This is a genomic window from Algoriella xinjiangensis, from assembly GCF_900115015.1.
Taxonomy (GTDB): Bacteria; Bacteroidota; Bacteroidia; order Flavobacteriales; family Weeksellaceae; genus Empedobacter; species Empedobacter xinjiangensis.
This window is the reverse complement of the sequence record NZ_FOUZ01000003.1, coordinates 1-115,343: the sequence shown is the minus strand read 5'-3', so window position 1 is coordinate 115,343 and position 115,343 is coordinate 1. Positions and strand designations below refer to the sequence as shown.

The following is a 115,343-nucleotide window of genomic DNA, read 5'->3' as shown; positions in this document are numbered from 1 at the left end:
ACTTTATAATTTTTCATATAAGCAACTCCAAAGTTTTTATATGGTATACCCTGAACACCGTAATCATCTGAATATAAGTTATAGCTTGGATTATCTTTGTATACATATTGACCGATAGATGCAACTGCAGAAATAGTCAACACAGGTAAAACTTGCGCTTCTATTGCTAGTTCAGTTCCTAAATATTCTTTTCCTACACCAGTTGTTACTTCCGATACAAATAATCTACTTTCATCACCTGTTCCATCAATATAACCAAAAGATTTTTCTATTTCGTCTTTTGTTCTTGTGTAAAAAGCAGTTGCTCTTGCTTTGATTCGCGGCGCTCGTAATACATAAGATAAATCACTCGAGAAAATTTTAGCACTTTCTATCCCCTCAACAGTTACATCATTCATACGTGCATTTGGAAAAATCTCGTCAGAAGTTGGTGCTTCTGTTTGATACATTACATTTGCTTGTACAAAATTACGTCCATCTAATTTTAGTAAAAAGTTAGATTTTACACCAAAATCCCAAAAATCATAGGTTTTACTTTTTCCGTAAGAACTATCTTTATACATTTCGTTTTGGAATTTCCCATCACGATAAAAACTCGTGTAAGCTGCTTTCATTCCAATTGTTACGTCTAATAATTTAGATTTCACTTTAGTTTGGGAATATAAATCAGCATAATCACGGTTTATTTCGTAATAATACTCTTGCTTTTCACCTTTTCTAATTTTATCTCTTTCAGAATCACCTCTTGTATCTAAGATATTATAACGGTAATAACGCGAAGTTCCATTATCTACAAGTGTGTTAAAATCATCTGTATTCCAAACATAATCCGCACCTAATAAATCTTGTATTTCGCGGTACAATTTTGATCTTGTATTTTGATAAGATGCTGCAAGTGTAAAATCAATATTTGGAGCCAACTCTGTCTGAAAATTTGTGTAAGCCGTTGCCGTTCTATCTTCGTTAACATCTGCTGTTAACCAATATACTGCATGACCGTCTTTACTATAAGAATTTGCACGATAAAGTTTACCCCAATTTAACTGAGAAATTTCTCCATTTTGCCATTGCCCAAGTACTCTATCATGATTAGCTTGTTGAAAAGCAGTTGGTGTTCCGTTGATATTATCTCTATCAAAAAGATAATAACTTGGCATATTACCATAATAGGTTGGCGAAGGATTATTTGCATTAAACCAATCTAAACGAGAACCGCTTTCTTTACCAAATTGATAAGATAAAGTTGTTGTTAATTTTGATTTATTGTTGATATTCCAATGGTGCGTTAACATATTAACAGGCTCAAATGTTTTTTTGATACGTTCGTTACGTTTTTCACCATCTTGCCAGCCCCAATAAGAGTTGTAATAAATCCCTTTCATATCTACTACTTCTTGTGTATTTGGAGATCCCGTTGTTCTACGAGTTGGCGCTCCAAAACTTGTGAAGTTTAAGGTATGATGTTCATTAAATTTTTTCTCAATTCCTAAGTAGTATGCATACGCATCATAAGAAGTACCTTCTATAATACCTTCTTCTGCCCAACGTCTACTTCCAGAAACCATAAATGCCCAACCGTTGTTCATCAATCCTGTATTGTATGTTGCCATTACACGATTTCTGTATGATCGGTTTGTGCTAGAATAAGCTAAACTAACACCTTTTCGCATTGTAGATGGACGTGTGTCAAAATTTGTAACACCACCTAAATCTCCAAATGCATAATTAGAAGGCTCTATACCATACGTTAATTCGTCTGGACGACGGGTTACATCATTTAGACCTCCCCAGTTATTAAAAGTTGCACGACCATTATCCATTTTGTTCATTCGAACTCCATTAAACATTACGTCGTTATATTTATTATCTAAACCTCTTGGCTTAAACCAATACGAACCTAATTCGTATGCAGATACGCGAGCAAAAACATCGCGCGAAGATTGTAAAAGTCCTGAATTTGAAGCTGTCGTACTTTCGTCATCTGATAATTCGTCATCAGTTAATGTAATAATACCTACTTCTGCTGTATTTGGATTAAAAGTTAATTTAATATCACCTAAATCAAGCACTGCTTGACCAATTATCGTGATTTCTTTTTCATAGGGATCATAGCCCACACCATAAATTTGCAATTTGTATACTCCATCAGGAACATCTACAAACTGAAAATAACCTATACGATCGGTGATTGCAGCATCATTTACGACAACTCCACCCAAACGTACAGTGAGGTTATACACCTCTTCACCTGTTGCAGCATTTTTTGCTACACCAGTTACCTTTGTCTGCGTTTGTGCCATAGCAACGGTTGCAGCAAAGAGTGAAATACTTAACAATAATTTATTCATTCAAAAGAATTTTTATTTATAAATTAGCTATCTTTAAAAATAGGATAACAAATTTAGTAAATTCATAATTAAGAACATATGTTTAATTTTAATAAATCTTTAACTTTTTTAATAATCTTTAATCTATTATTAACATTAACAGTTAAAGCGCAAACAAAATACACTAGTGCTGCGGTCGGTTTTTACAATGTTGAAAACATTTTTGATACCATAAAATCAGTTGGATATGTTGATGGAACTTTAAAATTTAATGATCCAAATTATCACATTCAAATCGCGGAAGCTGATATTTCGAAGTATCAAACAGAAGAATTTAAACAAGCTTATACCTACGAAAACATTAATGGTAAGAAAATTATTCGTCCATTAATTCTTCAAGACGAATTTTTACCAAACGGAAATAAAAAATGGAATACTGAAAAATATTTTCAGAAAATAAATAATATCTCGAAAGTAATTAGCGAATTAGGCGCTGATGTTACTGGCTCGGCTCCCGTTATTGTTGGTTTGTGCGAAATAGAAACAAAAGCAATTATGGTTGATATCGCGAATAGTAAAGCGTTAAAAAAGTACGATTATGGTGTTGTGCATTTTAATTCATTTGATGCACGTGGAGTTGACACAGGTTTACTGTACCAAAAATCTCGTTTTAAAGTTATCGATGCTAAACCACATACCATATATAATTATGATGAAAATGGAAACAGAAAATACACACGTGATATTTTACAAGTAACAGGTTTATTAGACGGCGAAGAAATTACATTTTTAGTTAATCACTGGCCATCTCGTAGTGGTGGAGAAAAAGCAACAATACCTGCTCGTTTAGAATCTGCAAAAGTAATGAAAGGTATTTTTGATGATTTAAAAGCTAAAAATCCAAACGCAAAAATTATTGCAATGGGCGATTTTAATGACGATCCAATTTCTCCAAGTATCAAAAACACGTTTAATCCAGCAGGTGAAGCTGGCAAAGTTGAGGCAAATGGTTTTTACGACCCAATGATTCCGTTATACAAAAAAGGAGCTGGTACATTGGCTTACCGCGATTCTTGGAATTTATTTGACCAATTTATTTCGACAGCTTCTTTGGTTACAGCAACTAAAGATTACTCATCTTACAAAATATTCAAAACAGAAATATTCAACAAAGATTACCTAAAAGCTACTGAAGGACAGTACAAAGGTTATCCAAATCGTATGTGGAGTGGCGATACTTACCGTGCAAACGGTTATTCAGATCACTTCCCAGTTTATACAATCTTATTAAAAGAAGCAAAATAAAATGAACAAACTAGAGCAATTATTCAATCAAAAAAATAATAACCTCTTAACAATATACACAACAGCTGGGTATCCGAATTTATCGGATACCCCTGTTATTTTAAGAGAATTAGATAAAAATAATGTTGATATTATAGAGGTTGGAATTCCTTATTCTGATCCTTTAGCAGACGGCCCAACAATACAAGCGACAAGCGAAAAAGCGTTGGCAAATGGTATGACGTTAGCTATTTTGTTTGAGCAATTAAACACTGTAAAAGATGAAATTACTGCGCCAATTGTTTTGATGGGATATTACAACCAAGTGATGACTTTTGGTTTAGAAAAATTCTTACAAAATTGCCAAGAAAGTGGAGTTTCAGGATTAATTTTACCTGATATGCCGTATGATATTTACTTAGCACAACACAAAGACGTTTTTGAAAAATATGACCAAAAAGTAACATTTTTAATCACGCCTTTAACAACAGAAACACGAATCAAAGAAATAAACGATGCCACAACTGGTTTTGTTTATATTGTTTCGAGTTCAGCAACAACTGGCGCAACAGAATCTAATTATAACGAAGAATTTTTATCGAAAGTAAAAAGTTTAGGTTTAACAAAACCTCATCAAATTGGATTTGGAATATCAACGAAAGAAGATGTAGAAAAAGGATGGAATTTTGCCAACGGTGCAATTATAGGAAGTGCATTTTTACGTGTTTTAGAAAATTCTAATGGTAATCTTTCTGAATCAATAAAAAATTATATTTCAGAATTGAGATAAAAAATTACAGTCAATAAAAAAGCAAGCCAATTGGCTTGCTTTTTTATTAATCTGTAACAGGATAAAATGCATCATAATCAATAGGCACACAATAGCCTTCAGAATTTTCTTCTTCGCCTGCTTTACAAGGAGTATCTCTTATAGAACCTCCTTTAATTTTTTTTTGGTTTTCCTTTTTAATTTGAAATTTTTCTAAATTATCCATAATAGTTTGATTTTCACAATAATACTAATATACAAAATTTATTGATATTTAAAAACTTCTCTAAATTGATAGAAAAAACGTTCTATTAATCTTAAATCCTCGGTTACAATTTCGGCAGAACCTTGTAATTCTTTATCAAAGGGAATTTCTTTTTTGTAAGACGTAATTAATCTATTAGGAAGTTCTACCTCTATATAGTAATTACCTTCAGAATCTGGAGACAATGATATATTACGGACTTTCCCATAAATTATTCCAAATTGTTGATATAAATAATTGTCTAATTTTATAAGAACTTTTTGCCCTGGTTTTATTTTTCCTGTATTTGTAGCAGGAACAATTAGTTTTCCTAATAATTTTTTTTCTCCAGAAGGAAAAATTGTACAAATAACTTCTCCATATTTAATAAATTGATTATTCCCCCAATATTTTTGAAAACTAACTTTTCCATCTATAGATGACTTTATAAAGTATAACTGTTCTAAATCCATAATCTCTTTTATCAATTGATAATAAGACTGATCCATTGTTGATTTTAGATTAATTTTATCTTTTTGTTCATCAATATTTACACTTTGTCCGGTATAATAAGACGAGTTTTTACTTTGTTTTAATTGAGAAAGTGTAATATCTAATGCTTTTAAGCTTTGCTCTGCTTGTAAATATTGGATACGTTTAGTCTCTAATTCATTTTGAGAAATAACACCATCATCAAAAAGCTGCTTTGTTCGCATAAAACTTTTTTCTTCTAGCTTATACTTTGCGACTTCTACATTTCTTTGTAATTCATACGTTTTTATTTGAGCATTTAACTCGTCTATTGCTTTATTATTAGACATTTTATCGACAGAATAGGGTTGTAAATTTCTGAGAATACTATAATCCAAATAGGCTTTTTCAAAAGCAGTATATGAAGACTGAATTTCGCCTAATTTATATTTAGAAAGTTTATTTCGGTCTAAAACAAAAGCTTCATCTAAAACAATATTCTCTAAATATTGTTTTAATGATAATACGTCTTTTACGTTGGCTGTTGATTGAATTGATGCAATGATTTGATCTTTATGAACCAAATCTTGATTATTTACATAAACCTGTTCTATTTTTCCTGAAATACGAGTTTCTATTTTTTCTGGAGGGTTTTGACTGGTTATTTCTATTCTAGCTGATATAAAATCAGGATATTTTATAATATATGACAAGGTAAGAACTAATAATAAAACTAAGAATACAATACTAATCCCCCATCGGATAATCCAAGAAGGGGGATTAGAGAGAATTTCTTGTACATTATCAGATCTTAATTTTTCGTTTTCTAAGTCTGGCATTTGGTCTCAAGTTCTTATAATTTATCAGGTTTATAACCTCATAAATCCTTTTATTTAGAAGTTTATTAACATGTTTTTATGAACATGTGTCTGCAGAAACATCGCATAAAGGAGAAGAACAAGGATCTCCTCCTCCCCACCCTTTTAAACAGCAAACTTCTGTATCATTATAAATAAAACAATTTAAATCGTTGCTACCACCTCCTTTAATTGTTTTTAATTCTTTCGAATTTAATTTTTTTAATCCTTTTAATTTTTCTAAATTTTTTAACATATTTTTATTTTTAATGGTTTGTATGAAAGTAGTAAAAATTATCCAATAAAAAATTTAAGATCAGAAATATCTAAGTCAGTTGAATAAATTTTATCTTTAAATATAGTAGCTGGTGTATAATTTATTGTATTATCTTGACACCAAACAAACATCTCTTTTAATTGATTATATACTTTTTCCGTATCTATATTTTCTGCATCATAATTTTTCTCTTTTAACCAAGAGTCTATTTCGAATGATGATTTATACCAACTTTCTAATAATTGAATTGTATGTGAATATCCTTTTAAATTAAACTCGTTAATTATAAAGTAACATACTTTTAAATATTTATTATCAGGATTATCTGGGTTTATATTAAACATCAAATTAACTTCTACATTTTTATCAATTAACTCTTTATAATTAAAAAATGCTTTTTTACAAAATCCACAAGAAGGGCTTAGAATTCCTATAATATCAGAATTAGGTGATTTTTTTATAGTATTAATATTATTATCAATTATAACAGATTCGCTTGTAGTTAACAATGCATCAAATATTTTTTTATTTCTTTTTAATTTAAGAAAATCTACTTCTATTTTTCTCAATTCAAAAAACCTAGTAATAAAAACTTTAACCAAAGACCAACTACTTAATAATACTAAAAAAAGAAAGCCAAAAAGTATAAATGGTAGATAGATAAAGTTATTGTTATAAGATAAAAATGAGATTATACATTGTACAAATAGTACCGAAACAATACCAAGACACAGAAAACACCAACGTTTAACAGTAAATTTTTGATAATATAATGAGTAGCCAATTACAAAAACAGAGAGTATTGATAAAATTAATAACGAGAAAGATAAATAAAAGTCTGAAATAAACATATTTAGCAAAAAACTTGATCCAAAATAAGCCAAAGCTAAATCGCTTAATGAAAAAGAATTAATGATTTTTCCTCCTGCAGATTTTATAACCTCATTACAGCTACTGTTTTCACTAGAATTACATATTTTCTGAACTTGATCATCTTCAAAACCTAACTCTTCTCTTGATGTTAATAATGCGAAAACAAAACCCAATATTGATAAAAAAATACTAAGAATAGATAACCAAGAATAATTATTTAGAATTAATATTAATAAAAAAACGATGCTTATGATCCAATATATGGTCTTTTTTACTGTATTTGTTTTCTTCTCTATTACTGCTTCATTTTCGTCTATCGCAAGAATAACTCCATCCCATAAACTAAAAAATTGATCAAGAGAATAATTTGATTTTGTTTTATTAGAATATACTTCTACCGAGTTTTTAGATTTCTTTTTTACGTAGACAAATTTATTGTCATTACTTTCTTTAATTAAAGCAATAAATGTATCAGGAATATTTTCGTATTCTTCCTTGGGTACTTGAGCAGCTAAATTTTCTACTCCTAAATAAGAAAATGTTTCGCTATAAGCTAATAAACTTGGATAATCTGGGTGTGAGTTTATATTTTTTGAAAAATCCTCGTAGGTTATTGGATAATTATTATCTTTTAAAAAATGGTAAAAATGGTAATCCGTGTTTTTCATATTCAGTGTTATATTTAATCTTTTAAATAATTAGATATAATATTTAAGTTAAAAAAAGAATATTTTCATAAAAAGACAAAAGGCTGTTTTTCTTCATAGTAAAAAAACAGCCTTTTGATTTTAAAATTTTGTTTTATGCGTATTAGCCAAAACATTTTTTATAATAAGGATGATCAGGAGTTATAGGGTCACTTCCTCCATTATCAAAAACGCATAAATCATTAGCAGGACATAAATACCAACCAGATGGACACTCTCCATTTACGGGAGGTTTAAAATTACCTCCTTTAATTAATTTTTGATTTTCCTTTTCAATTTGGAATTTTTTAAGATCTTTCATAATTTTTTTTTATATTATGCAGGACTTCCACCTTGTCTTATACAATCAATTTCTAATAAACATTTGAAATTTGAACCTGATCCTTCTACTTTTGGTAAGAGACAAGTCACAAATCCATTCTCATAATCACAAATAGGTGCTGAACCTCCTTTGATGTTTTTTTGATTTTCCTTCTTAATTTGAAATTTTTCTAAGTTTTTCATTTTTTTATATTTTTGATTCTTAACTAATGTAGTGTTTTTTTTAAAATATTCAAAATTAATTGTCTAACTTATCCAAATCTAATTGATTTTTTACAAGATTAAAATATGCATTTTTATTATTAATTAATTCTTGATGGGTGCCTTCTTCTAAAACACGCCCTTTCTCCATCACAATTATTTTATCTGCATTTTTTACAGTACTTAATCTATGTGCTATAATAACGACAGTTTTTCCTTTAAAAAATTTATTTAAATTATTCATAATAATTTTTTCATTATTTGCATCTAAAGAAGAAGTTGCTTCATCAAAAAAGATATAATCAGGATTTTTGTATACTGCCCTAGCAATCATTAATCGTTGTTTTTGTCCTCCACTAATTCCTATTCCTTCGTTTCCTATTTTTGTATTATATCCTAATGGAAGATCTTTTATATAATCATTAATATTTGCTATTTCAACAGCTTTTTCTAAAGCTTCAAAGTCAACCGAGTCATTGCCTACAGCAATATTATTTGCGATAGTATCATTAAAAACATATCCTTCTTGCATTACAATACCACACTTTGCTCTTAAAGCTTGGTGTGATATATTATCTAGATTATGACTTCCTAAATAAATATGACCTTCATTGGGCGGGTAAAATTTCATTAAGATTTTAAGTAATGTTGTTTTTCCACTTCCACTAGATCCAACAATGGCTGTTATTTTATTTTCGGGAATAGTAAGGTTTAGCTCATTCAATGTATTTATATCCGAACCAACATATCTAAATGACATATTTTTAAAGGAAAATCCTTCGGATTTAAATGAATTTACAAAGGATTTAGTATCTGGTTCTTCATCCGCTTTATCATGAATTTCGGCTAATCGTTCAAGACTAATCTTAGCATTCTGAACTTGTTGTATAAAACTAACCATTTGCGTTAAAGGACTACTTAATTGTCCGATAATATATTGAATAGACAACATCATTCCCAAAGTAATATCTCCTTTAATAACTAGGCTAGCTGCCATAAAAGAAATCAAGATATCTTTTAATTGATTAATAAAACTAGACCCTACAGATTGTGTTTGCTCAAGCGTTAAAGATTTTATACTGATTTTGAATAATTTAATTTGAACAAATTCCCAATTCCATCTTTTTTGTTTTTCGGCATTGTTAAGCTTTATCTCTTGCATTCCACTAACTAATTCAATAATCTTACTTTGCTCTTCTGCAACTGTAGAAAACTGCTTATAATCCAACTCTCGTCTCTTTTTCAGAAAGAATAAAATCCAAATAATGTAAGCTATACTTCCTATAAAAAAGATGGCAAAAATCCTCCAATCATAATAAATAAGTACAGAACTAAATACCACAATATTAACCAAAGAGAATAACGTGTCTAGCGTAGAATTGGTTAATAATTTCTCGATTCGATTATGATCATTGATACGTTGCATAATATCTCCCGTCATTCTTGTATCAAAAAAACCAATAGGAAGTTTCATTAATTTAATAAAAAAGTCGGAGACAAGAGAAATACTAATTCTTATACTAAGATGTAGTAAAATAAAACTACGAATAACTTCTATAGATGTTCTTCCTATAAATAGAGCAATTTGTCCAAATAATACTAAATAAATAAAGTTTAGATCACTATTTTGAATCCCAACATCAACTATACTTTGAGTAAGAAAAGGTAAAATTAAGGAAATTAAACTTCCACACAGAAGCCCTAAAACTAGCTGAAGAAATAATTGTCTATAGCGTAACAAATATTTAAAGATATAAGAAAAACTTTTTTTATCAATTTCTTCATCTGTATTAAAATCCTTTAAATTTGGTGTTGGCTCTAACAATAAAGCAACGCCATCTTCGGTTTCCTCGGTCGAGTTATTCCCTATCCAGTTTCTAATAAATTCTTGAGAAGTGTAAGTTATCAATCCATAAGACGGATCTGATACATAAATTTTATCGTTCTTAATTTTATAAACTACAATAAAATGTGAATTATTCCAATGCACAATACATGGAAAAGGAACTTCATTTTTTAAAATATTGTAACTTATTTTTACCCCAATTGTTCTAAATCCTATTTGTTCGGCAGCATCACTTAAACCTAATAAACTACTTCCTTCTCGAGTTGTTTCAGAGATATTACGAATTGATTGTAACGAAATCGATTTTCCATAATATTTAGCAATAATTTTAATACAAGTAGGACCACAATCTTTTAGATCAGGCTGTTTATAGTTAGGAAATTTCATTTATATAAAAAAATATTTCTCTAATCTAATAAAAATATAATGAATACAATATAACATAAGGTCAAATAAATATCTTCTTAAAATCAATTAGTTCATAAAAAAACCTTTTGTACAGTACAAAAGGTTTTTTTATGAAAAGAAATTGTGATTACCAACATCTTTTGTTATTAGGTATTGGTCTAATACAATACAATCCATTACTACTCATCTCACAACAAATCTCATTCGGAGCCATTTCCATACTTCCTCCTTTAATTAATTTTTGAGCTTCCTTACTCACTTCAAATTTTTGTAAATTTTTCATTTTTTTATATGTTTTTGATTTAAATAAAGTTAAAAAAATATTTAATATAAAAACAATAAATATAAACGTAAATAACTATTTAAGAGTAAAATAAGCAGACACATCGCATTAAAAGAGGACTTCATAAAAATATTAAATGTGAATTTTGAGAATAAAACACAAAAAAATCCAGAAAATTAAAACTTTCTGGATCAATATTTTTAGCAAAAACAGTTAACTCACTAAAGACTAAACACATCTAAACTAATTATTCTACAATCAGAATAAAATAGTTCTTTTTACCTTTTTGCAATAACACATATTTGTCTGCAATTAAATTTTCTGTTGTTAAGACAAAATCTTCTCCAATTTTTTCTTTGTTAACAGACATTGCATTCGCTTTTAATTCGCGACGAGCTTCTGAATTAGATTTTAAGAAACTTGTTTTTTCAGCTAAAGCTTCTACAATATTTAAACCAGCTTCTATGTCTTCTTTTGAAATTGTAGCTTGCGGAACACCTTCAAAAACTGATAAAAATGTATCTCCATCTAATTCTTTTAAATCTTCTGAAGTTGATTTTCCGAATAATACTTGCGATGCTTTTTCTGCTTTATGCAAATCCTCAACACCGTGTACTAAAATTGTAATTTCGGTTGCTAATTTACGTTGTAATTCGCGCAAATGTGGTTCTTGACGGTGACGCTCAATCAAATCATCAATTGCTTCTTTTTCTAAAAAAGTATAAATTCTGATGTAACGTTCTGCATCGCTATCTGCTTGGTTTAACCAAAATTGGTAAAATTTATAAGGAGATGTTCTCTTTTTGTCTAACCAAATATTTTCTCCACCTTCCGATTTTCCGAATTTTGTACCGTCTGCTTTTGTTGTTAATGGACATGTAAAAGCAAAACCTTCACCTCCACCAATACGACGAATTAATTCTGTTCCTGTAGTAATATTACCCCATTGATCAGAACCACCCATTTGCAATTTTGCACCGTATTGTTGGTATAAATGCAGGAAATCGTATCCTTGAATTAATTGGTAAGTAAACTCTGTAAAAGACATTCCAACGTTAGATTCTGATGATAAACGGCTTTTTACTGAGTCTTTCGACATCATATAATTTACAGTAATGTGTTTTCCTACATTACGCGCAAAATCGATGAACGAAAAGTTTTTCATCCAATCATAATTATTTACTAAAACAGCCGAATTTCCATTATTTGAATCAAAATCTAAGAAACGAGATAATTGCGCTTTAATTCCAGCAACATATTTATTTAATGTTTCTTCGTCTAACAAACTTCTTTCAGCAGCTTTTCCTGTTGGATCTCCAATAAAACCTGTTGCTCCACCTACTAATGCGATTGGACGATGTCCGTGACGTTGTAAATGAACTAACAAAAAAATTGGCACCAAACTACCCACATGAAGAGAGTCTGCAGTTGGATCAAAGCCTACATAACCAGAAGTCATTTCTTTACTCAATTGTTCTTCAGTTCCTGGCATTATGTTATGTACAAGCCCTCTCCAAGTAAGTTCTTCAATTAATGGATTCATAGTATTTATTGTGTATTATTTTATCTAAAAATTTATAAGTTGCAAAGTTATGATTTTTAGATTGATTACAAATGATGAAAATAAATAAAAACAAAATCAATATATTTATTGACAAATACCAATTATTACTACTAATGCAAATACTTTTCGAAACAGATAAATTCAAATGGATTAATATTCAGAATCCAACAAAGCAAGAATTGAATGAAGTTGCTTCGCAATATTGTTTTCAAAAACTAACGATTGATGACAGTTTAGAGCCTGGTCATTTACCAAAATACGAATCGGATGACGAAAACATTTCATTTCTATTGGTTCGTTTTTTTGACAAAGAACATAGAATGTTAAAAAATACAGTTCGAGAATTTAGTCATAAAATCAGTATTTATGTTGGTGCAAATTTCATCATTACCGTTCATCAAAAAGAAACAGATATATTTGATTTAGTTCAAAAAAAATACATTCAACACGTCGAACCATCAAAAGTAACCATCAAAGGAATTTTGTATCGAATTGTTTCCGAAACAATCAAAACGTACGAAGAACCTGCGATTAAAATGGATGAGGAAATTGATGCGCTTGAACATTTAATTTTTACAGATGATTATCGTAAAATTAAAATTCCGAGTTTATATAAAATTAAACGAGAAGCAACAGCGTGTAAAAAAATCTTAGATTATACGTTAGAAGCGCTTAAAGAATATCGCTTAGACAACAAACGCACAAGTTCTTCGCAAGATTTGATGGAAGAAAATGTTAAAATGTTGCATTTACATTCGCAAATTGTAGACGATGTACAAAACTTGCTAACTGTTTATTTATCATTAAATAGCCAGAAATCTAACGAGATAATGCAAACTTTAACCGTTTTTTCTGCCTTTTTCTTACCACTTACCTTTTTAGCAGGTATTTACGGAATGAATTTCGATTACATGCCCGAGTTAAATCACAAATTAGGTTATCCAATTTGTTTACTTATCATGCTAATAATTGTTATTTTTATCTACTTTTGGTTCAAGAAAAAGAAATATATTTAATTCAGTATGATTTTCGTTACAGGAGGAACAGGTTTAGTTGGGTGTCATTTATTAGTTGAGTTAGCTAAAAAGCAGCAACCTATTCGTGCTTTGAAACGAAAAACATCGAATACAAAAGCTGTCGAAGATTTTTTTACTCAGAAAAATGCTTCACAATTTTATCAATTTATTCATTGGATTGACGGCGATTTGTTAGATGTAACAGAACTTCCCGAATTATTAAAAGGTATAGAAACAATTTATCACACAGCTGCATTTGTATCGTTTGATGAACGCCAGCAAGAGCAAATTCTGCAAACCAATATCAATGGTACAGAGGCTTTGGTAAATGAAACGATTGATAGTCAAGTAAAAGAATTTTTCTTTATTGGGTCTATTGCTTCTATGGATGATATAAATCCTGCAACCAAAAAAATTGATGAACGCTCGGGTTGGAATAATAGTTTAACGCATTCGTCTTATGCAATTTCTAAATTTAGAGCAGAGATGGATGTTTGGCGTGCTTCGCAAGAAGGCATCAAAATTATCATAATTAATCCTGGTGTAATTATCGGTTCGTTGGACGGAAAACGAGAAAGCGAACGTTTATTTTATCAAGATTCTTTTATCAATAAATATTCGCCATCTGGTGGAACTGGTTTTATTGATATTCGCGATGTTATTACTATTTTATTGACGTTGGTTGAGCAAAAAACATACAATCAAAAATTTATTTTAGTTGCCGAAAATAAATCATACAAAGACGTTTTGAATTTGGTTGCAGTAAAAAATAATATCAAACTAAAATCTATTTCTAACTCTAGCTTAAAATTAATCAAAGGCTTATCAATTATTAACCGAATTTTTGGCGGACAATATATGAGCAAAGCCAATTATTATTCGTTAACATCTTTTGTCGAATATGATAATTCTAAAATCAAAAATCTACTGGATTATGATTTTATATCGATAAATGATGCGATTGATTATCATTATTCACATTATCAAAAACAGATTTCTACAAAATAGTTTACTTTTGTTTTATGGAACAACAATTCATTTCAACACTTTCGGACAGCACTTTCGAATTAAATTCGGGTAGCGTTTCAGCAAAAAGTCCTTCAAATATTGCTTTGGTAAAATATTGGGGAAAAAAGAAAAATCAAATTCCGACAAATAGTTCTATTAGTTATACATTGACCAATAGTTTTACGGAAACTGAGTTGAAATTTTCGCCAAAAACAACAGAAAACTTTGAAGTTGAAGTTTATTTAGAAGGCGAATTTAAAGAAAGTTTTGCACCAAAAATCATTACTTTTTTTGAACGAATTACAGCTTATATTCCATTCTTAAATCATTTCAAATTCGAAGTTCATACACATAATTCTTTTCCGCACAGCTCTGGAATTGCATCTTCTGCATCTGGAATGAGCGCGATGGCTTTGTGTTTAGTACAAATCGAGAATTTATTAGGCGCAAATTTATCAGAAGAAAATGCCTTAAAAAAGGCTTCTTTTTTAGCCCGTTTAGGCTCAGGAAGTGCTTGTCGTTCGGTTTATAAAGGTTTGGTAGAATGGGGCGAAAATGATTTTATTTCGGGAAGTTCAGATTTATATGGAACAAAATATCCTGATGCAGAAATTGATGATATTTTCAAAACTTTTCATGATACAATTTTATTGATTCACGAAGGTCAAAAATCTGTTTCATCAACCGTTGGTCACAATTTGATGAATGGTCATCCTTATGCAGAAAGACGATTTGTAGAAGCCAATGATAATCTAAAAACATTGCTTCCTATTTTAAAAAGTGGCGACATAAAAGCGTTTGGAGAATTGGTAGAGCATGAAGCATTGACGTTACACGCGATGATGATGATGTCTAATCCTGCATTTATTTTGATGAAACCGAACACCGTTGCAGCTTTGGAAAAACTATGGGAATTTCGTCGTGAAACGGGAAAACATCTTTATTTTACGTTAGATGCTGGTGCAAATGTCCATTTATTATATCCAGAACAAGATGCAAAAGAGATTGAGGTTTTCATTGAAAATGAATTGAAACAATTCTGTCAAAACGGAAATTATATAAAAGATAAAGTTAGTTTTTAGGAAAATTAAAAACTTAAAATACAATGTCATTCTAAAGAAATTATTTTCTTGGAATGACATTTTTTATTCAATTTATTTTCTCACTTTTTCTATCATTCCGAAAATCATCAAACTAATAAAACCACTCATTCCAATTACCACAATTATATTTCCTAAAACAATGTCTATTGGAAAAAATAAAAATCGAAAGATTGAAATAAATAATGTTAATGCAACTATTTTTATCCAAAAAGCAATATCAAATTCTGAAGGTAAAATATTTTCTTTCGGAAGATAATTTATCCAAACTAATATAAATAATCCACCAATTAATGAACTAAAATGTTGAAGAAATTTATAACCTTTTATTTCGATTGGCCAAGTAAACCAAATTTGATTTAAAGATGGAATTAGTTGTACAAAAAATCCCGTATCGTGCGTAAAAGCATCCCAAAATAAATGTGAATAACCTCCAATTAGTATAGACAAAATAACAATGAACCAATGCGATTTGAAATAATTTATCCAATCAAAATCTAAAAAAGAAACAAATCTTTTTTTAAAATAATTTGGCAAATGTTGTATTAAAATATTGCGAATAAAAAGATGAAATATAAAACAATAAATCAGCGCAATTGGTAAATCAAAATACAAAACACCCCAAAATAAATGACTGTGAGTTGCTTCAATTTTCATTCGAGAAAAATATTCTAAATCTGGCGACATCGAACCTACAATCAAACCAGTCATAGAAAACCAGTTTGGTTTAAGTTTTTTTAAAGGTAAAATAATTGCTGGATGACAAAAAGTTAGTGGCATAAATTGGGTTAAAATCTATTGCAAAATAAATCAATTTTTACAATTAATTCCCAAAACGTTTTATATTCACTTTTCGTTCTTTTATTTTCAGAACTAGTGGTTCGTAATCTATATTTTGCTCTTGCAAAACGGTCACTTTATTCAAATATTTTTTAGCAAAAACATGCTCGGGCATACTTTTTTCAAGGATATAAAATGTATAATTTCCTACTGGCAAAAAGGCTGTATATTCTCCTCTATCATTTGTTTTAACCGTAAATGTTTGTCCATTATCATTGGTGAAAATTAAGGTAAAACCAAATAAATTTGATGTGACTTGATATTCTAATTTCGACGTTAATTCGTACTCAATTTTTCCACGAACAATTCCTGTAAGTTGCATTGGAATTGAAATTTTCGTGTTTTTTGTATTGATATTAACTTGATAATCTTGCGCAAACCATTTTTGTCCAGGCAATGTAATCAAATAGTCGCCATAAGGCACTTTTCTGTATTTTACATTTCCTTCTAAATCTGTAATAAAATTGGTATCATTAATTTTTACGGTACGATTATCAGCCACTTTATCGCCATCGTCAAAAACACCATTTGCATTGTAATCATAATAGACAAACAAATCTAATGTTCCGTCTTTAACTCCTGTAACTGCACGTTTCGCAGGCAAATTATACTGTACCCCAACTTGCAAATAAGACTGTTTTGTATACATCATTCGCGCATTATATGTACTGTGATTTAATTGCGCGTTAACCGTTAAATTATCAATTGGTTGATATTCTACCGTTGCGCCAAAAGTGTAGGTATTTCCAAAATTTTTATCAGAACTATAATAACCACTTAATGACGTATTTAATTTTTGACGGAAAAAACTTTGTCTAAAACTAGCCGAAGCATTAAATCGTTCTAATTGATGCTCTAAATTATTTGTCGAATAAATTTCGGCAATCATAATACTTCCGCGTTGATAAGATGAATTAAGTTGAAAATTTTTAAAATTCCAGGTTAATTGACCATAAGCAATCGGCTCCAATTTATTTTGTTCTTCTAGTTCAGAAAATCCTCCAAGCGCATTAAAAACCAATTGATGGCTGCGAGAATTTGATAACCACGAAAATGAACCATTTAAATAACCAGATTTGAAATGAATTGGATTATATGTAAATGTTTCTATATCTAAAATTGTCGATTTTTCTATATTCAACTTTGGCGAAATTGAAACATTAAATTGATTTGCAACTTTAAATGATATTCCAGTTTCTACACGCAAAGCCTTCGATTCGTTTGCGTTTGTATAATTAATTAAATAAGGATCTATTGCTTTCGGATTATTATTTGTCAAGGTAAAAGACGTCCATAACGATGTTTTTTTAAATGCACGTTGTATACGTTGATTAAGATATAAAGCGCCTTTTCTAGTCCCAGGATAATAACCAGAACTAAAATAATTGGAACTATATAAATCATATTTCCCGATACTTCCCGATATATTTGCAGCTATAGACAACGAATTTTCGATATCATTTGTTTCCTTAAATTTAGAAAAACCGTATCCAAATTTTAATGCATGATTCCATTTATTTGGTGTCGACCATTTGTAACCGTTGGTTAAAATAAAATTGGTTGTTGAATAATTTTTATCAAACAATGCAGTTGTTTCAAGCTCATTATCGCCATTGATTAAAAATCGAGTATTTGCAAAAGTTGTATGACTATTTTTGAATCGATTTTTATCTAAATCATCTAATAAATTATAATTTTTTTCGGCCGTACCAACTACAATTCGGTTGTCGTTTTTATCATAATTATTAAACAACATTATTCCGCGTCCATTAATCGGAATATCAAAATCGTTGTTGCTAATTGTTCCCAAAACAACACCTTTGTTATTGCGCTGATATTTTACCCAAGAATCCGACAAAATCATATCTTGATCGTGTTGCCAACTTGTTCCATTCAAATTATAGGAAAACTCATTCAATCCGACAGAAAATTCTTGATGCGCCATCAAATTAAAATTCGTATTTCGAGTTCCAATATCACGCGTCGTCATCCGAACATAATTTGTAGATTGATTGCTCCACGCTTGATTTAAGTTTTTTGGATCGACAAAAACACGGTTAGAACTTGCATTCTGAATCATAAAAAAAACGTTTCCAGCAAAATCTCCATTCTCAAAATAAGCAGAAACATTGGCTTGATACATTTCAATTTTCATCATATCGCGGTCTACATATTTAGAGAAACGAATATTTTTTTCTTCAAATGCATCAATATTTATACGCTTACTTTCGGAAGTAAAATTTCCTTTAAAATCTGGAAAAACATTTGTAATTAAGATTTTTTCGGGCTGATTTCCCATATTCATTACTTTCAATTCATAATGAATCGAATCGCCTTCTTGTCTATAAAAAATATTGGTTTGATTCGGGAAAATTTTGATGCTTTTTTTAGAAGAAATCGAAACTTTGGTTGTAGAATTTGTGATTTCTTGCTGCGTTTTAAAATCAATAATATTAAAATCTAATGTAACTAAACCAGCCGTTTGCGCTTTATTCACCACAAATTTTAGTGGAATAAATGCTTTTTTGGATGGATTGATTTTAATCTTTAAATCGTCTTGACTAAGTGAACGGATTGAAGCTGGAAGTTTTAGTTTAAGCCGCGCATCAATTGTATCATTTGTGGTATTTTCGAATTGCATGATAACCGTAAATACATTGTCATCTTTTATCTCGATATCTTTTGTTGTCGTAAATACCAATCCATTTCTAGAATTTTGAGCATATAAATTTAGCCCGCATAAAAAGATAAGCAGTGTAAAGAAATAGCTTTTAAAATGGAATAAAAAAGAGTGCATTTATGGTTACAATGGTGTAATTGTGTACAGTAATGATGTTGAATAATTACCTGGTTTGCTGTTCAAAATTTTACTATCTGATGGTGTAGTAGAATAGATAATTGTGTATTTTTTTGAACTTGTTTTGGATGGACTCGAAATAAGTGATTGGTTGTAATTAGATAAACTTACTTCGTTTGACAACTTATTGGTTTCCGTATCTTTTAATTGAACTTTTACCGAATTTAATTGCAAATTATCGGCTGATGAAGATTGTAAAAATTGATTCATCGAAGAAACTTGAATGTCATAAGGTGTATCCGAAGAAACACTTAATCCATTTTGATATTCTTTTTTTACGCCGTTTACATAATCTTGCATTTTATTAAAAACCAATTCACCGTTTGCAGCAGAACCATCGATTACTATTGAAACTGACGACACAGGATCAAAATTACCGTTTGGACTAATTTGCATTTCAACAGAAAAAGGGCTTGTACTAATTATATTTCCAAATTCATTAAGAATAGAAAATTCTAATTGAATGGTATAATTATTCCAAGATTTTAATGCATTTAGATACGTTCCTGCATCAATAATAATATCGTAACTAAGACGAATACTACCATAACGACCGCTTGGCGTATTAATAGTTAAAGGTGAATTACGAATAAAATAAACAGGTGAAAAACTCATCGGAATACTACTTTGATTAACACCAATTTGTGCTAATGTTGGGTAATTTTCGGCATAATATTGCTCGGTTGTATAGTTACTAAACTTAAGTTTTAACTTTTCGGGTGGAAATTCTTTTTTCTGAGTATTTACAATTGGCGAAACAACTCGCCCAACTATTGACCAGTTTTTATGGTTTAAAGCACCATTCATTTGCAATTGTAAAACAGCAATATTTTTTACTGTAACACCGCTGCTCCCGTTTACCTGAATCCAACCAGAATTATGCGCATTGATTGTGAATTGTGCAGATACAAAAAGAGATGACAATAAAAATATTGTCATCAAAATATATTGTTTGTAAATTTTATTTATCATTCGAAAAACTCAATTCAGCAATTTTAATATTATCATTATCACCCAAACTTAAAGTAGACGTTGCAATATAGCTTCCTTTCTCCAAGTCTTTTGGCAAAGGTATATAAACAATTCGCTTGTCGTTTGGTAAACTATAAAAAACAACATCTTGCAAAATAATTTGCTTCCCGTTTTCTTGGTTAATGATTTCGTTTTTTATTGTTCCTTCGCCCCAAACATTTCCTTCATTTTCAATTTTTAAAACCAATTCATTCTCAGCTTTATTAAATTCAAAATTAGTGAATTCGATGTTTTGTTCTCGACCAGTATTAAATCGTTGATAAATCTTAACACCCGTTCTGATTGATATTTTTATATTTTCGCCACTTTTATTTGCTCCATTTATTGGATTAGTTTGCGTAATATACATCATTGCAGTGTGTACAGCTTCTTGATTTATTTTTTCGGGAACTTGCATTAGAATCTCAATTTCTTTAGATTCTTTGGGTAGAAGTGTTAATGTATTTCCTGGTAAAACTGTGATCCAGTTTGCGCTACTCGTTGGTAAAGTATTTGGTTCTGAAACTACATTTGTTCCATAATCATCATATTTCCAATCGTTAAAAGAAACGGCAAGTTCCAATGTATTTACATCACTCACATTGGTTACAAGAATCTTTTTTCGTTCGCTTTCACCAGGGTTTAAACTAAAATAAGTCCTTGGCGGACTGACTGAAATACCTGATTGAGCATTTGTTTTATTTGCACATATTAATGTCAAAAAAGAAATTAATAGTGTTAAATACCGAAGAATCTTCATAAGTAAAAGAGAAGTAGCGTTTTACAACACTACTTCTGTTTTTATATATTATTGTGCTTCAATCGTATACGTAACTGTAGTTGTGTATACGTTTGGCGTTTCTACGTTGTAGTATTTGTTTACATAATCGTTATTTCCTTTACCGTTATAAGCAACGTTAAATTTTAATTACGTTCCTCCAACATTACTAGAAATAAGGTTTTTGTTTGCATTTGCTAAAACAACATTACTCATTGTAGATGAATTAAGTTGATTTCCAGTTCCTAAAGTTGCTTGTAAGTTAATTGTATTTGCAGCAATTTTACTTGTTAAGGCATCTTTAGTATAGATTAAATCTTCGTTTTCAGACTTCACATTAACTGCAAAACCTCCCGTACTATAAACAACCAAATGGTCATTCATTTTACTTGTAACTCCGTTTAAATAATCGTCTTTTGTCTTATATTCTAAATTTACCGTATTATCTCCACCGATAAGAATCGTTTGAATTGGGTAAAGTTTTACATTTAAAGTTGCTTGAGCTGTTGTTTGAGCCATTGCTACACCTGAGAATAAAGCACAAATGATAATTGATAAAATAAATGCAGATTTTTTCATAATTCTATAAATTGTTAAAATTTTTTGTAAAATAATTTGTTAAATAATCAGGTAGTAGTTATCTTTAGAGTTGCATTATGTCCCAAATGCGAGTGCAAATTTATAGCGACTTTTTCGTCTTGTATGATTAAAAAGTACATAAAAATGATGAAAAGAGACAAATCTAACTAACTAATTCGGAGTGTTTTGTCTGAATTTCGACGGAGAAAGTCCCGTATTTTTCTTGAAAAAGGCCGTAAAATTGGTCTCTTGGAGGAAATTGAGTTCCAATGCGATATCTTTTATAGACATTTTAGAATTTGCCAACATTATCTTCGCATTCTTCATCAATTCATCAATAATCATTTCTTTTGCAGATTTTTTAAAAATAATCAAAGTAGCCTTATCTAATCTTCTTTTCGTTACAAAAAGGCGGTCAATATAAAAGGAAACTTGTTTATAATCGTTGACATTTTGTTGCAACAGTTTTTTAAATTTTGTTGCAATTTCTACATCATAATCATCATTAATAAGTTGTTGATTTGAATCAAATGTTTGCATTTGACCATCTAAAATAATGCGCTCTAACAAATTATGAGCTAATTTGGCATCTAAATCTGTGTCAAAATTTCTAAAAAAGTATTTGATATAATTAGATTCAAAAATTGGTGCAGAACAAATATTGTTTTCTACAACATTGATTTGATCTGTAGAAAAGAGTATACTATTTTCTAGTTTCAAATTTTCTGCTATAGATTTTGAATAAAACTCATGTTTAAAGACAATATAATATGCATCAGACTTACTTGTCTGTTTTATAAATTGTTGTTTTACGTTTGGCGCAACAAAAAGAAAATTATTTTTTGGGATTAAAATCTCTTTTCCATTAATAATATGATTCATTTTTTTGGTACCAGACCAAATAATACCATAATTATCATTTTTAGAAAAGTGACGTAACCATTCTTCATTCTCAAAATAATTTCCTAGCTCAAAAACAGCTAAACCTGCATCTATATTCATTCTTTCATAAACATCACCGTCATTAAATATCATAATTATCTAAACTCTTGTACAATTCAATATGTAAAATTATTAAATTTTTTATTCAAAACACTTGATATAAATCAAGTTAACAAAAACGGGATGCAAACATAATAAACAAATGAATTTGAAAAATATTTTAATTCACTTTTTTCATAATTTATAATGAATAAAAAAAGCCTCAGAAATCTGAGGCTTTATTATCTTAAAAAAATAGAAGTTTTTAATAATCTCCGGTTGCTTTTTCTCCTTTTACAATTGCTAAAGCCGAAGAAGTACCGATACGTTTTACACCTAATGCAATCATTTTTTCTGCTTCTTCTGCGGTTCTTACACCACCAGATGCTTTTACAGGTAAAGGTCCTGCGTTTGCTAACATCAATTTAATTACATGTTCGTTTGCGCCATTTGGCTCATCGTTTGGTGTTCTGTAAAAACCTGTAGATGATTTTACAAAAACTCTTGGTGCATATTCTTCACCAAGTTTATTGATTACAATATCGCGAATTAATTGTGTTAATTCTACAATTTGATTGTCTGTTAAAGCAGCAGTTTCTATGATCCATTTTACCACTTTTGCTTCGCGTAAAACGATAGAAGTTACTGTTTCTACTTCTTCTTTAACTTTCTCAATTTCTCCTTTTTTGAATGCTTCGTAATTAATTACGAAATCCAATTCTTCTGCACCATCTGCAATCGCTCTTTGCGCTTCTCTCAATTTTTCATTCAAATCGTTTGTGCCCTCATGAAAACCTATAACAGTTCCCAAAACAACATTCGATTTTCTTTCTTCCAATAATGCACGCACAGATCTTACATAATCTGGTCGAATCATCACTGCATATATCTCATTATCTATGGCTTCTTGTGTTAACTTATGCACCATATCTAATGTATCCGAGTTCGAAATACCCGCTTGAGCAGGCGTTTTAAGATACGTCGAGTCTAAATATTGATTAATACTCATCTTTGTATATTAAAGTTTTATTTGTCTATCTATCGGTTGCTCTAACGAGATAATTGTTTCTGTTCGTGTAACACCGTCAATTTGCTGAAGTTTTTTATTCAAAACATTCATTAAATGGAGATTATCACGACTCAATATTTTTAAGAAAATACCGTAATTACCTGTTGTAAAGTGTGCTTCAACTACTTCCGGAATTTGTTCCAGAGCATTAATCACTAATTTGTACGAAGAAGGTTTATCCATAAACACTCCCACAAAAGACATGGTAGAATAGCCTAAAACAGCGGGATTTATGATAACTTTTGTAGCACTAATAATTCCTGAAGTTTCAAGTTTTTTGATGCGTTGATGAACCGCTGTATTCGAAATTCCCAATTCTTTTGCCAATTGAGAGACCGGAATATTAGCATTGTCCATAAAAGCATTCAGAATCAACTTATCGATTCCATCAATTTCTACTTGACCATTCTCGTGGATTCTCACCTTTTCCTAAAATTAAACCGCTACAAATTTAATACTTTAAAATGGTATAGACGGGAAAATGATCGCTATATCCACCGAAATATTTTCCTCCAACAAAGGTTCTGAAAGGCAAACCTGTTGATTTCCCGCCACTATTCCTTAAAAATTCTGCGTCAAAAATATCCGTTTTTACATATTTTAATTTTGAATCATTTTTTAGAAAACCAGACGAAAAAAGTTGTTGATCAAACAACATCCATTGATTTTTAAAAATCATAGAACCTCGCTTATAAGACTGTAGACCGACCATTGGATTATATAACTCTTTTCCGTTTATCTCTTCTTGTTTTGACAGCGTGTTTAATTCTTCGCGCAAATCATCATTTGTTGGCGAATCGTTAAAATCTCCCATAACAATGATTTTTTCCGAATAATTTTCGGTTAAAAGCGAATCAATCCTCTTTCTAATAGTTTTAAAAATATGTTGACGCTTTAATTGATTGATTTCTTTATCAATTTTAGACGGAAGATGAACAACAAATAAATGAATCATTTCGTCAAAAAATTTGCCTTTTACATACAAAATATCTCGTGTGTAAGATTTTACATCAAATTGATCTTTAAAAACCATTCGGATTGGTTGACTTTCGATTAATTCAAACTGATTTTTACGGTAAATTAATCCAACATTTATTTTTCTTTCATCTAAAGATTCATGTAAAACAGTGTCATAATCGCCATTTACTAAATGATTATTATTAATTAAATCTTCTAAAACATCGTTGTTTTCTACTTCGCATAAACCAACTATTGATGGCAATTCGTTTGTTTCTAATCTTCCAATTTTGGCAATTGTAAAGGCTATTTTATCCACTTTTGTATCGTAGCGACTGTCTTTCCATTTAGAATAATTTCCGGGTAAAAAAGATTGGTCTTCCATTTTTTTTGAGTAAAAATTTTCGACGTTATAAAAAGCGATTGTTGTTAAATTATCCATCAAAAGGAATTAGTTTTTTGCGAAATTAAGGAAGATATTAAGTTTATAAAAATAGGAAAATTGAATAATAATCTAAAAAAGTAAAATTTAAATAATCCAATTTATCAGTTAAGTTGAGAATTATTCGGTCAAAAACTTATCAACTTGAACAATTTTAATCCAATAAATTATCAACTTGAATGGTTGAAATTTTAGATGCTAAAAATATACTAAATTTCGTGTAAATGATTGACTTATGGTAGGTTTAAATCTGTTAAAATTTGTATATTTGCATCGTTTGCAAATTCTGCATTCAAAATTGAAAAGATGTATTTTAATTGACCATTAATTGATGGTCACAAAAAATTTAATATAATGTCAAAAATTCATTACACACTTACGGATGAAGCTCCGATGTTGGCAACACATTCATTTTTGCCAATCGTACAAGGATTCACGAAAACAGCTGATATAACAATTGAAGTTCCAGATATTTCTTTAGCTGGACGTATTTTAGCTAATTTCCCTGAGTTTTTAAAAGAAGATCAAAGAATTCCTGATGCGCTTGCAGAATTGGGTGCTTTGGCTACTACTCCGGAAGCAAATATCATCAAACTTCCAAATATTTCTGCTTCTGCTCCTCAATTAGACGAGGCTATTGCAGAATTACAAGCAAAAGGATTTGCAGTACCAAATTATCCTGCAGAACCTAAAAATGACGAAGAAAAAGCAATCAAAACAAGATATTCTAAAGTTTTAGGAAGTGCTGTAAACCCTGTTTTACGTGAAGGTAATTCGGATCGTCGTGCGCCAAAAGCTGTTAAAAACTATGCAAAAGCTAATCCTCACAAAATGGGAACTTGGGCTGCAGATAGTAAAACAGAAGTTGTGTACATGAACAACGGAGATTTCTACGGAACAGAGAATTCGACTACAATTGACAACGCAACTGAATATAAAATTTCATTTTACGGAACAGATGGTTCTTCTAAAGTTTTAAAAGAAGCTGCTTCTTTAAAATCTGGTGAAATCATCGATACTTCGGTAATGAATTTAAATGCTTTGAGAGCTTTTGTTGAAGAAGCAATTCAAGAAGCAAAAGACAAAAACGTATTATTGTCTGCTCACTTAAAAGCAACAATGATGAAGGTTTCTGATCCTGTTATTTTTGGTGCAATTGTAGAAACTTTCTTTAAAGATGTTTTCACAAAATATGCAGATTTATTCAAATCTTTAGATGTTAATCCAAACAATGGTTTAGCAGATTTATTCGAAAAAATCAAAGGTCAAGCACAAGAAGCGGATATCAAAGCTGATATTGACGCTGCAATTGCGAACGGACCAAGAATTGCGATGGTAAATTCTGATAAAGGAATCACGAATTTCCACGTTCCTTCTGACATTATCGTTGATGCTTCTATGGCTGCTTTGGTTAGAAATGGAGGTAAAATGTGGAACAAAGATGGTGCTGAAGAAGATACAGTAGCAATTATTCCAGACCGTTCTTACGCAGGTTTCTACGAAGCTGTTGTAGACGATATGAAAGCAAATGGTGCATTAGATCCTACAACAATGGGTTCTGTTCCTAACGTTGGATTAATGGCTCAAAAAGCAGAAGAATATGGTTCTCACGACAAAACTTTTCAAGCGCCTACAAACGGAACGATTAAAGTTGAAGACGTTAACGGAACTGTTTTATTAGAGCAAAAAGTTGAAGAAAATGACATTTTCAGAATGTCTCAAACAAAAGATGCACCTATTCAAGACTGGGTTAAATTAGCAGTAAACAGAGCAAGATTATCTGATACGCCTGCAATTTTCTGGTTAGATAAAGGAAGAGCGCACGATCAACAAATCATCAAAAAAGTAGAAAAATATTTACAAGATTTTGATACAACTGGTTTAGATATCCGTATCATGGACGTTAAAGATGCAATGAAAGAAACATTGAAACGTGCAAGAGAAGGAAAAGATACTATTTCGGTTTCTGGAAACGTATTACGTGATTATTTAACAGATTTATTTCCAATTTTAGAATTAGGAACTTCTGCTAAAATGTTATCAATCGTTCCATTAATGAATGGTGGTGGATTGTTTGAAACAGGTGCTGGTGGATCTGCTCCAAAACACATCGAACAATTTGTAGAAGAAGGTTATTTACGTTGGGATTCTTTAGGAGAATTTTTAGCTTTACAAGCTTCTTTAGAGCATTTAGCACAAACACAAAACAATACAAAAGCGCAAATTTTAGCAGATGCTTTAGATGAAGCTAACGCAAAATTCTTAGCAACTGATAAATCTCCAGGTCGTAAATTAGGAACTATCGATAACCGCGGTTCTCATTTCTACTTAGCGATGTATTGGGCAGAAGCTTTAGCAAATCAAACAAAAGATGCTGATTTAGCAACTAAGTTTGCTCCAGTTGCAAAAGCAATGCAAGAAAATGAAGCAACAATTAACGAAGAATTAATTGGTGCGCAAGGTAAACCACAAGATATTGGAGGTTACTACAAAGCTGATTTTGTTAAAACAACAGCAGCTATGCGTCCATCTGCAACATTAAATACAATTGTTGACGGAATCTAATTCTGAACACAATTTATCATAAATAAAAAACCACTTCGTAACGAAGTGGTTTTTTTATTCGAGAATATTTATATTATTTAAGAATAATTAACATTTGGAGGTCATTATCAAAGGATTTTGGATTTTTTTGCTTTAAAAAGGCAAGAAATTTAACAAAGGTTTATTTTTTTATCATTCAAGTTAATAATATTTTTAAGAATTCAGATTAAACTGAATTTCAATTAACAAAAAACTCACATGAAATATTTTTATTTGGTTGTACTCTTTCTTTGTACAATCACAAATTTTGCACAATCAAAACTAGATACAGCAGTCAATAATTTAGAAGCAAATTACACACAAGAAAAAGTTTATTTATTATTTGACAAAGACGATTATATTGCTGGCGATAACATTTGGTTTAAGGCTTACACGTTTGATGGCTATAAACCTACACGAATTTCCACCAATTTATTTGTAGAATTATATGACAAAAACAAGGCTTTGTTAGATAGAAAATTGGTTCCTATTGTTGATGGACAAAGTGATGGAACTTTAACCATGAGAAAAGAAGTAGAAGAAGGAATTTATTATGTGCGAGCATATACTACTGCAATGAATTTTTTCTCTCAAGAACTACAACACATCGATCAAATCAAAATATATAATCCAATTTCTAAGTTAAAATTAGTTCCAAATAATACTTTAAAATGGAATGCAACTGTTAATCCTGAAGGTGGAAATTTTATTGTAAATCAAACGACAAAATTTGCTGTTCGCTTAAATTCTTATGCTGATTTACCTAAAAAATGGGAAGGATTTATTGTAGAAAAAAACGATCCAACCAACAAACTTGCATCTTTTACGAATTTAGATGAAAATGTAGCAACTTTTTCTTTGAGAGGCGAAGTTGGAAAAATTTATCAAGCTAAAATAAGTGATGAAAAAGGAAATCAACAAACGATAGATTTACCAGAAGTTAAACAAAATGGAGTTTTACTTAAAATTGCGAAAAATGAAAATGATATTGCTATACAATTAAAAAGTATTGATTTAGAACATCAATTATTGAATCATAAAATTATTGGAACAATTAATAATCGGTTAATTTTTGATTCTAAAATTGTAAAAGAAATTGCAACAGTTTCTACGATCATTCCTAAAGAAATTTTAGAGAAACATAATGGCGTTTTGAACATTACTATTTTTAATGAAAACGACCAAGAAATTGCTTCTCGTTTACTTTTTATTAATCAAGATAAATTAAGTACAAAACCACAAATTACTTTTGAAACAAACAATAATCCACGGGAAATAAATACAATAAAAATAAATAATAGCGATCAAATTGCCTTAACATCGGTTATTAGAGAGTCTAAAAATACAGATGTTGACAATTTATTATCTTCTATATGGTTAACAAGAGATTTTAAATCTAAAATTTCTAATCCAGCACAATATTTTAGAGAAAATAGCAATTTAGAAGCTTTAGATGCATTATTAATTTCAGAAAAATGGGAAAGATTTGATTGGAAAGAATTGGCAGATACACAATCAATAGATAATACAAAACCAACAGATTTATTTTTATCTTACAAGTTTAAAGCTTTTGAAAATGGCGAAGAATTAAGAAATTCGACAATTAGTTTGATGTACAAAACACAAGATAATGACAAAGATTTTACGGTTGTACAAACAGATTATGAAGGTAGTTTTGAATTAACAAATCTATTTTATTATGGTCCAATGGCGATTAATTATTTTATGAATTCGGAAAATCCGAAAGCATCAAATTCAAAAAACTTAGTATTATCTGTGGTTCCGTTGTATAAAATATCAAGTTTTTCTGCAGATTTACCACCAACAAAATATAATTTAGAAGAAAGTAAAGACCAAACGGTTGTAAATGATGTTAAAAAACAAGCTAAATATAATGAGATTAAGAAATTCATTAATGATAAAAGTATACGTTTAAAAGAAGTTGTAGTTGTTGCAGATAAAAAGTCAAAAACACAAAAACTGAACGATGAATTAAGTCGAGGAATGTTTAAAAGTATCAACGAAACTGTGATTGATTTTGTAAACGATAACAAAGATGTACAAGGTTACACCAATATTATAGATTTTTTAGCTGGAAAAGTTGCTGGACTTACCGTAACAAAAGGACAATCTGGAGAAAGTATACCTATGATAAGAAATTCTGCAGTAAATATTTATTACAATGAAATGAAAATTTCGGCAGATGTTATCAATACAATTAATGTTCGTGATATTGCAATGGTAAAGGTTTTTAAAGGTTCTGGATTACTTGGCGATGCAATTGCGATATATACAAAACGAGGAAAAGATACTGCTCCAAGCACATTAGACAATAATATGTTACCAAACAATTTAATACAAATTGGTGGTTACAACAAAATGCTTCCTTATTTTAGTAATGATGATTACGAAACTCTTTATAACGGTATTCCAAACGATATAAGAACTGTATTGTATTGGAATACAAATATGGAAATAGGTCAAAATAATGAAACAGAAATTGAATATTACAACAACGATAATCCTAAGAATTACTCTATTACAATAATAGGTATAGATGAAAAAGGACAACCATTGTTTCTAGAAGAAAAAATAAAATAATCAAAAAAAGGCGTTCTTTAGAACGTCTTTTTTATTTCTTAAAACCTCGCTTGCACTTGTACGCTCCCCGTATGTATTGGTTTATTCTCTTCAGTTTTACGCCCATCATACGAAATATTTAATTGTAGAAATGATGTAATTTGACGCTGCAATTGCAATTGCCAAACAAAGTTATTTCCGGCACGTAAACCTTCCATCATTTGATTTCCGACAACAGATTCTTGGTTACCAATAAATTTATTATTGATAAAACTAAAACTTCCTAACAAGCTCATTTTATCCGAATTATTCCATTGAATTTCGGTTCCTAAATCAGATTGATTTAACTTTTCTTCTCCCGAAATATTTTTCTTATTCTGATAATTATAAAACAACGAAGCAACAATAGATTTCTCTGTTTGATACGTTATTTTAGGCGAAAATTTGATGTTATTTAATTTATATCGACGACTAGAAAATAATTCCGAATCACTATTAATTACCAAATATTCCGCATCAAAACTACTGATTAAATCAGGTAAAATCTTGTAACGTGTTTGCAACAAATAACTATCCGAATTACGATTTTCTGACCCCGTATAAACGTATGTTTGAGACTGTTGTTGATTATAAATAAAATTTGTAGACCATTTATATTGCGCACCTTGATTGTAAAAAATAGAAGAACGAATACTTCTCGTTTTTCCTAAAATTTGAGCAGAATTGGTAAAAGGATTCCATTCTAAAGTAAAACCTTCTTTTCGTAACGAATTTGTTGCAGCAATAGACTGTTGAAACATCCAACGATTCCAATATTCATTTTCAGTTTTAAAAACTTCTTTTGGACGAAAACGCAATGTAAAATTGAATTGATTTTTATTCGTTTTCAAATATTCAATTGTATTGGTATAAACGCGAATATAATTTGCTTGGTCAATAAATTCAGCCACTTCAAACTCATCAATTTGCTCAATTCCATCGCCATTATAATCCGTCCATTTGTAAATTCCCATTCCATCCGAAACCTTCACGTACTGAAATTCGCGCTGTGGTTCTACGCCGCTACCAACCTCATAATCTACATTTAACTGCAAACCTTGGTTAAAAAATGCTTTGTACCATTTTACATTTCCAGTCATAAAATCTTCATCATTATCATTCGTAAATTGATAATTTACTTTATGATAATGAAAATTTAAACTTAATTGATGATTGGCTTTTTGAATTAAATTCGAGTTAAAAATAAATCCTTTACTCAACTGAATATTCTCCCAATTACCTAATCGAATCGAATCATCTTGACGCTGATAAACCGTCAAATCTATTTTTCTACCTAACGAATCTACAAATCCTGCTTTTGCTTGAATTTCATTCCATTTAAAACTCAAATTCGATTTATCATTTAACAACACATCATCTATCGCATTATTTTCGCCCCAATAACGTGCGCCAACCCAAAACTTTTTACCAATTTTACGTTTTGTATCAACCATATAGCGCGCAAAATTTGTATTGCGATCTAACGCTTCTGTCGACAAAATATTGGCCTGCGCAACAACCTCATCTTTTTGTGTTTTAAACGAAATATCAACCTGATTTCGCAAACCTTTATACAATCCTGTATTCTCTAAATAATCAAATTTATATTGCGCATTCAATTTTTCTTTCCAAGTCGAATTTACTTTTGCTGTTATAAAATTTTGATCGACACCGCTTAATTCATTTTCTAAATTAAAATCACGTGCAAACTCTACCGAACGTAAACGCTCAGCACTTTTATAATTTTTATTGATATAATTCCATTCAACAAAAGGAGTAATTTTCCAATCTTTAAATTCAAACGATTTTTCACCATAAAGTCGCGTCGCTAATCCCGAATTATTTTTATCATCAATCGACGAAAATAAGTTTTGATCATAATTACTTAAACCGATATTAAAACCGAAATTTCCTTTATTTTTTAACTGATATTGACCATTTAATGTATAAATCTGAAGTTTTTTAGGAGAAATTAATTGCTTAATTGGTTCATAATCTCCTTGTAAAACACCTGCAACTGGTTCTAAATATTCAAAAACTTTTCCGTTTTGATTTGCATTTGTTTGACGATAATTTCCTTGATTAGCGCCTAAATAAGTAAAAGAAACTTGGTATAAATCTTCAGTTGGATCAATCGAATATTCAAAAATATCTGCACCGTTTAAACTTAATTTTCTATATAAAATTTTGTTCGAATCGTATGCCGTTTTCTCTGCCGAAACAGTGTACATTTTTGAAGGATCATTTCCTGCATTTGCTAAAATTTGCTTTTCTTCGTCCGATAAATCTGTTCCCAACGAATTATTTTTTGAATCGCCTTGCGAAAAGAAATATCCCGAAAGTTTTAATCGTTCAGATTCATATTCAGCACCGCCGTACAAAAGCATTTGCGAGTAATTTCGACTATTGTAAAGATATTCGACATTGATACGCGTATTCGCCGTAATCAATCGATTTGAAGTAAACGAAATTTCTCCCGTATTGTAATTTATCACATAATCATTTTGCTCGCCGCGCTCTAACAAAACGCCGTCAATATATACTTTTTCGCTTCCAGAAATAATGATTACATACAATTCATTATTCTTCCCAGAAAGTCTGTATGGTCCTTGATTACCGTCTTGACCAACAAAATTAACACGCATAAATTCGCCTCGCGTAATACTTCCCGAAGCAAAAATATTCGTCGTCGAATTTTCGCCTTGCAAACGAGTTCCGATTTGTAAGCCGGTAACTTTTTGATTAAATGGATTAAAATAATTTTGATCTTGCGAGGTATTTATATCAATATGTCCCGCTCTAATTTTAGAATTTTTGTTCGCTAATTCGATATAAACTTTATCAAATTCTTGTAGATTTTGTGTATAACCATCCGATTCTATTGGAACATTATTATCCGCAATAGCCGCATTAACAGTAATATCTTCAGATAATTTTCCAGACAATTCCAAGTCTAACGAAGACTGAACCGACGCACTTTGATTGTTCCCAAATCGAATTCCACGAACCATAGAACCTTTGCTGTTCAATCCATCAAAAACATCTTGTTTGCCTTGTTTAGAATTTGGCTCGATTTGATGAAAAATATCAATTGGTTTAGCGTCCTCTATAATTAAATTCGGGTCTTTTGCATAGTAAACAGATTCAGCTAATTTTGGGTTAACAAAATAATTAATCTTCACCATTTGTTTGGCTAAAGTTGGCTGAAAATAAACTTCGTTTCGTTCGTAATTAATGGTATAAAAATCGCTGGAGATAAGATTTCCAAGCGAATCAAAAACAGAGAATTTTTCGGGTAAAATTCCTTTATTTGAAAGCTTTACAGTGTCAGAAATCTGTACAGAATCTTTTCTAAGGTTTGGATTTTTCCACCCAAAATTTTGTGCGTGTAAAAAATTACTCGCAAACATAAAACTCAGAAAAAATAATACACGAAACTGCAAATGACTTTTATTGAATAACGCTTTTTTTGAATTAAAATTTTAAAGTAAAAAAGATTTTAAATGAAACAATTTTTATAACAATTCTTCCATTTTAGCAAAAACTCCTGCTTGATTATCATCTTTCGCAATTACCACTGCATTTCCTTCACCATAAGGTTTGTAGCGCTCTAAGAAACCTTCAGATTTGAACAATCCGATTGTTTTAACAGGCGCTGCACAACTTAAATGCATCATTCCAGAATCTGCGGCAATCAACAACTCGCAATTGTACATTACGGCTGCAATTTCGCGAACATCTTTGCTATAAAACTCAGGTAATTTATGCGATAACATCGAAATATTTTCGACCGGTAAAATCTCTATTAAATTATATTCTTCTTCATATTTTGGATAAAACATCGCATAAAATTCGTCCCACCATACTACATCGTAACATTTTGTTCCTGTTGCGAATGTGAAAAATGCCAACGTTTTTTTGGTTGGATCTTTTACAATTTCATTCAATAATTTTTTTCCGTCTTCTATTTCTTTTGCGCTAAGCTGAATATTTAAAGATGGAATAGCTTCTGTCCTTTCTATTTTATCAAATAATTCTAAGAATTTTCTGAATTGATAAACCGGATACTGCGCTTGATGCAATTGATTTTCTTGGTTTGTATCAGATAAAAATTCATCCCCAAAAAGTTTATATTTTGATTGAGCAAAAGAAGTAGAAAGTCGCCCAGATGACGATTGTTTGTCTACATTTATTACTAAATCATATTTATGTTTTCTAATTTTTAACCAAACATTTAAATAAGCAATCAACTCTTTGAATGGTTTTTTAGGAAGCTCTATAATTTGTTTTACTTGCGGATAATTCTCGAAAACAATTGGCGAAACTTTTCCTTTTACAAATAAATCAATTTCTGCATTAGGATAATTTTTTACGATTTCTTGAATCAAAGGAGTCATTAACAAAGTATTACCCAATCGTTGATTTGGTCGATTTACAAGTACTCGTTTTATAGAAATCGTCTCGTTTTCTTTGATATTATCCAACGAACCTTTTCCTATATTCCCCGTTAAACCACGCATTATTTTGCGTCGGTAAGCGTTTACTTTTAATTTAAAACTCATCTTTTCTTCTTAAAAATAGTGTTCAGAAATTGTGTTATTTTCCGTCTACTAATCTATGTAAACTAAGTAGGAAAATAAAATCTTTTTTTAAACGAAAAAAGACCTCAAAATGAGGCCTTAAAATTATTTAGTTTTCGTTGGACGAACTTCAATTTTACTTGGTAAAACATTCGGGTTCATTCGTAATAAATCAACTACCATTTGTCCTATATCGGTTGGTTGTATTTTCCATCCATCTTCTTCATTTGGTTGATGTTCGTTAAAATGAGAAGTTACAGATCCTGGCATAATTGTAGAACATTTGATGTCATAATTACGTAAATCTAACATTGCAGCCTGCGTAAAACCTACAACTCCAAATTTTGAAGCATTGTAACCAGCTCCGTTTGCAAAGAAATTTGTACCCGCCAAAGAAGCAATAGAAATATAATATCCTTTCGAAACTTTAAGCGCTTCTACCGTTGCTTTCATCGTATGAAAAACACCATTAAGGTTTGTTTCAATCATCGCATTCCAATCTTCTAAAGACAATTCATCAATCGGCGCAAATTTTCCTAAACCAGCATTTGCAATTACGATATCTAAACGACCAAAAGATGCAATGATTTGATCCACAGCTTTTACTTCGTCTTCATAATTTCGGACATCCGACTGAATAGCCAAAACATGTTGATTACCCAATTGATGTTTTGCTTTTTCGGCATCTGCTAAATTTCGTCCAGAAATGGCAACTTTAACACCATTTTCTACCAAAGCTTTTGCAATTCCGAAACCAATTCCTTTTGTTCCGCCTGTTATATACGCGACTTTACCTTCTATATTTTGCATAATTTTATTTTTGATTTAACCAATTCCATTTACCATCTTTTCGATAAATATAACCACCTTCTTTTTTATTATCTTGATGCACATAAATTGCATCGTACGTTAAAGTTACGATTTCATTTTTGGAAATTCCATTTAAATTTCGTTTTACACCATTCAAAGAGTTTGACCAAAGCGGCGTTCCTTTTGGCACAACTGTTAAAACGCCAAAATCATAATTTGTAATTTTGAACGGATCTTTCTCACTTCCTAAACCATAAACTTGACTTCCTTTTGCTAAATTATTTACAATCAATAAGCGTGTTTTTCCGTTCGGAGCAATCATTCTAAACAAATAATCTACTACTCCATCTCCAAAAAAATCACCTTTTATTACAAAGCATTTGTAAGCTGTTGCTAAATAAAAATCTTTTAAAACTGAATGTTTTGCAATCTCTCTTTCAAATTGATGAATAAAATTTTGTTGGGTAATTAAATAACCACTAAATGCATAAAGTTTCGCAGAATCTAAAGTATTTTCCATGCCTTTATCTACAATTAAATTGGTCGAATTAAGGTCAATTTTTACCCAATTACCGCTTTTTGCTTTACCATTATCTAAAACCGAAAATGCTTCTCCTTTTTCTGTAATTTTTACTTGATAACCGTACGGAATTACACCGATTCTTTTTCCATTAGGACTTGTTCTTACCGTTAAACCTTCTGGCGCTATAACATTATACAACTCTTGCGAAAACACGAATGTGCTCATCAGCAAAACGATAATGAAGATTCTATTTTTCATTGTTTGTTTGAAGTAAAAAGCTCCAAGAAATCTTGAAGCTTTTGATTAATTATTATTTAAAATTTGGTTTTCTTTTCTCTACAAAGGCAGTTGTTCCTTCTTTAAAATCATGTTCTTCAAATAAATTTCCAAAGCTTTCAATTTCAATCTCAAAACCAGTTTCTTTATCCGAAGCGTTAATTGCTCTAATTGCATGTTTTATTGCAACAGAAGAATTGTTGGTAATTTTAGTTGCAATTTCTTTTGCACGATTAATTAAATCTGCTTGTTCTACAACTTCGTTTACCAATCCAATTTCTAAAGCGCGAGTTGCCGAAAACATATCAGCCGTCATTATTGCTTGCATTGCGCGTCCTTTTCCTATTAATTTTGGTAAACGTTGCGTTCCTCCATAACCTGGTATTAAGCCTAAAGTTACTTCTGGTAATCCTAATTTTGCATTGCTAGATGCGATACGAAAATGTGATGCCATTGCTAATTCTAATCCGCCTCCTAATGCAAAACCATTAACAGCTGCAATAATTGGTTTCGGAAAATCTTCGATTTTATTGAATACATTTTCTTGACCACTTGCTGCCAATTGTTGCCCTTCTTTACCATCAAAATTTGCAAATTCTTTGATATCTGCTCCAGCAACAAAAGCTTTTTCGCCAGCACCAGTTAAAATAACGACACGGATATCTGAATCATAATCAGCATCTGTCAAAAAAATTGAAAGATCATCCAACAAACCTTTGTTCAATGCATTTAATGCTTGTGGACGATTTAAAGTAACTAACGCAATTTTATTTTCTACTTCTACAAGTAAGTTTTCATATTTATATTCCATTTTGTTTGTGTTTTATTATTTCTATCAAAAATATTAATTGTTAGATGAACTAAAAAATTAAGTTTTAAAATGATTACAAAAATTTAGCAAAAAATAATTTGCATAGTTCAAAATCCTTTATACATTTGTCACAATGAAAACATTATTCACAAATAATTGGTGGTGGTTTATCGAACAGCAAAACGTTGGTTCGTGAGACCTCTATGTAATTATATGTAGAAAAGGCTTGTCGGAACTGACAAGCCTTTTTTTTTGCTCTAAACCTAAAAATAATCAAATGAATTTAACATTTAACATACAGAAAGAAACCGTTTTAGCGGATTTAACAACACCTGTTCTACTTTACCTAAAGTTGCGCGACATCTATCCGAACGCCTTATTATTAGAGAGTTCTGATTATCATTCTAAGACAGATGCCAACTCATTTGTTTGCTTAAATCCTATTGCAACATTCAAAGTTTCGAAAGGAATTGTAACCGAAACTTATGACAACGGAGAAGTAAAAGAATATCCATTGAATGGGCAAGATTTGACTGAAAAATTTAAATTATTCAGCAGTCAATTTCATATAAAAGATGCTGAAGATTTACCTGTAAATGGTTTATTTGGATACATTGCTTGGGATGCGATTCCGTATTTTGAAACAGTAAAATTTACAGCAAAAGGAAACGAAGCTACACTACCAGAATTTTGTTATTCTTTTTATCAAAACATAGTTGTTTTTAATCATTTTCACAACGAAATTCAGTTTATTGAATTTCAAAATGATGAAATAACGTCTAAGTTTTCAGAAATAAAAAGTGTTGTTCATAATAAATCTTTGGTCGAATATCCTTTTAATGTCGAAAGCGAAATCGAATCAAATTTAACGGATGACGAATTCAAAGAAATTATCTCAAAATGTAAACAGTCTTGTTTTCGTGGCGATGTTTTTCAAATTGTTCCATCTCGTCAATTCAAACAAAAATTTTCGGGTGACGAATTCAATGTTTACCGCATTTTACGTTCGGTAAATCCATCGCCTTATTTATTTTACTTTGATTACGGAAATTATAAAATATTTGGTTCTTCGCCAGAAGCGCAAATTATCATCAATAATAATCACGCCGAAATTCATCCAATTGCGGGTACAGTTCGCAGAACTGGAAGTCCAAGTTTAGACAAAGAATTAACGGAAAAATTGATTGCTGATCCAAAAGAAAACGAAGAACATGTGATGTTGGTTGATTTGGCTAGAAATGATTTAAGCCGAAATTCGACAGATGTAAAGGTTAGTCAATACAAAGAAATTCAATATTTTTCGCATGTTATTCACATGGTTTCTAAGGTTACGGCAACTTTAGAATCTAATACAAATACAATGAAAGTTTTTGCAGATTCTTTTCCAGCTGGTACACTTTCGGGCGCACCAAAGTTTAAAGCAATGCAATTATTAGATACGTACGAAAATCAAAATCGTGGTGTTTATGGTGGCGGAATTGGTTATATCGGTTTTAATGGCGATATAAATATGGCCATCGCAATCCGAACTTTTGTTAGTAAACAAAATACATTGTTTTTTCAGGCTGGTGCTGGTGTTGTTTCAAAATCTGTCGAAGAAAACGAATTGCAAGAAGTTAATCACAAATTAGGAGCGCTTCGTCGTTCAATAGAAATAGCTCAAAACCTATAAACTATGAAAATTTTAGTCATTGATAATTATGATTCTTTTACCTATAATTTGGTGCATAGTGTAAAGAAATTTGCAAACGATATTACGGTTGTTCGCAATGATGGAATCTCGTTAGAAGAAGTTGATCAATACGATAAAATATTACTTTCTCCTGGTCCTGGAGTTCCTGATGAAGCAAATCTTTTGAAACCTATTATTGAAAAATACGCTGCAACAAAATCAATTTTTGGAGTTTGTTTAGGTCAACAAGCAATTGGAGAAGTTTTTGGTGGAACATTATTAAATACACAAGAAGTTTTTCATGGTGTAAAATCAGATATTACTGTAATTAAAAACGATATTTTATTCAATAATTTACCAAAAGAATTAGAAGTTGGTCGTTATCATTCTTGGGTAGTTTCTACAGAAAATTTTCCTGAAGATTTAGAAATTACAGCCGTTGGTCCAAAAGGAGAAATTATGGCTTTGCGTCATAAAACTTACGATGTTCGTGGTGTACAATTTCATCCCGAATCAATCCTAACACCACTTGGAGACGAGATGATTAAAAACTGGTTAGAAGCTTAAACAATGAAAAAGTTATTAAATTTATTATTCGAAAATTATACCTTAACCGAGCAAGAAGCTTATCAAATTATGGTTGAGATTTCGGAAGAAAAATATTCGCAAGTCGAATTAGCTTCTTTTTTGACCGTTTTTAACATGCGAAATATTACGCTTGATGAGCTAAAAGGTTACCGCAGAGCTTTGTTAGATTTATGTTTGAAAATTGATTTACCAAAACAAGCAATTGATATTGTAGGAACGGGCGGCGATGGCAAAGACACGTTTAATATTTCTACGCTTAGCTGTTTTGTTTTGGCTGGTGCGGGCGAAAAAATCATCAAACAAGGAAATTATGGAGCGTCTTCTGTTAGTGGAGCTTCAAATATGTTGGATAATTTTGGGTATCAATTTTCGACAAATCAAGATAAATTGAAAAAGGAATTTGACGAAGTTGGAATTACATTTTTGCACGCGCCGTTATTTCATCCTGCTTTGGCTAAAGTTGCTCCAATCAGAAAAGGTTTGGCTGTAAAAACGTTCTTCAATTTAATGGGTCCTTTGGTTAATCCTGTTCAACCAAATTTTCAAAATTTAGGAACTTACGATGTCAAAACCGCACGTTTATATCATTATGTGATGCAAAATTCTGGTGTCGAATATTCAATTTCAACAGCATTGGCTGGTTATGACGAAATATCGTTAACATCGCCCACAAAAGTGTACAACAATACGGGAGAATTTATACTAGAAAGTAAAGATTTTGGACTGAATACTTATTCGCCAAACGATATAAAAGGTGGAAAATCGATTGAAGAAAATGCAAAATTATTTTTAAGTGTTTTAGAAAATAATTCGACAAAAGCTCAAAAAGAAGTGGTTTTAGCAAATGCTGCTTTAGCCTTGAAAACGATTTATCCAACAAAAGATTTAATTGAATGTGTAGCAATTGCAAACGAAAGTTTAGAAAGTAAAAAAGCCTTAAATGTATTTCAAAAACTAATCCAACCATGAAAACAATTTTAGACGAAATCGTTGATCAAAAACGAATAGAAATTTTAGAAAAACAGAAAATTAATTCTATCGAAGATTTTAAAAATTCGGAAAATTTTAATCTTCCTGTCATTTCTTCAAAAGCATCAATTTTGGACGAATCAAAATCTGGAATTATTGCAGAATTTAAACGCAAATCTCCTTCAAAAGGTTTTATAAATAAAGATGCAAATGTAAAATATGTTGTTGCTGGATACGAAAAATATGGCGCTTCGGTTGTTTCAGTTTTAACAGATGAACTTTTTTTTGGTGGAAGTTTTGAAGATTTAAAACAAGCAAAAGCAACTTTATCAATTCCTGTTTTGCGAAAAGATTTTATTGTCGACGAATACCAAGTTTACGAAACAAAAGCGATTGGTGCAGATTTGATGCTTCTTATTGCAGAATGTTTGACAAAAGATGAAGTTTACAATTTAGCAAAAATAGCAAAAGAAATTGGCTTAGAGGTTTTGTTAGAATTGCATTCGGAAGACCAATTGGATAAAGTAAATGAATTTATTGATTTGATTGGAATTAATAACCGTGATTTGAAAACTTTTCATGTTGATATAGAAAAATCAAAACAGATTTTAAAGCAACTTCCGAAAGATTTAATAAAAGTTGCAGAAAGTGGAATTTCTGACCCAAAAACGGTAAAAGAATTACGAAAAGCAGGTTTTCAATCGTTTTTAATTGGAGAAAATTTCATGAAAAATGAAAATCCGACAGAAGCATTTAAAGAATTTGTAAAAGAATCAAAATGAAACGTTTTCAAATAAAAGTTTGCGGAAATAATAATGTCGAAAATTTTACGACTTTAACTCAACTCGAACCAGATTATGTTGGCTTTATTTTTTATCCAAAATCTGCTCGTTTTGTAAAAGACGAAACCATTTTTTCTATTTTTCCAAATGCCGAAAAAGTTGGTGTTTTTGTGAATGAATCTATCGAAAATATTCTTCAAAAAGTAAAACATTATAAATTAGATGTTGTTCAACTTCATGGAGATGAAGATGCATTTTTTTGCGAAGAATTAATCAATGCTAAACATCAATATTTATTGACTGATGATGATTTTTTAGATTTCAAAATATGGAAAGCAATTGGAATTAAATCCGAAGAAGATTTTAACCAATTAACCACTTATCAACAAGTTGTTGATAGTTTTGTATTTGACACAAAATCTGTTGATTACGGCGGAACTGGACGCAAATTTGATTGGCAACTGTTAACAAACTATCAGTTATCAACACCGTTTTTATTAAGCGGTGGAATACAATTAGAAGATGCTTTTTTATTAAAAAACTTTCAACATCCACAATGTATCGGTTTTGATATAAACAGTGGATTTGAGGTTGAACCTGGAATCAAAAAAATTGAAGAAGTAAAACAATTCATCGATACAATTGATGGAAGAATTGAACAAAATTAAAAAGAAACAAAATGAAATACGAAGTAAACGAAAAAGGATTTTATGGTGATTTTGGAGGAGCTTTTATCCCTGAATTATTGCACCATAATTGCGAAGAATTAAAAGAAGCATTGGACAAATATTCGGATACCGAAGAGTTTAAAAATGAGTTTGATTTACTTTTAAAAGATTATGTTGGGCGTCCAAGTCCTTTATATTATGCGCCAAATCTTTCTAAAAAATACAATACAAATATTCTTTTAAAACGAGAAGATTTAAACCATACCGGCGCACATAAAGTAAACAATGCAATTGGGCAAGCATTATTAGCAAAACGTATGGGTAAAACAAAAATTATTGCTGAAACAGGTGCCGGACAACATGGTGTAGCAACTGCAACCGTTTGTGCTTTACTTGATTTAGAATGTACTGTTTTTATGGGAGAAATTGACATTGCGCGTCAAGCTCCAAATGTTGCGCGTATGCAAATGTTAGGTGCAAAAGTAATTCCTGCAACTTCTGGAAGTAAAACATTGAAAGATGCAACAAACGAAGCCATTCGTTATTGGATAAACAATCCTGAAACATTTTATATCATTGGTTCTGTTGTTGGTCCGCATCCTTATCCTGCAATGGTTACAAAATTTCAATCAATTATTTCTGAAGAAATTCGTTTTCAGTTGAATGAAAAATATGGTAAAGAAACGCCCGATTATGTGATTGCATGTGTTGGTGGCGGAAGTAATGCGGCAGGTGCTTTTTATCATTTTTTGGATGATGAAAATGTAATATTAATTGCTGTAGAAGCAGCTGGTTTAGGAGTAGAATCTGGGGAAACTGCTGCAACAACAATAAAAGGTACAGAAGGAATTATACACGGAAGTAGAACATTATTAATGCAAGATAAAGATGGTCAAATAGTAGAACCATATTCTATTTCTGCTGGATTAGATTATCCTGGAGTTGGACCATTACATGCACATTTATTTAAAACTGGTCGTGCAGAATTTTTAAATGCAACTGATGACGAAGCACTAGAAGCGGCTTTTTTATTAACAAAAATAGAAGGAATTATTCCAGCATTAGAATCTTCACATGCTTTAGCTGCGTTAGAAAAAATGAATTTTAAACCGCAAGACATTGTCGTTCTGAACCTTTCGGGTCGCGGAGATAAAGACTTGGAAACGTATATGAAAGTTTCAGAAAAATATTCATAAAAAGATTTGGATATCTCCTAAAAGTAGTTGTAAATTTGCACCCACGATAATCAAATCTATCGGGGTGTAGCGTAGCCCGGTCATCGCGCCTGCTTTGGGAGCAGGAGGTCGCAGGTTCGAATCCTGCCACCCCGACAATTTTTCAATAAATTGCTGATAGAATTGATTATTTAAAATAAGAATGACCGAATCGGGGTGTAGCGTAGCCCGGTCATCGCGCCTGCTTTGGGAGCAGGAGGTCGCAGGTTCGAATCCTGCCACCCCGACAACAAAAAAACCTTTGTAAAAATTACAAAGGTTTTTTTTTATACATTTAATTCATGAAATCACTCCTCGGAAACAAAGAATCATTCCTATCCTACAGCATTGCGTTTCTGTTAATTTTAATCATGATTGCTACTGCAATTTTCTTTAAAGACAAGGAAATTATTCTTCCAGAAATAGCCGCTTTATCAGTTGGAATCATCACTTTCAGAGAAAATAAATGGATTCAGCGTCCAATTCATATCTTTTTACTTCCATCAATTACAGCAATATTAGGTTTCGGAATTAATTTTCTACCCATAATTTTATCCTTAAAATTGATGTTAGTTTTAATTGGAATGCTAGCTTTTCTCCGAATATTTAAAAGTCAACTAGCGCCTGCATTAGCAACCGGACTTTTACCAATTGTAACAAATGCACATTCGTTTTTATTTTTAATCGCAATTATTTTTTTCGTACTCCTTTTATATTTTGCTATAAAATTATTCAATATAAAACCAACCGAAAATTCGGTTCCGATAATTTACGAAAGCCATAACCGTTGGTTAATTGGACTTTGTTTGATTTGGTTTTTAGTGTGTTATTTTTCTGGATTTATTTATTTTTCGGCAATTCCACCCGTAATTGTCGTTGCTTTTGAATCCTTAAATAATCCTGCATTAAAGCTAAAAATTAGAGCAAAAAGAATTTTGACCTTATTTATCGCAAGCTTAATTGGCTGTTTAACGATAAATTACATTGATAATTTATTAATTGCTGGACTAATTGATTTAATAGCAGTTACATTACTTCTTAAATTAATGAATCTTAGATTACCGCCCGCATTTGCGATGGTAATTTTACCTATGATTTTACCTGAAAAATCGCTTGAATATTTACCTTTTGCAACTTTGATTATGAGTACTTTTTTTATGTTAAGTATTTATTTCATTCAGAAAAAATCATATCCAAAACCTATTGATTTTTCGTGATATTCGTATAAATTTTAGTTAATTCTTGTAGATTAGTGTATAAATAATAAATCAAATTTCTTAAATCATCCAATGTATTTCCATCAGACATTGCAATTGACGAATTGTTGTCTTTATTAAAAACCTTCTTTAGTTCAGCAAAAGATTTATTCGTTTTTGACTCATTTTTACCCAAAGATTTGGATAAATTTAATTTAGCTAATTGCGCTTTCGACTTTCCTAAATCTGAGAAATAAACACTCAAATTATCCACATGATTTATCATTTGATATGTTTCATTGGCGATAAAATAATTGATTAACTCTTTTTGATTCGCGGAAATTTTTAAATTTTCTACATTCTGACTTTCATCTCCAATCCACTGAAAAGCATTCAATCCAATATCAGCTGCATTTTCAGAAACAACCATTCCTGGTAAAGATTCTGCATTCGCTATTTTATTTAAAACAAACTGCTTTTTTGTATTCAAAGCGCTTAATTCTTTATCATTATCTGGTACTAAACATTTTAAATCATATTTACAATCTGATCCTAGAACAGAAATTTCTACCATTTGATTTAAAATATCTATCGGAACATCATTTGAAAAATTGTCAAAATTCATGAAATAATTTTCTTCATATTGCGTCTTAAAATTATTTATATCATCATATTTTTTACGTTCAGGATTCCACATCATATCAAAATTAAATGCAAAAACATGGATCGTTTGCAATGTTCGACTTTGCTGATTTTCGTCTACAAAATTTTTATAAGCCTTTATATTTGGAGATTCTGAATCATAATCTTTCATCAACGTGTAAACAAAACGATAATTAATCGGTACTTTTTTATCTTCTATCGTCGTTTTATATTTTTTCTCAACCGTGTTTTTAAACTTTTCACGGTAATCTACAAAATAAGATTTTTGAGTATCGTTAACTACAAAATAAACTTCCAATCCCGAAATTAAAGCCACTTTTTTACCTAATTCATTTTTATCATCTAACAAATATTTTTCGAAAGCTGGATAATCAATTCCTTTTTCTGACGTTTTTTCAAGAACCGCATCGGCTGGATAAACATTAAACGGCAACGAATATAAAAATGGTCCGTCGGCAAATAATTGAATCGGAAATAAAATAAAAAGGAATATTACAAGGGCGTATTTTTTCATAAGATTGATTTTTATAAAGTTATAAATTCATCTAAAAAAACAATTCAAATAATCAATTATATTTACCGATTTAACACAGAAATACGTTGGTTTGATAATTGTTAAAATATTTAATTCAAACAAGACAATTCTTTATTTTGTTCTTTTAAACTACAGATTTTACATATATTTAACAAATTAATACACAAAACGTGAGTCAAAAAGAATTTACTGAAAACAAAGAATTGAAAAGAGGATTAACCAATCGTCATATTCAATTAATTGCTTTAGGAGGCGCAATTGGAACTGGATTATTTCTTGGAATTGGACCCGCTGCCGTACTTGCAGGACCATCTGTTATTTTTGGATATGCAATTGCTGGAATTATCGCTTTTTTTATAATGAGACAACTTGGAGAAATGGTTGTTAACGAACCTGTTTCGGGGAGTTTTAGTCATTTTGCCTATAAATATTGGGGACCTTTTGCAGGATTTGCTTCTGGTTGGAATTATTGGATTCTCTACATTTTGGTAAGTATGTCCGAATTAACTGCAATTGGAATTTATGTACAATTTTGGTGGCCAGAAATTCCACTTTGGGCATCGAGTTTATTTTTCTTTTTAGTGATTAACGCACTAAATTTAGGCTCTGTAAAAATGTTTGGTGAAGCCGAATTTTGGTTCTCAATTATCAAAGTAATCGCAATTTTAGCGATGATTGTTTTTGGTACTTACCTTTTAATCAGCGGAACTGGAGGCGAACAAGCAACAATTAGCAACTTATGGAACAACGGCGGATTTTTTCCAAAAGGTTGGTTAAGTGGCAATAGCGGAAATGGTTTTCAGGGATTATTAGCCGCCATGGCGCTAATTATGTTTTCTTTTGGAGGATTAGAATTGATTGGAATTACAGCTGCGGAAGCAGAAAATCCAGAAAAAAATATTCCGAAAGCAACAAATCAAGTTATTTACAGAATTTTAATATTTTACGTAGGAGCTTTAATTATACTTTTTTCACTTTCTCCTTGGGAAAATATTACAGATAAAAGTAGTCCTTTTGTAATGGTTTTTGAAAACTTGAATGGATTAAATGTTAATCTTTTTGGTTATGATATTTCTTTTTCTAAACTAATTGCAAACGCATTAAACGTAATTGTATTAACAGCTGCTTTATCTGTTTACAACAGCTCTGTTTACAGCAATAGTAGAATGTTATTTGGTTTGGCTGAACAAGGAAATGCACCAAAATTTTTGCGTAAATTAAGTAAAAATCATGTTCCAATTATGGCAATTATGGTTTCTTCTGTATTTGCTGCAATTTGTATTCTGATCAATAAAATAATTCCAGAAAGTGCGTTTCATGTCTTGATGTCTTTGGTTGTATCATCATTAGTTATCAACTGGATTATGATCTCGATAACACATCTAAAATATCGTCAACAAAAGGATATTGAAAAAACGAAAACATTGTTTCCGTCGTTTTTATATCCGATAAGCAATTACATTTGTTTGGCGTTTTTATTCGGTGTATTAGTTATTATGTGGTTTACAGGATTGAAAATTTCGGTAGAATTAATACCAATTTGGATGTTATTTTTATACATCTCTTACCTTATTGTAAAACGAAATAAAGCAAAACAATTATAAACAAAAAATCCACTCAAAATTGAGTGGATTTTTTTATTTATTTTGTCTTTTACAAGTACTTAAATGTATTTTTTAACTACTTCTACTAATTGTTCTTTAGGTCTTGCACCACTTTCTTTCCACAATAATTGGCTGTTTTTAAATATTGCAAACGTCGGTACGCCCTGAACTTGATACTTTGCTGCTAAATCTTGGTATTTATCAATATCAACTTTCAATATTTTTACATCATCACCCAACTCTTCTTTTACTTGTTGCAAAATTGGTCCCATCATTTGACAAGGCCCACACCAAGTTGCAAAAAAATCTAATAAAACGGGTTTATCAGAATCTATAATTTCTTCAAATGTCATTGTCTGCGGTTTTATATTGTTATTGTCTTCTTTTTTATTTCGATTGAATAAATTTTTGAACATTTTTTACTTTTTAGATATTTAAAGATAAGAAAAAAAGCACTTCCGAAGAAGTGCCTCTAATTAGTTTGACCTAATTATAACCTAACCTATGAAAAATTTATTCTACTGTTAGTGCTACTAACAATTATATAGTATCAAAATAAATACCAACCATAACTTACTGACAGTGTAATATTTATATTTAACTTATTTTAAGAAATTTGCGTCAAAACAACACTTTATTTTGAAGTATTTGATTATAATTCGCAAACAAATTTTGGATTAACTGACTTTATTTCATCTAAGACTGACTTTATTTCATCTTTTGTCGTTAAACCTTCTAATTTTTCGAGTTGTTGAGAATTTAATCCGATTAATTGTAAAAAGATAACTTTACCATTTGGCGTATCAATTTGGTCTAAATCTTCATCTTTAAGAAAAGCAATACCTACAATATCAGTAGCCGTTTCTGTACGAATTGGCCCTCCTAGTGGTAAATACTGGTATTCATCAAACCAAACTTTAGTTTCGTTAACAAAACGTCCCAAATTATTCATCAATTGAATTACCCAAAAAGGATCTTCGCCATTATCATCCTCAATTGGTTTAACGCGAAAAGAAAACTCAAATCCCCATTTACTAAACTCTGCTCCTGCACTTTCTTCCGAATAGTATAAATGCGACATTCCGTAGCTTATTAAATGGTAATAACCATTTACATCGTATACTGCCACACCATCTATAGGGTCGTCACCACCTTGAAAAGAAGCGACCTGAGGCGAATAAAATCGTGGTTCTAATACACCATAAACCTCTTTTAAACGATTTTCGATTGATAAGGCACCAACCGCTTGATCTTTTTTATATTGTTTTTTATATTCTTCTAAATTCATGATACAAAAATAGTTCATCAAATTTAAAGACACAAAAAAAGAGAGTTTCTTTTGAAACTCTCTTTTGATTAGTAGCGAGAACAGGACTCGAACCTGTGACCTTCGGGTTATGAGCCCGACGAGCTACCTACTGCTCCATCTCGCGATCTTAGAGTGCAAATATACGACATTTATCTTATAAAGTGCAACAAACAAATTTTAATAATAAACAAAAAGTATTTAATAATCTAAAAACCCTTCAATAGTATAATACTATTGAAGGGTTTTTTTTAGTTTTACTCTATAAATTTAATAACTCAATCCTTCTCCGAATTTGAATAACGGATAATCTGTTCCTTCATCATAACCCGGAACGTCTTCTTTATTCGTTTCAACTGCTTGTTGGCTAATTGGCGTTGTAAATGGCATTTTACCTGTTGGTTTAAATTTACCAGAAACAACATCTAATAAAGCATCTTCGCTGATACCAAAAGTTCCGATTACACCTACAAAACGATCTTTCGTATTGTCGTTATAAATTTCATCAATCACAAATGGATTAGCGAAATTCACGGCTAAAATAGTTGGTTTTTTCGCCGTTAATTTATTTACATAATCAACATTAATTGCACAATTAGATAAATTCACTTTTAACGGAGAACTGTCTGATGGGAACAACGGACGAATAGCTGGTTTGATCCATAATAAAATAACACCAGCTTCTTCAGGTGTTTTTACAAAAGTGATTCCATCGTAAGTTTTATCAAACACTTTTCCAGATAAAGCATCTACTTTTCCGTATGTTTTTTGATAATCTTCAAAATATACTTTTGTTCCTTTTGCTAAAGGCAATTGTTTTTGCTCGTTACGTAATAAAACAACCGATTTACGTTGTGCTTCTTTACCAGCTGTAACAAAATCTGCTTTACCGACTATTTTCGTAGAATTTTCTACATCAACATAAGGATTTTCGAATAATTGTAAATCGAACAATTCTTTTAGCAATAACTCAACTGATTCATCAACTAAAGGCATTACTTCTGGATGTGCTTTTAGGGTTTTGATTAACAAACTTGGATCGGCATTTCCGGCAAATAAATTAATTCCAGCTTCCAAAGCTTTTACATATCTTTTTTCGATTGTAAGACTGTCTACACCCCAAGGCATTGATTCAATTGGTCCTGTATCTGAATTGATAATTCCTTTGAATCCTAATTCTTCACGTAATAAATCACGTAAAATTCCTTTGTTGTACGCATATGCTACTTCTTCGTACTTGGTATCTTTCGGAAGCGAATAATACGGCATGATAGAAGATGTTCCTGCTTTGATAGCAGCTTTGAATGGCAACATATTTTCTTCTAAACGATTTCCTGGAAAAACAGCATCTCTACCATACGTATAATGTGGATCAAAACCTTTGTAAGTTGCACCACCACCAGGGAAATGTTTGGTTGTTAATGCAATTGAGGTATTGTTTAAAGTATCACCTTGAAACCCTAAAACAATTTGTTCCATCACCTCAGCGGCTAATTTTGGATCTTCACCAAAAGTTCCTTCAATACGTTGCCATCTTGGTTCCGTAGCCAAATCGGCCATGTACATATAACCTTTACGAAGCCCAACAGAAGCCCATTCTTGACGCGCCATTTCAGCAAATTGACGAACGGTTTCTTTGTCATTCATCGCAGCAAAACCAATTTCAGAAGGCCATTTAGAAAATCCAACAGACGCCGAAGCCGTTGCTCCCATAGAACCTGCAGAAATGTGATTTCTTGGATTTGAAGCAAAAATAACAGGAATTCCTAAACGAGATTGTTCTGCTAAAGCTTGTACTTTATTAGACCATTCGGCCATAACGTTTGCAGGAGCTGTAGTTGTTCTCCAAATAAAATGGCGCATGTGATTCTGCGTAATTCCTTTAGTTGTTCCAACGGTATTCATTACTGGATAAGCCAATGGTTCGCCTGTAAACTGATTTTTATCTAATACAACATCCTCTTCATTAAAATCGGCTGTAATATCTTTTGGTGTTTCAACTTTATCCAACATAAAAATTTCGTTGAACATACGCATATCAGCAATTAATAACATTCCGGCTTTTTCTTCCAATGTCATTTGACTTACTAAATCTTTGCTTCGCTCTTCGCTTCTTAAGCGCCAATCTTCGTAAGGATCTAATTTTCCATTCTTGTTTAAATCTTTGAATTCAAGATTGTCAATTTTAAGAATTGCTGCGGATTGCTTTCCTAATTCTGGTTGAGTAAGCGCATTTTTAGAACTTTGATTACAACTGGCTAAAGCAAGAAGTAATGGAGTTCCTAATATTAATTTATTAACTTTCATTTACTTATATAATTAATCGATTTAAAAAACAAATTAAATTAATCAAAAATAGACAAGAATTAAGTTATTGAAGTGTTAAATTGATAATTTATAAAGTAAATATTATATAGATAAATCTTTAAAAAAAAAACATTTTTAAATACATAAACTATTTAAAACAAATAATTTAAAATGTATTCATATTCTTAATTTATTGCATAAAAAAAAGAGAGTCTCTATAAAGAAACTCTCTTGTTGTAGCGAGGACAGGACTCGAACCTATGACCTTCGGGTTATGAGCCCGACGAGCTACCTACTGCTCCACCTCGCGATTTAGTAGCGAGAACAGGACTCGAACCTGTGACCTTCGGGTTATGAGCCCGACGAGCTACCTACTGCTCCATCTCGCGTTATTGGATTGCAAATATACGAACATTATCTAAATTACCAAACATTAAGCATTTTAATTTAAACAATTAATTAATTTTCTTAATTACCGAAACGTAAAATACTATTAATCAATATTATACCTATAAGATAAACGAATAAAATTTCAAACAAATTTTTTATTTAAAAAAACATTATCATCTCATTTTATCAAAATAAGATGATAAATTTTATTAATTAGCTGGTATTGGTGGATGTTTTTCTATAAAATCAATTGCTAATTCTGCAGTATCTGTCAAAAAAAGTAATTCTTTATACGTTTTACCAACAGCCAATTGATGTAAAACTGAATATATTGCGGTGTCTTCTACATATCGTTTTTTACTCAAAAAAATCATTGGACTATAATAACCTGATGTACCATAATGATTTTGAGCTGCTTCCTGAAAAATTTCTTGTGTTGTTCCAGCGCTACCAGGCGCATAAACCAATCCAAATAAACTAATTGTTAACAACATATCTTCTCGAATACTATTCGAAAAATATTTTGCAATATATGTCGCAAATAAATTACTTGGCTCATGACCATAAAACCAAGTTGGTATAGCTAAACTTTCGGATCCGTTTGGATAAAGATCTAGTACTTTTTTAGCATTTGTCATATAATTTCGGGCTAAATACTCGGTTTTATTGTCGTCAATAAACTCTAAATCAGCCAAAATATCAATTGCGATTTTTAAATCTTCTTTCGAATAATTTGCCATATAAGCCCCTAAATTAGCTGCTTCCATAATTCCAGGTCCACCACCAGTTACCACAAAATATCCTTTTTTAGTTGCAAGTCTAGCAGCTTTTGCTGTTTCGTTATAAAACTCAGAATTTCTAGCGGTAGAATGTCCACCCATAAAACCTACAACTTTTTTCTTTGTCATACCCGCATCATCATATTCTAATATTCTACGCAAACCATCGTCAATAGAATGATCGTGTAAACGTTGCGCCAAAGCCTCTGATAATGGTGGATTATATTTATGTTTAGAAAAATGTTTATAAATTTTTAAATCTGTACTTTGATCATCATTTGGATCATAACCTTTCATCAATTCTTGCCATGTATACAGTTTTCCACGGTAAGGATTGTACGGAATATCTGCAAATTTTGGATAAACAAAAGCGCCACGTTCTATTAAATGTATTGCTTCATTTTGTTTAAAATGACAACCCAAAAAAGTGGTATTACAAAGTGTATAATCTTCCCAATTAATGTTTTGTTGAATAAAATTTACATCTTGAATGACTTTATTTGTTAAATTCTTGGTTTGACGATCTAAGACTTTCCATTCAGATAAATTATGAATCAAATCTTTTATAGGCTTTATTTTCATTCGTTTGTTGCTGTTATTGCTTAAATTTAAAGAAATGAATTTACACGATTTATTTTAATCCAACGAAATCAAAACTCAAAAATTCATCATTCTAGCTTATATTTGCACATTGTTCGTACTCATATATTTGGGGAATCGTGTGCAAATCACGAGCTGTCGCGCAACTGTAAGTCAAATTATTGATAAGCCAGATTGCCAATAGATGAGTTTACTGATAATGCTTTCGCCGTTTAAAAGCTAAATCAATGTTATATGGAATTAATAAAAAATCAAAACACCACAAAAAAACATTATCACAAGATTTTTTTAGAAACAAAGAGTAACGTGTAAATATATGATAATGGAAGTGGAAAAAACACCAAGAGAAGAGTTGATCGAGCAACGTATCAATAATTCTGAAACACGCATTTTTAAAGCGGTTTTCCCAGGAGATACAAATCATCACAACACCATGTTTGGTGGATCGGTAATGTATTTGATGGACGAAATTGCTTTTATGACTGCAACCCGTTTTTGTCGTAAACCTATTGTTACGGTTAGTAGCGATAAAATTGACTTTAAACATTCTATTCCGGCCGGAACTATCGTAGAATTTGTAGGAAAAGTAGTTCGTGTAGGACGTTCTAGTTTAGATGTACAAATTGATGTTTTTATCGAAAGTATGTACCGAGATGGACGCGATAAAGCAATTAGTGGAACATTTACGTTGGTTGCAATTAACGAAAACAAAAGACCAGTTCCTGTTATTGATTAACAGCGAACTATAGAAAAAATTAAGATCCTTTATCCATTTGATAGAGGATTTTTTTATGTTTTTATACTATATGTTGATAATATTCTAAACGTTTAGTAGTTTTACAATAAACACAAACGACAAAAAAATGGAATTACCTTTTGCTGAACCATTTCGAATTAAAATGGTCGAAGAAATTTATCAATCTACTAAAGAAAATCGCGAAAAATGGATTGAAGAAAAAGATTACAACTTATTTAACCTAGAAAGCCACAAAGTATTTATCGATTTATTAACCGATTCTGGTACAGGCGCAATGTCTGACAAACAGTGGGGCGCAATGATGACTGGAGACGAAAGTTATGCTGGTTCTCAATCTTTCTTAAAACTGAAAGAAACAATTAATACCATCACAAATTACCAATTTGTTTTACCTACGCATCAAGGTCGTGCAGCAGAAAATGTATTGTTTTCGGCTTTGGTAAAAGAAAATCAAGTAGTACCTGGAAACTCTCATTTTGACACAACTAAAGGTCATATTGAGTTTAGAAAAGCACATGCGGTAGATTGTACAATTGATGAAGCTTTTGATAGCGAATTAATTCATCCTTTTAAAGGAAATATCGACTTAAAAAAACTAGAAGATATTTACAAACAATATGATAAAACGCAAATTCCGTTTACATTAATCACTGTAACTTGTAATTCGTCTGGTGGACAACCAGTTTCTATCGAAAATATTCGTCAAGTTCGCGAATTATCTAATCAATATGGTATTCCAGTTTTCTTTGATGGTGCGCGATTTGCAGAAAATGCTTACTTTATTAAAGAACGCGAAGCTGAATTTAAAGACAAAACAATCAAAGAAATTGTGTTAGAAATGTTTTCTTATGGAGACGGAATGACAATGTCTGCGAAAAAAGATGGTTTGGTAAATATTGGTGGTTTTATAGCACTTAATAACGAAGAGCTATATAAAATATGTGGAAATTTTGGAATTATTTACGAAGGATATTTAAGTTATGGTGGATTAGCTGGACGTGATTTAGCTGCTTTAGCACAAGGTTTACAAGAATCGACTGAATATTCGTATTTAAAATCGAGAATCAATCAAATTGAATATTTAGGTAATAAATTGATTGAATATGGTATTCCGATTCAGCAACCAATTGGTGGACATGCAATTTTTGTAGATGCCGTAAAATTTTTACCACATGTATCGCGCGAAGAATTTCCTGCACAAACATTGGGTGTAGAATTGTACAAAGAAGCTGGAATTAGAGGTGTTGAAATTGGAACAATTTTAGCCGATCGCGATCCTGAAACAAGAGAAAATAGATATCCAAAATTAGAGTTATTGCGTTTAGCAATACCGAGAAGAACATATTTTCAAAGTCACATGGATTATATTGCAGTTGCATTAAAAAATATTTATGACCGACGAGAATCTATAAAATCCGGTTATGAAATTACTTGGGAATCTGATATTTTACGTCATTTTACAGTAAAATTAAAAAAGAAATAAGAATAAAAAAATGCTCGATTATATCGAGCATTTTTTGTTTTATTTGAAATATTATTTTTGAAGTGGTATATTTTTTTCTTTACAATATTTTTCAATATCAGAATCATTAGAAAAATATGTATCACAAAATTCATCTAGTTCTTTTTCAGCTCCTGTAATATATTTTTCACTTGCTGTCAAAAGTTTTTCAGTTTGTTCAATAAATCTTTCAAATTCATTATTTATTTTACAAAGTTTATCAATTGTTTTAAAATCTAAATCACGATAAACTGCAGGGAAAAGAACTTTACTTTGATATGGATTTGCGTTTAATTCAATAACTCCAATTCCAAAGGATTGATTTAATCTTGCCATCTCTTCATATAAATTATCACTAAACTCAAAGGCAACAAGAAAACCATAATTTGCCCAACTTGAATTTGACACTGCTTGAAAATATGCTTTCTTTAGTTCGCTATCACTATTTATTTCTCTCTTTAATTCATATGAACTTAATTTAAAGGTATCAACTCTATTTATTGATTTAAGAAAGTTTTGACTAGCTTTTGTCTGTAAATTGAGAAACTTAATTCCTACAATATCCGGATGAGTCCATATTTGATTACTATCTTTTCCATTAGATTGTTCATGAAAAATTGTTTTAGAAAAAGTCTCCGTATTTTTTAAATAACTACTTAAAAGCTTATGTAAATCTCTTTCTTCATAATTTTTCACTTTAGGTTTTATAAATTCATCTGATTTAGAAACACTAATTTCATTTTCATCATTCAGAATATCAATTCCTATTTTTTGTTCATTTTTAGTTAAATAGTAATAATAAGTACCGTTTGGCTTTTTAATTCTTTTCACCCTCACATCTCCATTTCTTATAAAATCTCCAAGCTGTGCAGAAATTGTAGATGCTGGAGTTTTCCCTTTTAAAAACTCATAATATTTTTCATTAATAATATGATTATAAACTTCAGTATTATAAACAGGAATTATTAAATCCTCTAAACTTTTTAAAATAGCTTCTTTGATTGTCATTGAGTTCTATCTAAGTTTTTATTTTTATATATAATTAACGCATTTTTTTTAAACAATAAAAAAATTATTTCCATCTCCAATCTCCAGAAATTCGCAAAGGTGTTTCTAAATTTCCTTTAATTAAATTTGATTTTATTTCTTCTTCTGTCCAACGTTTTGCTGGTAAATCATTCAAATTACTTAAACGATACAGTAAATATGTTTCTAAAATTACATTGTTTTTTAGTCCAATTTCTTCTACATAATCAAATGTATCACAATTGGCATGATAACAATTTAGCGCTCCTTTTGTAAATTGACTATCCGACAAACCTATTATTGGCACGCCTTGTAACATAAATGGTTGATGATCCGAATGCAAACCTACATCTGTAAATGCATTTAATTTAAAATCTGGAATCACTTTCTGTACATCTTTTGCATAATCATTCAGAATACTCAAATTAGCTTCCATTGTCGAATAATAAGCTTTCGGATTGGTGGTCATATCCATATTTGACATTGCTTTTATTTGATTGATAGAACCGTCTTTTATCGCTTGTTCTACATAAAATTTAGAACCTAACAAACCAACTTCTTCGCCCATAAACAAGACAAACTCTAACGTACGATCATTCTGTAAATTCAGCTTTTTGTAGGTACGCGCAATATCAATCACAGAAAAACTTCCTACACCATTGTCAATTGCGCCCGTTGCCAAATCCCAACTATCCAAATGTCCGCCTAAAACAATTTTTTCATTCGTGAATTTAGAACCTATTTTTCGAGCAATAATGTTACGACCTTTCATTGGTCCAACATCATTTTTCATCTCTATTTTAGCAACTTCTTTTCCTTTTGTTAATTGTTCTTTTATCTTTAAACCATCTTCTAAACTAATATTAATCGCCGGAATTTTGATAATATCGCCCGTTACAGAAGCTGTTCCCGTCAATAAAATTCCACCCGCGGGACGATTAAACAAAATAATTCCTTTTGCTCCATATTTTTCTGCCAAAGCAGTTTTCTCCGAACGGTGTAAATTTTCTGTTTCTTTTGCAGTTCCGTCTAATAAACCTAACGCTGCGAAAACAATTTTTCCTTTTACTTTATCACCTAATCGTTTGTAATCATCTTCTAAACCATTGCCTAAATCAATTAATTCTCCTGATAATTTTACATTTGCTGGCGAATGCGCCAATGCAACAGCTTTTATAGGTTGATTATTTACTTTTAAATCTAAACTTTTACGGTTCCAACCATTAAAAGTAAATTCCTGAAAAGAAACATCATAACCATAACTTCTTAATAAACTTGCAGCATATTCTTCAGCTTTTTTTCCATTTTCGGTTCCAGTTGCACGATGTCCAATTGTTTCGGTTGCTTTTTTAAGTTGCATGTAAGCTTCCGAATTTACCTCAACTTCTTGGTTGATTAAATCTAAAACTTGTTGATTAGTTTGAGCAGATAACAGCATTGTTGACGATATGAAACATGCCGTTAATAATTTTTTTGATTTCATGTGTGAGTATTTCTATAAACTTAAAAATGTTTTGGGAAAAATGGATGAGAAATAAGGTAGAATTTTATTTTTTTATAAACATCACAAAAAATAAGGGTTATCGTACTACATAACGATAACCCTTTATTCATTTTTTATCTAATTATAATGAACTTATTTTACTACAATTTTTGAAGATGATTGCGCTGTTTTCAAAATATAAACACCTTTTTGAAGAGTTGTTTGTACATTATTTTGTCCAATTTTTAAATCTCCTTGTTTTACTAATCTTCCATTAACATCGTAAATTTGATATGTAGATTTTTCTTTTGTATCAATTGTAAATGTTCCATTATTCGGGTTTGGATAAAGCTTTAATTTATCTAATTTTACTTCATTTGTACTTAAAAGACATCCGTAATTTGAATAATCTACTAATCCTAAAGCTGCATTATCTGGTTTATGAAAAATAACACTTTCTACTCTTTCTGCTGTTAAAATAGGATCCCAACAATTGCCTTTCGCTGGTATATTATTCGCCGAATTATTATATAAAGCATAGTCTACGCCTGTATTTCCGTTATTCTCAAAAACATTATTTCCATTGGTCATATCTATATTTGTTCCATTACCAATAATAGTAATTCCCCAAAGATTTCCTTTGATAGTATTCCCTTTAATTACTACAGATGTTTTAGGCGCTGTTGCTGTTTGAGAAATAGAAATACCACTTCCACCAATATTTGGTAGATTTTCTGTATTATTATTTTCGATAATATTTCCAATAATATTTCCTCCAGCAGTAACTCCAGTAATTGTAATTCCGTAACGATTATCTTTAATTGTATTATTTTCGATTTGCGCAAAACTAATTACACTTAATAAACTAGAAACAGAAATTCCGCCCACACGTGTATTTGCTCTATTTCCTATAATTGTATTATTTTTAATAACAGTTGTTTGATTTTCTCCACTTGGTCCCATGTTAATTTGTGGACGATTAGAATTTTCTTTGTTATTATCTTCTAAATAATTATTTTCAAAAATTAAAGCAACGGCTTGATTAGCTCCAGAACCTACTACTGGAGTAATATTGTGTTTAAAAATAGAATTTGTAATGATTGGATTTCCTCTCGAAAAATTAATAGCACCACCTGTTGCAGCACCCGAATTTTGATAAGAAACTTCAGATTTATCCATTGTAAAATCTGAATTCAAAGCTCTTAATCCACCTCCATAAGTCATTTTAAATTTAGAAAATTTAGCGACAGCACTTTCTTCTAATCTTACACCTTTAAAATAAATAGTACCCGGATTAGTTGAAGTAAATAAAACTTGATTAGGAGCATTTACTGTAATTTGTCCGGCAATCGTAATTAATTTTCCATCTGCAATAGCCAAAGTATAATCACTATCCGAAAGAAAAGTGTCTGTTTCAGCTATTGTTAAGTCTTGGGTTAACGTGTAAGTGTTTGTTGCAGCATCGTAAGAAATATCTGCTGTAAGCACGTCTAAATCGGCAATGCGATACGTTGTACCTGTATTAGGCGTTGTGTACTGTGCAAAAATTAGTTGTCCTAATATTGCAAGAGAAATTGTAAATATTTTTTTCATAACTAAGTATTAATTAGTTTAAAACTACAATAATACATGATAATAAGAAAATAATAGTGTTGAAAAACATCACAAAAAAAATAGTCTTCAAAAAATGAAGACTATTTTTATATACATGCTATTATATCTTAGTGAGTAGGTACAAAACGATCTCTCGCTTCTTGTAATAATTGCTCAGCTTGTGCTTTATCACCGTAACCTTCGATAGTTGTTGTTTTATTTTCTAAATCTTTATAAACTCTGAAAAAATGTTCAACTTCTTTCAATGTATGAGGATTCATATCATTGATATCATTTAAGATATTCCAAGTTGGATCAGCAACAGGTACACAAATTAATTTTTCGTCTTGACCTTTGTCATCAGACATTTTCAAAACACCAATCGTTTTAACTTCGATAACACATCCTGGTACTGTAGGCTCAGTTAAAAAAACTAAAACATCAATTGGATCACCATCTAAACCTAATGTATTTTCTACAAAACCGTAATCAGCTGGATAAACCATTGGAGAATATAAAACACGATCAAAACGGATTCTTCCTGTTTCGTGATCCATTTCGTATTTGTTGCGAGATCCTCTTGGGATTTCTATAATTGCATCAAAAGTCATTTTAAATCTATATTTAATTTATTATTATCTTAAAAACTCCAGTCCATTCCGACTGTCACGCCAAATTTACGAACATCTGGCAAATTATTATAATTTCCGCGCCAATTAAAATCAACACGCAATGGTCTAATGTTTCCAAAACCAATGTTTTCTATTCCAAAACCATATTCGTAATAGATTTGTTGATTTGGAGCAAAATACTGAATTGTTGAACGATTAATTGCTTTACTCTTATCCGAAATATCACCATAAGCAGCACGTAAAAAACCAACTTCTCTTAATTTTAATTTCTTGATTAATGGAACTTTATTCAAAATCCATCCATTAAAATGGTGCTCATAATTCATCGTTACATATTCGTCTGTTACAAATTCGTAATAATCTAACTGCGAAAAAGTACCATAAACTTGTCCATAACTTTCGTTACCCGGAATTGCACTCATCAATGATAATGGAACACCTTGGAATGTTTTTCCTGCTTCTACAGTTATCAAAGATTTACCAAAAGAACCAATCAAAATTGGTTGCGAATATAAGAATTGTAATTTATCATATTCAAAATCTGAATTAATTACTCCTTTTAAGCCTTTTGTATAACGCAACATCAAAGTTGGCGCAAGTGTAGACATTTCGTAACGATCAATCCCGTATTGAGAATATTTAGCACCTGGACGAGCAATTACAGAAACACTAACGCTAGAATTTGTTACGGTTTCTTTTATTTTTCCATCTTTTTCATACGCTACAGAAAAAAGTGAAGAATCGGCAGGTTTTATTAATTGATAATTTCCATCTACACGAAAAGTTACATTTTTCCAAGGTTCAATCGATGTGTAAATATTTGTCAGATTATTACTGCTTAAATATGCATTATTTCCTTGACTAATAATTGACGACGAAGCAAAACTACGCGTCATAATTCCGTCCGAAGAAGTTAACGTTGCCGCTAATTGTTCTACATCGCGTTTTGTACCGATACCAATTTGAAAACGATTAAATTTATTGAACATCGTTCTAAAATCAGCTCCGTATTTAAATTTATTGTCTCTAAAACCATACGCTAAAAATCCTTGCGCACGCCACATATCATTCTGAGAAAAATATGTTCTGGCACCAGCACGCAAACGCACACCTTCAATCTCATTATAACCAAAAGACGAGTATAAATTACCAATATCTATCGCATTTAACACATTGTAATAACCCGAACCAAAAACCTCGATTCCTTTTACAATGTTATTAAATTTGGGAACTTTATTTAGTTGTTCTAATGTTTCGTAAATACCTTCTTGATCTTTAGTTAAAGCTTCGGGACGATTTTCTACCCAAAACTCATCCGACTTTTCATTTAAAGCAGATTTTGCAGGATCTAATCGTTCGTAATAATAACTTTCTGGATTAGATGTTTCGAAATCATAGTTGTAATAATTAACTGTTTTGTGTGCAAAAATACCTTTCGAATCTTCCTTTTTACTCAAAATAGACATATCCAACATGGCATATTCTTTTTTGGGATAAAAAACCGAATCGTTTGGAATATCGTATTGCAAATTCATAAAGATATTACGCACAAAGTTTACGTTAATTTCTTTAGTTGTTTCCATCACAACCTCTTTTACGGCATACGAATCTTTCGAAATATACAATTCACCTTTAAAAGTTAATTCACCTTCGCGACGTGGATAATATTTTATACGATAAGATTCTACACCATCAACATCAATTGTATCTTTCAGCTCATAATCATAAACCGCAAAACCATCCGTCGCAATTGGACTTACAAATTTTATGTCTAAAATATTAACACGATTGTCGTAAACATCTATATCTCTGAAAAGATTTTTTACAGTAGATGCAACAACTTCGTTTTTCTCGAAACCTGATGTTTTATTTGCCACTAATTCGCGGCGTTCTTTTGTAGATGGCTTATTGATACCCGCAACTTTGTAGATTGACTCGTTAAGAAAGGCTGGTAAATATGTTTTTCCGTTGATAGATGAAGTATCTACTTTCTCAAAAACAAATTCCATTCCTTTAAAAATCTTACGTTTCATAAACGTAGAATCTACATTGCTGATATCAAATTCTAATTTCTCGTATTCATCGTATTGATAATGAGGAATAGATTTTAAACCATTTTTCTTTTTACGTTTCCAAACTTCGCGCAAAATGGCGTAAGCTGGATTTTCTTTCTTTTTTAGGCGTTTTTTCTTTGCAGAAACTACAGCTGTTTGTAAATCTACCGTTCCATTATCTTCTTCCGTTTCTTCTTCGGCTACAAATAATTGTGCTACATAATTGTAGTCAATCTTATTCTCTAAAATATAATTTGCAGTTTCAAATCCAGTTTTAGATACACTTAATTGATTTGTATTACCTGTAGATTCGATATAAAATGTACCATCAGAGTTAGATGTTGCACTTACTTTTAATTCGGGAAGTCGAATATCTGCATAAGGAATTGGTTTCAAGGTTTCTGAGTCGATGACTTTACCTTGAATTTTGACTTGCGCTTGAACAAGCGCACAAACAACTATAAAAAAAGCTGTTAGTTGACTTTTCATTGATAAATTTTGGTTAAAAAGTAAAGTCTAGCAAATTATGTGCTAGACTTTACAAATATAGATGATATATCTTATCTTATTTATACATTACCGATTTTACTGCCTCTACAAGATCTTTAACTTGTGGCATCCATTCGTTATATAAATTCGGTGCATAAGGCGCCGATGTATCTTTTGTTGTAATACGTTTGATTGGTGCATCTAAATGATCAAATGCTTTTTGTTGCACCATATATGTAATTTCTGAAGCAACAGAACCAAATGGCCAAGCTTCTTCTAAAATTACTAAACGATTTGTTTTCTTTACAGATTTTAAAATCGCATCATAATCTAATGGACGAACTGTACGTAAATCAATAATCTCGATGTTAATTCCGTCTTTTGCTAATTCTTCTGCTGCTGTGTAAGCTTGCTTAATAATTTTACCAAAAGAAACTACTGTTACATCAGATCCTTCACGTTTAATTTCTGCTTTACCGATTGGAATAGTGTATTCTTCATCTGGCATTTCCATTTTATCTCCATACATCTGTTCAGACTCCATAAAAATAACTGGATCATTATCGCGAATTGCAGATTTTAATAATCCTTTTGCATCGTATGGATTAGATGGTACAACAACTTTAAGTCCTGGTACATTTGCATACCAATTTTCAAAAGCTTGTGAGTGCGTTGCACCTAATTGTCCTGCAGAAGCAGTTGGTCCTCTAAATACAATTGGACAGTTAAATTGTCCTCCTGACATTTGGTAAATTTTTGCAGCATTATTGATGATTTGATCAATTGTAACTAGCGAAAAATTAAACGTCATATATTCTACAATCGGACGACAACCCGTCATTGTAGATCCAATAGCGATACCAGAAAATCCAGCTTCAGCAATTGGTGAATCAATAACTCTTTCTGGTCCAAATTCGTCCAACATTCCTTTCGATGCTTTGTAAGCACCATTATATTCTGCTACTTCTTCTCCAATTAAAAATACAGATTCATCGCGACGCATTTCTTCACTCATTGCCTCTGCGATTACCTCTCTAAATGTTTTTATAGCCATTTTATGCGATTTCGTTACGTAATTATATTTTTTTCCTAAAGCAAATGTAATAAAAACTTAGTAATTTTTAATAGGAATTGAGCGCAATAAAAAATCCCAAAATATTTAAAAGTTATTTTGGGACAGATTATTAATTAAAATATTGATGTTTTGTTTTAGAACCAACCTCTACGGCCTTCTACATAAATTCGGTCAAACTCTTCGTCAGTTTTTGTTAAATAAATAATTCCTTCTATAAAACCAATAACTCCAGCAAAACCAAAAGTAACAACTGTTAATACGATTTGAATAATTCCTTCTTTTGTATATCCTAAATAAAATTTATGAATTCCTAATGATCCAATTACAATTGCTAAAATTCCGGCAATTAATTTTTTCTCTGATTTGTACGGTTGATTGTTTTCCATAGTTGTTGATATTTGTATTTAATATATGTTTCAGTTTTTACTTATTGCAAATCTATTCTACATTTTAGACATAAAATATCCCTAAAAATAATGATTTTACATCAAAAATCTACAAACACTTATTATTTTAATATTAACGTTTTAACACATCATATTACACTACAATCTCTACAATTTTTATACATTTGCCCAAAATGGTGCTCAACGAGTGAGTTAAAAGGGAATTTGGTGCAAATCCATAACTGTCCCCGCAACTGTAAATTCATTAAAAACTTTTGCTACAAATCCACTGTGTAAAAGACGGGAAGGAAAAAAGAGGTTTGAATAAGTCAGGAAACCTGCCATTAAAACAATTTAAAAATAAGGTGTTTTCGGAGGAAAAACAGGTTTTTATATGAAAAAACTTTTTTTTAGTTTCGCTTTAATTTCTTGCACTTTGCATGCTCAAAATGATACAATTAGTCTTCAACCATTGATACTAAATGATGCATTTTTGACCAATCATTACAAATCACAAAGCGTTATACAATTGAATGATAGTATTATCAATCAAAATCCAGGACAATTAACGCAACTTCTACAAGCAGAAACGCCAATTTATTTTAAAGAAAATGGACGAGGAATGGTTTCTTCGCCTTCATTTCGTGGAACTTTAGCTTCGCACACAGCCGTTGTTTGGAACGGAATTAATGTAAACTCGAACATGAATGGTCAAACGGATTTTAATGTTTTTAATAGCAATTCGTACGACGGAATTTTAATTCAACCAGGTGGCGGAAGTATTGGTTACGGAACGGGTGCAATTGGCGGAACAATACATTTGTTAAATAAATTTGATTATAACAAAGGTTTACATCAAAGTTTAAATTTAGGTTACGGAAGTTTTGATACGTGGGCGGCTAAATATCAGTTAAAATATAGCTCTAAAAAGTTTAGCTCGTCAGTAGATTATTCAAGAAATCAATCTGATAATGATTATAAAACGCCTAATTATCTTGCATACAATCGAAATGGAAAATATTATTTCAACTCAATAAATGCTAATTTTGGTTATCGTTTCAATCCAAAAAATGAAGTAAAAATCTATTCGATGTTTAACTTCGGAAAAAGAGAATTTCCTTTGGTCGATTTTAATTCGACGCCAAGTGGATATGATAATTTGGATTATCGCTTAATGTCTGAATGGAATTTTAAACCAAATGATAAATGGCAATCTGAAATAAAATTGGCTTATATCCACGAAGAAAATGACTTTTACACGAATATTCACCAAGATTTTGCAACCAATTTAAAAGTTGATAATTATATTTTAAAATATTATTTGAAACATCAAATCGCTCAAAATTTTCAGCTAGCAGTTTTAACCGAAGCTTTGTATAATGAAGGTGGCGGAAATAATTTAAAAGCGAGCACTCGAAATTCATTCAATTTTGCGCTGATTGCAACTCATCAATTATCAGATGTTTTGAATTATGAAGCAAGTATTTGTCAAGATTTTTCGGACAAATACAACAATCCTTTTATTTATGCTTTGGGTATTAATTATCGTCCGATAACGGCATATCAACTTCGTACAAATATTTCTAAAAACTATCGAATACCAACGTACAATGATTTGTTTTGGAAAACTGGCGGAAATCCTGATTTAAAATCAGAATCGGCTTATCAATTTGAAATTGGAAATGATTATTTAGGTAAAAATCTAAAAATTCAATCCAATTTATTTTACAATAAAATTGATGATATGATACAATGGACACCAAGCCAAAACAATAATAGTATTTGGGTTCCTAAAAATATCAATCAAGCAAAAACGTATGGTTTCGAATTGATTGGAAGCTACACTTACAACGCTTTTCGTTTCAACACAACATACAGTTACATCAAAACAAAAGACGAAAAAACGGGTAAAGAATTTATGTATTCACCAAATCATAAATGGACAGCGAGTGCGCAATACACGTACAAACACTTATCTGCTTATATACAAAATACATACACGGGTAAAGTATTTACGGTTACAGATGAAAGCGCAACACTTCGTGATTTTTGGACAACAAATTTTGGTCTAAATTATACGATTTCACCAAGTTATAACGTTGGAGTTAAAGTGAATAACATTTTTGATCAAGATTATCAAACACAAGAAAATCGTTGGCAACCTGGAATAAATTATAACATACAAATCCAAATAAAATTTTAAAAAACTATGAATAAGTTTAAATCAATCGCTCTTGTAGCCTTAGCTGCTGGTCTATTTTTACAGTCATGTTCTAACGATGATGATGGACCAAGCAACGATCCAGATAATGGAAAATACACAAATGGAGTTTTCATTTTAAATGAAGGAAAATTTAATGCTGCGAACGCAGATATTACGTATTTCAATCCTAGCAAAAAAGTTGAAAATGGCGTAAATCCTATTCAAGAAATTTACAAAAAAGGAAATGGAAGAAATTTAGGTGATGTTGCGCAAAGCATGATTTTTAAAGGAAATAAAGCCTATGTTGTTGTTAATAACTCTGATAAAGTAGAAGTTATGGACAATACAACTTTTAAATATGTAACAACAATTACAGAAAAAATTAAAAGTCCTCGTTACATCACTTCAGACAGCAAATATATTTATGTTTCGAATTGGGGAGATTCTCAAAACCCGAACGACGATTATATTTCTTTGTATACTATTGCTGATAATAAATATGAAAAATCGATTCCAGTTTTAGAAGGTCCAGGACATATTATTGTTGATAATAACAAATTATATGTTGCTTATGAAGAAAGTGGACGTAATGGAATTTACGGAAAATCAGTTGATATTATTGATTTAAATGGAAACACAAAAACAACAGTTAATGTTGGTGATGCGCCAACGGGAATGGTAAAAGCAGGTAACTTTTTATATGTTTTAACACAAGGTATTATTGATTGGAACAATAATCAAAATTCTACTGGTGGACGTTTAGTTCGTATTGATTTAGCAAATAACAACAACTCGTCAACTTTCAATTTTGCGAACACAGATCATCCCGATTTTTTAGTTGAAAAAAATGGTTTCTTGTATTATGCACTTAATAATGACGTTTACAAAATGGCTGTAACTGCAACAAGTTTACCAGCATCAAAATTATTTAAAACAAATGCAACATCATTATATGGTTTAGATGTTGACGCAAACTCTATTTATGTTTTAGATGCAAAAGACTTTGCTAGCGCAGGGAATTTAGCTATTTATAACTTAACGGGAGTTTTACAAGAAGATGTTACGACTGGTATCGGACCAAATTCTATTTACATTAAATAATAAACAATAATTTATAAAATAAAAAATCCGAAGTTTAAACTTCGGATTTTTTTATGCTTTTTGATTTGAATATTGTTTTCGAATTAAAGACGATAATCGCAATTAAAATTAACGCATATCCTGCCATTTGTAATTCCGAAACGGGTTCGCCGTAATAAAAAATTGCTAGAAAAAAATTAACTATTGGATTCAAGTAAATTAAAATTCCAACCGTAGAAGAATCGATTCCTTTTAGAGCAAAATTGTTTAAAAACATCGGAATAATTGTAAACAAAACCACAATCATCATAATACATTGGTAAAACACAGTTTCTGTTGGCACTGGCCCTGCGAACATAAAAACAAGTGGTAACATCAAAACTGCAACAATTAATAATTGCGTCATTAAGAGATTAAAACTATCAAATATGTTTAAGCTTCGCTGAATAATTAGATACAAAGCAAACGCAATTGCGACAAATAAACTGTACATCAAATCTGTAAAATGCCCAATCGAAAGAATTAAACACGCAACAATACTTATAAAGACAGCAATCCATTTTATTTTCGTTAAATGTTCTTTGAGTAAAACAAACGCCAAAACCGTTGTAATAATGGGACAAACTAAATACGAAAGCGATGCTGCTTGCACGCTAACTTGATTCATTACGATGATAAAAACCAACCAATTTGACATCAAAATAATAGAACCGCCAACAATCAAACTCACTAATTTATTCTGTTTCTTTTTGGTTAAAGACTTAAATAAATCCCAATCTTTTTTGATTTTATCTCGTCTAAATCCAACATTTATAACCACTAAAAAGAAAACTGAAATGTATAAACGGTAAAATAAAATATCCAAAGAAGGATATTCTGCAATAGGCTTTAAGCCAAAACTAAAAAATCCCCAAAGAAAATAGGCGATTATTGCTGCAAGTATATATTTTGATTGATTCATAATTTGGCGTCAATTTGTACAAATGTATCGAATATACAATTCTGAAATGATTATTTTTGCCTTAAATTTTTTAGATGGAAAATCTTTTTACAGACGAATATTTTATGCGAATTGCACTTAACGAAGCTGCTACAGCTTTTGAACGAGATGAAATTCCTGTTGGTGCAATTATTGTCACAAACAACAAAATTATTGCAAAAGCACATAATTTAACCGAAACATTGACCGATGTAACCGCGCATGCAGAAATGCAAGCCATCACTTCGGCAGCAAATTATTTGGGTGGTAAATATCTACAAGATTGCACACTTTATGTAACATTAGAACCTTGTGTAATGTGTGGTGGAGCGCTATATTGGAGCCAAATTTCGAAAGTAGTTTATGGTGCTTCTGATCCTAAAAGAGGTTTTAAAGCAAAGATTGGAGAATTGCATCCAAAAACTGAAATTGTAAGCGGTGTTTTAGAAGATGAATGTGGTTTGATTATGAAAGAATTTTTCCAAAGAAAACGCTAAATTCCTTTCAAAATAGACAAAACCTCTGCATAATGCTCGATAAAAGCCATGTGTCCACCATTATATTGATACAAATGGATATTTGGCAATTCGGGAATTAGGGTTAAAAATAATTCAGGATTAACGGTTTCATCATTCATACCAACAACAATGTATATTCCGCCTTTAAAATCATATAAAACACTCGACCGATCTGGACGTAAACGCATTCCTTTTAATGCTGCACAAACGCCAGCAATCGGAGTTGTTAAAGCAATTTCTTTAATTTTATTTAAGTCATTCTTAAAATTTTCGCGATGATGCGCCGCAAACAAAGACGGCATACTAAAATTAACCAAAGCCTTAAAATTTTTACGCGCTGTTTCGCAAGTTCGTAAACGTTGATTTTTCTTCGCTTCGTCATCCGCCAAAGTCGACGAATTTAGTAAAACAATATTTTCAACACGTTCGGGATACAAATCTGCCAACGCACACGCCACATAACCACCCATTGAATGCCCTATAAAAGTTGCTTGCGCAATATTTAACACATCTAAAACAGCAATTACTTCGTCCACCATTTCTTCCATTGTATTTTCCTCATTGTCCGTTTCAGAATTTCCATGACCAAGAAGATCTAACGTTATAATCTGATGTTGATCTTTTAAATCAGCTCGAAGATTATTCCAAATAGAATGATTTTCTAAAAATCCATGCAAAAAAACAAAGCTTTTTCCTTCGCCCTCAACCTCATAATACAACATAAAAAATATTTGGTTTAAATTTTGTTTATAGTAAGCCCCAAAATTACAACAATGAAAAAATATATTCCAGTTTTAATCTTAAGCATTACAATTGCAATTCTTTTTACGTATTGTAAAATTACGAATCGCGCAGATAAACAAGAAAATACAATTGCTGTTACCGATAATATTTCTGCAACTCAAAATAATGCAACCTTACCTTTATCACTAAAAAATAACACCGAATTAAAATTAGTAAACGGAAAAGGTGAATTTTTACTTGATAAAAATACAAAAGAGCAACAGACGTATAGTTTCAGAAATGATAATTCAAAAGAAGTTTTTATTGAATTAATTCCTGCTAATGACACCGCAAATCTTCGTATCAATCAAATTATTTCGCCAACTAATAAAAGCGATGGACCTTTTGGACGAGATTTGGTTTATAATTTATCTGAAAAAGGCGTGTATCAAATCAAAATTGGAGAAAGTTTGATGCAAGGCGATCCATTTCGAGGAAAATATACCTTGAAGTTGCAGTTAAAATAATTACTTTTACAACTCAATTACTGAGTTATGAAATGGACTTTTATTACTTTTTTTGCCTTCGCAACATTTTATGGTTGCACAGATAAATCTACGCCTACAATTTACCCAAGTAAAATTGGCGTTGATTCGGCTTATGCAGATTTAATCAAAAAAGATAAGCCCGTAGAAAATAGCGAAAATGTAATGAAAGAGGAAGAAAAAGTAGTTGCAACAAAAAAAGTAGTCGCGAATAAACCTCAACAAAAAGTAATTTCTAGTGTTGATAAAATTGTTCAGTTAAGTGCGAATAATACCATTCAAAATTTAGAAATCAGTTTTGCAAAAGCGAAAGCTGAACCTACAAAAGTAGCTGGACAAACCAATACATTTACATTTAATGCTGATTCGGCAAAAAAGGTTTGGATTAAAATTTCTGCGCAAGATTCTTTAGCAAATATCAGAATTAATCACATCAAAGGACCTGTAGATTCTATAAAAGGTGGACCTTTTGGAAAAGAAACTATTTTTGAATTGCCTGCTCGTGGTGTTTATCAATTTTCGATTTCGGAGAAACCTACAAATAAAACGCCTTATGCAGGAAAATATAAAGTTGAATTGAAATTATTGTGGAAGTAATTTTTAATTAGAGCTTGAGATCCTGAAACGAGTTCAGGATGACCTACTGATTTTAGAAAAGAATCGTAAAAGATTACAAAAACTCTTTGTCATATTGAACTTGTTTCAATATCGCATCAAAAAATACATCATGCGTTCCTGAAACACATTTATGGCAACTTAAAATCATGGAAATCTATTATTTATAATACAACTTATAATTTAGAGAATAATTCCCAAACAAATTTTGTTGTTCAAAATCCGAATTTTTATCTTTATTAAAATGTACAAATATTTTTGATTTCTTTTTGACTTCAATCAAATCAAAATAACCATTGGCTTCGGCGCAAAATGGATTATCGTAAGCCGTTTCAAAACCAATAAAATAGTTTTTAGCTTCATTCGGTTTGAGTTTTAAATGAATCGGAAAAATATATTTTCCATCATAATCTTTATCCACAGAAAACCATTTTTCGGGAATTAAACTTTCCTTATCATTTATAGATTTTACGATTATTGGTTTAAAGTAATAATAAGGATTACAATAATTTTTCTTTTTAATTTTAGATTCAAATAAAATCTCAATTGCAACAATTTCGATTTCTTTTTCAGTAGGAAGTTGTAAACTTGAAAATATTTTTAAGCCAATATTTGTATGATCTGTTAAACGTGTAACATTTTTATACTTTGGTCGAAATTGTTTGTATTTCGAATAATTCTCGATTTTAACTTGATTCAAATTAATTGTATCAAGTTCTTGTGCAAAACTACTTATCGAAATCAAAAAAAGTAAGAAAAACTTCATTTTATAAATATAAAAAAAGCCTGATTATAAAACCAGACTTTCAAAATTATTCTATTTTAAAGCAATTTAGATTAAGTTTAAAACTTGCTCTAAATCTGCCAATAAATCATCAATATCTTCGATACCAACAGACAAACGAACTAAATCATCTGTAATACCAATTTCAGCACGTTTTTCAGCTGGTATAGACGCATGCGTCATTGTAGCTGGGTGATTTGCTAAAGATTCTACTCCACCTAAAGATTCTGCTAATGTGAAAACTTGTAAATTTTCTAATAATTTAAATGCATCTTCTTTTTTGGCAGAAGTTAATGTAAATGTTACCATTCCACCGAAATCCTTCATTTGTTTTTTCGCGATTTCGTGTTGTGGATGATTTTCTAAACCTGGATAATAAACGTGTGCAATTTTTGGATGAGCATCTAAAAAACGAGCAACTTTCATCCCGTTAGAACAATGACGATCCATACGAACAGCCAATGTTTTGATACCACGTAAAACCAAATACGAATCTTGTGGTCCTAAAATACCTCCTGTCGCAAATAAATTGAAGTGAACGTCTGTTGCTAATTGATCTGAATTAACCACGATTGCACCTGCAACTAAATCTGAGTGACCTCCTAAATATTTTGTCGCCGAATGCATTACGATATCCGCACCCAACTCTATTGGACGTTGTAAATAAGGTGAAGCAAAAGTGTTGTCAACCGCAACTAAAACATCTGCTTTTTTTGCTTTTGCAGCATCATTTACCGCTTTTATATCAACAACTTTCATCAATGGATTTGTTGGTGTTTCAATCCAAATCATTTTTGTATTATCGTTCATTAATGCTACAACAGCATCTACATTTGTCATGTCTACAAAATGAAATTTTAATCCAAATTTCTCATAAACACGTGTAAATAAACGGTAAGAACCTCCGTATAAATCATCCATTGCGATGATTTCGTCACCTGGAGAAAATAATTTTAAAACGCCATCAATTGCTGCTAATCCAGAACCAAATGCAAAACCTGCAACTCCACCTTCTATAGATGCTAATGCATTTTCTAAAGCAGAACGTGTTGGATTTGCTCCACGAGAATATTCGTATCCTTTGTAATCTCCCGGAGATTTTTGTGCAAATGTTGAAGTTTGATATATCGGAGTCATTACAGCTCCTGTAGACGGATCGTGTTGTTGACCACCGTGTATAGCTTTTGTATTGAATTTCATTTCAGTAAAATTTAAAGTATAACAAATATAGTGAGTTTTATCTATTCTACGTTTTAAAGTATTGTTAGAAATTAATTCGGAATATTTTTGGATTGAATATGTATATTATCTACAACATAAATATCAAAAATAGAAGGTTTAACTTTTATAATTGCATGATTTTTTGAAACATTTATTTCCTTTAATTCGGTATATAATTTTTCATTCAAATCTATTTTTTCTTCTTTTCCTTTAAAAATAATTCTCAAAGTATAAAAATATTTTCCACTATTAACCTCTAAAATTTCACAATTCTCTGTAATTATAGGTTCTTTCGCAAAATCATAAATAATGTGTTTTAATCCATAATAGAAAGGTATTGAGACTAAAATAGCATAATAGATTGAAATCAAAATACTAGCATCCCAATAATTTGATTCAATTAATTTACGTTTAATAATTGGAATATTTAATATTAGCAATATTAAACTCATCATCAATAAAAACAAAATAATAAAATACCACCATTTAAAATTAAATAGAATTATCTCGTCATATTTATAAAAAAGATATCCAATGATAAAACAAAAAATGGATATTAATTGTGAAATTCTTGTAGAAAAAAATTCTTTTTTCTCTACTTGATTCTTTTTGATAGTTTTCTTATTTTTTTTAGCCATTAACTAAATAATTCGTGTAATACTTGCAACGATTTTGGCTTCTTAAAATTGTTGGTATGTATTTGATAATATTTCACCAAAATATCCAATAACAATGCACGCTGCATTTGATTAAATGTATTTTTTGAAGCTTCCGTAAAATTGATTTCCAATAGTTTTTTGAATAAAGCCGTTTCGTCTGCTTTCAACATATTAATAGAAGAATTAGAATTGGTAAAAAAACCATTTTCTAAATCGAATAAAGAAGATTCTTCGTTTTCTAAATTTGGATAAAATCCTAAAAAGTGCGTCAATTGCATTAAAAAAATCAAATGAAAATCTGCAAAATCATCTTTCTTTTGATCAAATTCTTTTAACGAATGTTCGATATAAAAATACAATTCTGGATTATCTGATTCTTCTTTCAAAACCAAATTTAAAATTTCGGCTAAAAAGAAAACAATCGCCGATTTGATGGGATGAAAATGTAAGGTTTCGTAATAATGCGCAGTTTGAGCTGATTTTAGAAAAACCAATTGTTGCTCATTTGACTTGGATTGAAAACTTAAATCAATCTCAGCCAAAGGAAAATACAACGATGTATTGCGCTTTTTTTTGGTAAAAACACCTTTTGCTATAAAAGATTTTAACCCAACATTTTGCGTATAACATCTGATGATTAAACTTGTATCTCCGTATTTTAAACTTGAAAGTATTATTCCTTTTGTCTCAACTATTTTCATTAACGCACAACTGCAATTTTCAATGTTTTGGTTTCCGTTCCATCAGAATTCATCATCAAAACTAAGTAAATTCCAGACGCAACCGCCTTTCCTTTTGCATTATTTGTGTCCCATTCTACAATTCCACCTTCCGCTTTTGATTCGTAAATAAGATTTCCGACAACATCTGTAATCTTAACTAAAGCACGATTTGGTAGATTTTTTATGGTAATTTTTCCGTTATATTCAGGACGATAAGGATTTGGATAAGCGATTGCATTACTAAAATTTGTTGCTTCCGAAGAAACATCTCCATTATAAGAAACAACACCTTTTTCTGTTGCAAAATAAACTTTTCCTGTCGACTCATCTACCGAAATATCGTAGACAATATCCGAAGGCAACGGCGAATTTTTAGATGTAAAATGAAGAATTGTACGATCTCCAGAATCTGAAACATAATAAACTCCTGCGCCATCTGTTGCAATCCATTTACGATTAGCATTATCTACTTTTATTGCATTAATTCCGACATCTGTTAACAAAGCCTCTGGTATACCATCTTGTACAATAACTATTGGCTCTACATTAATATTTTTTGTAGCTATTGCATCATCAGCTCCATATAAAATAACAAGACCTTGTCCCGTACCTATCCATAACGTATTTGATTTATCACTTGCTAATGCTAATACATTATTAATTGGAAGTTTACTATTAGATGTAGTTATCGTAATAACTTCTGTATTATTTTTATCTAAAACTGTAATTCCTCCATCTCTAGCATTTGGATAATAGATATAGGATGCTGTAGTTTCTGGAGATAATGCAACAGAAGCTATGTTGTGATTTTTTTGAATTGTTTTCCAACTTCCATTAGTTCTCGATGCATAATAATTATACATCCAATCTGAAGTAAAATTATCTGGAAAAGATGTACCAACATATAAATTTCCATCTTGATCATATGAAATACCTGCAATTCTAGAACTTGGAAACTGATTTGTTAATATTTTGGTTGGTTTTAAATCATCTCCAAATTCTAATAAATCTGTACGACCATTAATATCTCGGTTATCTTTATTAAATGAAGCTATTACAAATGAATTATTATCTTTTGCTGGATGAGCTGCTATTTTTAAAATATCTTTTGCTCCAAAAATTTCTTGAGAACTAAAGTTTATCCATTTCTTCGCATTATAATAGAAAAATCCATCTGCATTACCTAAAACATTAGTATAACCATCAGTTCCTCCTGGCGCAATCCAAACTTTTCCATTTTTTGTAGTAACTGAAAAGGAGTTGTTATTATATGGGCCATCTGGTGAATAACCAAAAGCATTTTCTACATTATAAGTACTTTTTTTAGAGAAATCAACCAATCCAAATTTTGTTGTTCCGCCATATAATGTATTGTTGATGAAAATTGCAGTATTAAAATTCATCTTTAAACTTTGCAGTACACCATTTGCATCTTTTTCTTGATAAGTAATATCTTCTGAACTTCCTCCTAAAATTGAAACTTGATCATTTTGAGTAATAACTAATTTATTATTTGATGATTTTAAATCAAGAATTGTGTTGAAAGTTCCAACTGAACTTCCTGCTAAATTTCTTAAATCTGAACCAACCGCGTAATAGACTTCATTATTATTTAACTCAATATTCGAAATATTTTGACCACTAATGACAGTTGTCCAAGTATTAATATTTGGATTATTTAATTTATTCTTTAATTCGTTTGAGTAAATTCCATTCGAAGTTGCGATATAAAGTGTATTATTTAAAACCGTTGCATCATTTACAACAAACGTATTAGTTCGTGTTGTTTCTTTAAATTCTTCTTCCGCTAACGAATACGAAACGACACCAAAAGCACCCGAAATAAAAGCAATACCATCGTGAATATAAATATTATTGACTTTTTTATCGCCATTAAAACCATTCCACTTAATATCCAAAACCATGGTTGATTCTCCAGATTTCAATAAATCTAAACCACCATTTGCATAACCAACCAAAAACGCATCCGAAGCCTCATCATAAGCCATTGCAGAAACGTCTACGTTATTCAAATAATTTGTTTTATTTAATTTAATCCAATCAGCTGTTGGGTTTTGAGGGTTGAACAAGAAAATCCCGTTCTCTGTTCCGCAATAAATAATTCCCTTCACTTGCTCCAAAAACTTCACGTTATTGTACGAGAACAAGTCGTTCCAACGTACTTTATCGTTTTGAGCGTTTAAACAAGTGAAAATCATCGCAATGATTAAGAATAATTTCGTCTTCATATGCACAAAAATACTGTAATTTATAACATCGTTTTTTGTTAAAAATTGTATTGATTAATGCATTAAGTCAAAAAACTTACCCGGAAGTGTTGTAATTGCGTGCTTTAATTCTAAATCTAACAAAATTGGCATTAACTCATAAGATTTCAAATTAAGGTCAAAAGACATTTTATCGATGTGTTGTTTTCCTTGATTTTTAAGATAATTTACTATCAGTTTTTCGTCGTCTGTAAAATCAATAAATAAGTTTAATTGATTGGTTTGTTTGTTCGAATCAAAATTGAAATACTCAATAATATCTTTCGAATTTTCGATTAAATATGCTTGTTGTGTTTTTATCAAATAATTGCATCCAACACTCAACGAATCGGTCGTTTTTCCTGGTAATGCAAAAACTTCTCGGTTATATTCGTTGGCAAATTTAGCAGTCACCAAACTTCCTCCTTTAAAAGCAGATTCTACCACAATTGTAACATCCGTTAAACCAGCAATAATACGATTTCGTTGCAAAAAAGCTTCTGGCACAACGGCTTTAAAACTTGGTTGTTCGGTAATCCAACCTCCATTTTCAAGCATTTCGTAGGCTATTTTTTTATGAGCAGCAGGATAAATTCGTTCAAAATTTGTTCCCATCACAGCCCAAGTCGAAAGTTTATTTTTAAGTGCTTGCGAATGTGCTTCGATATCGCAACCATATGCCAAACCGCTTATAATTTTAATATCAAAATCGGCAATACCTTCGCATAATTCGGCAATAAAATTTCGTCCATAATTTGACATTTTACGTGTTCCGACAATAGAAATCTTTTTCACATTTAATTGATTAAACGCTACATTTCCTTTGCAAAAAATAACCAAAGGTGCATCAATACATTCTTTTAACATTTGTGGATACGTTTCATCATAAAAAGATATAATCTTGATTTGATTTTTGTCACAATACTCAATTTCGTTAAAAGCGAGATCTAACCATTTTTTATTACCAAAATCTTTGCTGATTTTAAATCCAATTCCCGAAATTTGCATTAAATCTTTTGAAGAGCTATTCCATGCTTTTTTTGCAGATCCAAAAAACTGAATAATTTTTCGAGCAGTTATATCGCCAATTCCTTTCTGAAAAGATAATGCTAATATGTAAGGTAAATCGGTTTGCATTGAGTTAAATTATTAATATTTAGCTGAAAATGAACAACTTTAAGTATTTATTTTTTGTAAAATCTAAAAAAAATGTTAATTTCGTAATATGAGGTTAGAAGAGCATATTAGTCAATTATTGTATAAGCATGATTGTGTAATTGTACCGCAGTTTGGTGCATTTATTACAAATGCTGCAAATGTGTCGTTTGACGAAAAGACGAACACATTTATTGCACCTAAAAAAGAGCTTTCTTTTAATTCTACACTTACAAAAAGTGACGGAATATTAGTTAATAAAATTGCTTTAGACGAGCCAATGTCTTTTGATGCTGCCCAAACTTTTATAGACGAGCAAGTTTATTTTTGGCAAGAACATTTAAAAAATGGTAAATCACTTACCTTAAAAAATATAGGTTCTTTACAATTTAACGAAGCTGGAAAAATCGATTTCAAGCCTTTTAATGATCAAAATTATTTTATTGCTGCCTACGGATTATCAAATTTACAAGCCAATTACATTTTAGATTCGTCTAAACAAACTTCTAACAAACACATGTCAAAATTTTTAGCCGCAGCCTCATTAATTCCCATTATTGTTGGTGGCTTCCTATATTTTAATACGCCGCAACCCGTTCAAAAATTTGTAACAGAGCAATGGAGCGGTTTAGTTTTGCCTATGATTGGTAAAACAGAAACAAAAGTAGATGATGCAAAAGTTGTAAAATATGATGTTTACAATATGCCTCAAACTATTGCAGATCCGTCTTTGGTAGAATATCAAATTGCGAAAACTGTAACAGAAACAGATTCAATCGAAACACCAAAAAAAGTTGAAATTACAGTTGTAAAAGAAACTAAAATTAGTGAAACCGAAAAAGAAGTTACCGCTATTGTAAAAGAAAAACCTGCTACAAAAGAAGCTGTAAATAAGAAGATTGAAAAAGTAGAAAAAACAGATAAAGCAATTGCGAAAACAAAATCTAATCTTAAAGTTGATAAAAAAGAAAAAGAAGTTGTTTCTGCGCCTGTAAAATCTACAACTAAAAAATACCAAGTAATTGCTGGTTCTTTGCGCCGCGCAGAAGATGCAGATAGAATGTTGGCTGATCTTAAAAAACAAGGTTATAAAGATGCTGGAATTTCTTATTTAAAAGGACGTTATTATTATGTGACTTACAGTAGTTTTAACGACATGCAACAAGCACAAAAATACATGAACGAAATTAATAAAAAAGCACCTGGAACTTGGGTTAGAACAGAAAATTAAACACAATATTATATTTAAAAAGGTTGCACAATGTGCAACCTTTTTTGTTAGAATGAATAAATGAAAACGCTATTTCCAGCCGCCGCCTAAACTTTTGTAAATGCCAACAACTGTACTTAATTGTTTTTCTTTTGTCTCGATTAATTCCATTTTAGCATCCAATGCATCACGCTGTGTCATTAGAACTTCTAAATAATCGGCACGCGAATTTTTGAATAATTGATTGGCGATATCAATGGATTGATTTAACGCTTCAGTTTCTTTCGCTTTATAATCATAGCTTTTTTCTAAATTATTAATTTTAGACATTTGATTCGCAACATCTAAATAAGCATTCAACACCGTTTTATCATACTCGTACAACGCCTGTATTTGACGCGCATTTGCGGTATTAAATTCTGCTTTTATCGCACTTTTATTAATCAAAGGTGCAGCTAAATCTCCCGCTAAAGAATACAAAATAGATTCGGGCATTTTTACCAAATAAGATGGTTTAAACGCTTGTAAACCCAATACTGCAGAAATATTGAGCGATGGATAAAACTCTGCTCGCGCAACTTTTACATCTAAACTTGATGCTTTTAGCTCTAATTCTGCTTGCTTAATATCTGGTCGATTTGATAACAATTGTGCTGGAATACCTGCATACATTGTTTGCGGAATCATATTTGTAAATTCAGAATTATCGCGTTTTATTTCTTGAGGATAACGCCCCAATAATGCATTAATTCTATTTTCTGTTTCTGTAATTTCTTGACGAATATTAAATTCTTCACTTTCAGATTTTAATAATTCAGCTTCAAATTTTTTAACAGCTAATTCGGTTCCTCTTGCAGCTTGCTTCTGAATTTTAACCACTTCTAACGCATTTTTTTGAAGTGCTATATTTTGATAAATCAATTCTAATTGACTATCTAACGAAAGTAATTCATAATACGACGAAGCAACTTCGGCAATTAAGTTTGTCAAAACAAAATTCTTTCCTTCAACTGTTGATAAATAACGCGCAATAGAAGCATCTTTTGCAGTTCTCAATTTCTTCCAAATATCCACTTCCCATTCTGCACTAACTCCAGCCATATAGTCCATCAACGGATCTGGAATTCCTTTTCCTGGCTCCATTTCTGTTGAGGCATCACCCGCACCTTCGCTTGTATAACGCGCTACTTTATCAACCCCAGCCCCAATTTTTGCACTAACAGTTGGGCTGAGTTTTCCATTTTTATACATCACTTCATTTTTTGCAATTTCAATTTCTTGAAGCGTAATCATTAATTCTTGATTATTTTTTAAAGCCTCATCTATTAAATTGACCAAATTAGGATCTGTAAAAAATTGTTTCCAAGGTGTTAAGCCAGAATTTAATGACGCATCATCATTCTGACTATTCGTATAACTTTCTGGAATTTTTGGCGCTTGATGATTTTCAATTTCTTGACTAACAGCAGGCGCTTTACAACTCCACAACATTATTCCGAAAACACCTATTCCGATTATATTTTTAATTCTATTTTTATTCATTGTCAACAATTTCTTCTGATAATGGATTTTCATCTTCGTATTTTGTCAACTGCATTTTATCTGCAATTGATCCAAAAACAACATATAAGCCAGGCACTATAAATAACCCGAAAATAGTTCCGAATAACATACCACCAGCAGCAGCTGTTCCAATTGTTCTGTTTCCGACTGCACCTGGACCAGATGCGATTACTAATGGAATTAATCCTGCAATAAATGCAAAAGATGTCATCAAAATTGGACGAAAACGAACTCCTGCACCTTCAATTGCCGCTTTTACAATTGAAAAACCTTCGTTGTGTTTCTGAACGGCAAATTCAATAATCAAAACTGCATTTTTACCAAGTAATCCGATCAGCATTACCATGGCCACTTGCGCATAAATATTATTCTCTAATCCTAATAATTTTAATAAAAGAAATGCACCAAAAATACCTGTTGGTAAAGACAAAATAACTGGTAAAGGCAATATAAAACTTTCGTATTGCGCGGCTAAAATCATGTAAACAAAAGCTAAACAGATTAAGAAAATAAAGACCGCTTCGTTACCACGCGCAACCTCATCCTTCGAAATACCTGCCCAATCAATTCCAAAACCACGCGGCAATGTATTTTTTGCAACTTCATTAATTGCAGCAATTGCTTCTCCACTACTGTAACCTGGCGCTGGCGTACCACTAATTTCTGCGGAATTGTACATATTATGACGCGTAATTTCTGATAAACCATACACTTTTTCTATTCGCATAAATGCAGAATATGGCACCATTTCTCCTTGGTCATTTTTTACATATAATTTTAGTAAATCCTCTGGTAATGCACGATATTCGGGCGCTGCTTGTACCATTACTTTGTAAGGTCTATCATATTTAATAAAACTTGTTTCGTAATTACTACCAATCAAAGTTGAAAGATTATCCATTGCATTTTCTATTGATACACCTTTTTGCTCGGCTATATTGTTGTCAATTTTCAACATATATTGAGGGAAAGATGCACTGTAAAACGTAAATACCGAACTTAATTCTGGACGACGACTTAACTCTTTCACAAAATCGCGACTAACTTCTTCCATTTTATGATAATCACCACTTCCTGCTTTATCCAATAATCTCAACTCAAAACCTCCTGCGGCTCCATAACCAGGAACTGAAGGCGGCTGAAAAAATTCGATATTCGCACCATTTATATCGCCAGATTTTTCTTCTAACTCTTTGATTATTTCTTCTGCAGATTTAGAACGTTCGTCCCAACCTTTCAAGTTAATCAAACATGTACCTGAATTTGCTCCCGTACCTTCTGTCAAAATTTCATAACCTGCTAATGAAGAAACTGATGAAACGCCATCAATTTTCTCTGCAATTTTCTGTAATTTTTGTGCGACATCATTTGTTCTTTCTAAAGTAGAACCTGGCGGTGTTTGTATAATTGCATAAAACATACCTTGATCTTCGTTCGGAATAAAACCTGTTGGCAAACTATTATTTAGGAAGAAAACTCCAGCACAAAAAGCCAATAATAATCCAAATGTTACGGTACGTTTGTTGACCGTTTTTGTTAATACTTTTTCGTATTCAAATGATCCTTTGTTAAATAAATGATTAAACTTGATTAAAAATCGATTCAATAATGTTTTCTTTCTTGGTTTTCCGTGATTATTTTTCAAAATCATTGCACATAATGCAGGCGTCAATGTTAAGGCTACAATACCCGAAAGTATAATTGATGTTGCCATTGTAATTGAAAATTGACGGTAAAAAATACCTACTGGACCCGACATAAAAGCAACCGGAATAAACACCGCTGCCATTACAAATGTAATTGCGATAATTGCTCCACTAATTTCTTTCATTGCTTCTTCTGTTGCGCGTAAAGGCGAAAGATTTTCTTCTTCCATCTTAGCATGAACAGCCTCTATCACTACAATTGCATCATCGACGACGACACCAATTGCCATAACCAAAGCAAATAATGAAATTAAGTTTAATGTAATTCCAAAAAACTGCATCAACGCGAATGTACCGATCAACGAAACTGGAACCGCCAATGCCGGAATTAACGTAGAACGCCAATCTCCTAAAAATAAAAATACCACAATACCTACTAAAACAAAGGCTTCGAAAAGTGTATGAACCACTTTTTCCATCGACGCATCTAAGAATTTAGAAACATCGTAACTGATTTCGTAATCCATTCCTTTCGGAAAATTGTTTTCTTTTAAATCAGCCATCAACGTTTTGATGTTCTTAATAACTTCGCTGGCATTACTTCCGTACGATTGTTTAATGACAATTGCAGCAGACGGTTTTCCATTCAATGTTGAATAAATATCATACATCGAACTTCCAAATTCGATATCTGCAACATCTTTCAGTTTCAACGCTTCTCCATCTGGATTTGCTCTTAAAATGATATTTTGATATTGTTCTTTTGTACTGTATCGTCCCGAATACTTTATGACATATTCAAATGATTGCGAACGTTTACCAGAACTTTCTCCCGTTTTACCAGGTGAAGCTTCGATACTTTGCTCATCTAAAGCTTTCATAACATCGTCCGCAGAAATTTTATACGCATTCATACGATCGGGCTTCAGCCAAATACGCATTGCATATTCTCGGTTTCCTAAAATATCTGCATCACCAACACCATTTATACGTTTTAATTCAGATAAAATATTGATATCTGCATAATTGTATAAAAACTGTTGATCTGCTTTCGGATCTTTACTATACAAGTTGAGGTACATTAACATGTTTGACTCTTCTCGCGTAATTTTAACTCCTTCTCGCACAACTAACGGCGGAAGTTTATTCACCACCGAAGAAACACGGTTTTGCACATTAACTGCAGCAATATTGGGATCGGTTCCTAAATCAAAAATAACTTGTATAGAAGCTTCTCCATCATTCCCAGCGTCTGATGTAATGTATTTCATTCCTGGTAAACCATTCAACGCTCTTTCAAGTGGAATAACAACAGATTTTATTAACAATTCGTTGTTTGCACCAGGATATTCTGCTGTAATATTAACCTTTGGCGGAGAAATCGAAGGAAATTGAGTTACGGGTAATTTTACTAATGATAAAATTCCTAAAAAGACAATAATCAACGATATGACAATCGATAGAACTGGTCTTCGAATAAATTTATTGAACATAATTTTGTCTTTTAAGAATTAGTTTGCTTTAAGTTGTAATGCTGAAAACACTTTTTTAGGAGCGATGTATTTTGTTTTCACTTTATCATCATCTTTTACTTTTTGCACGCCTTCTAACAAAATTTTATCGTTTTCGTTAAGCCCACTTTCTACCACAAACAAATCGGGCATTTCTGTACTAACGGTAATATTTCGAGATTTTACAACGCCATTTTTATCCACAACAAAAACATATTTTTTATCTTGAATTTCGTACGTTGCTTTTTGCGGAATTAGTAAAACATTTCTTAACGGAACCGTCATTTGTACTTTTCCCGTTTCGCCATTTCTTAATAAATGATTTGGATTAGGAAAACGCGCACGGAACGCTATATTACCCGTTTCGTTGTTAAACTCTCCTTCTATCGTTTCTACTTTTCCTTTTTCTGGTAAAGGTTTATTATTTGCCAAAATCAACGCAACTTGATCGCTTCCACGGTCTTTTGTATTGGTTTGATAATCTAAGTATTCAGGTTCAGAAACATTGAAATAAGCAAACATTTGCGAATTATCTGATAAGTTTGTCAACAACATTCCTTCGTCAATCAAACTTCCCAATTTCATCGGAAGACGGTCGATAACACCAGAAAAAGGCGCTCTAATATCTGTAAACGATAAATGTAATTGGGCTAATTGCATTTCGGCTTTCGATTTCTCTAAATGCGCTTGTGCAATAGCTTGCTCGCTTTTAGAAACCACATTATTATCTGCCAAAGTTTTCGAATTTTGCAATTCGATTTGCATCTCTTTAACTTCTGCTTTGGCTTTTAAATATTCTGCCTGATACATTTGCGGCATTATACGAAACAGCAATTGACCAGCTTGTACATATTGCCCTTCGTCCACATAAATTTTCTCAAGAAAACCTTTTTCTTGTGCGCGAATTTCGATGTTACGAACAGATTGTATCTGAGAAACATACTCTTTATTTAAGATGGTATCCATTTTTAACGGGCTTGTTACTGGATAATCTTTCACTTCTTCTTTTTCCTGTTTTTTTGATGTACAACTTGTTGCCACCAAAACAGTACTTAGAGCTACAAACAATGCGACTCTTTTCATAAATTCTTCTAACTAATTAATGTAAATGATTAAATTTTTTTCTCGAATGAAGTAGTTTTTCGAAAAAATATTACACACAAAATACCTTGATTTAGATAAAAGTATCTAAACTAAATTTTGCCGTAATTTTAGTAAATAGTAAAAAAATCAAATGCGAATTGTACGTAACAAAATGTACTTACAGCTCGAAAATTTGATCGTTTTATTGTAGAAGAAACGTTTTTTTCTTAATCCTTTTAAAGTAAGGTGTAAGACTAAAACTATGCTTAATAATTTGACACAAGTATCTAAATCTATTTTATCTGATAATTGTATATCATCATCAGATTGTTCAATACTTGGGCTTAATTCTTGAAGTTGACTAATAAGTGAAGTTGATGTAAATTTACTTTCTACACATTTCTCTGCGTGATTAGTTGTTGAAAAATCGTGTAAAACTGTTTGTGATGTAAAATTTACTTGTGAATTTTGAGTAGATGCCAGCACTTTAGTTTCCGCAAAAAATAGCAGAAATAAAGCAGATAACAAATATGTGATAAACGTTCTCATAATTCAAGGTCAAATGTAAGATTAGAATTAATACAACAATCGGTATTAACATTTTTTAACTCTAAATTTTTTGTTAATAAAATAAGCTATTCATTTTCAGTTTTTTATTACTTATGAAACATCTTTTTCTAAACTCGAATATTTTACAGAAATTTGCACCTCAACAAACAAAAGTTTATGTCTAAAGCAAAAACAGCAAAAGAGTCATTAGCGGTAATGACAAACTTAGTGCTACCAAACGAAACCAATAATTTAGGAAATATGTTTGGAGGCGAATTATTAGCGTCAATGGATAGAATTTCGTCGATTTCTGCAAAAATGCATGGCGGTAGTTTCTTGGTGGTTACGGCAAGTGTAAATCACGTTGCGTTTAATATTCCGATTCCGATGGGAAGCACTGTTAAGTTAGAATCTAAGGTTACACGCGCGTTTAAATCGTCAATGGAAGTTTATGTAGACGTTTATGTTTACGATTACGAAAAATGCATTTATAACCAAACAAACAGCGGAATTTATACTTTTGTTGCGGTTGATAATGATAATAAACCTGTACAAGTTCCTGAATTGATTCCTGAAACGGAACAAGAAATCGAACGTTATGAAGCAGCTTTACGTCGAAAACAATTAAGTTTGATTTTGGCAGGAAGAATGAATCCTGCTGATGCACATGAATTGAAATCTCTTTTTATAACAGCATAAAAAAAAGTCGAAACTTAGGTTTCGACTTTTTTAATTTTATCTTGTTGTATTTAATCTTTTCCAGATAAACGATCAATCACATATTCCACCTCGGTTTTGCCGTGTGGCTTTGGTTTTCCGTCTTCATCAAGATTTACCATTGTAATTTGATCTACTGTAATAATGGTTTCGTGTGTCATTTTATTACGCACTTCGCAATGTAAAATCAACGATGTTTTTCCGAATTTTAACACCTCAATTCCAATTTCTACAATATCACCTTCGCGGGCAGAAGCCATAAAATTAATTTCGGACATGTGTTTTGTAACAACATGCGAATTTTCTAATTGTATAATGCTATATAATGCAGCTTCTTCATCAATCCAAGCTAATAATTTTCCTCCAAAAAGAGTTTTATTTGGATTTAAATCTTCTGGTTTGACCCATTTACGCGTGTGAAATTTCATAATCTTCCTTTTTAAAATCGTGTTTACTTTCTGTTGCTAATCGATTAGCATCTGTAATAAACTGAACTAAATTTACGGCATATTTTCCTTCTAACAAAGATTCGTTTTCACTCATCAAAGCTTCCGAAATTTCTGCAATTGCATTGGGATGAAAATTCTTTTGCTCGGTAGAAATTTTATTTGAACAACATACATTTTTTAAATCACTGTAAATCATTTGATTTAAATATTGATCGCCAATTTTTACGGTTCCTTTTTCTGCAATAAGTGTAATATTACTTTCAAAATTTTTGTTGAATGTAGAGGTTGTATAAATCATGTGTCCAACTGCGCCATCAGCCGTAAAATCTACACAACCAGAATCATCAAATTGTGTAACTTCTTGGTGTGTAAAATTGTAACTTTTAGAGTTTGTACAGATAACCTCATCAAACCAAAAATTCATAATATCAACAAAATGAGAGAATTGCGTAAACAAAACACCGCCATCCATTTCTTGATTGCCGTGCCATTCTCTTAATTTGTAATAATTGCGATTACGGTTCCAATAACAATTTATATTAATCATAAAAACTTGACCCAACGAATGATTGTCGATCAAGTTTTTGACATATTGTACAACCGGCGAAAAACGAAGTTGCATGGATGTAAAAACACGAAGATTTTTTTCTTCTGCAACTTTCAATATTTCATTTGCATCTTCTACTGTTAATGCAATTGGTTTTTCAATCAAAACATTTTTTCCGGCTTTTAAGCAACGTATCGCATGTTCGCGGTGCAAACCGTTTGGCGTAGATATTATTACGACATCAGTTTGTTTATCATCTATCAAAAAACTTTCGAGTGTAGAATAGCCTTTGATTGATAAATCGTCGGGCAAATTAAAATCGATAACCGAAATTAATTGTGCATTTTCTGCCTCTTCTATTGCTTGTTGATGTACACGTCCAATGTGACCGTAGCCTAAAATGGAAAAATTCTTCATTGAATTTATTTAATTATTTTCTCTAAAATCTTTTGTGTGATTAGGTAAGTTGGTTTTACACCAGTTAATCCTAAACCACCAGATGCTAAAGTACTTCCAGTTTCCAATGGATTATCAGAAGCGTAATATGCGTACATTACTTTAACATCTTTATCAATGTGATGTCTAATTTTTGAAGCAACTTGAATTGCTTTTTGGTAATGCGCACCTTCCATTTCTAATCCAATTGCTTGGAAAGATGAATATTTAAAGTACTCTAAAATATCTTTATTTTGTAATGAAGTTCCTAAAACCGAAATCATTGGTCCTTCGTAAACACCTAATCCTTGTCCTTCGAAATCTGCAGCAGTTAATTCGTTTTCAAAAACATAATTATCTGTTGTTCCTTCAAAAACGTGCGCTGTTGCAATCATAATATCACCTTTATTTCCTTCTAAAATACCGGCTTTACCCATAATTGCGACAGATTTTACATTCATTTTAAAACGAACATCTCCCACTTTATATGGTTTCAATAATTCGTCCATCGCTTCAAATGCTTGCTCTCCAAATGCATAATCCATTACAATAATTACGTCATCATTTTTTGCTTTCGCATAAGAAAATGCTGTATTTGCAATGTTTACTTTAGATAAATCAATAATCTGAACGTTGATATTTGTTCCTGATTGATCTTTGATATAAACTAAACCATTTTGTTGCGCATAATCATTTAACGATTCGCGCATCATTTTGTTGTTTGCAGCACTCAAATCTTCGTAAATATCTACACTATCTACTTTGTATTTCTTTTTTAATGCGTCGTAAGCATATAACATGTTCGACACACTGTGCATATTTGCAGAAATAATGTGAATATTTTTGTCTTGAAGATTATTCTCGAATAATACTTTTTTGATTTCGTTTGCCCATTTTTCACCAATCATGTGATGTCCAATCGACTCGCGTAATGTAGACGTAAACGTAATTTCGCGTTTCTTAATTCCTACACGATCTTGTTGACTAGTATGACCCATCCAATAAACGATTCTAAAGAAACGATCTTTATCTTCTGAAGTACTAAAATAATCATGTATACCTTGCGTTTCTTCAAACGTTCTACCTAAAATTGTAGACAAATGCATTAAAGCAACCTCGCGGTCTTTACGAGAAATTTCTACTTCACTAAAAACAACGCCTTCTATCACTTCCCACACTCTACTTTTAGATAGTGTTTCGTTGTTAAAAGCTCTATTCCTAATTTTATCTGCTTCGTTGTATAAAAACGTTAAATGCGTTAAAACATCATAAATATCAGAACGACCACGAGAAATCTCGATATTCATTTGGTCATCATCAATTCGGTAACAAAAACGTCTTCTTTTTGCTGGAATAATTGGTGTAAAGATTGAACGATCGTAACCTTCGTCAGATGTAAAACACACATAAGGCGTTTCTACAATACCTTCTGGCAAACGGTCTAAAACATACATTAAACCACTTAATTCAACTTTATTTGGGTCCGTCATTGATCCATAAATCTCTGGATCGATTTCGAATAATAAATTTCTTAAAATTTTTCCAGGTGCAGCTGATGGGCGATACACTCCTCTATGAAACAAATGACGCATTGAAATATATAATTTTTCAATCGCATCAGTAGATCTTCTTGCTCTTGTTATTGACATAAATTTTTTACTTTTTTTGGTTGTTTAATTCTTTTTGAATGGCCATTAATTCGTCGTACCAATCTTGTCCAAATTTTCGAACTAACGAATCTTTTGCAAAAGTTGCGACATTAACTTTCAATTCTTTTCCTAAGGTACATGCATCTGAGCAAATATCCCATACGTCGTAGTTAACAGACGTAAAATTTGAAAATTCCTTAACACGAACTGGGTATAAATGACAAGAAATTGGCTTTTTATAATCAATTTTACCTTCTTCGTAGGCTTTTTCTATCCCACATTTCGAGAAACCATTGTCCTCAAAAACCAGATAAGCACATTCGCGGTTATTGACCAAAGGTGTTACCCATTCGCCATCGGTATCCATTGTGTACTTTCCTTCATTTTCAATCACCGCAATTCCTTCGGGACGTAAATAAGGTTTTACATTTTCGTAAATATCGTCTAAAACAGTTAATTCGTCTTCATTCAGTGGTGCTCCGGCATCGCCTTCTACACAACAAATCCCTTTACATTTGTTAAGATTACAAACAAAATCTTCATTCAGAAGTTCTTCAGATACAAGGGTTTTTCCTATTTGGAACATGTTACAGTATAATTTTGTAACAAGCAAAGATACGGCGATTTCCTTAGAATAATGTAATTTTGTAGAATAATAATGGATAACCTACTTTCAAAAATCAATCATCCTAAGCAACTTAGGGCTTTTGAAACATCTCAGTTAACCGAGTTAGCACACGAGATGCGAGAATTTATTTTGGATACTTTAAGCGTAAAACCAGGACATTTAGGCGCAAGTTTGGGTGTTATTGAGTTAACAATTGCGTTGCATTATTATTACAATACACCAAATGATTTATTAATTTGGGATGTTGGTCATCAATGTTATCCACATAAAATTTTAACTGGTAGAAAAAATATTTTTGAATCGCTTCGACAAAAAAATGGAATTTCAGGTTTTCCTTCTCGAATAGAAAGTGAATTTGATACTTTTGGAACTGGACATTCTTCTACCTCAATTTCGGCAATTGTCGGAATGGCAACTGCGGATAAAATCAATCAAATAAAACGAAAACACATTGCTATTATTGGCGATGCTTCAATTACTTCTGGAATGAGTTTAGAAGCGCTAAATCATCTCGGATCAACAGATTTAGACGTTTTGGTTATTTTAAATGACAATGATATCGGGATTGATCCTTCGGTTGGTGGTTTAAAAAAACATTTTAAATCACTCAACAATCCAACACAAAATATATTTACAGATTTCGGTTTAAATTTTATCGGAACAATTGATGGTCATAATTTTACTGATTTATTAAATGCTTTTGAAAAAGCTGATACGATAAATGGTCCAAAAGTTTTACACATTAAAACAACCAAAGGTAAAGGTTACGAACAAGCCGAAAATGACCAAGTAAAATGGCATGCGCCTGGACTTTTTAACAAAGAAACGGGAGAAATTGTAAAAAGTAATCCGCCCAAAACATACCAAGATGTTTTTGGCGAAACAATGCATCAACTTTTAGCTGAAAATAAAAAAATTGTTGCCATTACGCCTGCTATGATTACGGGAAGTAATTTGGCAAAATCTCATCACGATTTTCCCGAACGTGTTTTTGATGTTGGTATCGCAGAGCAGCACGCCGTTACATTTGCGGCTGGTTTGGCCACTCAAAATACAATTCCGTATTGTGTTGTTTATTCAACGTTTTTACAGCGCGCTTACGATCAAATTATTCATGATGTTGCTTTGCAAAATTTACCTGTTATTTTTTGCGTCGATCGTGCAGGTTTTGTCGGAACTGATGGTGCTACGCATCATGGTGTTTTTGATATTTCGTTTTTGCGCGATATTCCGAACATGATTGTTTCTTCTCCACGAAACGAAAAAGATTTCAGAAATCTTTTATATACTGCGCAATTTACAACCCAGCCTTTTGCGATTCGTTATCCGAAAAATAAAATTTCTACAACTAATTCTTTAACTTTTGAAAAGATGGAAATTGGAAAATCAGAAATTATTTTTGAAGGAAATAAACTAGCAATTCTTTCTACAGGATTGATTAGCGCTCGTGTCGAAGAAATTATTAAACAAAATAAGTTACAAGATAAAATTGCGTTGATTGATTTTCCATTTATCAAACCATTGGATCAAAATCGTCTGAAAGCAATTGCTTTAAAATATCCAACCATAATTACTTACGAAGATGGAATAAAAACTGGTGGTTTTGGATCATCTGTTTCAGAGTTTCTAAATACACTTCATTACAAAGGAAATATCACGATAAATGGTTATCCAGATGAATTTGTAGAACATGCTTCTATTGCCGAATTAGAGGAACTTGTTGGCTTGGATGATCATTCTATTTTAGAAATGATTTTGAGTTATATTTAATTTCGGTACAAGAGTTGTAATGCGTTAAACAAATATTAATACAAAAACAATGAAAAAAATAATCGGTTTATCTTTTTTAACAGTAATGTTGGCTTTGCAATCTTGTGGAACAACAAGTAATATGCAAGAGTTTTATGCAAAATATGACAATCAAGCAACTGTAGTTCCATTACCATCTTTTGCATTAAAATTAGCAGGAAAAGTTAGCGGAACAGAATTGTTTAGCTATTTAAAATCAGCAAAAGTATTTGTAATTAGCGATGCTGGAGAAGCAAAACAAAAACGTGTAATGCGCGATTTACAATCATCTGTTCGTGGCGAAAGCTTTGAAAACATGGTTAAATTAAAATCGAAAAGTAACAATTTAAACGTTTCTATTAAAGAAAATGGAGGTCGTGTAAACAAAATGATTTTTGGAGTTAATGGACTTAGAAACGTTTTGGTGATTGATTCTAAATTAGATATTCCGAGAGCAGAATTAGACAAAGCTTTAGACAAAATTAATGCAGAAGACATTCAGGATTTAGCAGATATTTTAAAATAATAGAAAAGTCAGTTTTTAACTGGCTTTTTTCTTTCAAATTACTTTGTAACTTTGCTGCATGAGTGGAAAATTATATTTGGTACCAACACCAATCGGAAATTTAAAAGATATGACCTTTAGAGCTGTTGAAGTGCTAAAAGAATCGGATGTTGTTTTGGCAGAAGATACGCGTAACAGTGGTATTCTTTTAAAACATTACGAAATTTCTACTCCAATGCGCAGTTATCACATGCATAATGAGCATCAAGCTACAGAAGATATTATTCGTCAATTACGAGAAGGACAAATTATATCGATTATCACAGATGCCGGAACTCCTGGTATTTCTGATCCTGGTTATTTATTAGCCAAAGAATGTGTTGCAAATAATATTATAATTGAATGTTTGCCTGGTGCAACAGCTTTTGTACCTGCATTAGTTGTTTCGGGATTACCAAATAACGAATTTACATTTGTTGGATTTTTACCCGTAAAAAAAGGAAGAAAATCTAAATTAGATTCATTAGTCGCAGAACCTAAAACAATGATTTTCTACGAATCACCTCATAAAATTGGAAAAACTTTAAAAGATTTAGCCGAGGCTTTTGGTGCTGAAAGACGTGCAAGTTTATCACGTGAAATCTCAAAGAAATTTGAAGAAACTTTACGCGGAACTTTAACAGAATTAGCTGAAATAGCTGAAAAAAGAAATCTAAAAGGGGAAATGGTTTTAGTGGTAGAAGGTGCTCCACATTAATCCGTAAAACGAATATCTTTGATATTTAATTGCCAAGTTCCTTTTCCTTGCCAATAATTCATTCCGATTGTATAAACCATTTCAAAAGTTTGTCCTTTCTCTAATTGTGGACCAAATTTACCAAGTTTAAAACCAATTGCAGGAAATGTAACACGTGTATCATTTTGATGTACAAACAAACGCGCATGCTCTTTTCCGACCAATCTAAAATCGGTTGCAACTAAATTTCTCGAAATAAAAACAGGATTCATGTTTTCTGGACCAAAAGGCGCCATTCGCATCACCGTTTCTAAAAATGTTTTTGTAATATCATTAAAAGAAAGCTCTTTATCAATTTCGATAGAAGGTTTAAAATAACGTCCATCCGACATTTCTTTTACAGTTCTATCAAAATCAATTTTAAATTGTTCAAAGTTTTCTTCCTTCAAAGCCAAGCCTGCCGCAGCCATATGACCACCAAATTGCGTCAGTAAAGCCTTGTTTCTAGCAATTGCTTCGTGTATATCAAACTCTTGTACAGAACGCGCTGAACCTACTAATTCGCCTTCGTAATTTTTTGTAAAAACAATGGTTGGTTTATAATACAAATCGACCAAACGCGAGGCAACAATACCAATTACGCCTTTGTTCCAAGTTGGATCATAAACAATTGTCGAATATTTTTCGGTTGTATTGATTAGATTTAATTGTCGTAAAGCACTTTCGGTAATGTCTACATCGATCACTTTTCGCTCGTTATTCAATGAATTTATATCGCTCAAATATCGTTTACAATCTTCTTCATCTCTACTCAACATAAATCGAACAGCTTCTGAACCGTGTTTTATACGACCCGCAGCATTAATTTTTGGAGCGATAGAAAAAACTACATTCGAAATATTAACATTGTTCCGAATATTAGTTGGAATTAAATGCTGAAAAGCCAATCGTGGTTCTGAGTTTAATTTTTTTAAACCTGCATAAGCCAAAATTCTATTTTCACCCGTAATTGGAACAATATCCGCAGCAATACTTACAGCGACTAAGTCTAAAAGTGGAAGTAAGTTTTCTTTGGGAAGATTAAATTTCTCTGTATAAGCTTGCGCCAATTTAAAACCTACACCACAACCGCTCAAATCTTTGTACGGATAGCGACAACCACGTTGTTTTGGGTCGAGAACCGCATAAGCTTTTGGCACAGATTTATCGGGAAGATGATGATCACAAATAATATAATCTATCCCTTTAGATTGGGCATATAAAATTTGTTCGTGAGCTTTTATTCCACAATCTAGCACAATAACTAGAGAGATATTGTTGTCTAAAGCGAAATCTATACTTTGTTGAGAGATTCCGTAACCTTCGTTATTTCGGTCAGGAATATAAAAAAAGACATTCGAATAGATGGAAGTCAGAAACTCATAAAAGAGTGTTACTGCAGTCGTTCCATCTACATCGTAGTCTCCAAATATTAAGATATTTTCGTTGTCTTCTATTGCATTTTTAATTCGGGAAACAGCGTCTGCCATTCCTTTCATCAAAAATGGATCATGTAAATTGTCTAAAGATGGATTAAAATACGATTTTGCTTGTTCAAAATCTGTAATTCCTCTTTGGGCTAATAAAATAGCAAGTGTCTCAGAAATGTTTAACGATTGTTGCAAATCATTAATTATCTCAGTTGAGGGTTGTTGTTTTATATCCCATGTTTTTTCCATCTCTTAATCTACAATAAATTTAATTAGAGAGAAGGGTAAAAGCTTAATCTTTTTTTGATTTATTTGCTTCTTTTACGTATTTATCCAATGCCATTGTCATCGAAGGTGTTTGAGGTGTTGGCACTTCAATATCTACGCGTAATCCCATCTCTTTTGCTTGGTCGGCAGTTGATTTCCCAAAAACGGCAATTCGTGTGTTTTCTTGTACAAAATCAGAGAAATTCTCGAACAATGATTTTATTCCAGATGGTGTAAAAAATACTAAAATATCATATTTAACATCTGATAAATCTGACAAATCACTTGATACTGTTCTGAATAATGTTGCCTTTTGCCAATTTAAATTTAAACTGTCTAAAAGTTTTGGTACATCTGGTTTTAAGACGTCTGATGCTGGTAGTAAGAAATTTTCTTCTTTGTGCTTTTTGAATAACGGAACCATATCAGCAAATACTTTTTCGCCAATATAAATTTTACGTTTTCTGTACACAATATATTTCTGTAAATAGAACGCAATTGCTTCAGATTCGCAAAAATATTTCATTGAATCTGGCACAGTAAATCTTAATTCTTCTGCTAAACGAAAGAAATGATCAATTGCATTTCGGCTTGTAAAAATAACAGCTGTTACTTTTGTAAAGTCAATTTTTTGCAATCTAACTTCTTTTGCGTCAATGCCGACAACTTGGATAAAAGGTCTAAAATCAATTTTGATTTTATTTCTTTTTTCAATTTCGTAGTAAGGCGAATTTTCTGCCGGTGGTTTGGGTTGTGATACTAATATCGATTTAACTTTCATAGTAATTTTAGATTACTTTACCTATAATTAAAAGTTTTGCTAAAACCATAATAGGTAAAATTTCTAGGGTGCAAAGGTACAAAATATTATAATACCAAATAGATTTATTGTTACTAATTTGTTTGGTGTAAATATGATAAATTTCCCATATTCTATTCATAAACAACAAAATAAACCCTACAATTAACAAATATTCTTTATTAATACTTGTGTAAAAAAACAAAAAACAAATAACTAGTAAGAGCAAAACATTTTTGGCATTTACAAAACTAGAGCTTTTCATAAAGTACGAAACCGAACTTGATTCGTAAAAAACACGGTAAAAAGTAACTTCTATCAACAATCTAAAAAGCATAATTATACTGATGATACTAAACGTAATACCAACACGCGAAAGATAATTAAACCTAAAATTATCAAAATGATTGTAGGAGATATTAAAATGCGAAACCAACAGAATACTGATTAATAAAACCGTCACTCCGTTTACAATAAAACTAAACAAAGTTGTATTGTCATCCGTAAAACTCATGTATTCCGTTTTATTATTAAGTGTCTTAAAATTCTTGGCAAACAAGTATTTTGCGGCGCACACCAATAACAAACATACAGTCAAGATAATAAGCACAGTATCATTCCCAAGTGTATTTTTTCCTATCGAAATTAAATCGTCTGTTTTCATAATTTTTTCAAAAATACAAAACACTAACAATCTTATAACTATCTTTATGCCCACAAAACAAAAATTATGTCGGACAAATTAGTCATCATCCCGACCTATAACGAAAAAGAAAATATCGAAGCCATTATACGCGCCGCTTTATCTGTAGATGAAGCGTTTGATGTTTTGATTGTTGATGATAGCTCTCCAGATGGAACAAGTGATATCGTAAAACGTTTGATTCCTGAATTTAACGGCCGTTTACATTTAGAAATTCGTACAACAAAAGATGGTTTAGGCCGCGCTTATGTGCATGGTTTTAAATGGGCTTTGGCAAATAATTTTGAATATATTTTTGAAATGGATGCCGATTTTTCTCACAATCCAAAAGATTTACCTCGTTTATATCAAGCTTTAGTCGAAGGCGCAGATTTAGCAATCGGTTCTCGTTATTCTAACGGTGTAAATGTTGTAAACTGGCCTATGAATCGTGTATTGATGTCATATTTTGCATCAAAATATGTGCGTGTTATTACAAATTTACCTGTGCACGATGCCACAGCTGGTTTTGTAGGTTATCGCGCAAAAGTGTTGCAAACATTAGATTTGGATAAAATTCAGTTCAAAGGATACGGTTTTCAGATTGAAATGAAATACAAAACGTGGATTAAGAAATTTAAACTGAAAGAAGTTCCAATTATTTTTACAGATAGAACATTGGGAGAATCAAAAATTAGTTCGGATATAATTGGCGAAGCTGTTTTTGGCGTTATATCTTTACGTTTAAGAAATATGTTTGGTAAATTATGAGAAAACTAGTTTTATTTTTCGTTCTAATTATAGGTTTTTACAGTTGTACTTCTAAAAACTATGATAAACCAAAAGACTTGATTAGCAAATCTGAAATGATTGATATTATGACCGATTTATACATCAGTCAACAAGGTTTATCAATGTTTCCTACTCAAAATGAGGATCAGAATTTAAATTTCGCAAAAGATGCGGTAGATATTATGAAAGCTTATGATATTACGTTTTATACTTTTGAAGAAAGTTATAAATACTACGCAATGAATCCAGAAAAATTTAAAAAAATGCTGGACGATGTGAAACTTAAATTAGAAGATCAATATTCGAAAGAAGAAAAAGAGCGTCAAAAAAATCAGACAAATAATTTAGAAGATCTTAAAAAACAATAAAAGTTCAATCCCAAAAAGATTGAACTTTTTTATTGCTCTATATTGATTTTATCCTACATAAATCCCAAAACAATATCTCTAAATAGTACAGATTTATTTTTCTCATTAACAAAAAGTTACTTTCTAAATAAATAGAAAAATGTTCTAAAAAAACACTTATATTTGCGTAAATATAAATCCCTACTTATGCATTCGAGAAAAATAAGTAAAACAAAAAAAGTTGGATTTGGTTCGAAAACAATTAATATCAAAGATATTGCTATTGTTTCTGTTATTATCATAGTCGTAGCATTAATCATTCTACGTTTTATGAATGCATAACATCAAATCTCTTTAATACTTATTTAAAAAAAATTAAACTTATCTCATTTTGCATTGGTAATAGCTACCTCCGAGTAGTGTATAGTTAGATAGTTAGTTAAAAAGTCTTCAATAAAAATTGAAGACTTTTTTTGTTGTATTATTCTTAAAATTTTTCGCAAACAATTGAATAACTATTTGTTGTACTAGTCATTTTTCGTGCTAAAAAAATCACACGATACAAATTGCTATCTCCTGGATAACTTATATTGTATTCGCTTACTTGATCTAATTTATAATTTGAATCTAAAACTGAAAAAGTTTTCGAATTTTGAATACTTGTATTTCCTTGTGATACACTTTTTCCATCTGTTGCATATTTTCGAATTCTCATCAAATAAACAGTGGTTGCTTTTGGCAAATCTGTAACTGACGCAATTTCTGGAATTATTGTACTAGAAAATCTAAAATTAAATTTACCACAAGGCACTATTTTTGTTCCGTCTGGCGTTGTTTCAAAATACAATTCTTTGGTTTCTACAGAAAGATCTGAAATTGCTTTCGTAATTTCTGTGGCATCATGTTTCTCAACTTCACCATCTTTGTTTACAACGACTACATTATTATAATTTGCATCTTTATTAACTAATTTTAGCTCTCTAACTCTTAAATCTCCGTTCACATCTAATGCACGTGTTGGTTGATCTGTATTAACACCAACTTGAGCGCTAAGAAACGTTATGGCGCATAAATTGAGGATTAAAGTAATATATATTTTCATTATTCTTCGGTTTTATAAAATCGTTCGCAGATTAAACTATAGTTAGATGTTTTATCATCATTTTTTAATTGTGAAGCTGTAATTCTATACATATCTCCATCTCCAGGCACAATAAAATGATAGTTTACAAAAGCACCTTCTCTTAAACTAAAGGTTGTATCAATATTTTTATAGGTATTCCAATCTGCTGTAGAAAAATTCAATGTTAAATTGGAATAGCTATATCCTGTAGTTGTAGACGCGCTAATTGCTCCCCATCTTTTACCACCATAAACAAATGAAATTGCAGATATTGGTTCATTATTAAGTTTCATATAAATCTTAGAATTCTCTAATCTAAAACTTAATTTTCCGCATTGTACAATTCGTGTATTATCTGTTGCTGTAGCATTGTAAATATTTTTTACAATCTGAACTTGCTTCGTCGCATCTTCTATAATTGCAGGAATACTTACTTTATCTATATTATTATCATCATCGGCAGCTAAAACATACGTATAATCGACAGAATTTGTTTTGTCTTGTAAATTTGCAACACGCAAATTTCCGTTAATATCAAGTAATCTTGTTGGTGTTTCTGTTCCAATTCCCACTTGCGCGAACATACTAGTAGATGCAATTAAAACAATTGAGGTAATATATTTTTTCATTTTTCTAAAATTTTTCGCAAACAGTTACAAAGTCATTTGTTTTTGGAGTAGTTTGATCCAATCGATAAAAAGTTAATCGATATAAATTAGATTCACCCGGATACAATAAATACAAAACATTAAGTTCTGAATTCACAATATTTGCCCCGTAAGTTGGTAAATCTCCAAAATTATTAGTTGTAGATGTAAATGTTTTTCCAGCAGTAGGCACCTGAAATTGATACCCATTAGAACTGTAATTTTGCTCTAATGTGATATAAACAGTGACATCGCTAGTTGGAGTATTTTTTAATCGATATTGGATATTTGTATTTGCTCCAATATTTCTAAAAGCAAAATCAAATTTTCCACAAGACACAAATTTGGTATCGTCGGCTTTCCCTGTAGTTGTGCTATAAATGTTATTTAATACTTGTTTATCTGCCGTAAATTCGTCTTTAACGGGCTGTAAATCTTGTTTATTGATATAATCAATATTACCATCTGGGTTTACAACAAGAATTTTATTGTAACTTGGTGCTTGAGATTTATCTGTAAGTTCTCTAACACGAAGATTACCTTCAACATCTAAGGTTCGTTTTGGATTAGCAGTATTAATACCGACTTGAGCTGATAATATTCCTGAAAAGAATATAAAACAGCTTAATAAAATAAAATTATTCTTCATTATCATTTAATTTTTCCCTAAATCTTTATGTATAAAAGAATCAAGAATTCATATCACAATAGTTAAGAATTCGAGTAATCTAACAGATTACCAATACAATATAAGTTTTAGTAGTAGATGTTAATCCTTAAAAATCTCTCTCTAAAAATTAACTTGGCAAAATTAAATAAATAGAATGTTATTTAATCTTAAAAAGACGTTAAGCTATTCATAATTAAAATATTATGCATGCATAGATAAAAAATTAAGTTATAATGGTAATGAGGAAATGTGTAGAAATAAAAAAAGCTTTAATCGTTATGATTAAAGCTTTTTGAGGTTCCTAGCGGATTATAAGTATGCAATATGATAATTTGTTATATTGTATTGAATTCATTAAATCTTAATTAAATGCAATGAATATCAAAGTTTAATGACTTTTTCAACATTGCACATAATTGTTTCTAATTTCATTTGATTTCAATTTAGTCGGACTAATGTCGGACTCGATCTCTTACTTATAAATTAGTAATCAAAAAATAACAATTATGGCTAAAGTAAGATTTGTAGTAAAAGGATCTCAAGAAATCGTACAATTAATCATTCGAGTATCAATCTCAAGACAAAATGATTTTCAGAAAGGATCTAAAATATTCATTCCAAAAAAATATTGGAATTTTGAAGAAAAGAGACTTTACGATAAAAAAGATAAATCTTCATTTAAGAATGATGCGGATTTTATCACAACAATCAATAACTCCAATAGGCTTTTATCTTCGATTGAAAATTTCGTTTTTAATAATTTGTCAAATCCGGAATTCATTACCTCATCATTAATAGAAGATGAAATACTTAAATTTCATGGACTCCCTACATCTCATGAAACATTAATTAAAGAAAAAGAGATCGAAAGGAAAAAAGAAATTGAAAATAACAATAAACTATTATTATATATTCATAATTACAATAATATTAGAGCTAATGATTATTCTATTGAAAACTCAACAAAACAAAAATATAAATATCTTGAAAGTGTAATATCCAATTATCAAGAATACATAAATAGAGAAATTAACATCCTCGACTGTAGTAAAGAATTCTTTTTAAACTTAGAAACTTTCTTATTTGATTACAAAATGTTAATGAAATCAACAATTAGACGAATATTAAAGAATCTTAAAACCATTATATATGATGCACGAAATAACGGACTTGATGTTAATCCTAGTATAAATTTTCCTATTCAAAGAATAAAAGAAGGTGATGTAGTATATCTCAACTTTAAAGAACTGGATCAAATAAGAGATTTTACAACTGATGATAAAATATTAACCTTAACAAGAGATTGGTTGCTCATTGGATGTTATACCGGACAAAGAATTAGTGACTTTATGAGGTTTACTACTGATTGTATTAGAAAATATTTAGACAATAATGGTAATGAATATAGTATAATAGAAATAACTCAAGTCAAGACTAAAAAAAGGGTTGCTATACCTATTCATCCAATTGTAAATGAAATAATTATTAAATATAATGGATTCCCTCCATTATTCAGTTCAAAATACTCTTCTAATGCAACAATATTCAATCAACACCTTAAAATTCTATTAGAACAAATAGGTATAAATAGATTAGTATTTGCAAAAGAATTTGATGAAAATGATAAACGAAATTACATGAAAGTGATTCCGTTATATAAAGCTGCTTCATCCCATATATGTAGACGATCATTTGCTAGTAATTACTATGCACACCCAAACTTTCCAACACCATTATTAATGAGTATTACCGGACATCAATATGAAAACACTTTTTTACAATATATAGGAAAGAATGATATTAGTAATGCATTGCAAGTAGCAAAAATATTCAACGATTAATATAAATGCGTCATTAACGATATAATGACGCATTATTTTTATTTGAATTTAGTGATGCATAATCAAATCTAAATTTCTTACTCTATATTTAGTTATTCCAATCACATTAAGTTTTTTGCCTGAAATTCTTCAATACTATAAATTATTCCCTGGTACATTTGATTTTTTTGATATTATATATTGTTTTATTGCATTAATGTTTAATCACTTGATATATAAAAAACTTAAATCAGAGGATCAAAATTTACATAAAACAAAATCAATAAAGCTTAAAGAAAACAAAATTTAAAATACAACTATTTGTATCTTTACAATCTTAGATATAAATACATGATTTCAACTAACTTCCATGCAAAGTATTTTGCACATGATTTAACGCGACGATTACCATCAGATAGTGTAGGGAAATTCGTAGCTTCATTACAAGATGCTCAAGTTGATTTAAATCCTCATCAAGTTGATGCGGCTTTATTTGCTTTCCAATCTCCTTTATCAAAAGGTGCAATATTAGCTGATGAAGTTGGTCTAGGAAAAACAATTGAAGCCGGAATCATATTATCACAAAAGTGGGCTGAACGAAAAAGAAAATTATTAATTATTTCTCCATCGAATTTACGCAAACAATGGAATCAAGAACTTCTAGACAAATTTTTCTTACCATCTACAATTCTTGAATCTAAATCTTTTAACGATGAAATAAAAAAAGGTAATTTGAATCCTTTCAACCAAGAGGATCAAATCATCATTTGTTCCTATCAGTTTGCTAAAACTAAAGATGCATACATCAAACAAACAAAATGGGACTTAGTTATTATTGATGAAGCACACCGACTTCGTAACGTATACAAACCAGCAAATAAAACAGCAAACGCTATTAAGGAGGCTTTACACCCGTATAAAAAAGTATTATTAACAGCAACACCACTTCAGAATTCTATATTAGAATTGTTTGGTTTAGTTTCAATTATTGATGATTATGTTTTTGGAGATTTAAAAAGCTTTAAAGAGCAGTACTCACGTAATCTGGATGAAGATTATCTTGAGGATTTAAGAAATCGTATTCAACCTGTTTGTCATCGTACATTACGCAAACAAGTATTGGAGTACATAAACTACACGAATAGAATACCAATTTGTGAAGAGTTCTTTCCTACACCAGAAGAAGAAGATTTATATGATCTAGTTTCTGAATATTTACAGAGACCAAAACTTTATGCACTACCGAATAGTCAACGTCAATTAATGACATTAATACTTCGTAAACTACTTGCATCCTCATCATTTGCTATTTTCGGAACATTAAACACATTAGTTAATCGACTTGAAAGTATTTTAATTAAAGAATTGAATTCTGATTTGTTTGATGAAATTGATGAAGATTACGAATCGACTGATGAATTACAGGACGAATGGTATGACGACAATGATGATGATATTTCGGATGTGGTTTATTCACCTGAAGATTTAGTTAACATCCAGAAGGAATTAGATGAATTAAAGCAATATAGAAACCTAGCTGAAAAAATTCAAAAAAATTCAAAGGCGGAACACCTTTTTACAGCACTTGATAAAGGATTCAAAGAACTAGAAAATCTTGGTGCAAATAAAAAAGCATTAATATTCACAGAAAGTAGAAGAACTCAAGATTTCTTATATAAAACATTAGAAAAAAGAGGATACAAAGACAAAGTAATATTGTTTAACGGAATGAACAATGATGCTAAGTCAAAAGAAATTTATAAAAATTGGATTCAAAAGAATAAAGGTTCAGATAAAGTCACTGGATCTAAAACAGCGGATATGCGAGCAGCATTAGTAGACTATTTTAAAAATGAAGCTACTATAATGATTGCTACAGAAGCTGCATCTGAAGGAATCAATTTACAATTCTGTTCCTTAATTGTTAATTACGATATGCCTTGGAATCCTCAGCGTATTGAACAACGTATTGGTCGTTGTCATCGTTACGGACAAAAACATGACGTTGTAGTGGTTAACTTTTTAAACAAAAAGAACGAAGCTGACATCCGTGTATATGAATTATTAGAACAAAAATTTCAATTATTTGATGGCGTTTTCGGAGCTTCTGATGAGGTTTTAGGAGCAATTGGTAGTGGCGTTGATTTTGAAAAACGTATTGCAATGATTTACCAAAACTGCCGTAAACCTGAAGAAATAAAAGCGGCATTTGATGAATTACAAGAAGATTTAAAACCGCAAATTTCTGAAAAAATATTAGAAGCTAAAACTACTTTACTAGAGAATTTTGACGGAGAAGTTAGTGCAAAACTAAAAGCTAATTTATTAGAAACTACTGATTCATTATCAAAATTTGAGGAAAAATTATGGAAACTAACCAATTTTGTTTTAGTTGATAATGCTACATTCAATGATAATTTTTCATTCGAACTAAAGAAAAATCCTTTTAATGACATTAATATCAATAAAGGGAAATATATTTTACTGAGAACAGATGATAAAGGAAAAAAGAATGAAGTTCCGGAACATACTAATATTTACAGAATTGGTCATCCATTAGCGCAACAAATTATTCAAGAAGCTTCTATATTAGAAACGCCAACTCAAAAAATATCATTTAATCTTTCTAGTTCAAAATCTAAAATTAGTTACTTAGAACAGTTTATAGATGAAGAAGGTTGGATGAAAATTGTTAAACTTGAAATTGATTCTTTTGAAAAAGAAGATTACATCATTGCTTCAGCTATTTTAGATGATGGAACAGTATTAGAATCTGATATGGCTCTAAAATTATTCTCATTGGACGGAACTGAAGAAGGAGGAGTTTCACTTGATCCTGAATTTGCACAAAAACTTGAAGAAATTCACTTTGCCAATTGTCAAGAAATCATCAGTACTAACGCAATGAAAAATAATGATTTTTTTGATGAAGAAATGGATAAACTTGATCAATGGGCAGATGATATGAAACTTAGTTTAGATAAAGAGGTAAAAGACTTAGATGCCGAAATAAAACTACGTAAAGCTGAGGCTAAAAAAATCTTGAATTTAGATGAAAAAGTGAAAGCTCAAAGAACGATCAAAGAGCTTGAAAATAAGAGATCTGAAAAGCGTAGACGTTTATATTTAGCACAAGATGAGGTAGATGAAAAGAAAGAAAACCTACTTTCTGAAACAGAAAAACGTTTAGAACAAAATATAACTGAAACGGAATTGTTTGCAATTCGTTTTAAAATTCTTTAATATGACAAACGAAGAATTAATAACATTAGTAAATGAATTGCTCCAACAAGGCAAAGAATTAGAATGGCTTGAATTTAAACAAGGCGATGCGACAGATGCACAACGCTTGGGTAAATACATTTCTGGGTTAGCCAACGCTGCTAATTATAATAATGTGCCTTTTGGTTATTTGGTCTTTGGTATTAAAGATGAAACTTTGGATATTGTAGGTACAAACTATAATTACATCAATAAAAAAGAGAAAGGAAGTGAATTAGATTTTTACATTCGTAGAAACCTAAGTCCTTCTGTACATTTTCAGCATTTTGTTTGTGATTATGATGGTAATAAAATAGAAATATTTAAAATATCTGCTGCTCAAAATATCCCTGTTTCTTTTGAAAATGAAGCCTATATAAGAGTAGCTTCTAGTCTTACTGAATTAAAAAAATATCCAGATCGTATGAGAGCAATTTTAAATTCTCATATTGATTGGTCAGCAGAAATCGTACCTAATGCCACTTTAGAAGATTTAGATACTTACGCTATTCAAAAAGCAAGAGATATTTATAAAGAAAAAAACAAAAACAAGTCTTTTTATAAGGAAATAGACAATTGGACTAATGAAGTATTTCTCGATAAACTTAAAGTAACCATTAACGGTAAGGTCACTAATACAGCCTTAATATTATTGGGTAAATCAGAAGCATCACATTTATTGTCTCCTAAAGTAGCTCAAATCACTTGGAAATTAGATACCGAAGAAAAAGCATACGAGCATTTTTCTATGCCACTGTTTCTAGCAGTAAATGAGGTATTAGCTAAGATCAGAAATGTCAACTATAAGTTTTTTCCAACCAATCAATTAATTTCTATTGAAGTACCTAAATACGATAACGAAAGTATTTTAGAAGCTTTAAACAATTGTATTGCACATCAAGATTATAGTTTAAATTCTAGAATTATAGTTACTGAAAAAATAAACAAATTGATATTTGAAAATGCAGGTGGTTTTTTTGAAGGAAATGCTGAGGATTATTTTTTAGGTGAGAAAACACCTAAGAATTACCGTAATAAATGGTTGGTAGAAGCTATGGTCAATCTGAATATGATAGATTCAATGGGCTATGGTATTTTCAAAATGCTGAAAAGCCAAAAAGAGCGATATTTTCCATTACCTGATTATAGCAAGTCTAAGGGAAACGAAGTCATTTTAGAAATATATGGTCATTCTATTGACGAAAATTATTCAAAATTGCTGATAGAAAATAAAGATGGATTAGACCTTACACAAGTGATTTTACTGGATCGAATACAGAAAAAAACACCTATTACAGATGCTGCAGCCAAAATGCTGCGCACCAAGGGCTTGATTGACGGCAGAAAACCTAATTATTTTATATCGGCAAAAATTGCAGAATTGACCAACCGAAAAGCCGAATATACCCGAAATAAAGGATTAGATAAAGAAGTGCTTGAGTCATTTGTTTTAAAGCATATTGAGCATCATGGATTTGCTTCAAGATCAGAAATTAATCAATTGTTGATGGATAAACTCCCTGATTATTTGGATGAAAAGCAAAGAAAAAAGAAAATAGACAACCTATTACAGGGCATGAAGGATAGCATTCACAATGTGGGCTCTCGTACGGAATCAAAATGGGTGAAAATTAGGAAAGACTAGGAAAGGTTTAGGAAAGAAAAAAGAGATTTATCAGATAATAATAAAATGCAAATAAATGATTTTCAGCATTTTGCAATAAAATATTTTAGGAAAGCTCAGGAAAGAACTTAGGGTACGATTAGGAAAGGGAAAAGGGGTTTGTTTAACAATTATAAAATACAAATAAATGATTTTCAGTGTTTTAAAAGAGAATATTTCAGGAAAACTCAGGAAAGATAGGAATAGACTTTGGGATACTTAGGTGATGTAAAGCAATGAAAAAGACAATGCATAATAAGGATTATTCTATTGTTAATCAGGGTTCTACAAGAAAGCCTATTTGGGTATTAAGTTTATCTAATGAGTAACCAAAGAATATTTTTAGACAAACTTTTCCAATTTTAGACAAACTTTAGTTGAACTTCGGAAAGATTAGGGATAAACTTAGGGCAATCTAGGGAAGATTAGGGATAAACTTAGGGCAATCTAGGGAAGATTAGGGATAAAAAAGCACGAATCCTGTCCATCCTAAAATCTCTAAATCATGTTCAAGACTATTTAACAACAAAATAAAGATTATAGTAACACACTATGGCACAAAATAAAAACTTACAAAAATTAGAATTAACGTGGATTGGTAAAGGCGATGAACCCAAGCTAGAACCTCGTATTTTAATAGAAAACCCAGAATACTCATACGGTGACCCAAACACCGAAAACATGCTGATACATGGCGACAACCTTTTAGCATTAAAAGCCCTAGAACAAGATTATGCAGGTAAAGTTAAATGTATCTATATAGACCCTCCCTATAATACTGGTAATGCCTTTGAGCATTATGATGATGGTATTGAACATTCCTTATGGCTTAATTTGATGAAACCTCGTTTAGAGTTATTAAGAAATTTATTAAGTAGTGATGGATCGATATGGATTTCTATTGACTCAGATGAAAGTCATTATTTAAAAGTATTATGTGATATGGTTTTTGGTCGAAGAAATTTTATAGACGAGGTAGTTTGGCAAAGAGCTTTTTCTCCTATCAACCTAAAGAAAACATTATCTAGAAGTCATGATATAATTTTAGTTTATGCTAAAGATTCAATAGGTTTTGAATTAAATAAACTCCCACGATCAGCTGAGGCTACAAAATCTTATAAAAATTTAGATAATGACCATAGAGGTCCTTGGACATCAGGTGATTTATCTGTTGGACCAATTATAGAGTCTAAAGTTTATGAAATTACGACTCCGTCAGGTAGAAAAGTATTACCACCAGAAGGATATTGTTGGAGACTCTCGAAGGAGCGATTTGAGGAATATGTTATGGACAATAGAATCTGGTTTGGAGCAAAAGGTGATGGTGTACCACGTATTAAAAGGTTTTTATCTGAAGTAAAAGATGGTGTAACTCCGATGACATTGTGGACTTATCAAGAAGTTGGTCATAACCAAGATGCTAAAAAAGAAGCTAAAGTTTTTAATTCAGATAGTGTTTTTGCAACACCAAAACCAGAAAGATTAATAGAAAGGGTAATTCATCTTGCATCTAATAAAGGAGATTTAGTATTAGATTCTTTTGTGGGTTCAGGTACTACAGCTGCTGTTGCTCATAAAATGGGGCGTAAATACATTGGTATTGAATTAGGTGAACACGCTATTACACATTGTTATCCACGTCTTAAGCAAGTAGTAGATGGTGAGCAAGGTGGTATTTCTAAAGCGGTCAATTGGCAAGGTGGCGGTGGTTTCAAGTTTTATACCTTAGCTCCTAGTTTATTAAAGAAAGACAAATTTGGGCAATGGATTATGTCCGATGAGTACAATGCCGATATGTTAGCCGCTGCTATGGCAAAACAAGAAGGTTTTAAATACAACCCAAGCGAAACGCAATTCTGGAAACAAGGGAACTCATCAGAGCAAGATTTTATTTTCACAACTACGCAGTTTTTGACTGTTCAGCAGTTAGAAGCTATTGCAGAAGATATGCAGGCAGGCGAAAGTTTATTAATTTGTTGCAAAGCATTCCAAACAGAATGTAAAAACAAGTTTCCAAACATTACCATCAAAAAAATACCGCAATTGTTATTAGACCGTTGCGAATTCGGTAAAGACGATTACAGTTTAAATATCGTCAATCTACCACAAGAAGATAACCAAGAAGACTACGATGTAGAAGAAGAAATTGAAAATGATGAGGAAGTAGTTGATACAAAAGAAAATAACCAAAAATCATTATTTGATTAACTATGAATCAAAACACTATTAACCAAATAAAACAACGTTTATCGTTGCGTTTACCTTTAGCAGAAGCGTTAGAAGTTACAGCAACCATAGCAGATCATATTCCTCTAAATAAAACGAAAAGAAATACTACTGTTCAGGAAGATTTACAAGTCATAAAAGGCTTGTATCCTTTTTGTACAGATTTTCAGCGTGCATTTCCTTCCATCACCCACAACATAGCTACGGGTGTTGGTAAAACACGTTTAATGGGGGCTATCATTACCTATTTGTATTTAGCCAAAGGCGTTAAGAATTTCTTTATTCTAGCACCTAACTTAACCATTTACGAAAAGCTAATCAAAGATTTCGGAGACCCAGCGTACAGTAAATATGTATTCAATGGCATTTCAGAATTTGTACACAATCGCCCTGTAATTATTACTGGAGATAATTATGCTCAACAAGGGGCTTTGTTCAACGAATCAGAAGTACGCATCAATATTTTCAATATTTCTAAGTTCAATTCAGAAAATAAAGGTTCTAAAACGAAAGGTGTTGCATTAGCACCTAAAATGAAACGTTTATCTGAATACTTAGGAGAATCATATTGGCAACATCTTTCATCTTTAGATGATCTAGTAGTCTTAATGGATGAAGCTCACCGCTATCATGCAGATGCTTCTAAAAAAGCAATTGATGAACTAAATCCTGTATTAGGTATAGAATTAACTGCTACACCAATTGATGAAAAGGGAAAACCTTTCAAAAACATTGTTTACGAGTATACCTTAGCCAAAGCTTTAGCAGATGGTTTGTATGTTAAAAATCCTACGATTGCTAAACGTAAAAACTTCGATCCAAAAGGTGAAAGTTCAGAAAAAATAGAGCAAGTGAAGTTAGAAGATGCCATTTCTATTCACCAACAAACCAAAACAGATTTAGAATTATACGCACTAAATAACAACCAAAAAGTCGTAAAACCTTTTGTTTTGGTAGTTTGTAAAGATATTACGCATGCCAAAGCGGTTTATGATTATATCAATTCAACTACTTTTTACGAAGGGCAATACATAGGGAAAGTTTTACAAATAGATTCTTCTACTAAAAAAGATGAAGAAATTGAACAACTTTTTGTTTCATTAGAAAACCCAGAAAATGAAATAGAAATTGTTATTCACGTCAATATGTTAAAAGAAGGTTGGGACGTTTCTAACCTGTACACAATTGTGCCTTTACGTGCTGCAAATGCATCAGTTTTAATTGAGCAAACTATTGGACGAGGATTAAGACTTCCTTTTGGTGGAAAACGAACAGGGGAAGCTAATATAGATAAATTAACGGTAATCGCTCATGATAATTTTGATGCAGTTATTGCTGAAGCTCAAAATCCAGAATCTATTCTTAATAAGATTTCATTTATTGAATTTGATGAAGATGAAGTAAAAGAGAAAACTATTGCTACAACATCTGTATCGAAAGCTGAAAAAGAAATTGAAGAAGAGCAAGCAAAAGTTGATGCGATTGTTGATGTACAAGAAAAACAGACAGCCCAAAATCAAGTTGATGCTAAAAAGGCTATTATTTCTGTATTACCAACATTAAATAAAATTCCAGAGATAAAGAAGGTTGAAGATTTTGCTAAACCCGAAGCGAAAGCTAAAGTTATTGAGCAAATAAAAGAAACATTCAATCAAGGACAAGGTAATTTGTTTGCAGATGATATTGTAAAGGAAGCTGAAACAATATATGAAACAGTAGTTTCTAATTACAAAAAACAAATTATTGAAATACCTCGTATGGACTTAGTTCAAGGGGATGCTCATGCTTATTTTGAAGATTTTGATTTAGATATTTCCGGATTTCAGCTTAAAGCATTCGATGATGAAATTTTAAGACAAAGTTTATCTGATAAAAAAGATATAGAAACTCTTAGAGCTGTTTCTAGTGGTAATTATGGTAATCCTATCAATAATATCATTGTAGAATTATTAAATTATTCGGATGTAGATTATGATGATAATGCTGAATTATTACATAAGCTAGCAAAACAAGCCTATGGTGCAATAGAAGCTAGTAATTCAGATGAAAAAGATATGAAAAAAGCAGTATTTCAATTTAAGAAAACCATTGCTGATCGTATCTACCTTCAAATGAAAAACCATTTCAAAATTGAATACAGCAACTACGAAAAACCAAACGTATTACCATTTACCAAAATAGAATCACATAATTTTAAGGCATTAGATAATAATGGTTTTAAAGATTATAGAGATACTATCTCACCTGTTAGTTTAGTACCAAAGTATGTATTTACAGGTTTTGAAAAAGCATGTCATTTTGAATACAAGTTTGATTCAAACACAGAAAAAGAATTAGCATTTGTACTTGAGAATGATAGTACAGTAGTAAAATGGTTAAGACCGGCAAGCAATCAATTCCGTATTTATTGGGATAATAACTCTAAACGTTACGAACCGGATTTTGTAGTTGAAACTGAAGATGCAATTTATATGATAGAACCAAAATCTAAAGATAAAATGCAAGATTCAGATGTACTACAAAAAGAAGATGCAGCTAAAACATACTGTAAATATGCTACCGCGTACAATTTAGAAAACGGTGGTAAACCTTGGCATTATTTATTAATTCCACACGACGAAATTAATAAAACAATAAATTTTGCATACTTACTAAATAAGTTCCTAACAAAATAATCTATGATTAATAAAGAAGAACTATATAATTTTGAAGACGTTAGTGATTTAGAGCTTAATTACACTTCTAAATTAAATCAATGGCTTATTCAAAATGAAGATTATAACGAACGTAAATTTTTAAAAGAAGCTATTTTATTTAACGAAAAAAGTATTTCACACCTAACAATATTATCTGAACTAGAAGAAGAATACTCCATAAATAATGCTGAAGCAATTCTAAAAAGTTATCAACTATCCGTTAGAAACATTAGTAAACCGCTCGATTTTCAAATTAACAGAAAAGATACTGATTCAACCAAATCTTTAATTTCATATTTATATGAACTATACGGATTAGTAGGCAGATATCTAAAAAAAATAAAGTCGGAAGATGCTACCGTTACTAAAGTTAATATTAAAAATATTTTAAAAGAGTATACTAATGAAATATTTGTCGATTATATTTTAGTAGATGATTATATCAATGACTTTTTAAATGAAAACTTCTATTTCACCAGCTTTTTAAAAAAATATAATTCAAATAACTGGGAAAATGATATCGAAAAATATAGCTTTTTTGACTTTAATAAATTTCACGAACATTTATATCACAAAAATGAAGTTGTAAAAATTTTAAAGAAAAAATTTAAAACCAAAAAATCATTTAATAATCTAAAATTCGATTCAAAAGTCGACAGTGATTTTGCTCTAAAGATTTACATGTTAGAAAAAATGGGAATAATTGATCAACTAAAAGTCAATTATCAAATTGAAGACAGTAAAATTGAAGATTTTATAGCTGACTTACTAGGTTGCACTAATAGAACAGTAAGAAAATCATACCTAGTTAAGTCCGTATCTCCTTCATATAAAAGAATAGCTGAATCTTATATCGAAAATCTTAATAGCCTAATGAGAAAAGAGATGGAAGGAACTCCCCGAAAAAAATTAGGTTTATTTCTTAAGAATAAAAAATAAACACCTGTTTAACAATTATTTAAAAAGTGTGGAAAGCGTTTTTAGCTTTCCACATTTTTTTTTGATAAATCTTTGCATCAACAAATTAAGAAAACAGTTATGAACACATTAACACTCTACAATGTAGACGCAGATGATCTTATTATAAAGATCAAAACAATAGTAGAAAAAACTATTAACCAACAAAAAGAGATCTTGACAATGGAAGTTGAATTTCTTACTCGAGAAGAAACTGCAAGAATCTTAAAAATAGATTTAAGCACACTTTATCGTTGGACAACTAAAGGAATAATTTCTCAGTACGGACTGGGTAACAAACGCTATTACTTACGCTCTGAAATCGAACAGAAACTTCTAAGTAATAAATTAAACTAACCTCACTTATATTGGTTTAAACGACCTTTTATTAAACTGAATTTTAATAATTAAAAAAGTATCCAATATCAATAATGATAATCTGGACAGGGCTTCTCATGCCCAAAATGTAACTTTCAAATTTATATATTTATGAGTATTTTAAATGAAAAGTCTTACGTAGTATGTAAGCAAATAGAAAACTTAGAATTTACAGTTGCTAACGTTTTAAAAGAATTTCTTCATCAATTTTCAATAGTTGATCAAGACGATATTCTAATCTCGGCTCGAGATAAAAAACTTATATCAAATTTCATTTGTCTATCCGGATATGTTGAACGTTTTGAGAACGAAAACGACATATTTGAATATGAGAATCTTTCTGAAGATCAATTTAATGAACTATTAAACAGCAATTTAATTGCTAGTAATGCATATTCAGAAATAATAGAAACTCTGAATATTGATTTTAATTTATTTAAAGAACTATTGAACTCCGCTTTAGAGCTATTTGTAATAGATAAATATGAAGATGTTTTTATTGGCAGTAGTCATTATTTAGCTCAATTTATGGTGAACAATTATCATAACATGAACTTTAATGATAAAATTTCTTTAAAAAATGATAAATCTTTGTATGGTTTTAAAATTCTTAAACGTAATCTACCACTTGTCACAAAAGTAAATAGCTTAATTATTAATAGTCATTTAAATGGAATTTTTGAATTAATTGACTATGCTTTAAAAAACTTAAATAAAACATCGAATTTTGATCAGTTTTATCAAGAGTATTGTGAAGACAATAATCTGAAGTTTATTATAAAATATATTTTTAAGGATATCGAATTAAAAGGATTAGATAATCGAAAAATAAGATTCTTTATCAATAAATTTAAAAAGGCAGCAAAAAATTATCTGGTGAATAAAACTTATGAAATTGACTATTTAATAAATCAATATGATTATGTATTAATTACTGAGTTTGAAAAGAACAAATTCTTAAAAACAACGGATTTTATTATAAATAATTTCATAATAAGTCATAATGATTATGTGCATTTTTCATTATTAAAAAGATTTACAGAAGTTTATGGATTCTCTACCTCTATAATTTTTGAAGGCAGTCCAATATATCAAATGATCCAAAAAACATATAATGATTTTGTAACAAACAAAAGTGAATTATCATTTAATAAATATTGTGAAACCATTTCAGAGATTAGTCTAAAACTAAATAAAGAAAGAAAAAAACTAAATAAAATTGATTTAAATGACGACAATAAATCAAATAAAATAATTGATTTATTAGTAAGCGAAAATTCTGAATTTACTATAAAAAACAGTAATGGGAATAAAGAATATTATTGCTCTATCCATAACTTATTCTGGGTTGAAAATGTTTTATGTATAGTGAATTCTATTATGAATGATGAATATTTATGGTATGTATTCAATAATCTTAGTAAGGCAAATCTTGTATTCTTTGTTAGTTATGACAACAATTTAAAAATTCTTTTTAGAGATTATTTATGCCATGAAACTCAACTCATCAAAGAGGAAAACATTGAAAAGGTATTTACAATAATTGATCAGATAAAAAAACTAAACTAGATTATTTAAAGGCTCCATTTGGAGCCTTTTTTAAAAAAAATTAAATATGAAAAAGATTTTTTTACCCAATAAAATTGATATCGAAAAAATAATAATTGCATCTAACAATCAATTTCTAAATAGCATAACTGGAAAATTAGAAAAGTACGATTTCGATATAAAAAAGCTAAGAATTGAATCTATTTATTATATTTTATATCTAATATTCTATTCAACAATTCATCGATTAAATGTTAAAAATCAAGAAGAAAAAAATAAATATGTAAATACCAATCAATTTATATTTAACGATGTGTATATTGATTTACCATCAACTTTATTACAATCTATTGATCGTGATTATCATAAGATCATGAAATTTCTTACTAATCAACATTTGAATTATGATAATTTATTATTTAGAAATGAATATAAAAATGGAAAATCATTTAGTTATTCTATGAACTATACTTATATTAATTCCGGATATAAAATTATTGATCTCACAAGATTATCAATTATTAATAATATAAAAAAAAACTGTACAATATCGATCAAAGGGAAAATAATTGACAAGAAACTAAAAAAACTAAAAAATGATTTTCTAACTAAGTTCGATATCAATTTTGATAAACTTTCAAATAAATTAATGAGTCAAAATATTATTTCAGAATACTCATCACTAATATCTCTATTTGATTATCACAACGGAAGAAGATGGATGAGCTTAAATGATAAAACTGACGGTAGACTTCATACAAATTTCACTAATTTATCTTCACAATACAGAAAATTAATTACGAATAAATCTGGTGAAAATCTGGCTGAATTAGACATTAGCAGTTGTATTCCCTATTTATTTATTATCAGCTTAATGTATAATACTAAATTAAAAAATCTAATTATTGAAAATGATAATTTAGTATTATATCAAGTGATTTTTGAAGATATTATTAATTATTATACCAAAAATGAAATTACTGAATCATTAATTAAAGAATTAAAACAGATTTATGTTGATATTCTTGATAATAATTTTTATAAACGCTTTACTACTGGCAGTGATCTACAAAAAAGCGATATACTCAGTCTTTTCTTTTGTGAAATAGGAACTAAACAGAAAGTAGAACAAAAATTAAAAGAATTATATCCACATATTCATTATATACTAAATCAATTAAAAAATAATCAAACATGGATAAAAAAATATGGTTATCCACCCTATGAGAATTGTAACAAGGTTTTAGCACATTATCTATTCCATATAGAAGCTTCAATTATGTTATTTAAGTTAATTGACAATATAAAAAAATATAATAAAAATATAGAAATAATAACTATACACGATTGTGTTATGATTTCAAATAAATATCTAGATGAAGTAAAATTAATTATGGAAAATACATTTAAAGAACATATAAGTTTCCCTCCTAAATTAAAAGTAAAAATATAAGTCAACTATTACCATATTATGTTAGTAAAAACAGCTTAAACACTTATAAACAGTGAGTTTAAAAAGTATAAAACCCTTTAGTAATTTACATTTTTACTAAAGGGTTTGCTATTAAAACATGTAAGCTAAAGAAACTTTAAAGTTACTATTTTTTAATGTTCCAGTTACATCATAATCATCTTCATTCTTAGATTTATTATAAGCATCAATTAAACCAAAATCATAACCTATAGATAATTGATAATTCTTTTTATATTCAACACCTGCTTTAAAACCTAAACCTAAATCAAATCTTTTTAAACCAGAATCATCAGAAAAGGTATTATATTTTGTGTTTTCATAGCTATCATAATACCAATCTGATTCTGCTACTTCCATCTTACCTCCGATTCCATAAGCGAAATAGGGTCCTACACTACCTCTGTAATCTTCCCTAAAAAACGGACCGTTTAAAAATATAGTTTATTAACTTAGGGATAATTATGAAACAGAGCAATTTTACAGAAGTTCAGATCGT

At 30.8% G+C, this 115,343-nt stretch carries 98 protein-coding genes, 5 tRNA genes and 2 riboswitches (1 of these 105 running past the window's edge); of the genes, 41 read left to right on the top strand and 62 right to left on the bottom strand.

The genetic code is table 11. The features are described from left to right. A protein-coding gene (locus BM072_RS03670; protein WP_092906663.1) for a peptidase associated domain and porin domain-containing protein crosses the window boundary here: on the bottom strand, positions 1-2,348 show its 5' portion. Its footprint begins 460 nt before the window's first position; only the first 2,348 of its 2,808 coding nucleotides appear in the window; it begins with the start codon at positions 2,346-2,348; its stop codon lies beyond the left edge, outside the window. Between the two features lie 78 nt (positions 2,349-2,426). Here BM072_RS03670 and BM072_RS03665 point away from each other — a divergent pair, with 78 nt between their 5' ends. Continuing rightward, positions 2,427-3,632 (top strand): endonuclease/exonuclease/phosphatase family protein, encoded by a 1,206-nt coding sequence (locus tag BM072_RS03665; protein WP_092906661.1) that lies wholly within the window; start codon positions 2,427-2,429, stop codon positions 3,630-3,632. Position 3,633: 1 nt separating this feature from the next. Continuing rightward, positions 3,634-4,401, top strand: coding sequence for a tryptophan synthase subunit alpha (trpA, locus tag BM072_RS03660; protein WP_092906659.1), 768 nt, complete (start codon positions 3,634-3,636; stop codon positions 4,399-4,401). A 46-nt stretch (positions 4,402-4,447) separates the two neighbouring features. On the opposite strand, the gene BM072_RS15465 is transcribed toward trpA, so the two are convergent. From BM072_RS15465 to tyrS, 9 genes are all read right to left on the bottom strand, one after another. Next, positions 4,448-4,606, bottom strand: a complete 159-nt coding sequence (locus tag BM072_RS15465; protein ID WP_177190249.1) for a hypothetical protein — start codon at positions 4,604-4,606, stop codon at positions 4,448-4,450. A 38-nt stretch (positions 4,607-4,644) separates the two neighbouring features. Continuing rightward, positions 4,645-5,934, bottom strand: coding sequence for an HlyD family secretion protein (locus BM072_RS03655; RefSeq protein ID WP_092906657.1), 1,290 nt, complete (start codon positions 5,932-5,934; stop codon positions 4,645-4,647). A 76-nt stretch (positions 5,935-6,010) separates the two neighbouring features. Beyond that, a complete protein-coding gene (locus tag BM072_RS03650; protein WP_092906655.1) occupies positions 6,011-6,208 on the bottom strand; it encodes a hypothetical protein in 198 nt (65 codons plus the stop codon). Between the two features lie 38 nt (positions 6,209-6,246). Then, positions 6,247-7,770, bottom strand: a complete 1,524-nt coding sequence (locus BM072_RS03645; protein ID WP_092906653.1) for a vitamin K epoxide reductase family protein — start codon at positions 7,768-7,770, stop codon at positions 6,247-6,249. 142 nt (positions 7,771-7,912) lie between these two features. Continuing rightward, on the bottom strand, positions 7,913-8,110 hold the full coding sequence (locus tag BM072_RS03640) for a hypothetical protein (protein ID WP_092906651.1): 198 nt from the start codon (positions 8,108-8,110) through the stop codon (positions 7,913-7,915). A 14-nt stretch (positions 8,111-8,124) separates the two neighbouring features. Continuing rightward, a complete protein-coding gene (locus BM072_RS03635; RefSeq protein ID WP_092906649.1) occupies positions 8,125-8,313 on the bottom strand; it encodes a hypothetical protein in 189 nt (62 codons plus the stop codon). Between the two features lie 55 nt (positions 8,314-8,368). Continuing rightward, positions 8,369-10,564 (bottom strand): peptidase domain-containing ABC transporter, encoded by a 2,196-nt coding sequence (locus BM072_RS03630; protein ID WP_092906647.1) that lies wholly within the window; start codon positions 10,562-10,564, stop codon positions 8,369-8,371. Between the two features lie 148 nt (positions 10,565-10,712). After that, entirely contained in the window at positions 10,713-10,868 is a 156-nt protein-coding gene (locus BM072_RS15460; protein WP_177190248.1) for a hypothetical protein, read from the bottom strand. A gap of 247 nt (positions 10,869-11,115) precedes the next feature. Next, positions 11,116-12,411 (bottom strand): tyrosine--tRNA ligase, encoded by a 1,296-nt coding sequence (gene tyrS / locus BM072_RS03625; protein ID WP_092906645.1) that lies wholly within the window; start codon positions 12,409-12,411, stop codon positions 11,116-11,118. 74 nt (positions 12,412-12,485) lie between these two features. Here tyrS and BM072_RS03620 point away from each other — a divergent pair, with 74 nt between their 5' ends. The 3 genes from BM072_RS03620 to mvaD are packed head-to-tail and all read left to right on the top strand — an operon-like array spanning position 12,486 to position 15,538. Next, positions 12,486-13,448, top strand: coding sequence for a CorA family divalent cation transporter (locus BM072_RS03620; protein WP_245752046.1), 963 nt, complete (start codon positions 12,486-12,488; stop codon positions 13,446-13,448). A 6-nt stretch (positions 13,449-13,454) separates the two neighbouring features. Further along, a complete protein-coding gene (locus BM072_RS03615) occupies positions 13,455-14,456 on the top strand; it encodes an NAD-dependent epimerase/dehydratase family protein (RefSeq protein ID WP_092906643.1) in 1,002 nt (333 codons plus the stop codon). 14 nt (positions 14,457-14,470) lie between these two features. Beyond that, on the top strand, positions 14,471-15,538 hold the full coding sequence (gene mvaD / locus BM072_RS03610; RefSeq protein WP_092906641.1) for a diphosphomevalonate decarboxylase: 1,068 nt from the start codon (positions 14,471-14,473) through the stop codon (positions 15,536-15,538). 72 nt (positions 15,539-15,610) lie between these two features. On the opposite strand, the gene BM072_RS03605 is transcribed toward mvaD, so the two are convergent. From BM072_RS03605 to BM072_RS03565, 9 genes are all read right to left on the bottom strand, one after another. Further along, positions 15,611-16,336, bottom strand: coding sequence for a DUF4184 family protein (locus tag BM072_RS03605; protein ID WP_092906639.1), 726 nt, complete (start codon positions 16,334-16,336; stop codon positions 15,611-15,613). A 43-nt stretch (positions 16,337-16,379) separates the two neighbouring features. Further along, positions 16,380-19,097, bottom strand: a complete 2,718-nt coding sequence (locus BM072_RS03600; protein WP_092906637.1) for a TonB-dependent receptor — start codon at positions 19,095-19,097, stop codon at positions 16,380-16,382. 102 nt (positions 19,098-19,199) lie between these two features. After that, complete coding sequence (locus BM072_RS03595; RefSeq protein WP_125113493.1) at positions 19,200-20,192, bottom strand: hypothetical protein; 993 nt, start codon at positions 20,190-20,192, stop codon at positions 19,200-19,202. A gap of 22 nt (positions 20,193-20,214) precedes the next feature. Next, positions 20,215-20,985 carry a fimbrial biogenesis chaperone gene (locus BM072_RS03590; protein ID WP_245752045.1) on the bottom strand — a complete coding sequence of 257 codons (771 nt, stop codon included), beginning with the start codon at positions 20,983-20,985 and terminating at the stop codon, positions 20,215-20,217. A 207-nt stretch (positions 20,986-21,192) separates the two neighbouring features. Further along, entirely contained in the window at positions 21,193-21,621 is a 429-nt protein-coding gene (locus BM072_RS03585) for a hypothetical protein (protein ID WP_245752044.1), read from the bottom strand. A 171-nt stretch (positions 21,622-21,792) separates the two neighbouring features. Beyond that, a complete protein-coding gene (locus BM072_RS03580) occupies positions 21,793-22,656 on the bottom strand; it encodes a helix-turn-helix domain-containing protein (RefSeq protein ID WP_092906632.1) in 864 nt (287 codons plus the stop codon). Between the two features lie 211 nt (positions 22,657-22,867). Beyond that, on the bottom strand, positions 22,868-23,611 hold the full coding sequence (deoC, locus tag BM072_RS03575; protein ID WP_092906630.1) for a deoxyribose-phosphate aldolase: 744 nt from the start codon (positions 23,609-23,611) through the stop codon (positions 22,868-22,870). A 9-nt stretch (positions 23,612-23,620) separates the two neighbouring features. Next, on the bottom strand, positions 23,621-24,094 hold the full coding sequence (locus tag BM072_RS03570) for an Lrp/AsnC ligand binding domain-containing protein (protein ID WP_092906628.1): 474 nt from the start codon (positions 24,092-24,094) through the stop codon (positions 23,621-23,623). Positions 24,095-24,122: 28 nt separating this feature from the next. Further along, on the bottom strand, positions 24,123-25,070 hold the full coding sequence (locus tag BM072_RS03565) for an endonuclease/exonuclease/phosphatase family protein (RefSeq protein ID WP_092906626.1): 948 nt from the start codon (positions 25,068-25,070) through the stop codon (positions 24,123-24,125). A 354-nt stretch (positions 25,071-25,424) separates the two neighbouring features. On the opposite strand from BM072_RS03565, the gene BM072_RS03560 reads away from it, so the two are divergent. Both BM072_RS03560 and BM072_RS03555 read left to right on the top strand, forming a co-directional pair. Continuing rightward, positions 25,425-27,635 (top strand): NADP-dependent isocitrate dehydrogenase, encoded by a 2,211-nt coding sequence (locus BM072_RS03560; protein WP_092906624.1) that lies wholly within the window; start codon positions 25,425-25,427, stop codon positions 27,633-27,635. Between the two features lie 237 nt (positions 27,636-27,872). Continuing rightward, positions 27,873-30,254: a TonB-dependent receptor gene (locus BM072_RS03555; RefSeq protein ID WP_092906622.1), complete on the top strand. Its 2,382-nt coding sequence runs from the start codon at positions 27,873-27,875 to the stop codon at positions 30,252-30,254. Positions 30,255-30,292: 38 nt separating this feature from the next. Here BM072_RS03555 and BM072_RS03550 read toward each other — a convergent pair whose 3' ends face one another. The 5 genes from BM072_RS03550 to BM072_RS03530 all read right to left on the bottom strand — a co-directional run bounded on the left by BM072_RS03550 (position 30,293) and on the right by BM072_RS03530 (position 37,272). Then, the gene (locus tag BM072_RS03550; RefSeq protein ID WP_245752043.1) at positions 30,293-33,682 is read right to left on the bottom strand and encodes a hypothetical protein; all 3,390 of its coding nucleotides are present in this window, start codon (positions 33,680-33,682) and stop codon (positions 30,293-30,295) included. A gap of 105 nt (positions 33,683-33,787) precedes the next feature. Continuing rightward, the gene (locus BM072_RS03545) at positions 33,788-34,834 is read right to left on the bottom strand and encodes a glycosyltransferase family 9 protein (RefSeq protein WP_092906618.1); all 1,047 of its coding nucleotides are present in this window, start codon (positions 34,832-34,834) and stop codon (positions 33,788-33,790) included. A gap of 123 nt (positions 34,835-34,957) precedes the next feature. Next, positions 34,958-35,662, bottom strand: coding sequence for an SDR family oxidoreductase (locus BM072_RS03540; RefSeq protein ID WP_092906616.1), 705 nt, complete (start codon positions 35,660-35,662; stop codon positions 34,958-34,960). Between the two features lie 4 nt (positions 35,663-35,666). After that, positions 35,667-36,443, bottom strand: a complete 777-nt coding sequence (locus tag BM072_RS03535) for an SH3 domain-containing protein (protein ID WP_092906614.1) — start codon at positions 36,441-36,443, stop codon at positions 35,667-35,669. A 52-nt stretch (positions 36,444-36,495) separates the two neighbouring features. Continuing rightward, positions 36,496-37,272: an enoyl-CoA hydratase/isomerase family protein gene (locus tag BM072_RS03530; RefSeq protein ID WP_092906612.1), complete on the bottom strand. Its 777-nt coding sequence runs from the start codon at positions 37,270-37,272 to the stop codon at positions 36,496-36,498. Between the two features lie 277 nt (positions 37,273-37,549). On the opposite strand from BM072_RS03530, the gene BM072_RS03525 reads away from it, so the two are divergent. The 9 genes from BM072_RS03525 to BM072_RS03485 all read left to right on the top strand — a co-directional run bounded on the left by BM072_RS03525 (position 37,550) and on the right by BM072_RS03485 (position 44,382). Then, positions 37,550-38,944, top strand: coding sequence for an anthranilate synthase component I family protein (locus BM072_RS03525; protein ID WP_092906610.1), 1,395 nt, complete (start codon positions 37,550-37,552; stop codon positions 38,942-38,944). Positions 38,945-38,947: 3 nt separating this feature from the next. Beyond that, entirely contained in the window at positions 38,948-39,511 is a 564-nt protein-coding gene (locus BM072_RS03520; protein WP_092906608.1) for an anthranilate synthase component II, read from the top strand. Positions 39,512-39,514: 3 nt separating this feature from the next. After that, positions 39,515-40,501 carry an anthranilate phosphoribosyltransferase gene (gene trpD / locus BM072_RS03515; protein WP_092906606.1) on the top strand — a complete coding sequence of 329 codons (987 nt, stop codon included), beginning with the start codon at positions 39,515-39,517 and terminating at the stop codon, positions 40,499-40,501. Further along, positions 40,498-41,283 carry an indole-3-glycerol phosphate synthase TrpC gene (trpC, locus tag BM072_RS03510; protein WP_092906604.1) on the top strand — a complete coding sequence of 262 codons (786 nt, stop codon included), beginning with the start codon at positions 40,498-40,500 and terminating at the stop codon, positions 41,281-41,283. The genes trpD and trpC overlap by 4 nt, the downstream gene beginning before the upstream one ends. After that, positions 41,280-41,951 carry a phosphoribosylanthranilate isomerase gene (locus BM072_RS03505; protein ID WP_092906602.1) on the top strand — a complete coding sequence of 224 codons (672 nt, stop codon included), beginning with the start codon at positions 41,280-41,282 and terminating at the stop codon, positions 41,949-41,951. The genes trpC and BM072_RS03505 overlap by 4 nt, the downstream gene beginning before the upstream one ends. A gap of 11 nt (positions 41,952-41,962) precedes the next feature. Next, complete coding sequence (trpB, locus tag BM072_RS03500) at positions 41,963-43,147, top strand: tryptophan synthase subunit beta (RefSeq protein ID WP_092906600.1); 1,185 nt, start codon at positions 41,963-41,965, stop codon at positions 43,145-43,147. Positions 43,148-43,207: 60 nt separating this feature from the next. Further along, positions 43,208-43,282: transfer RNA gene (locus BM072_RS03495), tRNA-Pro, on the top strand. Positions 43,283-43,338: 56 nt separating this feature from the next. Further along, a tRNA-Pro gene (locus tag BM072_RS03490) sits at positions 43,339-43,413 on the top strand. Positions 43,414-43,467: 54 nt separating this feature from the next. After that, on the top strand, positions 43,468-44,382 hold the full coding sequence (locus tag BM072_RS03485; protein ID WP_125113488.1) for a hypothetical protein: 915 nt from the start codon (positions 43,468-43,470) through the stop codon (positions 44,380-44,382). Here BM072_RS03485 and BM072_RS03480 read toward each other — a convergent pair. Then, positions 44,366-45,538, bottom strand: a complete 1,173-nt coding sequence (locus tag BM072_RS03480; protein ID WP_092906596.1) for a hypothetical protein — start codon at positions 45,536-45,538, stop codon at positions 44,366-44,368. The two genes, BM072_RS03485 and BM072_RS03480, sit on opposite strands and share 17 nt — an antisense overlap. A 191-nt stretch (positions 45,539-45,729) precedes the next feature. Here BM072_RS03480 and BM072_RS03475 point away from each other — a divergent pair, with 191 nt between their 5' ends. Beyond that, positions 45,730-47,163: an amino acid permease gene (locus BM072_RS03475; RefSeq protein WP_092906594.1), complete on the top strand. Its 1,434-nt coding sequence runs from the start codon at positions 45,730-45,732 to the stop codon at positions 47,161-47,163. Positions 47,164-47,222: 59 nt separating this feature from the next. Here the strand turns inward: BM072_RS03475 and trxA are convergent, their stop codons facing one another. The 7 genes from trxA to BM072_RS03440 all read right to left on the bottom strand — a co-directional run bounded on the left by trxA (position 47,223) and on the right by BM072_RS03440 (position 52,527). Next, complete coding sequence (gene trxA, locus BM072_RS03470; protein ID WP_092906592.1) at positions 47,223-47,579, bottom strand: thioredoxin; 357 nt, start codon at positions 47,577-47,579, stop codon at positions 47,223-47,225. 236 nt (positions 47,580-47,815) lie between these two features. Further along, positions 47,816-48,451, bottom strand: coding sequence for a suppressor of fused domain protein (locus BM072_RS03465; protein WP_092906590.1), 636 nt, complete (start codon positions 48,449-48,451; stop codon positions 47,816-47,818). A 72-nt stretch (positions 48,452-48,523) separates the two neighbouring features. Further along, a tRNA-Met gene (locus tag BM072_RS03460) sits at positions 48,524-48,596 on the bottom strand. A gap of 143 nt (positions 48,597-48,739) precedes the next feature. After that, positions 48,740-50,776 (bottom strand): glycoside hydrolase family 3 protein, encoded by a 2,037-nt coding sequence (locus BM072_RS03455; RefSeq protein ID WP_092906588.1) that lies wholly within the window; start codon positions 50,774-50,776, stop codon positions 48,740-48,742. Positions 50,777-51,013: 237 nt separating this feature from the next. After that, positions 51,014-51,086 (bottom strand) — tRNA-Met (locus BM072_RS03450). A gap of 6 nt (positions 51,087-51,092) precedes the next feature. Then, positions 51,093-51,165: transfer RNA gene (locus BM072_RS03445), tRNA-Met, on the bottom strand. Positions 51,166-51,375: 210 nt separating this feature from the next. Next, positions 51,376-52,527: an LOG family protein gene (locus BM072_RS03440; RefSeq protein ID WP_092906586.1), complete on the bottom strand. Its 1,152-nt coding sequence runs from the start codon at positions 52,525-52,527 to the stop codon at positions 51,376-51,378. A 119-nt stretch (positions 52,528-52,646) separates the two neighbouring features. Further along, positions 52,647-52,733: riboswitch (adenosylcobalamin-variant (AdoCbl-variant) riboswitch) on the top strand. Between the two features lie 134 nt (positions 52,734-52,867). Here BM072_RS03440 and BM072_RS03435 point away from each other — a divergent pair. Together BM072_RS03435 and BM072_RS03430 are read left to right on the top strand one after the other, a co-directional pair. Further along, a complete protein-coding gene (locus BM072_RS03435; RefSeq protein ID WP_092906584.1) occupies positions 52,868-53,281 on the top strand; it encodes an acyl-CoA thioesterase in 414 nt (137 codons plus the stop codon). 127 nt (positions 53,282-53,408) lie between these two features. Next, a complete protein-coding gene (locus BM072_RS03430; RefSeq protein WP_092906582.1) occupies positions 53,409-54,785 on the top strand; it encodes a tryptophanase TnaA in 1,377 nt (458 codons plus the stop codon). A 51-nt stretch (positions 54,786-54,836) separates the two neighbouring features. Here BM072_RS03430 and BM072_RS03425 read toward each other — a convergent pair whose 3' ends face one another. The 7 genes from BM072_RS03425 to BM072_RS03395 all read right to left on the bottom strand — a co-directional run bounded on the left by BM072_RS03425 (position 54,837) and on the right by BM072_RS03395 (position 63,541). After that, positions 54,837-55,811: a hypothetical protein gene (locus BM072_RS03425; protein ID WP_092906580.1), complete on the bottom strand. Its 975-nt coding sequence runs from the start codon at positions 55,809-55,811 to the stop codon at positions 54,837-54,839. 64 nt (positions 55,812-55,875) lie between these two features. Next, complete coding sequence (locus BM072_RS03420; protein ID WP_245752041.1) at positions 55,876-57,312, bottom strand: M28 family peptidase; 1,437 nt, start codon at positions 57,310-57,312, stop codon at positions 55,876-55,878. Positions 57,313-57,465: 153 nt separating this feature from the next. After that, on the bottom strand, positions 57,466-58,905 hold the full coding sequence (locus BM072_RS03415) for a T9SS type A sorting domain-containing protein (RefSeq protein WP_092906578.1): 1,440 nt from the start codon (positions 58,903-58,905) through the stop codon (positions 57,466-57,468). 128 nt (positions 58,906-59,033) lie between these two features. Further along, the gene (locus tag BM072_RS03410; RefSeq protein WP_092906576.1) at positions 59,034-59,516 is read right to left on the bottom strand and encodes an inorganic diphosphatase; all 483 of its coding nucleotides are present in this window, start codon (positions 59,514-59,516) and stop codon (positions 59,034-59,036) included. Between the two features lie 29 nt (positions 59,517-59,545). Then, positions 59,546-62,080 carry a DUF5686 family protein gene (locus tag BM072_RS03405; RefSeq protein ID WP_092906574.1) on the bottom strand — a complete coding sequence of 845 codons (2,535 nt, stop codon included), beginning with the start codon at positions 62,078-62,080 and terminating at the stop codon, positions 59,546-59,548. Positions 62,081-62,156: 76 nt separating this feature from the next. Beyond that, positions 62,157-63,185 (bottom strand): pyruvate dehydrogenase complex E1 component subunit beta, encoded by a 1,029-nt coding sequence (locus BM072_RS03400; RefSeq protein WP_260562373.1) that lies wholly within the window; start codon positions 63,183-63,185, stop codon positions 62,157-62,159. A 104-nt stretch (positions 63,186-63,289) separates the two neighbouring features. Then, positions 63,290-63,541 (bottom strand): TM2 domain-containing protein, encoded by a 252-nt coding sequence (locus BM072_RS03395; RefSeq protein WP_092906570.1) that lies wholly within the window; start codon positions 63,539-63,541, stop codon positions 63,290-63,292. Between the two features lie 178 nt (positions 63,542-63,719). After that, positions 63,720-63,901, top strand: a riboswitch (cobalamin riboswitch). A gap of 34 nt (positions 63,902-63,935) precedes the next feature. Here BM072_RS03395 and BM072_RS03390 point away from each other — a divergent pair. Further along, a complete protein-coding gene (locus BM072_RS03390) occupies positions 63,936-65,744 on the top strand; it encodes a TonB-dependent receptor (RefSeq protein ID WP_092906568.1) in 1,809 nt (602 codons plus the stop codon). 6 nt (positions 65,745-65,750) lie between these two features. Next, complete coding sequence (locus BM072_RS03385; protein ID WP_092906566.1) at positions 65,751-66,845, top strand: DUF5074 domain-containing protein; 1,095 nt, start codon at positions 65,751-65,753, stop codon at positions 66,843-66,845. A 34-nt stretch (positions 66,846-66,879) separates the two neighbouring features. On the opposite strand, the gene BM072_RS03380 is transcribed toward BM072_RS03385, so the two are convergent. Next, positions 66,880-67,785, bottom strand: coding sequence for an EamA family transporter (locus BM072_RS03380; protein ID WP_092906564.1), 906 nt, complete (start codon positions 67,783-67,785; stop codon positions 66,880-66,882). Positions 67,786-67,859: 74 nt separating this feature from the next. On the opposite strand from BM072_RS03380, the gene BM072_RS03375 reads away from it, so the two are divergent. Next, the gene (locus BM072_RS03375; RefSeq protein WP_092906562.1) at positions 67,860-68,300 is read left to right on the top strand and encodes a nucleoside deaminase; all 441 of its coding nucleotides are present in this window, start codon (positions 67,860-67,862) and stop codon (positions 68,298-68,300) included. On the opposite strand, the gene BM072_RS03370 is transcribed toward BM072_RS03375, so the two are convergent. Further along, positions 68,297-69,043: an alpha/beta fold hydrolase gene (locus tag BM072_RS03370; RefSeq protein WP_092906560.1), complete on the bottom strand. Its 747-nt coding sequence runs from the start codon at positions 69,041-69,043 to the stop codon at positions 68,297-68,299. The two genes, BM072_RS03375 and BM072_RS03370, sit on opposite strands and share 4 nt — an antisense overlap. Before the next feature lie 51 nt (positions 69,044-69,094). On the opposite strand from BM072_RS03370, the gene BM072_RS03365 reads away from it, so the two are divergent. Both BM072_RS03365 and BM072_RS03360 read left to right on the top strand, forming a co-directional pair. Next, positions 69,095-69,571, top strand: coding sequence for a hypothetical protein (locus BM072_RS03365; RefSeq protein WP_092906558.1), 477 nt, complete (start codon positions 69,095-69,097; stop codon positions 69,569-69,571). Between the two features lie 27 nt (positions 69,572-69,598). Continuing rightward, positions 69,599-70,186, top strand: a complete 588-nt coding sequence (locus tag BM072_RS03360; protein WP_092906556.1) for a hypothetical protein — start codon at positions 69,599-69,601, stop codon at positions 70,184-70,186. A gap of 178 nt (positions 70,187-70,364) precedes the next feature. Here BM072_RS03360 and BM072_RS03355 read toward each other — a convergent pair whose 3' ends face one another. From BM072_RS03355 to dprA, 6 genes are all read right to left on the bottom strand, one after another. Next, positions 70,365-70,970: a hypothetical protein gene (locus BM072_RS03355; protein WP_092906554.1), complete on the bottom strand. Its 606-nt coding sequence runs from the start codon at positions 70,968-70,970 to the stop codon at positions 70,365-70,367. Positions 70,971-71,036: 66 nt separating this feature from the next. Next, positions 71,037-72,188 (bottom strand): cystathionine gamma-synthase, encoded by a 1,152-nt coding sequence (locus BM072_RS03350; RefSeq protein WP_092906552.1) that lies wholly within the window; start codon positions 72,186-72,188, stop codon positions 71,037-71,039. A gap of 71 nt (positions 72,189-72,259) precedes the next feature. Continuing rightward, entirely contained in the window at positions 72,260-72,847 is a 588-nt protein-coding gene (locus tag BM072_RS03345; protein ID WP_092906550.1) for a hypothetical protein, read from the bottom strand. Beyond that, positions 72,847-73,569 carry a DNA repair protein RecO gene (recO, locus tag BM072_RS03340; protein ID WP_092906548.1) on the bottom strand — a complete coding sequence of 241 codons (723 nt, stop codon included), beginning with the start codon at positions 73,567-73,569 and terminating at the stop codon, positions 72,847-72,849. Before recO ends, BM072_RS03345 begins: the two co-directional genes overlap by 1 nt. Next, positions 73,569-75,839, bottom strand: coding sequence for a type IX secretion system anionic LPS delivery protein PorZ (porZ, locus tag BM072_RS03335; protein ID WP_092906546.1), 2,271 nt, complete (start codon positions 75,837-75,839; stop codon positions 73,569-73,571). Before porZ ends, recO begins: the two co-directional genes overlap by 1 nt. Before the next feature lie 54 nt (positions 75,840-75,893). Then, the gene (gene dprA / locus BM072_RS03330; RefSeq protein ID WP_092906544.1) at positions 75,894-76,994 is read right to left on the bottom strand and encodes a DNA-processing protein DprA; all 1,101 of its coding nucleotides are present in this window, start codon (positions 76,992-76,994) and stop codon (positions 75,894-75,896) included. Between the two features lie 88 nt (positions 76,995-77,082). Here dprA and BM072_RS03325 point away from each other — a divergent pair, with 88 nt between their 5' ends. Then, complete coding sequence (locus BM072_RS03325; RefSeq protein WP_092906542.1) at positions 77,083-78,243, top strand: HU domain-containing protein; 1,161 nt, start codon at positions 77,083-77,085, stop codon at positions 78,241-78,243. 69 nt (positions 78,244-78,312) lie between these two features. On the opposite strand, the gene BM072_RS03320 is transcribed toward BM072_RS03325, so the two are convergent. The 4 genes from BM072_RS03320 to BM072_RS03305 form a co-directional block, all read right to left on the bottom strand. Then, a complete protein-coding gene (locus BM072_RS03320) occupies positions 78,313-79,764 on the bottom strand; it encodes a TolC family protein (protein ID WP_092906881.1) in 1,452 nt (483 codons plus the stop codon). Next, the gene (locus tag BM072_RS03315; protein WP_092906540.1) at positions 79,757-82,924 is read right to left on the bottom strand and encodes an efflux RND transporter permease subunit; all 3,168 of its coding nucleotides are present in this window, start codon (positions 82,922-82,924) and stop codon (positions 79,757-79,759) included. The genes BM072_RS03320 and BM072_RS03315 overlap by 8 nt, the downstream gene beginning before the upstream one ends. An 18-nt stretch (positions 82,925-82,942) precedes the next feature. Then, positions 82,943-84,025, bottom strand: a complete 1,083-nt coding sequence (locus BM072_RS03310) for an efflux RND transporter periplasmic adaptor subunit (protein ID WP_092906538.1) — start codon at positions 84,023-84,025, stop codon at positions 82,943-82,945. Between the two features lie 147 nt (positions 84,026-84,172). Next, positions 84,173-84,574, bottom strand: coding sequence for a hypothetical protein (locus tag BM072_RS03305; protein ID WP_092906536.1), 402 nt, complete (start codon positions 84,572-84,574; stop codon positions 84,173-84,175). Between the two features lie 177 nt (positions 84,575-84,751). Here BM072_RS03305 and BM072_RS03300 point away from each other — a divergent pair, with 177 nt between their 5' ends. Continuing rightward, a complete protein-coding gene (locus tag BM072_RS03300) occupies positions 84,752-85,273 on the top strand; it encodes an acyl-CoA thioesterase (protein ID WP_092906535.1) in 522 nt (173 codons plus the stop codon). A 50-nt stretch (positions 85,274-85,323) separates the two neighbouring features. On the opposite strand, the gene BM072_RS03295 is transcribed toward BM072_RS03300, so the two are convergent. Genes BM072_RS03295 through BM072_RS03280 form a run of 4 tightly spaced genes read right to left on the bottom strand, consistent with a single transcriptional unit; the run spans position 85,324 to position 88,957 of the window. Further along, complete coding sequence (locus BM072_RS03295; protein ID WP_092906533.1) at positions 85,324-85,719, bottom strand: acyl-CoA thioesterase; 396 nt, start codon at positions 85,717-85,719, stop codon at positions 85,324-85,326. Continuing rightward, positions 85,700-86,704 (bottom strand): Gfo/Idh/MocA family protein, encoded by a 1,005-nt coding sequence (locus BM072_RS03290; RefSeq protein WP_092906531.1) that lies wholly within the window; start codon positions 86,702-86,704, stop codon positions 85,700-85,702. Before BM072_RS03290 ends, BM072_RS03295 begins: the two co-directional genes overlap by 20 nt. A gap of 5 nt (positions 86,705-86,709) precedes the next feature. Continuing rightward, positions 86,710-88,371, bottom strand: coding sequence for a DUF6909 family protein (locus BM072_RS03285; protein ID WP_092906529.1), 1,662 nt, complete (start codon positions 88,369-88,371; stop codon positions 86,710-86,712). 7 nt (positions 88,372-88,378) lie between these two features. Continuing rightward, complete coding sequence (locus BM072_RS03280) at positions 88,379-88,957, bottom strand: DUF3109 family protein (protein ID WP_092906527.1); 579 nt, start codon at positions 88,955-88,957, stop codon at positions 88,379-88,381. 72 nt (positions 88,958-89,029) lie between these two features. On the opposite strand from BM072_RS03280, the gene BM072_RS03275 reads away from it, so the two are divergent. The 3 genes from BM072_RS03275 to rsmI are packed head-to-tail and all read left to right on the top strand — an operon-like array spanning position 89,030 to position 92,049. Then, complete coding sequence (locus BM072_RS03275; protein WP_092906525.1) at positions 89,030-90,769, top strand: 1-deoxy-D-xylulose-5-phosphate synthase; 1,740 nt, start codon at positions 89,030-89,032, stop codon at positions 90,767-90,769. A 49-nt stretch (positions 90,770-90,818) separates the two neighbouring features. After that, the gene (locus tag BM072_RS03270) at positions 90,819-91,313 is read left to right on the top strand and encodes a DUF4252 domain-containing protein (protein WP_092906523.1); all 495 of its coding nucleotides are present in this window, start codon (positions 90,819-90,821) and stop codon (positions 91,311-91,313) included. 58 nt (positions 91,314-91,371) lie between these two features. Further along, entirely contained in the window at positions 91,372-92,049 is a 678-nt protein-coding gene (gene rsmI, locus BM072_RS03265) for a 16S rRNA (cytidine(1402)-2'-O)-methyltransferase (RefSeq protein ID WP_092906521.1), read from the top strand. Here the strand turns inward: rsmI and recJ are convergent. From recJ to BM072_RS03250, 3 genes are read right to left on the bottom strand one after another with little or no spacing between them, the layout of a single operon-like run. Next, positions 92,046-93,746: a single-stranded-DNA-specific exonuclease RecJ gene (gene recJ, locus BM072_RS03260; RefSeq protein WP_092906519.1), complete on the bottom strand. Its 1,701-nt coding sequence runs from the start codon at positions 93,744-93,746 to the stop codon at positions 92,046-92,048. The two genes, rsmI and recJ, sit on opposite strands and share 4 nt — an antisense overlap. Before the next feature lie 43 nt (positions 93,747-93,789). Continuing rightward, positions 93,790-94,545, bottom strand: coding sequence for a uroporphyrinogen-III synthase (locus tag BM072_RS03255; RefSeq protein WP_092906517.1), 756 nt, complete (start codon positions 94,543-94,545; stop codon positions 93,790-93,792). A gap of 7 nt (positions 94,546-94,552) precedes the next feature. After that, the gene (locus BM072_RS03250; RefSeq protein ID WP_092906515.1) at positions 94,553-95,227 is read right to left on the bottom strand and encodes a DUF4271 domain-containing protein; all 675 of its coding nucleotides are present in this window, start codon (positions 95,225-95,227) and stop codon (positions 94,553-94,555) included. Between the two features lie 66 nt (positions 95,228-95,293). On the opposite strand from BM072_RS03250, the gene BM072_RS03245 reads away from it, so the two are divergent. The 3 genes from BM072_RS03245 to BM072_RS15565 all read left to right on the top strand — a co-directional run bounded on the left by BM072_RS03245 (position 95,294) and on the right by BM072_RS15565 (position 96,726). Next, positions 95,294-96,016, top strand: coding sequence for a polyprenol monophosphomannose synthase (locus tag BM072_RS03245; protein WP_092906513.1), 723 nt, complete (start codon positions 95,294-95,296; stop codon positions 96,014-96,016). Further along, positions 96,013-96,405 (top strand): DUF4296 domain-containing protein, encoded by a 393-nt coding sequence (locus tag BM072_RS03240; protein ID WP_092906511.1) that lies wholly within the window; start codon positions 96,013-96,015, stop codon positions 96,403-96,405. Before BM072_RS03245 ends, BM072_RS03240 begins: the two co-directional genes overlap by 4 nt. A 186-nt stretch (positions 96,406-96,591) precedes the next feature. Continuing rightward, entirely contained in the window at positions 96,592-96,726 is a 135-nt protein-coding gene (locus BM072_RS15565) for a hypothetical protein (protein WP_260562368.1), read from the top strand. 145 nt (positions 96,727-96,871) lie between these two features. Here BM072_RS15565 and BM072_RS03235 read toward each other — a convergent pair whose 3' ends face one another. The 3 genes from BM072_RS03235 to BM072_RS03225 are packed head-to-tail and all read right to left on the bottom strand — an operon-like array spanning position 96,872 to position 98,803. Then, entirely contained in the window at positions 96,872-97,486 is a 615-nt protein-coding gene (locus tag BM072_RS03235; protein WP_092906509.1) for a hypothetical protein, read from the bottom strand. Then, positions 97,486-98,136, bottom strand: coding sequence for a hypothetical protein (locus BM072_RS03230; RefSeq protein ID WP_092906507.1), 651 nt, complete (start codon positions 98,134-98,136; stop codon positions 97,486-97,488). Before BM072_RS03230 ends, BM072_RS03235 begins: the two co-directional genes overlap by 1 nt. A 4-nt stretch (positions 98,137-98,140) precedes the next feature. Further along, the gene (locus tag BM072_RS03225; RefSeq protein ID WP_092906505.1) at positions 98,141-98,803 is read right to left on the bottom strand and encodes a hypothetical protein; all 663 of its coding nucleotides are present in this window, start codon (positions 98,801-98,803) and stop codon (positions 98,141-98,143) included. A gap of 527 nt (positions 98,804-99,330) precedes the next feature. Between BM072_RS03225 and BM072_RS03220 the strand changes: the two genes are divergently transcribed. From BM072_RS03220 to BM072_RS03180, 9 genes are all read left to right on the top strand, one after another. Then, complete coding sequence (locus BM072_RS03220; RefSeq protein WP_092906503.1) at positions 99,331-100,665, top strand: tyrosine-type recombinase/integrase; 1,335 nt, start codon at positions 99,331-99,333, stop codon at positions 100,663-100,665. A 330-nt stretch (positions 100,666-100,995) separates the two neighbouring features. Beyond that, positions 100,996-103,887 carry an SNF2-related protein gene (locus BM072_RS03215; protein ID WP_221405161.1) on the top strand — a complete coding sequence of 964 codons (2,892 nt, stop codon included), beginning with the start codon at positions 100,996-100,998 and terminating at the stop codon, positions 103,885-103,887. A 1-nt stretch (position 103,888) separates the two neighbouring features. After that, entirely contained in the window at positions 103,889-105,550 is a 1,662-nt protein-coding gene (locus tag BM072_RS03210) for an RNA-binding domain-containing protein (protein ID WP_092906501.1), read from the top strand. A 570-nt stretch (positions 105,551-106,120) separates the two neighbouring features. Next, positions 106,121-107,776, top strand: a complete 1,656-nt coding sequence (locus BM072_RS03205; protein WP_092906499.1) for a site-specific DNA-methyltransferase — start codon at positions 106,121-106,123, stop codon at positions 107,774-107,776. 2 nt (positions 107,777-107,778) lie between these two features. Further along, the gene (locus tag BM072_RS03200; protein ID WP_092906497.1) at positions 107,779-110,469 is read left to right on the top strand and encodes a DEAD/DEAH box helicase; all 2,691 of its coding nucleotides are present in this window, start codon (positions 107,779-107,781) and stop codon (positions 110,467-110,469) included. Between the two features lie 3 nt (positions 110,470-110,472). After that, a complete protein-coding gene (locus BM072_RS03195; protein WP_092906495.1) occupies positions 110,473-111,429 on the top strand; it encodes a hypothetical protein in 957 nt (318 codons plus the stop codon). Positions 111,430-111,528: 99 nt separating this feature from the next. Further along, positions 111,529-111,804 carry a helix-turn-helix domain-containing protein gene (locus BM072_RS03190; protein WP_092906493.1) on the top strand — a complete coding sequence of 92 codons (276 nt, stop codon included), beginning with the start codon at positions 111,529-111,531 and terminating at the stop codon, positions 111,802-111,804. Positions 111,805-111,936: 132 nt separating this feature from the next. Continuing rightward, positions 111,937-113,394 (top strand): hypothetical protein, encoded by a 1,458-nt coding sequence (locus BM072_RS03185; protein WP_092906491.1) that lies wholly within the window; start codon positions 111,937-111,939, stop codon positions 113,392-113,394. Positions 113,395-113,440: 46 nt separating this feature from the next. Continuing rightward, positions 113,441-114,826 carry a hypothetical protein gene (locus tag BM072_RS03180; RefSeq protein WP_092906489.1) on the top strand — a complete coding sequence of 462 codons (1,386 nt, stop codon included), beginning with the start codon at positions 113,441-113,443 and terminating at the stop codon, positions 114,824-114,826. Between the two features lie 111 nt (positions 114,827-114,937). Here BM072_RS03180 and BM072_RS03175 read toward each other — a convergent pair whose 3' ends face one another. Continuing rightward, entirely contained in the window at positions 114,938-115,285 is a 348-nt protein-coding gene (locus BM072_RS03175; RefSeq protein WP_143080470.1) for an outer membrane beta-barrel protein, read from the bottom strand. Between the last annotated feature and the right edge of the window lie 58 nt (positions 115,286-115,343).

What these genes read in the sequence shown, in the direction of transcription:
- BM072_RS03430 (WP_092906582.1), top strand. Translation starts at nt 53,409, where the DNA reads ATGGAATTACCTTTTGCTGAACCATTTCGAATTAAAATGGTCGAAGAA.
- BM072_RS03525 (WP_092906610.1), top strand. Translation starts at nt 37,550, where the DNA reads ATGAATTTAACATTTAACATACAGAAAGAAACCGTTTTAGCGGATTTA.
- BM072_RS03240 (WP_092906511.1), top strand. Translation starts at nt 96,013, where the DNA reads ATGAGAAAACTAGTTTTATTTTTCGTTCTAATTATAGGTTTTTACAGT.
- BM072_RS03545 (WP_092906618.1), bottom strand. Translation starts at nt 34,834, where the DNA reads ATGAGTTTTAAATTAAAAGTAAACGCTTACCGACGCAAAATAATGCGT.
- BM072_RS03440 (WP_092906586.1), bottom strand. Translation starts at nt 52,527, where the DNA reads ATGAAAATAAAGCCTATAAAAGATTTGATTCATAATTTATCTGAATGG.
- BM072_RS03190 (WP_092906493.1), top strand. Translation starts at nt 111,529, where the DNA reads ATGAACACATTAACACTCTACAATGTAGACGCAGATGATCTTATTATA.
- BM072_RS03310 (WP_092906538.1), bottom strand. Translation starts at nt 84,025, where the DNA reads ATGAAAAGAGTCGCATTGTTTGTAGCTCTAAGTACTGTTTTGGTGGCA.
- BM072_RS03605 (WP_092906639.1), bottom strand. Translation starts at nt 16,336, where the DNA reads ATGCCACTAACTTTTTGTCATCCAGCAATTATTTTACCTTTAAAAAAA.
- BM072_RS03365 (WP_092906558.1), top strand. Translation starts at nt 69,095, where the DNA reads ATGAAAAAATATATTCCAGTTTTAATCTTAAGCATTACAATTGCAATT.
- BM072_RS15465 (WP_177190249.1), bottom strand. Translation starts at nt 4,606, where the DNA reads ATGGATAATTTAGAAAAATTTCAAATTAAAAAGGAAAACCAAAAAAAA.
- trpC (WP_092906604.1), top strand. Translation starts at nt 40,498, where the DNA reads ATGAAAACAATTTTAGACGAAATCGTTGATCAAAAACGAATAGAAATT.
- BM072_RS03290 (WP_092906531.1), bottom strand. Translation starts at nt 86,704, where the DNA reads ATGAAGAATTTTTCCATTTTAGGCTACGGTCACATTGGACGTGTACAT.
- BM072_RS03375 (WP_092906562.1), top strand. Translation starts at nt 67,860, where the DNA reads ATGGAAAATCTTTTTACAGACGAATATTTTATGCGAATTGCACTTAAC.
- BM072_RS03180 (WP_092906489.1), top strand. Translation starts at nt 113,441, where the DNA reads ATGAAAAAGATTTTTTTACCCAATAAAATTGATATCGAAAAAATAATA.
- BM072_RS03350 (WP_092906552.1), bottom strand. Translation starts at nt 72,188, where the DNA reads ATGAAATTCAATACAAAAGCTATACACGGTGGTCAACAACACGATCCG.
- BM072_RS03595 (WP_125113493.1), bottom strand. Translation starts at nt 20,192, where the DNA reads ATGACAATATTTTTATTGTCATCTCTTTTTGTATCTGCACAATTCACA.
- BM072_RS03410 (WP_092906576.1), bottom strand. Translation starts at nt 59,516, where the DNA reads ATGACTTTTGATGCAATTATAGAAATCCCAAGAGGATCTCGCAACAAA.
- BM072_RS03200 (WP_092906497.1), top strand. Translation starts at nt 107,779, where the DNA reads ATGAATCAAAACACTATTAACCAAATAAAACAACGTTTATCGTTGCGT.
- deoC (WP_092906630.1), bottom strand. Translation starts at nt 23,611, where the DNA reads ATGAGTATTAATCAATATTTAGACTCGACGTATCTTAAAACGCCTGCT.
- BM072_RS03215 (WP_221405161.1), top strand. Translation starts at nt 100,996, where the DNA reads ATGATTTCAACTAACTTCCATGCAAAGTATTTTGCACATGATTTAACG.
- BM072_RS03540 (WP_092906616.1), bottom strand. Translation starts at nt 35,662, where the DNA reads ATGCAAAATATAGAAGGTAAAGTCGCGTATATAACAGGCGGAACAAAA.
- BM072_RS15460 (WP_177190248.1), bottom strand. Translation starts at nt 10,868, where the DNA reads ATGAAAAATTTACAAAAATTTGAAGTGAGTAAGGAAGCTCAAAAATTA.
- BM072_RS03370 (WP_092906560.1), bottom strand. Translation starts at nt 69,043, where the DNA reads ATGTTGTATTATGAGGTTGAGGGCGAAGGAAAAAGCTTTGTTTTTTTG.
- BM072_RS03480 (WP_092906596.1), bottom strand. Translation starts at nt 45,538, where the DNA reads ATGAAAAAATACGCCCTTGTAATATTCCTTTTTATTTTATTTCCGATT.
- BM072_RS03665 (WP_092906661.1), top strand. Translation starts at nt 2,427, where the DNA reads ATGTTTAATTTTAATAAATCTTTAACTTTTTTAATAATCTTTAATCTA.
- BM072_RS03295 (WP_092906533.1), bottom strand. Translation starts at nt 85,719, where the DNA reads ATGAAATTTCACACGCGTAAATGGGTCAAACCAGAAGATTTAAATCCA.
- BM072_RS03465 (WP_092906590.1), bottom strand. Translation starts at nt 48,451, where the DNA reads ATGAATTTAGAAGAATATAAAAAACAATATAAAAAAGATCAAGCGGTT.
- BM072_RS03405 (WP_092906574.1), bottom strand. Translation starts at nt 62,080, where the DNA reads ATGAAAAGTCAACTAACAGCTTTTTTTATAGTTGTTTGTGCGCTTGTT.
- BM072_RS03390 (WP_092906568.1), top strand. Translation starts at nt 63,936, where the DNA reads ATGAAAAAACTTTTTTTTAGTTTCGCTTTAATTTCTTGCACTTTGCAT.
- BM072_RS03425 (WP_092906580.1), bottom strand. Translation starts at nt 55,811, where the DNA reads ATGACAATCAAAGAAGCTATTTTAAAAAGTTTAGAGGATTTAATAATT.
- BM072_RS03300 (WP_092906535.1), top strand. Translation starts at nt 84,752, where the DNA reads ATGTCTAAAGCAAAAACAGCAAAAGAGTCATTAGCGGTAATGACAAAC.
- BM072_RS03345 (WP_092906550.1), bottom strand. Translation starts at nt 72,847, where the DNA reads ATGGCTAAAAAAAATAAGAAAACTATCAAAAAGAATCAAGTAGAGAAA.
- BM072_RS03415 (WP_092906578.1), bottom strand. Translation starts at nt 58,905, where the DNA reads ATGAAAAAAATATTTACAATTTCTCTTGCAATATTAGGACAACTAATT.
- BM072_RS15565 (WP_260562368.1), top strand. Translation starts at nt 96,592, where the DNA reads ATGCATTCGAGAAAAATAAGTAAAACAAAAAAAGTTGGATTTGGTTCG.
- BM072_RS03565 (WP_092906626.1), bottom strand. Translation starts at nt 25,070, where the DNA reads ATGGATAATTTAACAACAATCGCTTTTTATAACGTCGAAAATTTTTAC.
- BM072_RS03530 (WP_092906612.1), bottom strand. Translation starts at nt 37,272, where the DNA reads ATGGAATATAAATATGAAAACTTACTTGTAGAAGTAGAAAATAAAATT.
- BM072_RS03360 (WP_092906556.1), top strand. Translation starts at nt 69,599, where the DNA reads ATGAAATGGACTTTTATTACTTTTTTTGCCTTCGCAACATTTTATGGT.
- rsmI (WP_092906521.1), top strand. Translation starts at nt 91,372, where the DNA reads ATGAGTGGAAAATTATATTTGGTACCAACACCAATCGGAAATTTAAAA.
- BM072_RS03640 (WP_092906651.1), bottom strand. Translation starts at nt 8,110, where the DNA reads ATGAAAGATCTTAAAAAATTCCAAATTGAAAAGGAAAATCAAAAATTA.
- BM072_RS03520 (WP_092906608.1), top strand. Translation starts at nt 38,948, where the DNA reads ATGAAAATTTTAGTCATTGATAATTATGATTCTTTTACCTATAATTTG.
- trxA (WP_092906592.1), bottom strand. Translation starts at nt 47,579, where the DNA reads ATGTTCAAAAATTTATTCAATCGAAATAAAAAAGAAGACAATAACAAT.
- BM072_RS03435 (WP_092906584.1), top strand. Translation starts at nt 52,868, where the DNA reads ATGGAAGTGGAAAAAACACCAAGAGAAGAGTTGATCGAGCAACGTATC.
- trpB (WP_092906600.1), top strand. Translation starts at nt 41,963, where the DNA reads ATGAAATACGAAGTAAACGAAAAAGGATTTTATGGTGATTTTGGAGGA.
- BM072_RS03380 (WP_092906564.1), bottom strand. Translation starts at nt 67,785, where the DNA reads ATGAATCAATCAAAATATATACTTGCAGCAATAATCGCCTATTTTCTT.
- BM072_RS03560 (WP_092906624.1), top strand. Translation starts at nt 25,425, where the DNA reads ATGTCAAAAATTCATTACACACTTACGGATGAAGCTCCGATGTTGGCA.
- BM072_RS03555 (WP_092906622.1), top strand. Translation starts at nt 27,873, where the DNA reads ATGAAATATTTTTATTTGGTTGTACTCTTTCTTTGTACAATCACAAAT.
- BM072_RS03325 (WP_092906542.1), top strand. Translation starts at nt 77,083, where the DNA reads ATGAGGTTAGAAGAGCATATTAGTCAATTATTGTATAAGCATGATTGT.
- BM072_RS03650 (WP_092906655.1), bottom strand. Translation starts at nt 6,208, where the DNA reads ATGTTAAAAAATTTAGAAAAATTAAAAGGATTAAAAAAATTAAATTCG.
- BM072_RS03535 (WP_092906614.1), bottom strand. Translation starts at nt 36,443, where the DNA reads ATGAAAAATAGAATCTTCATTATCGTTTTGCTGATGAGCACATTCGTG.
- BM072_RS03485 (WP_125113488.1), top strand. Translation starts at nt 43,468, where the DNA reads ATGAAATCACTCCTCGGAAACAAAGAATCATTCCTATCCTACAGCATT.
- BM072_RS03220 (WP_092906503.1), top strand. Translation starts at nt 99,331, where the DNA reads ATGGCTAAAGTAAGATTTGTAGTAAAAGGATCTCAAGAAATCGTACAA.
- BM072_RS03385 (WP_092906566.1), top strand. Translation starts at nt 65,751, where the DNA reads ATGAATAAGTTTAAATCAATCGCTCTTGTAGCCTTAGCTGCTGGTCTA.
- BM072_RS03230 (WP_092906507.1), bottom strand. Translation starts at nt 98,136, where the DNA reads ATGAAAAAATATATTACCTCAATTGTTTTAATTGCATCTACTAGTATG.
- BM072_RS03225 (WP_092906505.1), bottom strand. Translation starts at nt 98,803, where the DNA reads ATGAAGAATAATTTTATTTTATTAAGCTGTTTTATATTCTTTTCAGGA.
- trpA (WP_092906659.1), top strand. Translation starts at nt 3,634, where the DNA reads ATGAACAAACTAGAGCAATTATTCAATCAAAAAAATAATAACCTCTTA.
- BM072_RS03250 (WP_092906515.1), bottom strand. Translation starts at nt 95,227, where the DNA reads ATGAAAACAGACGATTTAATTTCGATAGGAAAAAATACACTTGGGAAT.
- BM072_RS03245 (WP_092906513.1), top strand. Translation starts at nt 95,294, where the DNA reads ATGTCGGACAAATTAGTCATCATCCCGACCTATAACGAAAAAGAAAAT.
- BM072_RS03455 (WP_092906588.1), bottom strand. Translation starts at nt 50,776, where the DNA reads ATGAAAGTTAATAAATTAATATTAGGAACTCCATTACTTCTTGCTTTA.
- BM072_RS03355 (WP_092906554.1), bottom strand. Translation starts at nt 70,970, where the DNA reads ATGAAGTTTTTCTTACTTTTTTTGATTTCGATAAGTAGTTTTGCACAA.
- trpD (WP_092906606.1), top strand. Translation starts at nt 39,515, where the DNA reads ATGAAAAAGTTATTAAATTTATTATTCGAAAATTATACCTTAACCGAG.
- BM072_RS03305 (WP_092906536.1), bottom strand. Translation starts at nt 84,574, where the DNA reads ATGAGAACGTTTATCACATATTTGTTATCTGCTTTATTTCTGCTATTT.
- BM072_RS03630 (WP_092906647.1), bottom strand. Translation starts at nt 10,564, where the DNA reads ATGAAATTTCCTAACTATAAACAGCCTGATCTAAAAGATTGTGGTCCT.
- BM072_RS03275 (WP_092906525.1), top strand. Translation starts at nt 89,030, where the DNA reads ATGGATAACCTACTTTCAAAAATCAATCATCCTAAGCAACTTAGGGCT.
- BM072_RS03585 (WP_245752044.1), bottom strand. Translation starts at nt 21,621, where the DNA reads ATGAAAAAATCTGCATTTATTTTATCAATTATCATTTGTGCTTTATTC.
- BM072_RS03205 (WP_092906499.1), top strand. Translation starts at nt 106,121, where the DNA reads ATGGCACAAAATAAAAACTTACAAAAATTAGAATTAACGTGGATTGGT.
- BM072_RS03235 (WP_092906509.1), bottom strand. Translation starts at nt 97,486, where the DNA reads ATGAAAATATATATTACTTTAATCCTCAATTTATGCGCCATAACGTTT.
- BM072_RS03395 (WP_092906570.1), bottom strand. Translation starts at nt 63,541, where the DNA reads ATGGAAAACAATCAACCGTACAAATCAGAGAAAAAATTAATTGCCGGA.
- BM072_RS03550 (WP_245752043.1), bottom strand. Translation starts at nt 33,682, where the DNA reads ATGTTTGCGAGTAATTTTTTACACGCACAAAATTTTGGGTGGAAAAAT.
- BM072_RS03195 (WP_092906495.1), top strand. Translation starts at nt 110,473, where the DNA reads ATGATTAATAAAGAAGAACTATATAATTTTGAAGACGTTAGTGATTTA.
- BM072_RS03280 (WP_092906527.1), bottom strand. Translation starts at nt 88,957, where the DNA reads ATGTTCCAAATAGGAAAAACCCTTGTATCTGAAGAACTTCTGAATGAA.
- BM072_RS03580 (WP_092906632.1), bottom strand. Translation starts at nt 22,656, where the DNA reads ATGATATTTAATGACGGTGATGTTTATGAAAGAATGAATATAGATGCA.
- BM072_RS03615 (WP_092906643.1), top strand. Translation starts at nt 13,455, where the DNA reads ATGATTTTCGTTACAGGAGGAACAGGTTTAGTTGGGTGTCATTTATTA.
- BM072_RS03655 (WP_092906657.1), bottom strand. Translation starts at nt 5,934, where the DNA reads ATGCCAGACTTAGAAAACGAAAAATTAAGATCTGATAATGTACAAGAA.
- BM072_RS03505 (WP_092906602.1), top strand. Translation starts at nt 41,280, where the DNA reads ATGAAACGTTTTCAAATAAAAGTTTGCGGAAATAATAATGTCGAAAAT.
- porZ (WP_092906546.1), bottom strand. Translation starts at nt 75,839, where the DNA reads ATGAAGACGAAATTATTCTTAATCATTGCGATGATTTTCACTTGTTTA.
- BM072_RS03210 (WP_092906501.1), top strand. Translation starts at nt 103,889, where the DNA reads ATGACAAACGAAGAATTAATAACATTAGTAAATGAATTGCTCCAACAA.
- BM072_RS03255 (WP_092906517.1), bottom strand. Translation starts at nt 94,545, where the DNA reads ATGAAAGTTAAATCGATATTAGTATCACAACCCAAACCACCGGCAGAA.
- BM072_RS03285 (WP_092906529.1), bottom strand. Translation starts at nt 88,371, where the DNA reads ATGTCAATAACAAGAGCAAGAAGATCTACTGATGCGATTGAAAAATTA.
- dprA (WP_092906544.1), bottom strand. Translation starts at nt 76,994, where the DNA reads ATGCAAACCGATTTACCTTACATATTAGCATTATCTTTTCAGAAAGGA.
- recO (WP_092906548.1), bottom strand. Translation starts at nt 73,569, where the DNA reads ATGAAAATAGTTGAGACAAAAGGAATAATACTTTCAAGTTTAAAATAC.
- BM072_RS03645 (WP_092906653.1), bottom strand. Translation starts at nt 7,770, where the DNA reads ATGAAAAACACGGATTACCATTTTTACCATTTTTTAAAAGATAATAAT.
- recJ (WP_092906519.1), bottom strand. Translation starts at nt 93,746, where the DNA reads ATGGAAAAAACATGGGATATAAAACAACAACCCTCAACTGAGATAATT.
- mvaD (WP_092906641.1), top strand. Translation starts at nt 14,471, where the DNA reads ATGGAACAACAATTCATTTCAACACTTTCGGACAGCACTTTCGAATTA.
- BM072_RS03635 (WP_092906649.1), bottom strand. Translation starts at nt 8,313, where the DNA reads ATGAAAAACTTAGAAAAATTTCAAATTAAGAAGGAAAATCAAAAAAAC.
- tyrS (WP_092906645.1), bottom strand. Translation starts at nt 12,411, where the DNA reads ATGAATCCATTAATTGAAGAACTTACTTGGAGAGGGCTTGTACATAAC.
- BM072_RS03315 (WP_092906540.1), bottom strand. Translation starts at nt 82,924, where the DNA reads ATGTTCAATAAATTTATTCGAAGACCAGTTCTATCGATTGTCATATCG.
- BM072_RS03185 (WP_092906491.1), top strand. Translation starts at nt 111,937, where the DNA reads ATGAGTATTTTAAATGAAAAGTCTTACGTAGTATGTAAGCAAATAGAA.
- BM072_RS03620 (WP_245752046.1), top strand. Translation starts at nt 12,486, where the DNA reads ATGAAAATAAATAAAAACAAAATCAATATATTTATTGACAAATACCAA.
- BM072_RS03270 (WP_092906523.1), top strand. Translation starts at nt 90,819, where the DNA reads ATGAAAAAAATAATCGGTTTATCTTTTTTAACAGTAATGTTGGCTTTG.
- BM072_RS03420 (WP_245752041.1), bottom strand. Translation starts at nt 57,312, where the DNA reads ATGAAATCAAAAAAATTATTAACGGCATGTTTCATATCGTCAACAATG.
- BM072_RS03320 (WP_092906881.1), bottom strand. Translation starts at nt 79,764, where the DNA reads ATGAATAAAAATAGAATTAAAAATATAATCGGAATAGGTGTTTTCGGA.